Annotated in this window: 94 protein-coding genes and 4 pseudogenes (1 of these 98 running past the window's edge); 44 read left to right on the top strand and 54 right to left on the bottom strand. The window is 54.1% G+C overall.

Features of this window, described 5'->3' with window-relative positions:
- Nucleotides 1-685 carry the 3' portion of an aminotransferase gene (locus ACR0IU_RS06700; RefSeq protein WP_480715698.1) on the top strand. 473 nt of this gene lie to the left of the window's left edge, so 685 of the gene's 1,158 nt are visible here — the last part of the coding sequence; the start codon falls outside the window, past its left edge; the stop codon is at nucleotides 683-685.
- Between the two features lie 287 nt (nucleotides 686-972).
- Nucleotides 973-2,790, top strand: coding sequence for a gamma-glutamyltransferase (gene ggt, locus ACR0IU_RS06695; RefSeq protein WP_480715697.1), 1,818 nt, complete (start codon nucleotides 973-975; stop codon nucleotides 2,788-2,790).
- A 96-nt stretch (nucleotides 2,791-2,886) separates the two neighbouring features.
- On the opposite strand, the gene ACR0IU_RS06690 is transcribed toward ggt, so the two are convergent.
- The gene (locus tag ACR0IU_RS06690) at nucleotides 2,887-3,219 is read right to left on the bottom strand and encodes an ArsR/SmtB family transcription factor (RefSeq protein WP_480715696.1); all 333 of its coding nucleotides are present in this window, start codon (nucleotides 3,217-3,219) and stop codon (nucleotides 2,887-2,889) included.
- 54 nt (nucleotides 3,220-3,273) lie between these two features.
- Here ACR0IU_RS06690 and ACR0IU_RS06685 point away from each other — a divergent pair, with 54 nt between their 5' ends.
- Complete coding sequence (locus tag ACR0IU_RS06685) at nucleotides 3,274-4,254, top strand: permease (protein ID WP_480715695.1); 981 nt, start codon at nucleotides 3,274-3,276, stop codon at nucleotides 4,252-4,254.
- A gap of 221 nt (nucleotides 4,255-4,475) precedes the next feature.
- Here ACR0IU_RS06685 and ACR0IU_RS06680 read toward each other — a convergent pair whose 3' ends face one another.
- From ACR0IU_RS06680 to ACR0IU_RS06615, 14 genes are all read right to left on the bottom strand, one after another.
- Nucleotides 4,476-5,474 (bottom strand): ABC transporter ATP-binding protein, encoded by a 999-nt coding sequence (locus ACR0IU_RS06680; RefSeq protein ID WP_170781972.1) that lies wholly within the window; start codon nucleotides 5,472-5,474, stop codon nucleotides 4,476-4,478.
- A gap of 4 nt (nucleotides 5,475-5,478) precedes the next feature.
- Complete coding sequence (locus ACR0IU_RS06675; protein ID WP_480715694.1) at nucleotides 5,479-6,465, bottom strand: ABC transporter ATP-binding protein; 987 nt, start codon at nucleotides 6,463-6,465, stop codon at nucleotides 5,479-5,481.
- Nucleotides 6,462-7,604: an ABC transporter permease gene (locus ACR0IU_RS06670; RefSeq protein ID WP_260027172.1), complete on the bottom strand. Its 1,143-nt coding sequence runs from the start codon at nucleotides 7,602-7,604 to the stop codon at nucleotides 6,462-6,464. Before ACR0IU_RS06670 ends, ACR0IU_RS06675 begins: the two co-directional genes overlap by 4 nt.
- A 5-nt stretch (nucleotides 7,605-7,609) precedes the next feature.
- Nucleotides 7,610-8,614 carry an ABC transporter permease gene (locus ACR0IU_RS06665; protein WP_010443435.1) on the bottom strand — a complete coding sequence of 335 codons (1,005 nt, stop codon included), beginning with the start codon at nucleotides 8,612-8,614 and terminating at the stop codon, nucleotides 7,610-7,612.
- Nucleotides 8,615-8,686: 72 nt separating this feature from the next.
- Nucleotides 8,687-10,726, bottom strand: coding sequence for an ABC transporter substrate-binding protein (locus ACR0IU_RS06660; protein WP_480715693.1), 2,040 nt, complete (start codon nucleotides 10,724-10,726; stop codon nucleotides 8,687-8,689).
- A 29-nt stretch (nucleotides 10,727-10,755) separates the two neighbouring features.
- Nucleotides 10,756-11,601 (bottom strand): DeoR/GlpR family DNA-binding transcription regulator, encoded by an 846-nt coding sequence (locus tag ACR0IU_RS06655; protein ID WP_170781969.1) that lies wholly within the window; start codon nucleotides 11,599-11,601, stop codon nucleotides 10,756-10,758.
- 176 nt (nucleotides 11,602-11,777) lie between these two features.
- The gene (locus tag ACR0IU_RS06650) at nucleotides 11,778-12,617 is read right to left on the bottom strand and encodes an EamA family transporter (protein ID WP_010443432.1); all 840 of its coding nucleotides are present in this window, start codon (nucleotides 12,615-12,617) and stop codon (nucleotides 11,778-11,780) included.
- Nucleotides 12,618-12,627: 10 nt separating this feature from the next.
- A complete protein-coding gene (locus ACR0IU_RS06645) occupies nucleotides 12,628-13,773 on the bottom strand; it encodes an iron-containing alcohol dehydrogenase (RefSeq protein ID WP_480715692.1) in 1,146 nt (381 codons plus the stop codon).
- Between the two features lie 65 nt (nucleotides 13,774-13,838).
- Nucleotides 13,839-15,221, bottom strand: a complete 1,383-nt coding sequence (locus tag ACR0IU_RS06640) for an aldehyde dehydrogenase family protein (RefSeq protein ID WP_170543783.1) — start codon at nucleotides 15,219-15,221, stop codon at nucleotides 13,839-13,841.
- A gap of 89 nt (nucleotides 15,222-15,310) precedes the next feature.
- Nucleotides 15,311-16,672, bottom strand: a complete 1,362-nt coding sequence (locus tag ACR0IU_RS06635; RefSeq protein WP_480715691.1) for a glutamine synthetase family protein — start codon at nucleotides 16,670-16,672, stop codon at nucleotides 15,311-15,313.
- Complete coding sequence (locus tag ACR0IU_RS06630) at nucleotides 16,657-17,418, bottom strand: N-formylglutamate amidohydrolase (protein ID WP_480715690.1); 762 nt, start codon at nucleotides 17,416-17,418, stop codon at nucleotides 16,657-16,659. Before ACR0IU_RS06630 ends, ACR0IU_RS06635 begins: the two co-directional genes overlap by 16 nt.
- On the bottom strand, nucleotides 17,415-17,546 hold the full coding sequence (locus tag ACR0IU_RS06625; RefSeq protein ID WP_319544433.1) for a hypothetical protein: 132 nt from the start codon (nucleotides 17,544-17,546) through the stop codon (nucleotides 17,415-17,417). Before ACR0IU_RS06625 ends, ACR0IU_RS06630 begins: the two co-directional genes overlap by 4 nt.
- Nucleotides 17,547-18,335: an inositol monophosphatase family protein gene (locus tag ACR0IU_RS06620; protein ID WP_480715689.1), complete on the bottom strand. Its 789-nt coding sequence runs from the start codon at nucleotides 18,333-18,335 to the stop codon at nucleotides 17,547-17,549. It lies immediately after the preceding gene.
- Nucleotides 18,336-18,353: 18 nt separating this feature from the next.
- A complete protein-coding gene (locus ACR0IU_RS06615) occupies nucleotides 18,354-19,127 on the bottom strand; it encodes a DeoR/GlpR family DNA-binding transcription regulator (protein WP_480715688.1) in 774 nt (257 codons plus the stop codon).
- A 216-nt stretch (nucleotides 19,128-19,343) separates the two neighbouring features.
- Here ACR0IU_RS06615 and ACR0IU_RS06610 point away from each other — a divergent pair, with 216 nt between their 5' ends.
- From ACR0IU_RS06610 to ACR0IU_RS06595, 4 genes are all read left to right on the top strand, one after another.
- The gene (locus ACR0IU_RS06610; RefSeq protein ID WP_480715687.1) at nucleotides 19,344-20,909 is read left to right on the top strand and encodes a sulfatase-like hydrolase/transferase; all 1,566 of its coding nucleotides are present in this window, start codon (nucleotides 19,344-19,346) and stop codon (nucleotides 20,907-20,909) included.
- Between the two features lie 328 nt (nucleotides 20,910-21,237).
- Nucleotides 21,238-22,809, top strand: coding sequence for a caspase family protein (locus tag ACR0IU_RS06605; RefSeq protein WP_480715686.1), 1,572 nt, complete (start codon nucleotides 21,238-21,240; stop codon nucleotides 22,807-22,809).
- Complete coding sequence (locus ACR0IU_RS06600; protein WP_319544428.1) at nucleotides 22,779-23,480, top strand: hypothetical protein; 702 nt, start codon at nucleotides 22,779-22,781, stop codon at nucleotides 23,478-23,480. Before ACR0IU_RS06605 ends, ACR0IU_RS06600 begins: the two co-directional genes overlap by 31 nt.
- Nucleotides 23,477-23,896 carry a hypothetical protein gene (locus tag ACR0IU_RS06595; RefSeq protein WP_480715685.1) on the top strand — a complete coding sequence of 140 codons (420 nt, stop codon included), beginning with the start codon at nucleotides 23,477-23,479 and terminating at the stop codon, nucleotides 23,894-23,896. The genes ACR0IU_RS06600 and ACR0IU_RS06595 overlap by 4 nt, the downstream gene beginning before the upstream one ends.
- Before the next feature lie 14 nt (nucleotides 23,897-23,910).
- Here the strand turns inward: ACR0IU_RS06595 and ACR0IU_RS06590 are convergent, their stop codons facing one another.
- A complete protein-coding gene (locus tag ACR0IU_RS06590) occupies nucleotides 23,911-25,398 on the bottom strand; it encodes a caspase family protein (RefSeq protein ID WP_480715684.1) in 1,488 nt (495 codons plus the stop codon).
- A gap of 150 nt (nucleotides 25,399-25,548) precedes the next feature.
- Between ACR0IU_RS06590 and ACR0IU_RS06585 the strand changes: the two genes are divergently transcribed.
- Nucleotides 25,549-26,604 (top strand): OmpA family protein, encoded by a 1,056-nt coding sequence (locus ACR0IU_RS06585; RefSeq protein ID WP_480715683.1) that lies wholly within the window; start codon nucleotides 25,549-25,551, stop codon nucleotides 26,602-26,604.
- Nucleotides 26,605-26,625: 21 nt separating this feature from the next.
- On the opposite strand, the gene ACR0IU_RS06580 is transcribed toward ACR0IU_RS06585, so the two are convergent.
- The 4 genes from ACR0IU_RS06580 to ACR0IU_RS06565 form a co-directional block, all read right to left on the bottom strand.
- Entirely contained in the window at nucleotides 26,626-28,560 is a 1,935-nt protein-coding gene (locus ACR0IU_RS06580; RefSeq protein WP_170543765.1) for a caspase family protein, read from the bottom strand.
- 20 nt (nucleotides 28,561-28,580) lie between these two features.
- Nucleotides 28,581-32,276 (bottom strand): two-partner secretion domain-containing protein, encoded by a 3,696-nt coding sequence (locus tag ACR0IU_RS06575; protein WP_480715682.1) that lies wholly within the window; start codon nucleotides 32,274-32,276, stop codon nucleotides 28,581-28,583.
- Entirely contained in the window at nucleotides 32,221-33,960 is a 1,740-nt protein-coding gene (locus tag ACR0IU_RS06570) for a ShlB/FhaC/HecB family hemolysin secretion/activation protein (RefSeq protein WP_480715681.1), read from the bottom strand. Before ACR0IU_RS06570 ends, ACR0IU_RS06575 begins: the two co-directional genes overlap by 56 nt.
- Before the next feature lie 173 nt (nucleotides 33,961-34,133).
- On the bottom strand, nucleotides 34,134-34,973 hold the full coding sequence (locus ACR0IU_RS06565) for a M15 family metallopeptidase (RefSeq protein ID WP_480715680.1): 840 nt from the start codon (nucleotides 34,971-34,973) through the stop codon (nucleotides 34,134-34,136).
- A gap of 166 nt (nucleotides 34,974-35,139) precedes the next feature.
- On the opposite strand from ACR0IU_RS06565, the gene ACR0IU_RS06560 reads away from it, so the two are divergent.
- Together ACR0IU_RS06560 and ACR0IU_RS06555 are read left to right on the top strand one after the other, a co-directional pair.
- Entirely contained in the window at nucleotides 35,140-35,715 is a 576-nt protein-coding gene (locus tag ACR0IU_RS06560) for an OmpA family protein (RefSeq protein ID WP_170543757.1), read from the top strand.
- 38 nt (nucleotides 35,716-35,753) lie between these two features.
- Nucleotides 35,754-37,955 carry a serine/threonine protein kinase gene (locus tag ACR0IU_RS06555; RefSeq protein ID WP_480715679.1) on the top strand — a complete coding sequence of 734 codons (2,202 nt, stop codon included), beginning with the start codon at nucleotides 35,754-35,756 and terminating at the stop codon, nucleotides 37,953-37,955.
- Between the two features lie 58 nt (nucleotides 37,956-38,013).
- On the opposite strand, the gene ACR0IU_RS06550 is transcribed toward ACR0IU_RS06555, so the two are convergent.
- From ACR0IU_RS06550 to tssA, 22 genes and pseudogenes are all read right to left on the bottom strand, one after another.
- Nucleotides 38,014-38,736, bottom strand: coding sequence for a PP2C family protein-serine/threonine phosphatase (locus ACR0IU_RS06550; RefSeq protein WP_480715678.1), 723 nt, complete (start codon nucleotides 38,734-38,736; stop codon nucleotides 38,014-38,016).
- Nucleotides 38,733-39,419, bottom strand: coding sequence for a type VI secretion system-associated protein TagF (gene tagF, locus ACR0IU_RS06545; protein WP_170471984.1), 687 nt, complete (start codon nucleotides 39,417-39,419; stop codon nucleotides 38,733-38,735). Before tagF ends, ACR0IU_RS06550 begins: the two co-directional genes overlap by 4 nt.
- On the bottom strand, nucleotides 39,419-42,991 hold the full coding sequence (gene tssM / locus ACR0IU_RS06540; RefSeq protein ID WP_480715677.1) for a type VI secretion system membrane subunit TssM: 3,573 nt from the start codon (nucleotides 42,989-42,991) through the stop codon (nucleotides 39,419-39,421). Before tssM ends, tagF begins: the two co-directional genes overlap by 1 nt.
- Nucleotides 42,988-44,409 (bottom strand): type IVB secretion system protein IcmH/DotU, encoded by a 1,422-nt coding sequence (icmH, locus tag ACR0IU_RS06535; protein WP_480715676.1) that lies wholly within the window; start codon nucleotides 44,407-44,409, stop codon nucleotides 42,988-42,990. Before icmH ends, tssM begins: the two co-directional genes overlap by 4 nt.
- Nucleotides 44,410-44,517: 108 nt before the next feature.
- Nucleotides 44,518-45,858: a type VI secretion system baseplate subunit TssK gene (tssK, locus tag ACR0IU_RS06530; RefSeq protein ID WP_170471990.1), complete on the bottom strand. Its 1,341-nt coding sequence runs from the start codon at nucleotides 45,856-45,858 to the stop codon at nucleotides 44,518-44,520.
- 37 nt (nucleotides 45,859-45,895) lie between these two features.
- Complete coding sequence (gene tagH / locus ACR0IU_RS06525; RefSeq protein WP_480715675.1) at nucleotides 45,896-47,353, bottom strand: type VI secretion system-associated FHA domain protein TagH; 1,458 nt, start codon at nucleotides 47,351-47,353, stop codon at nucleotides 45,896-45,898.
- A gap of 10 nt (nucleotides 47,354-47,363) precedes the next feature.
- Nucleotides 47,364-47,672, bottom strand: a complete 309-nt coding sequence (locus tag ACR0IU_RS06520) for a PAAR domain-containing protein (protein WP_010443407.1) — start codon at nucleotides 47,670-47,672, stop codon at nucleotides 47,364-47,366.
- 2 nt (nucleotides 47,673-47,674) lie between these two features.
- A complete protein-coding gene (locus tag ACR0IU_RS06515) occupies nucleotides 47,675-48,286 on the bottom strand; it encodes a DUF6931 family protein (protein WP_480609474.1) in 612 nt (203 codons plus the stop codon).
- Between the two features lie 11 nt (nucleotides 48,287-48,297).
- The gene (locus ACR0IU_RS06510) at nucleotides 48,298-50,403 is read right to left on the bottom strand and encodes a type VI secretion system Vgr family protein (RefSeq protein WP_010443405.1); all 2,106 of its coding nucleotides are present in this window, start codon (nucleotides 50,401-50,403) and stop codon (nucleotides 48,298-48,300) included.
- A gap of 34 nt (nucleotides 50,404-50,437) precedes the next feature.
- Nucleotides 50,438-53,515 (bottom strand): type VI secretion system contractile sheath domain-containing protein, encoded by a 3,078-nt coding sequence (locus tag ACR0IU_RS06505; RefSeq protein ID WP_480715861.1) that lies wholly within the window; start codon nucleotides 53,513-53,515, stop codon nucleotides 50,438-50,440.
- Nucleotides 53,516-54,088: 573 nt separating this feature from the next.
- Nucleotides 54,089-54,586 (bottom strand): annotated as a pseudogene (gene tssB / locus ACR0IU_RS06500) (type VI secretion system contractile sheath small subunit); the annotation flags it as partial.
- Nucleotides 54,579-55,436 carry an ion transporter gene (locus tag ACR0IU_RS06495; protein WP_170472001.1) on the bottom strand — a complete coding sequence of 286 codons (858 nt, stop codon included), beginning with the start codon at nucleotides 55,434-55,436 and terminating at the stop codon, nucleotides 54,579-54,581. The pseudogene tssB (ACR0IU_RS06500) and the gene ACR0IU_RS06495, both read right to left, overlap by 8 nt.
- A 63-nt stretch (nucleotides 55,437-55,499) precedes the next feature.
- Nucleotides 55,500-56,735: a hypothetical protein gene (locus tag ACR0IU_RS06490; protein ID WP_170472003.1), complete on the bottom strand. Its 1,236-nt coding sequence runs from the start codon at nucleotides 56,733-56,735 to the stop codon at nucleotides 55,500-55,502.
- A 62-nt stretch (nucleotides 56,736-56,797) separates the two neighbouring features.
- On the bottom strand, nucleotides 56,798-59,515 hold the full coding sequence (gene tssH, locus ACR0IU_RS06485) for a type VI secretion system ATPase TssH (RefSeq protein ID WP_480715674.1): 2,718 nt from the start codon (nucleotides 59,513-59,515) through the stop codon (nucleotides 56,798-56,800).
- Between the two features lie 2 nt (nucleotides 59,516-59,517).
- Nucleotides 59,518-60,588, bottom strand: coding sequence for a type VI secretion system baseplate subunit TssG (tssG, locus tag ACR0IU_RS06480; RefSeq protein ID WP_480715673.1), 1,071 nt, complete (start codon nucleotides 60,586-60,588; stop codon nucleotides 59,518-59,520).
- Entirely contained in the window at nucleotides 60,552-62,429 is a 1,878-nt protein-coding gene (tssF, locus tag ACR0IU_RS06475; protein ID WP_480715672.1) for a type VI secretion system baseplate subunit TssF, read from the bottom strand. Before tssF ends, tssG begins: the two co-directional genes overlap by 37 nt.
- A 4-nt stretch (nucleotides 62,430-62,433) precedes the next feature.
- Nucleotides 62,434-62,928, bottom strand: a complete 495-nt coding sequence (gene tssE / locus ACR0IU_RS06470; protein ID WP_010443398.1) for a type VI secretion system baseplate subunit TssE — start codon at nucleotides 62,926-62,928, stop codon at nucleotides 62,434-62,436.
- On the bottom strand, nucleotides 62,921-63,742 hold the full coding sequence (locus ACR0IU_RS06465) for a type VI secretion system accessory protein TagJ (protein ID WP_480715671.1): 822 nt from the start codon (nucleotides 63,740-63,742) through the stop codon (nucleotides 62,921-62,923). The genes tssE and ACR0IU_RS06465 overlap by 8 nt, the downstream gene beginning before the upstream one ends.
- A gap of 85 nt (nucleotides 63,743-63,827) precedes the next feature.
- Nucleotides 63,828-64,322: an Hcp family type VI secretion system effector gene (locus tag ACR0IU_RS06460; RefSeq protein WP_010443396.1), complete on the bottom strand. Its 495-nt coding sequence runs from the start codon at nucleotides 64,320-64,322 to the stop codon at nucleotides 63,828-63,830.
- Nucleotides 64,323-64,420: 98 nt separating this feature from the next.
- Nucleotides 64,421-65,917 (bottom strand): type VI secretion system contractile sheath large subunit, encoded by a 1,497-nt coding sequence (gene tssC / locus ACR0IU_RS06455; RefSeq protein WP_010443395.1) that lies wholly within the window; start codon nucleotides 65,915-65,917, stop codon nucleotides 64,421-64,423.
- Between the two features lie 3 nt (nucleotides 65,918-65,920).
- A complete protein-coding gene (tssB, locus tag ACR0IU_RS06450) occupies nucleotides 65,921-66,436 on the bottom strand; it encodes a type VI secretion system contractile sheath small subunit (RefSeq protein WP_010443394.1) in 516 nt (171 codons plus the stop codon).
- A gap of 70 nt (nucleotides 66,437-66,506) precedes the next feature.
- Entirely contained in the window at nucleotides 66,507-67,544 is a 1,038-nt protein-coding gene (gene tssA / locus ACR0IU_RS06445; protein ID WP_480715670.1) for a type VI secretion system protein TssA, read from the bottom strand.
- A 414-nt stretch (nucleotides 67,545-67,958) separates the two neighbouring features.
- On the opposite strand from tssA, the gene ACR0IU_RS06440 reads away from it, so the two are divergent.
- From ACR0IU_RS06440 to ACR0IU_RS06410, 7 genes are all read left to right on the top strand, one after another.
- Nucleotides 67,959-68,375: a hypothetical protein gene (locus ACR0IU_RS06440; RefSeq protein WP_480715669.1), complete on the top strand. Its 417-nt coding sequence runs from the start codon at nucleotides 67,959-67,961 to the stop codon at nucleotides 68,373-68,375.
- A gap of 3 nt (nucleotides 68,376-68,378) precedes the next feature.
- Entirely contained in the window at nucleotides 68,379-68,999 is a 621-nt protein-coding gene (locus ACR0IU_RS06435) for a MotA/TolQ/ExbB proton channel family protein (protein ID WP_170472021.1), read from the top strand.
- A 10-nt stretch (nucleotides 69,000-69,009) separates the two neighbouring features.
- Nucleotides 69,010-69,444, top strand: coding sequence for an ExbD/TolR family protein (locus ACR0IU_RS06430; RefSeq protein ID WP_480715668.1), 435 nt, complete (start codon nucleotides 69,010-69,012; stop codon nucleotides 69,442-69,444).
- Nucleotides 69,441-69,851 carry an ExbD/TolR family protein gene (locus tag ACR0IU_RS06425; protein WP_480715667.1) on the top strand — a complete coding sequence of 137 codons (411 nt, stop codon included), beginning with the start codon at nucleotides 69,441-69,443 and terminating at the stop codon, nucleotides 69,849-69,851. Before ACR0IU_RS06430 ends, ACR0IU_RS06425 begins: the two co-directional genes overlap by 4 nt.
- Nucleotides 69,848-71,224, top strand: coding sequence for a DUF4384 domain-containing protein (locus tag ACR0IU_RS06420; protein ID WP_480715666.1), 1,377 nt, complete (start codon nucleotides 69,848-69,850; stop codon nucleotides 71,222-71,224). Before ACR0IU_RS06425 ends, ACR0IU_RS06420 begins: the two co-directional genes overlap by 4 nt.
- Before the next feature lie 272 nt (nucleotides 71,225-71,496).
- A complete protein-coding gene (locus tag ACR0IU_RS06415; RefSeq protein ID WP_480715665.1) occupies nucleotides 71,497-71,811 on the top strand; it encodes a hypothetical protein in 315 nt (104 codons plus the stop codon).
- 16 nt (nucleotides 71,812-71,827) lie between these two features.
- The gene (locus ACR0IU_RS06410; RefSeq protein WP_170782165.1) at nucleotides 71,828-74,146 is read left to right on the top strand and encodes a caspase family protein; all 2,319 of its coding nucleotides are present in this window, start codon (nucleotides 71,828-71,830) and stop codon (nucleotides 74,144-74,146) included.
- 268 nt (nucleotides 74,147-74,414) lie between these two features.
- Here ACR0IU_RS06410 and ACR0IU_RS06405 read toward each other — a convergent pair whose 3' ends face one another.
- The gene (locus ACR0IU_RS06405) at nucleotides 74,415-74,570 is read right to left on the bottom strand and encodes a hypothetical protein (protein ID WP_480715664.1); all 156 of its coding nucleotides are present in this window, start codon (nucleotides 74,568-74,570) and stop codon (nucleotides 74,415-74,417) included.
- A gap of 335 nt (nucleotides 74,571-74,905) precedes the next feature.
- Nucleotides 74,906-75,052, bottom strand: coding sequence for a hypothetical protein (locus ACR0IU_RS06400; RefSeq protein ID WP_480715663.1), 147 nt, complete (start codon nucleotides 75,050-75,052; stop codon nucleotides 74,906-74,908).
- A 97-nt stretch (nucleotides 75,053-75,149) separates the two neighbouring features.
- On the opposite strand from ACR0IU_RS06400, the gene ACR0IU_RS06395 reads away from it, so the two are divergent.
- Complete coding sequence (locus ACR0IU_RS06395; protein WP_480715662.1) at nucleotides 75,150-76,277, top strand: amidohydrolase; 1,128 nt, start codon at nucleotides 75,150-75,152, stop codon at nucleotides 76,275-76,277.
- 133 nt (nucleotides 76,278-76,410) lie between these two features.
- Here ACR0IU_RS06395 and ACR0IU_RS06390 read toward each other — a convergent pair whose 3' ends face one another.
- Nucleotides 76,411-77,490: a zinc ABC transporter substrate-binding protein gene (locus tag ACR0IU_RS06390; protein WP_480715661.1), complete on the bottom strand. Its 1,080-nt coding sequence runs from the start codon at nucleotides 77,488-77,490 to the stop codon at nucleotides 76,411-76,413.
- 56 nt (nucleotides 77,491-77,546) lie between these two features.
- On the opposite strand from ACR0IU_RS06390, the gene ACR0IU_RS06385 reads away from it, so the two are divergent.
- The 7 genes from ACR0IU_RS06385 (at nucleotide 77,547) to ACR0IU_RS06355 (ending at nucleotide 84,878) form a co-directional block, all read left to right on the top strand.
- Entirely contained in the window at nucleotides 77,547-78,059 is a 513-nt protein-coding gene (locus ACR0IU_RS06385; RefSeq protein ID WP_170545968.1) for a Fur family transcriptional regulator, read from the top strand.
- A 2-nt stretch (nucleotides 78,060-78,061) separates the two neighbouring features.
- Nucleotides 78,062-78,820, top strand: a complete 759-nt coding sequence (locus ACR0IU_RS06380; RefSeq protein ID WP_480715660.1) for a metal ABC transporter ATP-binding protein — start codon at nucleotides 78,062-78,064, stop codon at nucleotides 78,818-78,820.
- Complete coding sequence (locus tag ACR0IU_RS06375) at nucleotides 78,820-79,626, top strand: iron chelate uptake ABC transporter family permease subunit (protein ID WP_480715659.1); 807 nt, start codon at nucleotides 78,820-78,822, stop codon at nucleotides 79,624-79,626. The genes ACR0IU_RS06380 and ACR0IU_RS06375 overlap by 1 nt, the downstream gene beginning before the upstream one ends.
- 207 nt (nucleotides 79,627-79,833) lie before the next feature.
- Entirely contained in the window at nucleotides 79,834-81,084 is a 1,251-nt protein-coding gene (locus ACR0IU_RS06370; protein WP_480715658.1) for a sarcosine oxidase subunit beta family protein, read from the top strand.
- Nucleotides 81,085-81,095: 11 nt separating this feature from the next.
- Nucleotides 81,096-81,383, top strand: a complete 288-nt coding sequence (locus tag ACR0IU_RS06365) for a sarcosine oxidase subunit delta (RefSeq protein WP_170474799.1) — start codon at nucleotides 81,096-81,098, stop codon at nucleotides 81,381-81,383.
- Nucleotides 81,380-84,325: a sarcosine oxidase subunit alpha family protein gene (locus tag ACR0IU_RS06360; protein WP_480715657.1), complete on the top strand. Its 2,946-nt coding sequence runs from the start codon at nucleotides 81,380-81,382 to the stop codon at nucleotides 84,323-84,325. Before ACR0IU_RS06365 ends, ACR0IU_RS06360 begins: the two co-directional genes overlap by 4 nt.
- Nucleotides 84,318-84,878 carry a sarcosine oxidase subunit gamma gene (locus tag ACR0IU_RS06355; RefSeq protein ID WP_480715656.1) on the top strand — a complete coding sequence of 187 codons (561 nt, stop codon included), beginning with the start codon at nucleotides 84,318-84,320 and terminating at the stop codon, nucleotides 84,876-84,878. The genes ACR0IU_RS06360 and ACR0IU_RS06355 overlap by 8 nt, the downstream gene beginning before the upstream one ends.
- An 8-nt stretch (nucleotides 84,879-84,886) precedes the next feature.
- On the opposite strand, the gene ACR0IU_RS06350 is transcribed toward ACR0IU_RS06355, so the two are convergent.
- The gene (locus ACR0IU_RS06350; protein ID WP_480715655.1) at nucleotides 84,887-85,891 is read right to left on the bottom strand and encodes a GlxA family transcriptional regulator; all 1,005 of its coding nucleotides are present in this window, start codon (nucleotides 85,889-85,891) and stop codon (nucleotides 84,887-84,889) included.
- 138 nt (nucleotides 85,892-86,029) lie between these two features.
- On the opposite strand from ACR0IU_RS06350, the pseudogene ACR0IU_RS06345 reads away from it, so the two are divergent.
- Nucleotides 86,030-86,625, top strand: a pseudogene (locus ACR0IU_RS06345) (helix-turn-helix domain-containing protein).
- Between the two features lie 1,038 nt (nucleotides 86,626-87,663).
- On the opposite strand, the gene ACR0IU_RS06340 reads toward ACR0IU_RS06345, so the two are convergent.
- Nucleotides 87,664-88,095 carry a MarR family winged helix-turn-helix transcriptional regulator gene (locus tag ACR0IU_RS06340; protein WP_480715654.1) on the bottom strand — a complete coding sequence of 144 codons (432 nt, stop codon included), beginning with the start codon at nucleotides 88,093-88,095 and terminating at the stop codon, nucleotides 87,664-87,666.
- 53 nt (nucleotides 88,096-88,148) lie between these two features.
- Here ACR0IU_RS06340 and ACR0IU_RS06335 point away from each other — a divergent pair, with 53 nt between their 5' ends.
- Nucleotides 88,149-88,277: a hypothetical protein gene (locus tag ACR0IU_RS06335; protein ID WP_480715653.1), complete on the top strand. Its 129-nt coding sequence runs from the start codon at nucleotides 88,149-88,151 to the stop codon at nucleotides 88,275-88,277.
- A gap of 107 nt (nucleotides 88,278-88,384) precedes the next feature.
- The gene (locus ACR0IU_RS06330) at nucleotides 88,385-89,065 is read left to right on the top strand and encodes an IS6 family transposase (RefSeq protein WP_480715652.1); all 681 of its coding nucleotides are present in this window, start codon (nucleotides 88,385-88,387) and stop codon (nucleotides 89,063-89,065) included.
- A 109-nt stretch (nucleotides 89,066-89,174) separates the two neighbouring features.
- Here ACR0IU_RS06330 and ACR0IU_RS06325 read toward each other — a convergent pair.
- Nucleotides 89,175-89,394: pseudogene (locus ACR0IU_RS06325) on the bottom strand (hypothetical protein); the annotation flags it as partial.
- A 161-nt stretch (nucleotides 89,395-89,555) separates the two neighbouring features.
- Here ACR0IU_RS06325 and ACR0IU_RS06320 point away from each other — a divergent pair.
- The 9 genes and pseudogenes from ACR0IU_RS06320 to ACR0IU_RS06280 all read left to right on the top strand — a co-directional run bounded on the left by ACR0IU_RS06320 (nucleotide 89,556) and on the right by ACR0IU_RS06280 (nucleotide 99,783).
- On the top strand, nucleotides 89,556-89,693 hold the full coding sequence (locus tag ACR0IU_RS06320; protein WP_480715651.1) for a hypothetical protein: 138 nt from the start codon (nucleotides 89,556-89,558) through the stop codon (nucleotides 89,691-89,693).
- A gap of 107 nt (nucleotides 89,694-89,800) precedes the next feature.
- Nucleotides 89,801-90,598: a tyrosine-type recombinase/integrase gene (locus ACR0IU_RS06315; RefSeq protein ID WP_480715650.1), complete on the top strand. Its 798-nt coding sequence runs from the start codon at nucleotides 89,801-89,803 to the stop codon at nucleotides 90,596-90,598.
- Nucleotides 90,599-90,957: 359 nt separating this feature from the next.
- On the top strand, nucleotides 90,958-92,142 hold the full coding sequence (gene repA / locus ACR0IU_RS06310; protein ID WP_480715649.1) for a plasmid partitioning protein RepA: 1,185 nt from the start codon (nucleotides 90,958-90,960) through the stop codon (nucleotides 92,140-92,142).
- A complete protein-coding gene (repB, locus tag ACR0IU_RS06305) occupies nucleotides 92,142-93,110 on the top strand; it encodes a plasmid partitioning protein RepB (RefSeq protein WP_480715648.1) in 969 nt (322 codons plus the stop codon). Before repA ends, repB begins: the two co-directional genes overlap by 1 nt.
- A 177-nt stretch (nucleotides 93,111-93,287) precedes the next feature.
- A complete protein-coding gene (gene repC / locus ACR0IU_RS06300; RefSeq protein ID WP_480715647.1) occupies nucleotides 93,288-94,343 on the top strand; it encodes a plasmid replication protein RepC in 1,056 nt (351 codons plus the stop codon).
- Between the two features lie 153 nt (nucleotides 94,344-94,496).
- Nucleotides 94,497-95,606 (top strand): DUF4172 domain-containing protein, encoded by a 1,110-nt coding sequence (locus ACR0IU_RS06295; protein WP_480715646.1) that lies wholly within the window; start codon nucleotides 94,497-94,499, stop codon nucleotides 95,604-95,606.
- Between the two features lie 676 nt (nucleotides 95,607-96,282).
- Entirely contained in the window at nucleotides 96,283-97,980 is a 1,698-nt protein-coding gene (locus ACR0IU_RS06290; RefSeq protein ID WP_480715645.1) for an ABC transporter ATP-binding protein, read from the top strand.
- A gap of 7 nt (nucleotides 97,981-97,987) precedes the next feature.
- Complete coding sequence (locus ACR0IU_RS06285) at nucleotides 97,988-98,899, top strand: glycosyltransferase family 2 protein (RefSeq protein ID WP_480715644.1); 912 nt, start codon at nucleotides 97,988-97,990, stop codon at nucleotides 98,897-98,899.
- A 203-nt stretch (nucleotides 98,900-99,102) separates the two neighbouring features.
- Nucleotides 99,103-99,783 (top strand): annotated as a pseudogene (locus ACR0IU_RS06280) (IS6 family transposase).
- Nucleotides 99,784-99,839: 56 nt separating this feature from the next.
- Here ACR0IU_RS06280 and ACR0IU_RS06275 read toward each other — a convergent pair.
- Nucleotides 99,840-100,550, bottom strand: coding sequence for a GntR family transcriptional regulator (locus tag ACR0IU_RS06275; RefSeq protein WP_480715643.1), 711 nt, complete (start codon nucleotides 100,548-100,550; stop codon nucleotides 99,840-99,842).
- A 228-nt stretch (nucleotides 100,551-100,778) separates the two neighbouring features.
- On the opposite strand from ACR0IU_RS06275, the gene ACR0IU_RS06270 reads away from it, so the two are divergent.
- From ACR0IU_RS06270 to ACR0IU_RS06245, 6 genes are all read left to right on the top strand, one after another.
- Nucleotides 100,779-101,966, top strand: coding sequence for an ABC transporter substrate-binding protein (locus tag ACR0IU_RS06270; protein WP_480715642.1), 1,188 nt, complete (start codon nucleotides 100,779-100,781; stop codon nucleotides 101,964-101,966).
- A 95-nt stretch (nucleotides 101,967-102,061) separates the two neighbouring features.
- Nucleotides 102,062-102,931 (top strand): branched-chain amino acid ABC transporter permease, encoded by an 870-nt coding sequence (locus ACR0IU_RS06265; RefSeq protein ID WP_010442322.1) that lies wholly within the window; start codon nucleotides 102,062-102,064, stop codon nucleotides 102,929-102,931.
- Between the two features lie 4 nt (nucleotides 102,932-102,935).
- A complete protein-coding gene (locus tag ACR0IU_RS06260; RefSeq protein WP_170546952.1) occupies nucleotides 102,936-103,922 on the top strand; it encodes a branched-chain amino acid ABC transporter permease in 987 nt (328 codons plus the stop codon).
- Nucleotides 103,919-104,701: an ABC transporter ATP-binding protein gene (locus ACR0IU_RS06255; RefSeq protein ID WP_170674986.1), complete on the top strand. Its 783-nt coding sequence runs from the start codon at nucleotides 103,919-103,921 to the stop codon at nucleotides 104,699-104,701. Before ACR0IU_RS06260 ends, ACR0IU_RS06255 begins: the two co-directional genes overlap by 4 nt.
- 3 nt (nucleotides 104,702-104,704) lie before the next feature.
- The gene (locus tag ACR0IU_RS06250) at nucleotides 104,705-105,427 is read left to right on the top strand and encodes an ABC transporter ATP-binding protein (protein ID WP_480715641.1); all 723 of its coding nucleotides are present in this window, start codon (nucleotides 104,705-104,707) and stop codon (nucleotides 105,425-105,427) included.
- 7 nt (nucleotides 105,428-105,434) lie between these two features.
- The gene (locus tag ACR0IU_RS06245) at nucleotides 105,435-106,112 is read left to right on the top strand and encodes an aspartate/glutamate racemase family protein (RefSeq protein ID WP_170781408.1); all 678 of its coding nucleotides are present in this window, start codon (nucleotides 105,435-105,437) and stop codon (nucleotides 106,110-106,112) included.
- A 960-nt stretch (nucleotides 106,113-107,072) separates the two neighbouring features.
- Here the strand turns inward: ACR0IU_RS06245 and ACR0IU_RS06240 are convergent.
- From ACR0IU_RS06240 to ACR0IU_RS06220, 5 genes are all read right to left on the bottom strand, one after another.
- Nucleotides 107,073-109,472 (bottom strand): trimethylamine N-oxide demethylase, encoded by a 2,400-nt coding sequence (locus tag ACR0IU_RS06240; protein ID WP_480715640.1) that lies wholly within the window; start codon nucleotides 109,470-109,472, stop codon nucleotides 107,073-107,075.
- Entirely contained in the window at nucleotides 109,469-109,840 is a 372-nt protein-coding gene (locus tag ACR0IU_RS06235; protein ID WP_480715639.1) for a cupin domain-containing protein, read from the bottom strand. Before ACR0IU_RS06235 ends, ACR0IU_RS06240 begins: the two co-directional genes overlap by 4 nt.
- A 1-nt stretch (nucleotide 109,841) precedes the next feature.
- On the bottom strand, nucleotides 109,842-111,824 hold the full coding sequence (locus ACR0IU_RS06230) for an ABC transporter permease (RefSeq protein WP_480715638.1): 1,983 nt from the start codon (nucleotides 111,822-111,824) through the stop codon (nucleotides 109,842-109,844).
- Complete coding sequence (locus ACR0IU_RS06225) at nucleotides 111,824-112,852, bottom strand: quaternary amine ABC transporter ATP-binding protein (RefSeq protein ID WP_010442422.1); 1,029 nt, start codon at nucleotides 112,850-112,852, stop codon at nucleotides 111,824-111,826. Before ACR0IU_RS06225 ends, ACR0IU_RS06230 begins: the two co-directional genes overlap by 1 nt.
- Nucleotides 112,853-112,934: 82 nt before the next feature.
- Complete coding sequence (locus tag ACR0IU_RS06220; protein WP_010442423.1) at nucleotides 112,935-113,888, bottom strand: ABC transporter substrate-binding protein; 954 nt, start codon at nucleotides 113,886-113,888, stop codon at nucleotides 112,935-112,937.
- A 238-nt stretch (nucleotides 113,889-114,126) separates the two neighbouring features.
- On the opposite strand from ACR0IU_RS06220, the gene ACR0IU_RS06215 reads away from it, so the two are divergent.
- Nucleotides 114,127-115,062 carry a LysR substrate-binding domain-containing protein gene (locus ACR0IU_RS06215; protein WP_480455197.1) on the top strand — a complete coding sequence of 312 codons (936 nt, stop codon included), beginning with the start codon at nucleotides 114,127-114,129 and terminating at the stop codon, nucleotides 115,060-115,062.
- Nucleotides 115,063-115,343 lie beyond the last annotated feature (281 nt).

The following is a 115,343-nucleotide window of genomic DNA, read 5'->3' as shown; positions in this document are numbered from 1 at the left end:
CAACAATCCCAACAATCCGACCGGCGCATTGATGGATGCAGGCTACCTGGAGCAATTCATTGAGATTGCCCGGCGCAGTCAGGCCTATGTGCTGTGTGACGAGGTGTATCGTGGCACCAGCCAAACCGGTGACGGTTTCTGCCCCGCGATTGCGGACCTCTATGAACGAGGTATCAGCGTGGCCGGTATGTCCAAGACCTTTTCGCTGGCAGGATTGAGACTGGGTTGGATCGCAGCGGCAACGGAAGTGCGGGAGGCGGTCTCCATCCATCGCGATTACAACACGATCAGCGTTGGAATGCTTGACGATTATTTCGCCGCCCTCGCGCTGGAAAACAAATCCCGCATTCTGGAGCGCAGCCACAGTATTACCCGCGGAAACCTACAAATCCTTGATGATTGGGTATCGAATGAACCCAGGATTTCTTATGTCAAGCCACAGGCGGGCACCACCGCGTTGCTTAAATACGATTTCGATATGTCGTCTCGCGAATTCTGTGTCTCATTGCTGGAAGAAACTGGGGTGATGTTCACACCTGGCTCAGTTCTGCATATGGAGGGTTGGTTACGTATCGGTTACGCCAACAACCCTGAAATTCTCAAGACCGGTCTTGAAAAGGTCAGCGGCTATCTGAAGCGGCTCGAAGAGAGAGGCGTTCCCTTCGCCATAGAAACCATCAATTGAACGGGTCAACCCAAGAAAAACTCTGGAATGCCATCCAGATCCACCCACGTTTTCTGTCTGCATTTTCTTTTTTAAGTTAACCAGACGGTTCTTTAAAGAACCGTGCAGAAGGCCTCGTTCAAATCCCCGCACGTTTTTCGAATAGCCCCAGGCCCGTATGTAGTCGCCATATTGAAATTGTTGCGTTGTCTTTTGGATCAGTATCATTACGGTGATCGTATTTCTTACTTGGTTCGCACCTTTTTGCCCAACTGTTTGCTTTAATGCGTTCTTGGAGGAACCCAACAATGAATACCAAACCGAAACAAAAGCGCGGTCTAACAGCTTCTGCTGTAATTCTGAGTGCGCTGTTGAACAGTACTGCCTTCGCCCAACAGACCACAGATGCGGTCGCACCCGAAGCAGCCACCGCCGGTGCACTGGATAAACTGTCAGAGCGTGCTGAAGCCGCCTTGGTTAAGCGCGATACTGGGCAGCCCGTTGTCGCTTCAGACTGGATGGTATCGGCAGCGAACCCGTTGGCTGTAGAGGCTGGCGCTCGTGTTTTGTCAGAAGGCGGAACTGCAGCGGACGCCATGGTCGCCGTACAATCTGTACTTGGATTGGTAGAACCTCAGTCTTCGGGGCTGGGAGGTGGTGCATTTCTTGTCTGGTTTGATGCCGAAACTGGTGAACTGACCACATTGGATGGCCGCGAAACCGCTCCAATTGAAGTGAACCCACGCCTGTTTCAGGATGCCGAAGGCGAAAAACGGGGGTTCTATGACGCGGCCATCGGTGGCATCTCGGTCGGCGTGCCAGGCACCCCTGCCCTTATGGAAGACGCGCATCGCCGCTGGGGCAGCGCAAACTGGCCCTCATTGTTTGAGGATGCAATAGACTTGGCCGAAAACGGGTTCACAGTTACGCCCCGCCTTGCAGGTATGATCGAGTGGGATGCTGAGCGACTCAGTCAAGTGCCGTCAACAGCCGCATATTTCATGCCCGATGGCGCAGCACTACAGGTTGGCGACCATCTGCAGAACCAGGCCTACGGGCAAACTCTACGTAGTTTTGCGGTCGAAGGGGCCGATGCATTTTATACGGGTGAAATTGCCGAGGATATTGTGGCAACAGTGCGTGGAGCCGTACGCAACCCAGGGGTTCTTAGCATGCTGGATATGGCAAACTACCGTGTGGTGGAAAGACCTGCGGTCTGCGCGACATATCGGAGCTTTGAGGTCTGTGGTATGGGACCGCCATCATCGGGGGGCCTAAGTGTCGGGCAAATCCTTGGCCATTTGCAACCTTATGATATTGCCGCAATGGGCTCCGAAAGCCCAGAGGCATGGCGTCTGATCGGGGATTCCTCGCGGCTCGCTTTTGCTGATCGTGGGCGGTATATCGCAGACAGCGATTTTGTTCCAGTTCCGGTTGGTGGCCTGCTGGACGAAACCTACCTGAAAGACCGTGCATCGTTACTAGAAGGCCCAGCGGCGCTGGATACCGTCTCACCTGGACAACCCGAGTTCGACCACGCGCTGCTTTGGGCCGACAATATCGATATGTCGATGCCCTCCACATCTCATATTTCAATCGTAGATCGCTATGGAAATGTGTTGTCGATGACCACGACCATCGAAACAGGTTTTGGTTCACATTTGATGACCAAGGGCGGCTTTCTGCTGAACAACGAATTGACCGATTTCTCGTTTGCCACACATAGTGATGGTGTCCCGATTGCAAATGCAGTTGCGCCGGGAAAACGACCAAGATCATCAATGGCACCGACGATTGTAATGCAGGACGGAGAGCCGGTTCTAGCGGTTGGATCTCCGGGCGGGTCACGGATCATCGGTTATGTGGCACAGGCTATTATTTCCGTATTGGACTGGGACATGGATGTCCAAAGCGCCGCAGCCGCTCCTCATCTGATCAATCGGTTTGGCACATATGATCTCGAAGAAGGGACGGATGCCGAAGCCCTGGCTCCGGCGCTGGAAGAAATGGGATTTGAAACCAACAACCGCGCACTGACCAGTGGATTACATATGATCAAAATCAGCCCGACAGGATTGGAGGGCGGCGCAGATCCGCGTCGCGAAGGCATCGCATTGGGCGAGTAATCGCATCGATAATGCAAAGATGGAAAGGCGGCTGATCAACAGCCGCCTTATTAAATCGGACTATCGACTGTCAATAACACATCGCTACGGCGGCACTCAATCGGTAGGCGGCGCCTTATAAACCGGTCGGTTTGGGTCGCCCCCTTGATCAGCGCAACATTCGTACTGAAGAAATTCGATCACTTCCCACAGGCGACTATATTGCGGTACACAACGGAGAATACGCCCTTCACGCTCTTGCGTTATCAAACCCGCGCTAACTAAGCTTGCGATATGATGGGTCATGGATGAATGCGGAATGTCCAGATCTTCTCTGAGAACCCCCACCGGTAGACCTTGGTATCCTGATTTCACCAACCTTTTGAATATCTTAATTCTGTGGCTGTGGCCGAGCTCTTTCAGCACTTTGGCAGCATCATCTATCTGCATTCTCACCTCACAATCTCAATATTACGATATTACCCGTAATACCTTGACACAAGTTTGAATTGTTATTATTTCGATATTTCTAGTAATATAATAGAGTATGACATCATGTCCCAATCAACCCTGACTGCTGTGCAGGAAACACTCAGTATGTTCACCTTCCTCGCCGTTGAACTGACATTGCTTTTTCTAATCATCAGCTATGGCGTCGGCCTGCTGCAGGCATATGTCTCGCCCGCGCGCATTCAAGCCATCCTCAGTTCACGCAATGGTCGTGGCTATGTAATTTCAGCTATGTTGGGTGCAATAACCCCATTCTGCTCGTGCTCCACCATCCCATTTCTGAAAGGACTGCTCAGAGCACGGGCCGGATTTGGGCCGATGATGGTCTTTTTATTCTCCAGCCCTTTGTTGAACCCTATCATCATCGGCTTGTTCGCTGTCACGTTTGGCCTCAAAGTGACCCTGGTCTATTTTGTAATCGCCCTCGGCGTTTCGATATTCGCCGGTTTCGCACTCGAAAAACTTGGCTTTGAACGTTTTGTGGAGCCCGCCGCATATGAGGACCCAGCTCCATCCGCTGGGTGTGGGGCAAGCCGATCGGCCGAGATCAAACCCAACAGCCACTGGGGGCGGGTATGGAAAAGCACCTGGAAAGATTTTAAAACCGTGCTGCCCTATTTGTTAGTCGGTATATTAATCGGATCCATGATTTACGGTTTCCTCCCCACCGATCTGATCACGAAGTATGCCGGGAACGATAATCTGCTAGCAATCCCGATATCCGCCGTAATTGGCATCCCGCTTTACATTCGTGCAGAAGCGGTCATCCCGCTGAGCGCCGCCCTTGCTGCCAAAGGCATGTCTTTAGGTGCTGTAATGGCGCTGATCATCGGTAGTGCTGGGGCAAGCCTAACCGAAGTCATCCTGCTACGTTCTATCTTCAAACTGCCCATGATCGCGGCTTTTCTATTTGTCATTCTGTCCATGGCGATGATTGCAGGTTTCTTCTACGCTTTCACACCGTTGGGCAGCTAGACTTTCGAAAAGTGGACTATTCGAGGCAGTACAGGCACCTACTACTGACTGGCCCAATTAAGCCGCTAATGCATGATCTTACCCTCTGAGCCATCAGCCCAATGACGGGATTCAGCTTAACAGCAAGAGGGTAATATCTTGGCGCAAAGCCCTAATTCGAAGGCAGAACCAATTGAAAAAAATCCTTTTTCAATAGCTTAACGGACGCAATCCAACTTAACTTAGACTGCGGTCTGAAGTTCCTGCCAGCGGTGACAGGAAACGGAATGGCCGGCTTCGCATATCTCCATCTCAGGCTCTTTCTGTCTACACAGGTCTGTCGCAAAGGGGCATCGTGTGTGGAACTGACATCCTGTTGGGCGGTTTGTCGGCGATGGGATCTCACCCTCCAACCGCTGCACTTTTCCTTTATCATCGGGGTCCAGAGAAGGGATCGCCGAGAACAACGCCTTCGTATAAGGATGCCGAGGTGCCTCGAACAACTGCCGCGTCGGGGCACTTTCCATAATCTGACCAAGATACATTACCGCAACATGATCGCAGGTATGTGCGACCACGGACAGGTCGTGGCTAATAAACAGGTAAGTCAGGCCCATTTCATCTTGCAACGACTTAAGCAAATTCAAAATATCGGCCTGAATCGACACGTCCAAAGCCGCGACACTTTCATCTGCAATAACAAACCGAGGTCTGGAAACTAGGGCACGAGCAATCGAAATACGCTGACGCTGTCCACCGGAAAACGCATGTGGGAAACGGCGCAGGTGTTCGATATTGAGCCGACACATCGCGGCCACTTCGCGAACCCGCTCGTCCACCTCATCGCGCGACTTGCAGAGCCCCATAACTTCAAGAGGTTCAGCGATAATGTCGCGCACCGTCATGCGTGGCGACAACGCTGCGTAGGGATCCTGAAAAATCAACTGTGCCCTTCGCCGGTATTCTTTAAGATCTGCTCCGGCCAGATCTCCAAGGTCATAGTTTACTTCGCCATCATCATAATGCGCTGAACCGCCTGTGATCGGTACCGCGTTCAACAGGGCACGACCAAATGTCGTTTTTCCAGACCCGCTTTCACCGACCACCCCAAAGAACGACCCCTTTGGGATGTCTAGAGTAACATGATTAACCGCCTTCAGGACCCGCCTATTGAAGAGTTGGCCACCCACCGGGAAACCAACCGAAAGATCGCGTGTTTGGATTAGGTATTCAGAACTCATTCACTTATCCTTCAGCGCACAAGTGACACGCGGTGCGGTGATTTTCGCCCGTATCAGACCATTGCGGCACAACAGTGCGACAAATGTCGCCGATCACCTTGCCACAACGGGTGTGAAAGACACATCCCGCAGGCCGTTCCAGAGGTGACGGAATATCTCCTGGGATCGGCATAAGCGGTTTCTCCAGGTCATCCAACTGCGGCAGGGCATCGATCAGACCTTTGGTGTAGGGGTGATACGGGTTCCGAATAACTTCGCGCACTGGTCCCTGCTCAATCATCTTACCCAGATACATCACCGCCACTTTGTCAGCGGTTTGTGCAACGACGCCAAGATCATGAGTGATAAAGATAATCCCCATGCCAAACTCAGCCACGAGGTCTTTCATCAAGTCTATTACTTGCGCCTGAATGGTTACATCCAAAGCCGTCGTGGGTTCATCCGCGATCAGCAGCTTGGGTTTGGTCGAAAGGGCCATGGCTATCATCGCCCGTTGCCGCATACCGCCGGACATCTCAAACGCATATTGCCCAAACCGAGTGGATGCGTCAGAGATACCAACCCGGTCCAGCATTTCAATTGATAGCTCTTTAGCCTGTTTGTTGGACAAGTCAGTGTGGATCAACAACTGCTCAACCATCTGGCTACCGACTGTCATCGCCGGCGCAAAACTGGCCATGGGTTCCTGAAAGATCATCGAGATCGACCCACCCCGTACAATTTCCATATCGCGGGGCCGTTTCAGGCTCATGACATCCACTGGGCCGCTATCAAGATGCAAGGTAATCCGACTTTCCGGAGAATAGACCGCATTTCCTGGATTAAGCTTCATCAGAGATTTCGCAGTCACGGACTTTCCAGAACCACTTTCCCCTACAAGGCCCATGACTTCGCCGGGCGCCAGTGAGAAAGACACATCATCTACCGCAGTGATCAAACCTTCGTCGGTCTTAAATTGCAGCGTAAGATTTTCGACGTCGATCAGGCTCATTTGCGGGACTCCGAATATGGATCAGCGGCATCACGCAATCCATCACCAACGAAGACGAAAGCCATGACCAGAGCGATGAAGAAAAAGACCGGAATAAAATACCAATGATAGTTCAATAAAACGTCCGCCTTGGTCACGTTCTGGAGCATTACACCCAATGAATTGACCGGATCCTTAAGCCCTAGCCCAATAAAACTGAGAGCCGTCTCGGACAGGACAACATACGGAAATGAGATCACCAGATCGACGATGATATAGCTGGTAAAGCTGGGAAGGAGATGTCGCCGAATAACGTGCCCTGCAGATGCTCCGCAAAGTTGAGCCGCCAAAACATATTCCTGATTACGCTCGGTCAGCAGATGCGTTCGCACCCTTCGCGCCAGCGTCGGCCACCCGACCAATCCCAGTATCAGGGTAATAACAAAAAATCGGGTCTCAGCCGACCACTCGGGCGGAATAAAGGCCGCAATAGCCATAAAGAGCGGGATCGAAGGCACCGTCCTGACCGCGTCGGTAATCATCTGGATCACGCTGTCAATCGCGCCACCGTAGTAGCCAGCAATCCCCCCGATCATCAGCGCAAGAACGAATGAGATAACAACGCCCAATGTTCCCACCTGAAGCGACGTCCAGACAGCATGAAGCGTACGTGAGAAGATATCCTTGCCCGCACTATCAGTTCCGAATAGGTGAACGTATCCTTGCTCCATACCGAACAAATGGATGTTGCCAGGGATAAATCCGAATAGCTTGTAGCTATCGCCCTTTACGAAGAACTCCATATAGCGGCGTTCATCCTCATTGACCTTCTCAACCCATCGAAAATTTGTCGCCAATGATCGTTCGCGTGTCACAGTGTGCAGGAACGGACGTATGGAACAGCCATTCTTGTCGCAGAATTTCGGGATCTGAGGTGCCCCATTCAAGTAATCCTTATCCCGCCCAGCGACTGTCGGATCATAGGGTGACAGGAATGGTGCAAATAGACCTGAAAGGATCAACACAACCAGCACTGTAGCGGCAATCATGGCCGCACGTTGTTTTTTGAATCTGGCCCAGATCAGTTGGCGCTGTGAAGCCGTAAAGTAAGCTTCTTTTGCCTTCTGATCGTCAATTTTCGTAGACGTTTTTGCAGACATGGGCGTTACCTCAGAATGCTCTTGCGTACGCGCGGGTCAATTACAGCCAACAGGATGTCGGTCGCGAAGTTCAGCGTGACGATGGCAGCCGTCAGCAGGAATATGATCGCACCAGCCAACTGCTGGTCATTCGACCGTGCCAGCGCCTCAAGCAGTAGAGATCCAGCTTCGGTGAGTGTCAGGATCAGGGCCACAATGGGCAGTTCATTGAAGATACGGTTCAGGTCGAAGCCAAGCGAGTTGACGATCGGCCCCAGCGCATGGCGTGCGGGATAGCGCCATAAGAGTCGGCGGCCATATATCCCGCGCGCGGCAGCGGCGGTCACGTAAAGCTTGCCGATCTCGTCCGACATCAGTGCACGAACGGTTTGCAGAGCAAATGCGGTTGCCGACCATCCCAGAATGAATATCGGCAGCCAGGCATGCTTCAAAAGATCCACAAACTTGGCCCATGACCAGGGCGCTTCACGATATTCAGGGCTGAACAGGCCGGTCAATGTCTCTCCGAAATACACGGTGGAAAACAACATCACCATTAACGCCAGCAGAAAGTTCGGCATTGCCAGACCCAAATAGCTGACCAGTCGCAGGGAATTGTTGAGGAAAGCGTTCCTTGACGCCGCTGAGATAATGCCAACCGGGATTGCGATCATATATGCCAGTGTCAAAGAGCCCAAGCAGATCCACAAAGAGATCCAAAACTTGTCACCTAGAAGTTGCGCGATATTGACGCGCAAAATGCAGCTATCCCCGAAATCACCGCGGAAAGCGCCGCTTAACCAAGTAGCCCAACGTACCAGAAAAGGACGATCAAGCCCCAGCCTTACCCTCTCAGCCTCGATATCAGCCAATGTAATGGCCGAGCCTTGCGTGTTTTTGTAAGCGAGATAGCGTTCAGCACAATCACCCGGCACAAGCTCCATCAGTGTAAAAACGATGAGCGAGACCAACACGAGAGTAACCACAGCCATCACTGCGCGCGTGGCGGCAAAGCGAGCGAATTGGAGCATTTCTTAGTTCCTGGCTAGCATGTGGAAAGGGGCGCTGACGCCCCTAACCGTTGTCTTAGATTGAAACGCCTATCACTCCGACAGCCACCACTGGGCAGGGCGGTACGGATAGGTTCTATAGAACTCATAGGACTGCGTTTTGAATTCAGTGAAGTTCTGCAGGTTGTTCGAATGATAGATCGGGGCCGGAGCATTAACTGTACCAATGAACAGCATCTCCCCAGTCATGATCTCGACCATCTTCTGCGCAGCGTCGACCGAGGCGTCTGATCCGGGCGCACTGGATTGGTAGGTGTCCAATGCCGCTTTCAGATCAGCAACCCAAGCTGGTGGTTCCACACCATTTTCCCCATTTGAACTGATGTATTCCGCCCACAGCATACCGGTACGCACGTCGAAATACCCGTCAAACGGCGGCACCCAGATTTCACCATCGCCAAGAACCGAACCGGCTGGCTGGCTTTTGAGCCACATGCCCATGTCCAGAGTGTTTGCCGATTGCGCAGCACGAAATTCATCCGAGGTAACCTCTTTGATTGCCGTGTTTACGCCCACATCTTTCCAGTTCTGTGCGATCAGTTCCACCAGCTGAGCCGATGCGGATTGCGTCGAGAACTGCCAGTCCAGCACAAACGGATCACCGTTTGGCAAATCGCGGAAACCGTCTCCGTTCTGATCAACAAGGCCAACTTCATCCAGAAGAGCATTTGCACGTTCCTGATCAAAGTTGATCTCGTAGTTCGACCACTTTTCGTCGATGAAATCCGGACGTGGAGAAAAACCAATATACTGTGTTGGCTCACCAAGACCGAATGCGGTTACCTCATTTAGCTGATTGCGATCCATCGCAACCGACATCGCTGTTCTAAAACGAATGTCATTGAAGATCGCTCTTTTAGCTTCATCCTCAGCAGTAACGTTGAACGTCAGCACCGGGTAGCCAATTGCCGGCTTCACTTCTAAAGTGTAGTTCCCGCTTTCCTGACCTTCCAACAGAACCGGAGCAGATGTCAGGTTTACGCCCTGCGACTTGTAATCCACCTCACCGTTCAACAGTTTAAGGTTCCGCACCTCTTCATCTGGAACATAGGTCTCATCCATCTCAGAGATATAGGGCAGCTGGTTTCCTGCCGTATCCACCTGGAAGAAATATGGGTTCGCAACGTAGTGGCGCCCCTCAGTGCTTTCCTTGACCAGAATGTGGCTTTCCAATGTTGGCATCGCATCCTTGGGCAGACCTGCCAGTTTATCTCCCGCGGTCAGCATCGGAGATGGCGTGTCCATCCAGTCGGAATTACCGTAATAAGCTTTAATCAGCTCATAACCGTTCTCATATCCAAGTGCTTGTGCATTGGCGTCCGCATTTGCATCCAGAGCCGGATGGAACTGTTCAAAGAAATGCTTTGGCTGGAAGGGCTGAACATACGTGAATGAGAACGTCTCGGTCAGACCCGGCTTCGGCGCGGCCAGCGTAAAACGAACGGTAGTATCGTCCAGCGCCTCAACCTTCATCGGTTCACCACCTGCCAGCGCGTAGTCCTTCGCTTCGGCTATAACGTTGGTGTCCATCATCAGGTTATCATACCAAAAGACAACATCTGCAGATGTAAATGGCGCGCCATCCGACCATTTGTGACCTGAACGCAGATGAACCGTCAGCTCGGTGAATGCGTCATTCCATTCCCAAGACTTCGCAACATTGGGCACTAAGGTTTGCAAGTCGTCGGAATAACGGAACAGATTGACGTGGCGCACGGACAAAAAGTCGGATGTACCGCTTTCCGTAGCGTTGGACAGCGCGTCCAGCTGGCCGCCATACTGACCAATGCTGTCGTAGGGTACGATAACCAGTGGATCAGCTGGCAAACGATCCGCAACTGCCGGTAGGGCTTCGTTGCCTCGGATCATGCCGTTGAGGTCTGCGATAGATGGGTTTTCCGAAAATCCAAGCGTACAATTTCCTGCGGACTGGAATTCAGACAGATCAAATTGCTGAGGATATGCCCCATCCGTCAGGCCTTGCATATCTGCCACCGTAGCAGTCGGACAATTTGCCCAGGCAGCACTTCCAAGAGTCGCAAGTGCGGCTCCGGACATCAAAAGCTTCTTCATGATAACCTCCCTAAAGATAGCTCTGTTTCTTAGTTTTCTTCATCTATGGCGGCATTGGCATCAGCTGCACTTGCGCCATTGCTGGTTCCACCCCTTTCAGAAGCGACGTGGACCCTGACCCCAGCCTCATGCAGAGCCGAACCAAAGTTGGCGGGTGGGGCAATATCTGTGACCAGATCAGTCACTTGATCAAACCGACAAGCGATATTGGCCGCTCGCGCTCCAAATTTTGTGTTGTCCGTTGCGACAATCGTACGGGCGGTGTTGTCCAAAAGCGCACGTGTCAGCTCGGCTTCCAGCAGATTCGAGGTCAGCACTCCGCCTTTCAGAGACAAGGCATCAGCACCACAGATAATGGCGTCATAGCTATACTGACACGCCAGTTGCTCGGCGGCACGCCCAAAGCTTCCGCGTTCTGAGCGGATGACTTCGCCTCCGGCTAGAATGGCGCGCGTACCGTTGTGATCTGCCAAAGATGCGATAACCGACAACGAATTGCTCACTACCAAAAGGTCCTTATGATCGCGGAGCTGTTCTGCAACATGCGTCATGGTCGAGCCTACCGAGACGAATATCACCATTCCATCTTCGATGATCTGGCTGACCCGATTTGCAATAAGGGTCTTCTCTTTCGCATTATGTTCGAGCGCCCCAGAGAACATTGGTGTGTCCTGCGCTCGCGACAGATACGTCCCTCCGTGAACACGTTCGACCATGTTTTCGCGTGCGAGCGCTTTGACAAGACGGCGAACGGTTTCTTCGGACACATCCATGACCTGGGCGATTTGGGTGTTGCGTGCAGAGCCGCCCAACCGTGCCAACACGTCAAGAAGCTCCCGCCCTCGATGTGGTATGTTTCCACTATCATCGTTCATTTTTTAACTTCGCCATAATTCCACTTATAAATCCACAAAAAAAGTAATAGTTTTGTGACAATTTTGGTTTTTCATAAAAATATATATCCAATTCAAACATAAACGGTCACGCCATCAACTGCCCAACGGGCGAGTCATTACGGCACAAAATGATTGTTGTATTACTTCCTGACAGCTCAGGATGCCAAAGCGATCAATGCCACGCCGACAGCCATAATGATTGCAGCCATGATTCGACGGACCGGGTGACCTTCACCAAGCAGCAAATACCCAATCAGAGCCGCAAATATCACGGACGTTTCCCGCAAAGCCGAAACGGCACCAAGAGGCGCAAAGTTTTTTGCATAGAGGACAAGACCGTAGGCTGTCATCGAAACGAATCCACCCGTGAGCCCGATAACCCATGTCTTAGCAGGTAACGTCAACATCGCCCTGCCACGCCTGATGCCAACAAAAGCCGCTATGAAAACATGCAACAGAGAGTGCCAAGCCCAGTACCCAAGCGTATTTTCGGACAGGCGCACTCCGACACCATCGACAAGCGAATAGGCTGAAATACACACTCCGGTTCCTAGGGCAAATCCCAATGCCGCGCGGCCAACGCCCTGACGTAACGCCGCCCAGCTAGATAGCTGAATAGCCCCCGCGATCAGCGCTATGCCCAACCACGCTTGTGCGGGCAGTACCTCACCCACAAAGAGCATTGCCCAAAGCGAAACCAATGCAGGCACGATGCCGCGCGCAATCGGGTAAACCACGCTGAGATCGCCATGTTTATATGCCTGACCGAGCATATAAAAATACCCGAAGTGGATCACTGTTGATCCCAACAAATACGGCCAGCTTTCAATGGCTGGAAATGGCAGATAGGTCACCAAGATCAGGCCCGGGAAAACATGCCCAAGCGCGACCAGCCCCAACGTCACTGTTCGGTCACCGGCTGCCTTAACGATCGTATTCCAAGCGGCATGCAAAACTGCCGCCGCAAGGATAATTATGATGATACCCGTACTCAAATGACGCGTATCAAATCAGCGCATTAAACAGGTGGCGCAAATTTTCGCGTGTCAGTTCCACTGGATTGCCACCACAAGACGGGTCAGAGATTGCCCCTTCCACAAGCGCATCCATCTTGTCTGCAGTTACGCCCATTTCGGACAACTTTCGCGGAATATCAAAACCGTCATTGAAGTCCTGCACAAAGCTCTGAAAGCCCTCAAATCCCCCATCAATACCCAGATAACCAGCCGCCAGATTAAAGCGATCGCGAATGACGTCCGCATTGAACTTGAGAACCTCCGGCATGCACACAGCATTTGTGGTGCCGTGGTGAGTGTTAAAGATCGCGCCGATCGGGTGACTCAAGGCGTGAATAGCACCTAGTCCCTTCTGAAAGGCCGTGGCCCCCATGGCGGCTGCACTCATCATATGGGCCCGTGCCTCAAGGTCCGTACCGTCTGCATAGGCCCGCGGCAGATTGTTGATGACAAGGCGCATGCCTTCCAGCGCAATACCCTGACTCATCGGATGGTAATGTGGCGAGGAGTACGCTTCAACACAATGAGCAAAGGCGTCAAGACCGGTGCCAGCCGTAATGAACTTAGGCATGCCAACGGTCAATTCCGGATCACAAATCACAACCGAGGGCAAAACTTTCGGGTGGAAGATGATTTTTTTGACGTGGGTTTGTGAATTCGTGATGATGCTCGCACGGCCAACTTCAGAACCCGTACCCGCAGTGGTTGGTACCGCAATGATGGGCGCAATTACATCGGCATCCGCACGTGTCCACCAATCGCCCACATCTTCAAAATCCCAGATCGGACGCGTTTGATTGGCGTGGAATGCCACCATCTTACCGAGATCAAGACCGGACCCGCCGCCAAATGCAATGACCCCATCATGGCCACCCTCTTTGTAGGCGTCCACACCCGCCGCCAGATTCAACTCTGATGGGTTCGGATCCACATCAGAAAACAAACCGCGACCAAGACCGTCCGCTTCCAGGATATCGAGCGCGCGTTCCGTGATCGGCAGATTGGCCAAACCTTTATCCGTCACCAATAGCGGGCGTTTTATTCCGAGATCCTTGCAGGCACCCGCCAACTCAGAAATGCGCCCAACGCCAAATTTGATCGCGGTCGGATAAGACCAGTTTCCCGTGATGCTCATTCTCTCACCTATTCAAGTCAAAGGGTGCATGCACCCAACATGTGATGTCTGCGTTGCCACAGAGATTATTTGGTCACCTTTTTCAGGTGATAGCTCTTTGGTCGGGTTAAGTTGTGATAACCAATGACCGACAATCCGCCGCCACGTCCGGTGTTTTTACAACCCGTCCAGCAAAGCCCGGGATCAAGATAATCTGCCCGGTTCAAGAATACCGTGCCTGTCTCGATCCGATCACCTATATGGGCTGCCCGGTCGACGTCCTGCGTCCAAAGACTTGCTGTCAGCCCAAATTCGCTGTCATTCATCAAAGCAACGGCTTCATCGTCTGAAGACACTTTCATGATGCCAACAACTGGGCCAAAACTCTCGTCACGCATGACGCGCATATCATGATTGACGTTTGTCAAAATCTGCGGCGTCAGATACGCGCCACCATCATCTTCGGCAAACAGATCGATATGCGCGACAGCTCCATCTGCGAGAGCCTCTGATATCTGCGCCCGGACTTCTGCAGCAAACCGCAAATTAGCCATTGGCCCGATCGTCGTCTCAGCATCTAAGGGATTGCCAAGCTTGTATCCCTTTACAATCTCGACGGCCTTCTCAACAAATTGATCATAGAGACTTTCATGCACATAGATACGTTCGATGCCGCAACAGCATTGGCCCGAGTTGAACATCGCACCATCGATCAGGGTATCAACCGCAGCGTCCAGATCGGCATCCTCCATCACATAGCCCGGATCTTTTCCTCCAAGCTCGGTCCCGACCCCAGTAAAGGTTCCTGCGGCAGCTCTCTCCATGGCAATACCACCACCGACAGAACCTGTGAAGTTTACAAAATCAAACGCATTGCCTGCGATCAGATCATTGGTCACTTCATGGGTTAGGAAAACATTCTGGAATACGTCTTCCGGCACACCCGCAGAATGAAATGCTTGCGCCATACGTTCCCCGACAATCAGTGTCTGAGTTGCGTGTTTCAGCAAAACCGCATTGCCCGCAATCAGTGCCGGAGCCACCGTGTTGATCGCGGTCATGAACGGATAATTCCAAGGGGCTACAACAAAAACCACACCGTGCGGAACACGCTTTATATAGCGTTTGAAGGTCGCATCCTCGCCCACTTCGATATCAGCAAGGCTTTCCGAGGCAATAGATGCCATGTGGCTGGCGCGTTCATTGAAGCCACCAAACTCGCCACCATAGCGCACCGGGCGGCCCATCATTTTTGCGATTTCAGGAACGATTTCATCATTCATTGCCCCGACAGCGGCAACCCCTGCCATAACCAAATCGATCCGCTCTTGTAGCGGGCGCGAAGCCCAAACTGCCTGTGCGCCTCGGGCTCGCTCTGCCGCAGCAAAGGCCTCATCCCGTGACAGAGCCACACGTTCTGCAAATACCGACCCGTCAATCGGTGAGATACATTTCAAAACCTGATCCATGCCAGTTCTCCAGATACAGGGATTCCACCCCGTCTATTCAAAGAAAGTCCCATAAACCCAACGAGCGATGTTCCGAGGGCAATACGGAGCTATGCCCGCTCAAATCCGCGCGCGATCTCGTAGTCAGTCACAACACGTTCAAATTCTTCGATCTCCACCTCAGCAGCGCGCACATAGTGGTCGATGACTTCGTCGCCCAAAGCCGCGCGAAGCATCGTAGATGCGTGTAACGCGTCACGCGCTTCGCGAAGATTACCCGGAATCATCCCGGATTCTCCCTGATATACGTCACCTTTGGTTGGAGCTTGAAGCTCTAGGCCCTGTTCAATACCTGCAATACCTGCGGCAAGCATGCCTGCCATGGCAAGATAGGGGTTCATATCAGAGCCGGGGATCCGGCACTCAATACGAATAGCTTTTGTACCATCGCCACAAAGTCGGTATCCGGCAGTACGATTATCCACCGACCAAATGATGCGGGTCGGTGCAAAAGTACCCTTCATGAACCGTTTGTAGCTATTGATGTAGGGCGCCATGAAGTAGGTGTAATCGGGTGCATACTTCAACAAACCGGCGGTATAGGCCTTCATCACCTCAGACATGCCCAAGCTGTCGCTTGGATCATAGAATGCATTTGAACCTTCTTTCCAAAGCGATTGATGAACGTGAGACGAACTGCCTACCTTGTCATGGTGCCATTTTGGCAGAAATGTCGCTGCATGGCCTTGCTGCCACGCGATTTCTTTGACGGCGTGTTTTGCGATTGTGTGATAAGCCGCCGTGTCCAATGCTGAGGCATACTTGATATTCAGCTCTTCCTGACCGGTCTCTGCTTCACCTTTCGAATTTTCCACCGGAATCCCAGCATTCCACAGATGATTGCGGATCGGGCGCATCACATGTTCTTCTTTGGTGGTTTGGAATATGTGATAATCTTCGTTGTAACCCGATATCGGCGCCAGATCCCGAAACCCGCTTTTGCGGATTTCATCAAAGTTCTTTTCGAAGAGGAAAAACTCGAGCTCGGTCGCCATCTTCGCATCATATCCAAGCGCATTCAGGCGTTTTACCTGTGATTTAAGCATCGCGCGCGGGGAATGAGGGACCTCCTCATGGGTGTGGTGATCAAGAATGTCACACAGCACGAGTGCCGTACCTTCCAGCCACGGTACCGGCCGTAGCGTGGTCAGATCAGGTTTCATAACATAGTCGCCATAGCCCCGCTCCCAGGAAGTCGAAGCGTAGCCATCCGGCGTTCCCATCTCCAGATCAGTTGCCAGCAGGTAATTGCAACAGTGCGTTTCCTCATAAGCACCCGCAACAAAATGCGCCGCGTGGAAACGTTTCCCCATTAAACGTCCCTGCATATCTGCAAAACAGACCAAAACAGTATCGATTGCGCCGTCTTGCACCTTCGCTTGAAGGTCCTCAAAAGTCATCGTTCCGCCCATGACAACTCCTCCAAATGAGCGATTTCCTTTATGGCAGGTTGAAGAAGCGTCAATAGCTCTTCCGTGATCTCCGCCACATCCTCCGGAGAGCGCATCAGATCATTGCGCACTTCGATCATGACATTCGCCAATCCACGGGACTGGGCGTGCAACCTGAGCGAATGTGTAACCCCATCGCCGGGTCCGTAAGGTTCATTCCGTTCTACCCGACGATGCGAAAGTAGAGTTTTCCGCGCCAGCATCGCGTCGGCCAAGCGACTGTCTTCATCATGCAACAGCCCGATTTCGACCGCACGCTTTACGCCGTAATATATCGGCGTAAAACTGTGTATCGTCACAACCACCGGATCGTTGTTGCGGGCTTCCAAAACGCCTGACACGGCCGCACAGAATGGTTCATAGACAGACTGTATTCTTGCATCGCGCTGTGACTGGTCCAGATTCTGATTTCCCGGAATCTCAATCAGCTCGGACCTTTCCGGTATCGCACTTGGCGCATCTGGTGGACGGTTACAGTCGTAAACCAACCGCGAAACCCGTAACAGTATGGCGGGCGCATCCAGGGCGACACTCAAGGCCAATGTAACTTCACGTGCACCAGGATCCCAAACCGCGTGGCTCAACCTGTCTTTTTCGGCAAGGCCCAACCCGTCATAAGCTTCGGGTATTGTGGAACTTGCATGCTCGCACAACAACACGACACGACCCTTGCCATTCGGATTCAATATCTCAACCGGGTCGATCATGCACCTGCCACCTCCCTGTGCAGATTTGCACCAAGGCTGAACTTTGTGCCACGACGCACCATATGAACGACAAAAACCATCAGCATCGCCACGCGCACAAATTCGAATAGAAATCTGCCATTTACCATCTAGCGTCCTTGGGTCATGGCCAATAGCTCGGCATGCAATGCAGGCGTCGCGGCTGATATCACACGACCATCCGAATTCAGATTGAGCGGATTACCATTCCAATCAGTAATCACACCACCGGCAGCTTCGATGACAGCCGCAACCGGAAGAAAATCGTAAGGTTGCAGGTCATAGTCAATAACCGCATCAACGTGCCCCATCGCAACCAGGGCATGGGGATAGCAATCGTAGGCGAACCTTCGGGTTTGCCCGGAATGCATCAAATCTCCGAACAAATCAGGGTGATCACGGTAAATCTTATCTCCTTCATTCACGAAGAATACTGCGTGGCTCAAACTCTCTGTTTCACTGACTGAAACCGACTGGCCATTTAGCATGGCCCCTTGCCCTTTGATACCAAGCAGACATTCATTCAGTGCGGGCATTCCAATCACGCCAAGCAAAGGTTCACCCTTAACAAGCAAACCCAACAAGAAGCCAAACAATGGATGGCCTGACAGAAACGAACGGGTGCCGTCAATCGGATCGATGATCCAGACATGATCACGATTCAACCCCTCGGCACCCTGTTCTTCACCAAATATTCCATCTTCTGGAAAGTGCTCAGCCAGGTAGGCACGCACGATGGTTTCGACGCCTTTATCTGCCTGAGTCACAGGGCTTTCATCGGTTTTGAATTCAACGCCCAAGCGGCCACGAAAATAACCCCGAGCTGCGTCAGCGGCCAAAGCTGCAATCTGCGTCGCATGCTCTGCATGTGTTTTCCCGTCCGTAGTCGATCTAACCATTTCTGAAGGGCTCAACATTCAATACGATCCATCTGCAATTACTGCTTTGATACCCCAGGCATCCAGTGATTGCGCGAGTGCCTTACTAAGCGCTTTATCGGTCACAATATGACTAATCTGGCGCGGGGCGGGTCCTACAAAGGGCGCAGATTCGCTGAGTTTGCCGTGGTCGAATGCAATCAGAATCTGGTCGGCACATTCCGCCACGATCTGCGCAAGCTCTGCCTCTGCATTGCTGTGATACAAAAAGCCTCGGCGTGGTGAAACGGCATCCGTACTGAGGATCGCCATGTCATATACCAGTCGCTGGGCCTGTCTGTGGGTTACGTGACCAAAGGCACCACGCTCATTGGCCTGCATTTCTCCACCAAGAATATGCACCCGGTTACCATTCACGTTGACCAGTGTCTGGGCCACTCCAATCGAATTGGTAGCTATTGTCAGGTTTTGATGCCGTCGCAGTTCTTCCGCGACAAATGCAGTGGTCGATCCAACATCAAGAAAAAGGGTCATGCCGTCAGAGACTAGCGTACTAACGACATTGGCAATCAGCCGCTTTTCTGTCGGGCGCTGAGTAATGCGCCGAAAAAAGCTGGGGTCGTTCTGTGTGCCCACCAAATAAGCACCACCACGCACGCGGGCCACCAGTGCGGTTTTGGAAAGGGACTTGATTGTTCTCCGTACTGTTTCCTCGGAAACGTCGAGCGCTTTCGCCAGATCTGTGTTCCGCGCAGAGCCACCCAGGCGCCTTAGCGCTTCAAGAAGCTCAATTTCTCGGTGTGTCTGCGACATCCGCTTTCCACAATATCCCTCGCAGCCCCCACGTTATCCCACAATTTTTTACAAACGCAACAATTCTTGCGTCCATATGTTGATTTTTGATGTTTAATGTGGATTTTGACGGGGCGTGCAGCGCATTCTTTGCTCGGCACAAGCAAGTTAGAATCACAACAGCTAGATTCCTGACATCAACTGAGCCGTCGGTCAATTCATCTGGAGCGTCAAAAGATGCACGACAAAAGAAACGTCCTTTTTATTATCACCGACCAGATGCGGGCTGATTGTGTGTTTGGTGCGCTGGCGAACCACGTTGATCTACCCCATTTGCGGGCGCTGATGAAAGACAGCGTCACCTTCACCCGTCATTTCTCGGTTACAAATCCATGCGGGCCATCGCGAGCATCGCTGCTGACGGGGCAATATGCGATGAACCACCGCTCGGTTCGAAACGGCACGCCTCTTCGCCACGACACGCCTTCGATCGCATCAGAGATGCGCAAGGCAGGCTATCTTCCTATGCTTTTTGGATATACCGACACCTCGCAGGACCCGCGTGTATTTGACGCCAATGATCCGGCTCTGCGTTCTTACGAGTTTCACCTGCCAGGTTTTCAGGAAATGGTGGAAATGCGCATGGAGATGTCTTTTCCCTGGCGATCACACCTTAAGAACAAAGGATATGTTTTCGACGACTATTTTGATGTTTTTAAACCCGTCTCGCCAACCGGGGACGCCCCGAAACTGAATGATCCTGCGCTCTATGCTGCAGAAGACAGCGACACAGCATTTCTGACTGACCGGTTTCTGGAAACCATGCCGGCTTATGCAGATCAGGACAAAGGATGGTTCGCCCATCTTACTTATCTACGACCACATCCGCCGCTGGTCGCGCCAACCCCTTACAACCAAATGTATGATCCGGCCAAACTGCCGAATCCAACGCGCCATGCTTCAGCACAAGCAGAAGACGCGCTCCATCCGTTCTTCGCACCTGCCAGAGCTAACAGTGCTGTTGAAGGATTTGTTGAAGGCTTCCCCGAACTCGAGCCAACTGACGAGGTCGTCGCGACCCTTCGGTCTATCTATCTGGGCCTCGCAACCGAAGTTGATCACCACATCGGTCGTGTCGTGCAGTTTCTGAAAGACAGCGGCCAATACGACAACACATTGTTGGTAGTCACAGCCGATCATGGCGAGATGCTGGGTGACCATCATAGTTGGGGTAAGATGTCGGTCTATGACGCGGCATACCATACACCCCTGATTGTCAGGATGCCGGGCGGTGCCGAAGGCGCACAGATCTCGAAACCAACGGAGAGCATCGATATTGTCCCAACGATCCTCGATTGGGTTGGGCAACCAGCTCATGACGCAATGAATGGCATAACATTGACGCCGTTCCTTGAGGGGAACCTACCAGAGAACTGGCGCAATTATTCTTTCTCTGAGCTCGACTTTGCGGACCCTATCGCGCCAACCCTTTGGCAGAAGACGCTTGGCACGGACATCTCGGACAGCTGTCTTGGCATTCTGCGCAATGATCGGTTCACACTTGTCCAGTTCGGAGCCGACCTACCACCCCTGCTTTTTGACCACAAAGGCAAAGGCGAAATGGAAAACGTCGCAGAACGACCTGAGTTTTCGCAGGTCCTCACCCAAATGACGCAGGAGATGTTACGGCATCGCATGCGTCACATGGACAAAACCTTGTCCAATTGGATGATTACTTCGGACGGGCCCCTCCATCCTTCGCAGCTGGCATCACAAGTGGATAAGAGTGGGAAAGCCTCTTAATTTTACCGCGTGGTGCTCAAATGGTAGTAGAGTCAGCAATCTGGCGTGAATTCTTCCATTAGATCAGTCATCGTTTACAGGAATTGCGGCCTCAATGCTGATCTTGCTTAGACCTGGCGCAACAAAAATCATTCTGGAGCAACATGAATGCAGAGCTTTCCCCAAGGTTTGTGCTCACTCTGCACTTTGACGGTACTGTCTTTGATCTCAGCGATTTTTGCGGTCAAAAGAGTTTCAATGGAGCCGATCTATTAGAATAGCTTGCGGGCGAACCAAACCATACAAACTCCATTTGTAAATTTTCAATCTATTGCGCTAACCTAGCTGCATGAGCCCGCTCCATCCGGCCAAGCCAACTAGCATTTTTCTCATAATGACGTTCTTGAACGTCTTGTTTTTTGCGACGCAGGTATATGCCCAAGAGCGTGTGGCATTATTAATCGGCAATTCAAACTATGAAGCCCCAGAAATGTCATTGCGCAATCCCGCAAATGACGTCGCAGCCTTGAGCGCTGCACTGGAGGAGCTTGGATTTTCCGTCACCCAAGCCACAGATCAGAACGCAGAAGCCATGCAAAGGGCGGTAGAGAAATTCGGCGTCTTAGCGAAGGGTGCTGAGATGGCGGTCTTCTTCTACGCCGGACACGGTGTTCAGATCGGAGGAGAAAACCATCTGATTGGCACAGATTTTGCAGGCAACGATCTATCGGCACTCAAGCAAAGCTCGATGACCCTAGATTTGGTGCGCGATGTGATGTCCAGGGCCGGACCAGATATCGGGATCTTGCTCTTGGACGCTTGTCGCAACAACCCGTTTACCGAAAGTGGGATGGTCGAAAATGGGTTGGTCAGAATTCGTGGCGGAGCCGGTTTGCTGATCGCTTATGCCACTGACCCCGGCAATGTGGCCTATGATGGATTGGAAGAAAACAGCGTTTTCACCTCGGGTCTTCTCGATCACATTGCGACACCCAATCTGGACGTTCGACTGATGTTGGGTCGCGTACGCCAACAGGTCGTTCTTGAGACAGATGGACGCCAAATTCCCTGGGTCGAGGAATCCGTTCTGGATGAGTACAGCTTTGCGCCGGTTCTGACTGGCAGTGCCCCTAAGGACGAATACACTATTGATCTGGAACATTGGCGGCGCATCGCCTCCAGTTCAGATGCACAGGATTTCGAGGGATACCTAGAGGCCCACCCGGAGGGATTGTTTGCTTCATTTGCGCGCGAAAGGATAGCCGCTCCCCTACCGGAACCAGCAGCTTCGCTGGCGCCGATCAACGCCTCGCTAACCGAAGCCGATCCCTACAAAATTGCCTCGGCATTGGTAGCTCTGGGGTATTTGAATGACCCCCAGACGCGCGATCTAGGCCCGGCATTGGACAATTATCGTAGCCAATTGCCAGAACGCGAAACTGCCTCGGCTGACCGCCTGCTTCAAGACGCGGCGCAAGTGTCGATTTTTCTGGCCACCACCACGCTGCAAAGACTACGCACCGATATTGTGGCGTTGCGCAGCCTGGAACGCACGCTTGGTATCGCCGAAGATGCATTGCGGCAAATCGAGGATATTGCCCGTACCGACGCAAACGCCTTGCCCATTTTGCAACAGGCGCGCAACGACATTTATGATATCTATCGATCGCGCGGAATCATCTTGCGCCGTCTAGACCAAAGCCGAAGCTACTACGAAGAAGTTCTAAATCGCGCTGTCATCTTCTTCCCTCCTGGCATCGATGCGTCAATAATAAGCAAAGCATCAGCACCGCGGGATCTGAACATCGCCGATGCGCGAATGAAGAACGACGCAGCTCTTTTTTTGCGGCACGTTTCGCAGGCAGAAGATAGTAGAAAAGGAAGTTACCAATGGCTGACCGATCTCATCCCTCCCGAATAGGTGCTGCACTTGTTGCGGTATCTCTTGCCCTCTCGGCTTGCGGGGATAGCAGTCAGACCTCGGCCCCTGCGACTGGCTCCACGGGAGCAACACAGGCTGAGGCCGATCTGGCGAAACAGGCCGCGGCGATGCAGAAAACAATCCTGCAAGGTGCCATTGCAGGTGGTGTCACCGGTGGCGCGATCGGATTTGGCCTTGGCGGTAGTGACGATATTGGGACAGGTATTTCAGTTGGCCTCGGGGCGGGTGCCCTGGCCGGAACCTACGTCGCCTTCGTTCAGCGCAACTATGCTGGCCGCGAGGCACGTCTGAGGCAAATCAAAAAAGATCTGGATCGCAATGCCAGTGAAATGCAAACGACGCTGAACGTTATGAACCAGGTTCTTGCGGCGCAAAGAGCCGAACTTGATGCACTGAACGCCAGCGTAGCAGCGGGCACAGCCGATCAGGCGGAGGTCACAAAAGAGCTTGCCGAGGCTAATGGCAATCTTGCTCAGATGGAGCTTGCAATTGACGGAGCTACCAAACGTCAGGCTGAATTCAATGAGGCCCGGAACCTGACGATTAAACGCGGTCAGACCGCCTCACCGATTGACGGAGATTTAGCAGCCCTATCGAACCAGATCACGCAAATGCGCGGGATCGCAAACGATCTGGCATCTTCGCTATGACGAAAGGCACAGCAACTCGTTTCGCCGCCCTGCCCTGCCTATTGCTGGCCGGATGTCAGACCACGACCGATCCGGCGGACGGCGGTTTCTTTGCCGGAGTCTCAGGTATCACAACCGGAGCCTATGATGATCGCATCGCTGCTGCCGAGTGGGATGTGGCCACCGCAGAGGCGCGCAACGAAGCCCTCGCCGCGCAAATCCGGAATTCTGAATCCGAATTGGCACAGTTGAAGTTGAATATTCTTCAACAGCGCGATGCAATCGGAGGGGGCGACGCCGCAACGGCTGCCCGCATCGACCGTGTGCTGAATGACGCGCCTACCGGTGCAACCCCGGATGCTAAACTGGCAGCATTACAAAAGAGCATCGCTGAAGCCCGCGCCCTGAGTGCCGATCTTGCCAAACTGTCGGGTTGATCCGCCTCAGCGCATTAACCCTGGCACCCACCAAGAGCCCAGCGGCGGAGATTGACCTTTAGGCCACCTCCATAGGGGTGTTGTTTGGTAACATTCCCGGCCTCGGGGCGATTCACGTAGGTCTGTGCTTGATCGCAAAGGGCTTCGGGTGTCCATTGATGGCAATTGGAGCAGTTCTGGTCTTTCCACAACTCGTCCGGCAACCCCTCGATTGGCGGAAATTGTGGCGTGCCCACCACCAGTTGATTGATGGTTTGCCCGCGTACATACGCGTTTCCAAAATCAAGCAGAGAGTCCAGCGTAACCAGCACATCTGCTGACGCATCAACCCCGCCTTGGGGCTCTGACACGTCGGAATCGGGCGCAGTCTTACGTGTCACGGATTCCTGTCCAAACCTCAGGGCCGCCAGACGGTCCTCCGCTTTGTTCGAAAACACACCTTCGGGAAAGCTCTGCAAATACACTTCGTAGGCGTGAACGGTATCGTCTGCCAGAGCGAGCTCATACATCAGGCGTTCTGTCTCATTAGCCTCGGCAACTTCCTCCTGCTGCTCAGGTGCATTCGCTCCAAGCAGCGGGGATGTCCCAAAGGACTCTGCCATAACCGTTTGCAAAAGACTGCTAGCCTCTTCGGCACGCGAACTATTGGGATACGCCCGCATGAAGAGCATAATTTGAACAGGGTCGCGTGTGGTAATCGCTTCCTGCCACAGTTCATCTTCACTTTGATTTTTGGCAATTTGCGTTTGGATCTGCGGTGAGAATGCAAAATCCTGTGTCAAAGACGATGTATCCCAAGGGGTTTGCAGGCCGCGCGTTTCTTGCAGTACGTCAACGCGAACTTTTTTGAACAACTGTTCGATGGCCATGCCCGGTGTTTCGATATGTTCTGCCAGACTGAGTGTGAACGGGCTGTTGCCTTTTTCGCCGTCCAGTGCAACCCCACCGGGATCGGTGGCATAGGCAAGAAAAGTGCCCGTCGGGGCCTTCATCTCGGCCAGGCCATTGTCATCCATGTTCGAAAGACTTTCGAATGGATTGTTCCGACAAGCGTCAAGAATGACGATATTGGTCTTGTTATGTGCTGATGCCATTTGATGCAGGACAGAACGCGCTTCAACTGCCATCAAGTCCAGATCAGCCGGATCACTGAGTGAGATATCGACCGGCAGCAGGTAATTCGAACCAAATGACTGTACGCCATGTCCGGCATAGTAAAAGAGCCCGACCGCATCTTCACCACTTTGACGCAGGTCGCGGCCAAACTGGGAAATCGCCCTTTTCATCTCAATCTGATTACTGTCCGTCAGATTTCGGACATCAAAGCCAAGGTCAGTTAGCTTTTCCGAAATCAGCTTTGCGTCCTTGACCGGATTGTCCAACGGCGAGACCGAACCATAGGCAGAATTCCCAATCACAAGCGCAATACGCGTCTCAGCCCCTGCCTGAGCAGCCCATGATATCGATATCATCGCAATCAGAACGTAATAAATGCGAAACACGCCAGATCCTTTGCCACCATCATCCTAGCATATCCGTGACGCCGAGACATCAAGCCAGCTAGAAATTGGTTATATGTGTCTTTTGGCTTTATTATGGCCACGGACTGACATATTCCGATTTGAGTATCAAGCATAGGAAGAGGTTCACACATGCCACGCTCAACCTTGATGCAAGTTCTTATTGCCATCGCGCTCTTGGTACTTTCGAATGCCGCATCGGCACAGAGCGCTGATCCATTTGAGCATGGCTGGACGCTTGATGCCGAAACCTCCGAATTGCAGTTTTTGTCCGTTAAGAAAAATTCGGTAGCTGAAAACAGTGGCTTTGCAACGCTCACAGGTGTGATCAACCCGGATGGTGCCGCTGAGATCAGGGTTCTGATGGACAGTGTCGATACCAACATTGATCTGCGCAATGTGCGCATGCGGTTTCTGTTTTTTGAGACCTTCAATTACCCTGAGGCTGTCATCTCAGCGCAGCTACCACCCGAAAAGTTGGTTGACCTGCATCAGGCACGTCACAAAATCATTGACCTGCCCTATACCTTGTCGCTGCACGGCGTAACAAAGGATGGTGTCGCGCAGGTTGCCATCACATTGGTCGACAATGACCGTGTCGCAGTGGCAAATACTACACCGATTGCAATCGCGCTGACCGATTTCAACCTCGAGGAAGGGCGGAGCAAACTGCAAGAGGCTGCGGGCGTTGACATCCTGCCCTTCGGTTTCGTCAGCTTTGGCTTCGTGTTCGACCGGGCGCAAGCGGGCACCCCTCCGCAACTTGTCGCGGCATCGACGACCCCCGGGGCCGCAGCGCTTGAAACCAAAGGCAATCTTGACCGCGAAGCCTGTGAAGGCCGCATGGAGATTCTTTCGCGTACAGGCAACATCTACTTCAATTCGGGCAGCGCCCGCTTGTCAGATGCGTCCATCCCGCTGCTGACCAACCTGCACAATATCGTTGATCGCTGCCCTGAACTGACAATCGAGATCGGAGGCCATACAGACAGTGACGGCTCAGATTCAGCAAATCGGGTGCTCAGCGAACGTCGCGCGCAGGCCGTCAACACCTATCTGGTCAATCAGGGTATCGCACCCGAACGTCTTGTAACCGTCGGCTATGGTGAAAGCCGTCCTGTGACTTCAAACGATACGGCCGAAGGCAAACGGCGCAATCGTCGGATCGAATTTGTGCCGGTGAATTAACCGAAATTGAAGAACAAGGGCTCAATCCCCGGCCAAAATAATCGGTTTGAAACCGCCGCTGCGCCATTGTTGCAGGGCTGAAATGAAATTCGGTCCTGGCACACCGTCGATGGTACTGGAGTAGTAGCCGGCTTTTTGCAGCAGTTTTTGCACTTCCATCAAAGTGTCCCGTGTCCACTGATCCGAGGCCAGTGACAACTGGTTCACAATCGTGCCGTTATCTTCTGCCGCACCCCGCAGCAACATGCGGGCTGCTTCGACGGGGTCTTGTGCAACGCCACGCCCCTCATCCAACAAGATCGCCGCCGCCAGATACCCCTGATATTCACCATCGCGCGCGGCTTTCTCAAAGTAGTTCAGCGCCTCTGTTGGCTCTCCGGAAACCCCATCCTGCGCCAGCACACCAAGGTTGAAGGTTGCTTTGGCTGATCCACCTTCGGCGGCTTGCTGCAATAGCGCGATCGCGCGCGCCTCGTCCTTAGGCACGATATTCCCTTCGAATAGTGTCACAGCCAGATTGATCATGGCGTCAAAACTGCCGCCTTCTGCCGCGCGTTCGTAGAGAGACAGCGCCATGTCTTGATCCTGTGGCACCCCTGTTCCGCTTTCATGCAGTTGCGCCAGCGAAACCATCGCCCGCAAGTCACCTGCCTCAGCCGCCTGCTTGTAAAGCGTAACGGCGCGATCCACATCCCCTGCAGCAATGGTTGCCCGCGCCAACAAGGCTACGTAGTGCGACAGATCAGGCGTCTGCGCAGTGGCAGCACTGCAGGCCTGTATAGCCGTCAATGCGTTTTCCTGAAGGCGGCTGAATGGCACCCCAGGGATGCTGGCCGTTCGGTCTCGGGGATGGGTCGCAAGACGTTCACATATACCGCCCGGGGTACTGTCTTCGGGGCGCGGAATTGATGAAATTAAGCGCTGCGCCTGACCGGCATGAGCACCGTTGGGGTATTGCTCCAGATAGAATTCGAGCAGCGGGCGCATGCGGCTGCGCTGTGCAAGTTTCCAAAGACGCTCGGCTTGCTCGTCTTCCTCTTCGACGGTCACCGCGCGGGTCAGCGTTTGCGCCTGCCCTGCCCGGTCCAGAAATGCCACAACTTCGTTCACATGTGCGCCTTGCGGGTAGCGATCTATGTAAAGCTGCATGAGCGAGGCATCCTGCGCATTAGCCGCAACCTGCCACAGCAACGTCTCTTCCGAGGCAGTAACGGGGCTGTTGTCAAAACGGAACTGCCGCGTCAAAGACGAGTTGTCCCAAGGAATTTGACGTCCCCCCGTTGAAGCCAGAACATCCTTGCGGACCGAAATCATCAGATCCGAGATGTCCTGTCCGGGCGTGTAGATATGGCTCAGCAACGCTTCGGTGAAAAAACTGTTTCGACCGGTGCCGTCATAGGCCACGTTGTCAGGTTGGGTCGCATAAGCAAACATGAAATCCGCGGCGCTGCCAACACGTGCCAGCCCGTCACCGCCAACCTCAATCCCGGTGCCTACAAAAGGATTGTCGCGACAGGCATCAAGAAAAACCAGTCGAATACCGTCTGACCGTTCCATTCGGCTAACGAATTCGTCCATCTGAATCGTCTGTTCCGGAATGTCATCCGGTTCCGTGATCTGAGCATCAACTGGGACCAGATAATTGCGCCCGCCCACTTGAAACCCATGGCCTGCATAAAAAAGCAGCGACACATCGGAATCCGCCGCAGTTGCACCGTAAGATTCTGCGAGTGACAGCATTTCATCATGCGTCAGATCGGTGCCCAGAAACACCTCAAACCCGAGCCCTTCAAGCGCGATGGCCAGATCGGACGCATCGTTGATCGGGTTATCCAGCGGGCTCACCGACAAGTAGTCCGAGTTGCCGATGACTAGCGCAACACGTTTGTCAGCCAGTGCCATTGAAGCACCGAACATCAACAGTAGAAGCGCCGCGAGGCAACGTTTCAGGTACACTGGCTAAGTTCTCCGACGTCTTAGAGACCGATGGCGCGCGTCAGTCCGATTTCCGCCTGACCAACAGCCGCCACTATCGTTTCTACCTGCTGGTTCTGGATGATGGCAAGTTCGGGATCGCTTGCTCTTATCAACGTGATAGCTTTTCGGATCTCCCTCTGAGCCTGACGAATTTGACGCCGTGCCTGCTGGACGGCTTCGCGTCGAATCGCGTTGCGTTCCTCTGCGGTCGTGGCAAGCGACAGACGGCGGCTGGCTTCTTCGCCAGTTTCGCGGATACCGGCACTGGCACCGCGAATGATATCCCCAACGGAATCCAGTCCCGGTGGTAGGCCCTTAACGATCCCATCTAGATCGGCAGCATACTCATCCATCGCTTGGGCCAGACAGGCAAGATATTCGCTAACGCTTTCACCACTACTGGCACAGGATGCAATCTCTTCGTCAAATTCCTGCGACACATTTTCGACTGTCCCCAGCGCGGCTTCTGCCTCGGCGACAGTTGTCACGGCTGTGCCTCCGCCACCTCCGCCGGTGATTGTAGTGTCGACGGTCGGCGTAACCTCAATTGTAGGCGTCGGAGGAACTGTAATAATCGTGCCGTTTGTAATGACGGCCGCCCCCGGCAAAGCGGCAATCGTAAAGACCTGCCCGCCGCTGCTGGTCACAGAACTTCTGCCCAATGTAAAGGTCGTCGCCCCGGGTGAAGTGCTGGCGAAATTCAACGGACTGAAAACGCTGGAAGTATTCAGCGTATCGGATGCCGGACCAAACCGATAAAGCGATGGCCCACCATAGACCGTACCCGTCGTTGAGGCGCTAGATGTCTCGCCGGCCGGGACGGCAACATCGTCAGGTATGGCGAAGAGCACGGGCGAAGTTGTGTAATTTGCAGGGTTTGTACTGCCGGTTCCCGGTGCCCACACGCTGGTGAAATCCCATCCCAGAGAAGAGGCGCGTCGGTAAAAGCTCTCGGTGTCCTGCAGCTGCGATGTGGTCAGTGCAGTGCCACCGTCACTGGTGCTGACCCCCGTAGTTTGGCTATCCCAGAATGAAGCCGTAACCGAGGCTGAGGGATCGTTAAAGACGACCAGACCGCCGAAGGTTGTCGACGCCAACCCGCCAGAGGTTATGTCGCCAGTCGCAAATGTGCGTTCGATCGTACCGACAGTTCCAAAATCAGGGTCTGTTTCGTTGTCGACCACAAGGCCACCGATGGTTACGGTATCATCAATATTGACGGCCGTAATGTCTGATGTGGAGTATGAATCTCGGATAATACCCCTGTTAAACGTCACCAAACCCGCGCCAATAGCGTCTCCACCACCCGTTTGACTGGACAAAATGACGGGGCCGGAACTGTTAGACCTTTCGATAATCCCGACATTGTCACCGACTAGTCCTGCCGCGGATAAGAATGTACTGGACGCGTCGATAGGAAAGATGGATTCGACTCTAGCTGTACTAAAACTGTCTTCGATTGTACCGGTGTTCGTAACAACCAAACCTGCCGCCACAGATCCGCCACCCGCGCCTTCGGCAGTAACCGATCCATCGACTGAGACCCCGCTTATCAAACCGTCGTTGAACACAGCCAAAACAGCCGCGTTTTCGCCATCTATATCTGCATCGGTTACGGACAAGTTGGAAACTGATCCCGATGTTTCGATAATTCCGAACATGGCAGTGCTACCGCCCCGATCAATATTTAACCCATCAATCGCAAACCGATTTCCATCCAATGACCCCGAGAAAGTATCGATTGGGTCAAATCCTCCGGACCAGCCGGATGTGACAGACGCATCGATGTTGTTCACCAATTCAAAGCTGTCAGCATCCAGCCCCGTGCTGTCTATTCCTTGCAGGCCATATACATCCGTCAACTGATAGGGGCTGGCGGCAGTTCCGCTACCACCCAGCGCCCTCAGGAATGTGGCCCCGTCCGTGATCGAGAAATCGCCTGCCGAAAAGGACGGAATCGCGCCGCCGTTCTGATCCCATGAGCCGCTTTCCAGAGTGAACGACGCAACATCGATTGCACCGCCAGAGCCGGTTACAACGTCACCAACCGCATCGATCGTTAATCCGCCATCAGGCGCTGTAATAGCGGCGTTGATATCAATATCGTTGTCCGCAACCAGCGTCAGGTCGGATGCAGTGCCCCAAGTGATCGCCTCTTCGACAGTGATGTTGCCAGGCTCCCCATCGGGGCCGCCCAGATCGACTGGTGGCCCGCTTCCTGGGATCAACGCCCCGGTTCCGGCCGTCGTGATGGTCACATCGCCCAGCCCCAGATTGGAAACGATGGTTCCCGGATCAATCGTCCCCGCCGCACCGCTGGAATTGACCGCGATATTCGACGGATCGAGCAGCAGCGTACCGTGGGTTCCGACCGGTGCCCGCGTGTCGGTGAGGCCCCGGTAGGTCAGCACCTCTTTGCCTGACACCTCGGCAAAGCCGCCATCGCCAGCCTGATCGCCGCCGCGGGCCGAGTTGAAGCCTGAAAACGTGGTTTCATAATCTGACCACACGATGATCTGCCCGCCATTGCCATGGCTGCCGCCATCAGCGATCAACTGGCTGTCCGCATCGACCGTAGTGGTCTGCGCCCGCTGCAGGTCGCCCTGGCCCTGCAGATCGCCGCCCGCACGGATCGATCCGCCATCGCCCGCGCCTGCGCCGCTGGCATCCAGCGTGGCACCCGCCAACGCAATCGCCTCGCCGGTGATGGTGATGTCGCCGCCCGTCTGCGGCCGCACCACAGGCCGGGGCGAACTGGCCACCAGCGTCTCACGCGCCGAGGTGTCGATGGTCCCGCTGACATGCACCGCACCGCCCGAGCCACCCAGCACAACCGCGCCGGAAACGCCTCCAACGGATTTCGCCTCAATCACTCCAGACATGTTGATCACCTGCCGCGCGGCATCGCGCGCGCTGGCTGCTTTCAGATGAACCAGACCACCCTCAGCCTCGATCCGCCCCGAATTGGTGACCAAGGCCTCCATCGTGGCATCATCGCTGTCCGATGGAACCGCCACCTGCAAAAATCCATCGCCTGAGACGTCTAGGGTTACCTGTTCACCGGCACCCAAACCGACCTTGCCCAATGGCACCCTGATCAAGCCCGAGTTAGATACCTTGCCGCCGATCAGCGCCGCATAGCCACCGGGAACGATGGAGATCGTTCCGGCATTCTCAACCGAAGCTGAATTTCCGCTACCTTCGAAACGATATCTCCCGTTCAAAAAATCATCATCCGAGATAGCGAGGGTCGAGGCTACAAATCCGCCTGTATTTACATGACCGTTCGGCCCGATGAAAATGCCATTGGGGTTGACGAGAAACACCCGCCCGTTCGCATTCAGCTGCCCGTGGATTTGGCTAGTGGTATCACCCATCACCCGGTTCAGGATCGCGCTCTGCTGTCTGGGCTGATGAATATTAACTGTCGAACCGGAACCGACCGAAAATCCGTCCCAGTTCACAATAGCGGTGTCTGAATTTTGAGTTATGTCCAGTTGTGTGCCGCTGGGCTGCGATATTGTCGCACTGCCTGCGGCCACGGAACCACCTGTGGGCAAGGACTGCGCCATCGCAGTCGTGCCCCAAAGCAATGCCGTGGCTGAAACTATCGCAGTCCGAAGTATCTTGTCGGTGCGCTCAGAATCTCCGGCTCGCAACGATACTGAAGCGGTTTCCATCAGCTCCCAGGTCATCGCGTTCACCTCTCCCATACTCAACTCGTAACGAACCCGACTTATAGGTCGAGTTTTCAATGACAAACAAATCAGCGCCGATCCCATAGGAATAGGCCGTGGTGGTGCTTTGCTCAAATATCGTAGGCTGTTCTAATCCCAGTTCCCCATAAGCACCAAAGATATAGGGCTTCAACAGCAGCGGAACTCCGGCGAGTTCAATCTGTTGAGATCGTCCCACTTCGGACCGCACGACCCAACCATCATCACCACGTAGCGAGCCCGCGTCAAACGTTGACAGCTCGCTGGAGCTGGCGACGCTGAACTGCTCTGATGTAACCAGCGGATCGCCAAAACTAGATTGAATGCGGCCGCTTAGATTCAACGACCAATTGGCATTTATCGGGCGCTGATACTGACCGGCCAAAACGAGTTTGGTGAATTCAGCACTGGCACCCTGCCGAGACAAAGGTGCTTCATCAGGCCCGACCGATGTGCTGGCTCCAAATGCATCTAACCCACGAGACAGGATAGCACTGCCGCGCAAGAATGCCCCATTATCATAGTTTCGCGTAACATCTAATGTTGCGCGCAAGACGCTTGTATCGTCGTCGTATACCGGGACTGAATCTGATCCGATCAGCAAATCTTGAGAATCGCTGATACGGTCAAAGATCAGCTGCGATGTCAGATTTAGCTGCCTCGATCGAATCCATGGATAATACAGCCTCAGAGACAACCTCTCGAATTCGCTTTCATTCGGAACAATGTCTGTTTCGGGGCGCGCCTTACTGGATGTTACTTCTGCATTAAACGTCAGACCATCATAGCCAATCGGGAATACGGTACCTGCCGCGACTATTCGGTATTCAGGGTCGCTCGAGAAAAACCGCGTAGGGGACCCGCCCACATTGAAGTAGAAGGTCTCTCCAAGATCGAGAAAACCGTTCATCTCAAGCCCCAGGCTCAGGTTCACGGGACCAAGCTCATCCGATAATGTGTTGTCGAACCCAAATGAGCCGGTAATTTCTTTGAATTCTCCGTCCAGTGTTAGAATCGTTCCGCCACTGGCGTCCCCGGCTGATAGGGTCGATGCCAGCCGAACTCCAAATGTATCACCCGCTAGCAATAGTGCCCGTTCAATCTCTTGCAGCCTGATACCGCGTTTGCCGATCAGTGGTTCAGTGATCGCCACCACCCGGTCGCGAACTTGTTCGGGAACCTTCCGGGCATCGATACGCTCGACAAACCCATCAACCACAACAATGCGAAGGGTTCCACCGTCGCGCAGAGTCTGCTGCGGCAAAACCACACGACTTAGGACAAACCCGGCATTGGCGTACGCGCTTTCCAGACGGTTGGTCGCCGCAAAGATTTCAGACGCCGCGACGCGCTTGCCCGACAACCGCTCAACAAAGGCGGTATTTGCACTCTCCATCTGTGGCAGAGCACCTTCGATATCGACCCGCCCAACCGTCACGAATAACCGGTCCGCGCCCTCCGGGATCGGAGCACCCGGATCCCGCGCCACAGTCACTGGCCCAGTGCTTTGCTGATTTTGTGGCTGAAACGTCGAAGGCGCAATGTTGGACGCGCTTTGCGCCCAGGCGCTATCCGCAAGAATGTTCAAGCTGCCGGCGGCAAGTGAAAATATCACGCTGATATTTTGGAGGCGCTGAAACTTCTTAGGCAGTAGCTTCGACATTGGTGACCTTTGGTGACGGCGAGAAACAGTACTCAGAAAAACCCAGCGTATACGCCAAAGCAAGATTGTATTTACCATTTACGAAAACTCGTTGGATTTACTGTTCTGGGTATCACGTTTAGTGGCTTTGAAGTCCGTGTCCAACTTCACATAACGCGCAACGGATCGCGAAACTACAGCAGACCTTGTTCCAGCCACTCTTCTATCTTGTCTCGACTGACTTCGAAATGCATGGAATCCTCGCGCCCCCATGCAGCCCCCCAGACCCAGCCTTCCTGGCGGAAAAAATCGGCAAGGATAGTGAGGCCAAGTTGAGTTTTTCCATCGCCCAAAGTGTCGAGCACACCGTCGATGTTCAGATCAACAGCCAGTCCATAAGCATGCGCCGAGGCTGAGGATGTCGCTCCTCGAATTCGGCGGACACACAAAGACCCTGCCGTATTAATACGGGCAAATAAATCAGGATCGGTTCGTCGGATATTGTCGAATACAGTGCGCAGGGAATCGATTGCAGGTTTCAGCATCCGCACACGAACAGGCCCCACTTCTTCAAGGACCAACAGATTTTCCAGACGCGGATTAGTCATTGACTGGCAACTATCTGTTAAGTCCTCGCGCGGCAGACCAAACGTCTCTTTCAAGAATGTTGAATTTGCCAGCTGAAGTTGTTGATTCACCTTCTTACGATTGGCTATCAGAACAACCTGAGCATAGGCATCGATGATGTCGTTTGGTGTGGTGCTGTCATAGCCATAATCATCGGCACCGTCGGCACCTTGTTGCAACAAAGGTCCACCGCTTTGCGATCGAGAGATTTCCAGAGATAACTGCTCAATCTGATTGCGCATGTCTTCGACTTGCTGGCTCAGCATTTCAATCTCGATCCGGGCGCCTGAGTCGATTGCGGGCCCCTCAAAATCACTTTCAATAGGGACTATTATAGGGAAGACATACCAGATGATCGGGGCAAGGATTATCGCCACACCAAGGATTATCGCTGGAACGGTGCGCATCTGCTGTGTTTTCCTGTGTCTCACTGCCTTTATGCATCAACCTAGAAGTCGACGGACAGGATGTCACGTCTTTGCCCGAAATTGTTAATCTCATATGTGACTTTCTTCATTGTCGCTGATCAGAGGCAGGGGTACTCTTTGTCTCAAATATGGAAGGACTTCAGTAATGCCTGCATTTTCATCGACGAAAACTATCGGGGCTTCGGCTTTTGCATTTGTGTGTGCGACACAATTTGCACTGGCGCAGTCAAATGAGCTGACAGCCGACGAAATCACCGACGCATTCAACAAACAAAAAACCCGCGGACTCGTGATCGTGCCCTCAAATTCCGGCACCGAAACTACACAAGACACCGCTGAAACCACTGTTGCTGCAGCGCCCGCCGAGTATCAACCCGTCGCAACAGAAGACCAGGTCAATATTCAGGTTCGTTTCGATTTCGCCTCGGCTGCACTGCGGGACGATGAAAAACCGAAATTGGCCTCGCTCTGTCAGGCGATGAAGAACGTCGACGTGAATGTCTTCCAGATTATCGGACACACCGACAGCGCAGGATCTGCGGAGTACAATCAAAACCTGTCTCTGTTGCGCGCAAAAGAGGTCAAACGCTTTCTTGTCAGCGATTGCGGCATCTCGGACCAACGCCTGGAAGTGCTCGGCGTCGGTGAAGCACAACCTCTGAATAAGGATAACCCGCGTGCAGATGAAAATCGCCGCGTTGAATTTCAGGCTCTCGGCTGATTTAGTCTCCTCTGATAACAACTAAATTCGAGGGCGGCATGACTGAATCCCGCACAGGTGACCTGTTTCAGCCGGGCGATCTGGTGAACAATACCTATCGGATCGAAGCGATCCTTGGGCGGGGTGGAACGTCAGACGTTTACCGGGCACGCTCCGAGATTTCGGGGCGACTTGCCGCACTCAAGGTATTGAAGGCCGAATTCTCCAGTAACGACGATTATCTTGTCCTTCTGACCCGAGAAGAAGAAATTCGCGACATCCGCCACGACGCGGTTGTGCGGTATTCTGAAAATAACCGCACCGCCGACGGACATGTCTATCTGGTGATGGATTACGTCGACGGACCCGGACTGGACCGGAAGCTGGCCGAGGGTCCGATGTCTGCGCCTGAAATTCTCACTGTGTGCAAACGGGTGTGCGAGGGATTGGAGGCCGCCCATGCCCGCAATATCGTCCATCGCGATCTGAGCCCGGATAACATCATCCTACGTGATGGCGATCCTGCACAGGCGGTGATTATCGATTTCGGTATTGCCAAGGACACCAATCCTGGCGCGGAGACCATCGTGGGTGGTGAATTTGCCGGCAAATATGCCTACGCAGCGCCCGAGCAGTTGTCGGGTAAAACCGATCAACGCACAGATATCTACTCTTTGGGCGCGTTGCTACTTGCAAACTTCCGGGGCGAAAAAGCAAACTCAGGGCGCAACCTGCTGGAGGTTGTCGAAAGCAAGAAAGAGCCCCTGGACACAACAAATGTGCCTGAGCCTCTGAAATCCATTCTCGACAAGATGACCGCCCCGGATCCAAATGACCGATTTCAATCGGCCGGTGATGTACTAAGGGCGCTTGCCTCTGCACGATCAGAACCAGTTGAGAGGGCAATCCCTGACACTGATGAAGATGCCACCATAATTGTTCCTAAAGGTAGCGCTCCCGCACCTGCGATGGCCGCGCCTGAATCCACGCCTACTCAGGAAGTGCAGACACCGAAGCCCTCTCAGCCTGCAATCGCAAAAAAGTCGCGGACAGGGCTTATGGCGACTTTGGGCGTTGTTATCGTGGGCGGGGCCGGGATTGGCGGCTATCTAAGCGGCACCTTCGATGGTCTGTTGGGCCGGTCATACCCCGCCGTCGCGCCCTACACATTGGTAGCGGACAAACGCGATGGGCAGCCCCCGCGTGCGGTTGGGTTCGTACCATCGGAAGAAACCCGGGATGCTATGACACGCGAGATTACCGGAGATGGCGGTACGGTCGATTTGACATTGGCATCGGGCGACATTTCAGAAACCTGGGGAAGCGCCGTCAGCGATGTCGTAGACGCGGTAATGGACCTGGAAGAATGGCGTCTGGTCGTGAACGGCAATGATGCCCAGTTGACCGGACAGACCACGAACAAGGCCCTGCACACAGAGTTGGAGCAGCTTTTTTCCGCAGGATTACCTGCTGGGCTGCAGGGAACAGTTGATCTGGAACTTGAAACTCTATTCGTTACAGCAGCAGAGATCAGACCAATTTTGGCAGGCTTGGCCGATTGTGGCACGTTGCAATTGGTTGACCCGCCTACAACCGGATACGGGCTTGAAACCCCGGTCCGGCTGAGCGGCACACTGGCGTCTCAGGACAGCTTAATCGGGCTTGAAACCGCTTTGACGGCGCTTGTTGGCACACGACCCGTGGATTTGGATCAGATTGCGCTCTTGAATCCTACCCTGTGTCTGATCGAGAACTATCTTCCAACTGCACCGACCAGCGATATTTCGATCGCATTCTATAACGGTGAACAGGATAACGCGCCAAATCCCAATGGTGATTTTATCGTCGGCCAGAACCCGGTGATCGATGTCAAACTGCCAAATGATGCGCAGGACGGATTTCTGTCTGTTTCAGTTCTTGATGTCTCAGGAAACGTATTCCACCTGCTGCCCAATGTGACGCGCCAGGAAAACGGCATCCCGGCCTTAAGGGACGGCCAAACAGGACCCATGTCAGTACGCGTTGCTTATTCGATACCAGAGAGCCAGGAAAACGGAGGCATTGCTTTCGAGGTTGATGATTCCACCTTGGGCAAAAGCAAAGTCATCGTGTTGCATAGTGACAAACAGTTATTCGACACTCTGCGACCAACCACCGAATCCGCAGCAGGATATGCCGAAGCGCTGCGCGAGCAAGATCGCAACGTCGATACGCAGATCCTGTCGCTGGACAGCCGTATTCTGACTACGCTGGAACAATGACCTGGCCTCGAACTGCAAACCCTAAGGCATCAACGACGCCTGAAGGCATCGTTTGCCTTCAGGGAACGTCGACAACAATCACCGAGATATTATCTGCGCCACCCCCATCCAGAGCGATTTGGATCAACTGATCTGCCACTGTCTCAATCGGCATTTCGGACAGTGCTTTTTCGAGCATCGGAAAAGTAGCATATTTGCTTAATCCGTCCGAGCATATCAGGAACCGGTCCCCCGGTTGAACTTCGCCACGGATCTTGTCCAATTCCAGCTCATCCCCAACTCCCACCGCACGGTTGATGGCGTTGGATTGAGGGTGTTGCTCAGCCTCATCCCAGCTCATCTGACCGGCCAAAACGAGATCAGCGACCACGGAATGGTCGGTGGTCAGCATCTGAATTTGATTGTTCCGCAACAAATAAATTCGGCTGTCTCCGGCCCACAGCCCAACAAAATGGCCATTTGCCAACATCATGCAGGCAACAGTCGTGCCGATGGTTCCGCCACCGCGTGCCTCGGCCTCGGCGCGGATCGCCGCATGAGCCTGCCGAAGAACATCGCGCAATGTGACCATCCGGTCTGAAGGTGGCAGACCCGGGGGAATGGCCGCAACCATATCCGCAACAAGCCGACTGGCGTAATCACCCGCCTCGTGACCGCCCATCCCATCCGCAACCAGCCACAAGTTTTCCTCGGGCAGTGCAAGCACCGCATCTTCATTGAGCTTCCGCTTGAGGCCAACATGGCTGCGGGCGCTGTACCGAACGCGGTGACTTGAATTCATATTGGCCTTGCCTCGGTCCAGACTGCAGCGTGAAGGTTGAACAAACCTTGCATGTTTGCCCCTTCCGGTAAACCTTCGCAGACCATCATTCGAGGCACACCACCGATTTCAGTGCTCCAAATTGTCGGCATCCGAAAACGATCAGATACTAATCCCGAAGCAAGATCGGGCAGCAGGCCGTCGGATACTTCTCCGCGCGTCAGTACCAAGGTGTTGCCTTGTGCACGAACCGGGGCTGTTGGCTCCTGCACTGGAACGATCAAAGCCTCAAGCTCCTTAGCCAACTTGTCACGGGTCATGTCGTCCTCGAGCGCAGCCAATGCGAGATCTTCGAGCTGACCGTAAATCTCCGCAGCCCGAAAATGAGATAGAATAGCAGAACCCTCGTTCGAAATCGCTGCAACCAATGTCAGGGGAAAGCGTCGCCCTACTCTGTCCACGGAAGGCATAAGAACGCCCAGCATTTTCTGCGGACCTGCCAAGCCTGGGGCAAGGCAGAAGCGCCAGATAGGGGCCGACATGTAATGCGAATCCCAAGCAGGCCCCAGCGACTCGGACGCGGCAAGCATGCTGTGCTGTATCCAGGTGTCCCAGGGCTGGACAAACTCGGGTGCTACCCCGAGCCGAAAGAAATCTCCGACCGAGGGCATCTTCCCGAATGCGCCAAATCCAGCCTTCGGCATCAGAAAGACTTGGGGCAGCTGAATTTCTGCAGCGCCGGCAAAGCAAAGGGGTTGATGACCGATCCTGATTGCAGCTGGAAAATCGCGATGCGACCGCCAACGTTGAATATTACCTTCTTGCGGTCTGACACGTTTGTGCGCCGCACCTCGGCCGCGTCAAGTAACCGAAACCAGGCCCACGGTCCGTCCTTGGACAAGACGCTTTCAATGTTGCGCTTTTCCGGTTCAAAGCTAACGCGCGCCAGCCCAACCTGACCCGGCCAGGCAATGGCCATCGGTGACGGAAGCCCGCCACGATGACGGAACTCCAGCGTCTGACCGTCAATCTCCAGCTTCACGCCCTTGGCCTTGGGGTCCAGCGCCTCGGGCATGATCTGAAACTGTATCCGCGGCTGGGGGCCAGCTGCAAAAAACGCTTCTCGGATCTCGGCTGCATTCTGAAACTGGGTCAGTACTGCCTGACTGATCCCCAGATCGGCCTCATTTACACTGGTTTTCCAAGACCACGGCCGGGTACGCATATCCACATGCTTTGCGAGGTTTTCATTGAAGAACGTATCAATCAAACCTTGCGGGCCAAACAGCTTGCTGAAATCACCCATGGCAACATCCGCGCCCGATCTGCGGTTGAACGGATAACGATCGGTCACGACCTGTTCGCAGAAGGGCAGTACATTAGCCTGCCAGCGCGCATTAATAGATGCGCGCGTGCTGTCCGACGTGATTCCCGATGAGCCATCGATGATCTGCAATGCCCAGCGTTCCATCGGGCCAGGAATACGCGCCGCTTCCTGCTGGAACTGCTGCAACGCCTGACCGGATTCCGCGCCAGTGACACCACTGAAGGACATCTTGTTCAGTTCTTGATACACACCGGTCAGCGATCCCATCAGAAGATCAAGCTGCGAGGGTTGTCCCTGTTGCTGTTCCACCAACTGATGCAACCAAGAGAACCTATCTTCGACATATTGGCCCGGTTCTTGCACCGGCTCTGATGAAGTTGCACCGCTGGACTTGGCCAGCGCTTCCAGCAGGATTTGTGTCTGGACGGAGGTTGCGGATTGCACTTCCAGGCTGGCGGCATTTGACAACCCTTCGTTCAACGCATCCGTATTGGGCAGGGCTGAACGGATTTCTGTCAGTTTCGTCTCGTCAGATATCGAATTTAGGATGTTCACGATAGGCGACGTCGGGCCTGACAGTACGTTGGTCACCTCAACTGCATGGCTCAGGCTTTCCATAGGAACGATGTCGATATCGCCTAGCATGGCGTCATAGCGCGCGATGTAATCGTTGTAGTACAGGTCCAGAACATCTCGACTAAGCGCCGCAAGGGCCAGTTCGGTTTGCTCGGCTTCTCCGCGAGGACCTAGAACCCAGCTTTCCTTTTGTACCCGTTTGGCCACTCCGACCGCTTCGCCCAAAAATACGTCGTTGAAACCTTTGTAGGTGAAGATCCCCTCGATCCCGTCATTTAACGGCTTCCCAGACGACCGGACCAGAACGCGACCAACGGCAGGGCCGCCAACTTCGGTAATGCGCCACTCCGGCAAGGCCGTTGCAGTTGGGCTGGATATGATCCCATTATACACCCGCTGCGCCAAGGGCAGCTCCGATAGAATACCTTGGATCTGTTCCACCATCGGCCCATTCAAGGCAACGGCCTGCATCGGCTGACTCAGCAAAGCTTCAAGGTGATCATTCAGGTCGGCGCGAAATTCCTCACGAGAGGGGCCAGGGAACGAAACCGTCCAATCGATATTCATCCATTCATTGACGAGGTTCGGGTTCATCGGACCCTGCAAGCCCAACATCAGGTAAACCTTGAGCGCTTCATATAGAACATCGGGATTGTTGATATTCGCGCTCATCTGCTCCTCCAGACGCAGCAGCAAGCGCGGTAGGAACCGTTGGTTCAATGCGGCGCGATAGGTCTGCGCCGCCTGCGTACCAATCACGTCACCCTGATACAGACCATATGTCAGGCGCGTTTCCGGATCCGGATCTGACAGTGTCGGATTCGCAGGCAGATCGCGCAACGTATTCAAAGCCTGCACGACAGGTACAAGATCGGTATCTCCCACCGGGCTGGGCGGAAGCGTTGCTGCAGCAGCCTGATAGGCGGACACACCTTCCTGCGCCTCGGCAATCAGCTCGGAATTTCCCGAGAAGCTGCGCACAAGCAAAGCGCCAACCGTCACGGCCGCCATAACAGTCGCGGCGACCGAAACCCATTTGGTAATCCTGTACCGGCGTTCAACCTTATCATCTGCACTGACCAGACCTGCTTCACGGAAAATCACCTGATCAAACAACCTGGTCAGGAAGTACGAGCGCCCTGAACCCTGCCCCGTACCAATGGCCTGACGCCCGATCCCGAAGGTCCGCGCCATCCCCAGCATCAGCCGGTCAATCGGTGTGCCTTCCTGCGTTCCAGACGTGAAATACACTCCGCGCAGCATGTGGCGATGCTGATAGCGGCTGTCCTGAAAAACCTCGGTTAGAAATTCATGCGCAACCTTCCGGAAGGATGCCACCTGCATCGGGAAACCGGCAACCAGAGCGCGGCGCTGTGGGTCGGTTTCGGTCTGCATCCGTTCCAGCGATTGGGCGTTCAGGCGGCCCAGCAGCAAGGCGAACTCTTCATCGAAGGCAGCAACAGGAGATTGCTCGGATCGAGACTTGTCCAATGGCAGCGTGAAGCCCCACACCTGTTCACGATCTTCCTTGCCCAGATTGTCGTAGAATTCGGCGAAACCGGCAATCAGATCAGCTTTGGTAAACAGGATATAGACCGGAAAGCGCACACCCAACTTCTCGCGCAGCTCCTCAAGCCGACGGCGAACGGCTTTCGCGTGCTCTTTCTGAGTGATTTCATCCTGCAGAGACAGATCAGAAAGCGAAATCGCAATCATCGCGCCATTAATGGGCTGGCGTTTACGATATTTCTTGAGCAACCCAAGAAAACCGATCCAGGCCGCATTGTCGACTTCAGCGTCACTTTCTTGCGTTGTGTACCGCCCCGCAGTGTCGATAAGAACAGCATTTTCAGTGAACCACCAATCGCAATTGCGCGTTCCGCCGACGCCACCAATCGCTGTTTTTCCCATTTCATCGGCCAGTGGAAAGTTAAGGCCTGAATTCACGATCGCCGTGGTCTTGCCTGCGCCTGGCGGGCCAATCATCACATACCATGGCAATTCGTTTAGATGGCGTCGTCCGTTCTTGGATTTACGCAGCGCCGCCATTGCCGTTTTCAACTTGCCACGCAGCTCGGAAATCTCGCTGTCGATCATATCGCCGCCATCACTGACGGCTTCGGTGATTTCTTCGGTTAGGTTCTTTTCGCGTCTGCGGCGGACAAAGAATACCGTCAGCGCGATAGCCAAAAAGATGGCAAATATGACGCCACACCAGATCAGGCGCGCCGCCACACCATCCAACGGGCGCCATTCATCCGATCCGATCAAAGGCCCGAAGAAATACAAGCTCAGCGACAGAGCAATCGCGGTAAAGAACAGAACCGTGTAGATGGATAGGAAAACAAACTTCAGAAATCTGAGGACAATCATGGGGTTTCCTCCTGAACCAACAGGACTTCGATCCGACGGTTGGTCGCGCGACCTTCTCGAGTCGAATTGTCGGCGATTGGTTCACTGTCGGCCCGACCTTCAGCGCTAAGCCGTTTGGGATCGGACAAATCCGCCGCCATCTGGTTCATGACAGATTTGGCCCGAGCCAATGAAAGGGCCAGATTGGACGGAAACCGAGAGGACCGGATTGGCACGTTGTCCGAATGCCCAGCCACGATCACGGAACCCGGTTCGTCGTTCAGCGCTACCGCAACCCGGCGCACCGGTTCGCGGAATTTATCCTGCAGATGATCCGAACCCGAGCCAAACATGCCCGAGCCTTTGATGCGAATGACCAGTGTGTTGCCCTTCTCAAATACCTCGACCAATCCTTCGTCGATCTCGGGCTTCAGGAATTCCACGACCTTTTCCACCTGTGCCTGCGGTGGAGGCGGTGGAGGTGGAGGTGCACGACGCTGCAATTCGGTCACAGGACCCGCATCAATTACCGACATCTGTCCTACAAGATTTTCTGTTTTATTAGACAGCGCGTAGGACAGGCTACCAAACTCGATCATCAGCAAAAGGGCCGTCACGCCAAGCGCGATCCAAACCGGTTTCCACATGCTGAGCGCTCGATATGGCTTATCTTCGCCTTCCCAATGCGGAGCTAGGTCGCGTTCAACCGGGCCGCGCTGAGCCCGGATGATCCGCGCAAGACCTTGCCTAATCTGCAAATGCTTGTCCGGACCTCCCTGTTCCACCCGCAAGCGGCCTTCAAAGCCCAGTGACAGGCACATGTAGACGAACTCTAGCAATTCGATGTTGTTCGCAGGCTCTTGTTCCAGCCGCGCCAGAAGATCATAGAACCGATCGCCACCAACCGTCTCGCGGTGGAAGGTCCCGACCAGAGACTGTGTGGCCCAGCTGGATTGCCCGCCCCAGGGTGTATTCAACACCACATCGTCCAGAGTGGCGCAGAGCGCATAGCGTGCGATCTTTACTGACTGGGCTGGGATACCCGCCTGCAATGCCGCGTTCTCGAAACTGCGCACTTCGGCTACCACGCTTTGGCGAAGCTTGTCGGGGTCCATGTGTTGCGCGCGGTTGCGAATTCGACTGATGAGCGAAAACAAAGGCGAGGCACAGGCATTCAGGCGGTTCATGCCGGTGGTTGCCACCTGCTCTGTTCCACCCTGTGACATGCGCGGTTGCGAAGCCTGCGCAGGTGGCACGCCAATTTCTGCCCCGCCCGCCGCTGGCTGCTGGGGTGGAGTCTCCATCGGGTAACCTGCCGGTTGCTGAGACGCGGCAGGCTGCTGCTGCGTGCCGCCGGGCTGACGCCGTCCACCCGGGTTAGGTCGGATCACCGTCTTGTCTGTGTCGTCCGGTTCGGCAAAAGGATCGTTGTCGGACATCGTTTTCCTGCTTCCTCAAGGCCCCCGCATCTTACTGTGACCCACGCGGGCAGCCCCATCAAATTGTTTTTTGGCAACCACTCAAGGCCTCGTCTTTCAAACGAACGCTTACTGATTGCGGATTGCCCAAAGTTCCATCTGCAGACCTGGGTACTGTCCTGACACGTGCACCGCGATCCCACCCGAGGTAGTCATTTTGCTCCAATACGGGCTGGCGGCGTCCAGTTCGAAGTACACCACGCCCGAATGATACGGAATTTGACGCGGAGCAACCGGGAGCGGGCGCAGCGTGATTCCCGGTAAGGCCGAGTTCACCAACTGACGGATTTCCTCGACTGGCCCGGTCTTGGCCTGGCCCGCAAAATGCCTCCGTACATCTTCGGCTGGGATATCGGCATTGACGGCCAGAACGAAACCGGCATTTCCGATCAACTTGCGGTCGGCAATTACCCCTACGCTAATGCCGTATTTCCGTGGCTCCAGCGGGATCGAGATCGCCGTCTGCTCCAAAACTGAGCTCAGGTACTGGCGCAGAACGCGGATCACTGGTGCAAAAGACTCGGTCAGATTGTCATGCTGATAGGCTGGAAACTGCACGGCTTCCTTTTCGGCACTCATAAAGGTCGCAAGCTCCCCGGCCAGCGCGGCACAGACGCGATAAACATGTTCAGGATGCACATTTTCGATATTTGCGAAATGGCGAACAAGAGGCAGGTTCCGGTTTATCACCATCAACAACAAGAAATCCGATATCTCTGCAGCACCCTTGGCAGGACCGCCTTCAGACAATCTTCCGGCCAAGGCCTGCATCCTGTGTGACAGCATACCCTCAAGCTCGTTCATGAAGCCCGCCAGTGCCGGAGCCGCGCGAACATCCATAACCGAGGGGATAAAGCCACGGTCCATTATGATTTCTTTGTCCGGACGCACTTCGATGATCCGGGCAATCGGAATGGCAAGCTTGTCGGCCAAATCGTCAACAGCCAGTGCAAACTGCAGGCGCAGCTTGCCAACACCAAGGGTCACCGGCTTTTTTTGCTGGCTCATCACATCCGTGATTTCCTGCTCTGCCGGGCGCAGACGGCTAACCGACTGTTCAGCCCCGCTCAGGTCTACTTCGGACGCGCCTTGCCGCCTTTGCGGAACCGTCAAATATACCACGCAATCCTTGATCGACTCGGGCACTTCCAGCGCCGGTGGATGATCTTCGGCCTGCGGGACGCGAAACACCTGCCCATCCGATGTCAGACCCGCGCAAGACTTGAGCGCGATCTGACCGACCTTGAGTACTTCGTCATCAATCTCAAGCGCACTCAAACCCCAGGCATAGGGCGTCATTCTACGCGCCAGCCCAGCCACCAGAGCCTCAGTATATCTGTCGGCCTGCTGGAAATGATGGGGCTGCAGAAACAACCCTTCGGTCCAAAGCACCTTGCTGTCCCAGGACAATGGCTGCCCTCCCTTGTTATCGCGCCCAATCTGGACGTTACTTCAGCTTCTCCAGCTGTTCCTTATAGGCACGTGCGAACTCGCGGCTGAATAGATCGTGGAAATCATTCTCTGCCTGGTCCGAAATCTCCGCGTACATCTTCTCATAGACTTCCCAATATTGGGTCTTCTTACCCTTGAAAAGTGACCCAAGTTTGCCAGACCCTTCAATTTTTCCGGCCAAAACTTCGGGATCAAGACGAGACAGCACGCCTTTCAATGCCGCCTCCATGCCTGTCACCATGGCGATCTCATGCGCCTTAATGTCATTCAGCGCCTCCTCAGTCGCTTCTTCCGAAGCCAGATAGCCTTTGACACGGGGCTTCACGAGCGCTTCGATTGCCTGCTCTGGGCTGATCGAAAACTTCAACGGGTTATTCCCACCTGCGCTGATCATCGTCTGATCGATCCGGAATTCGGACTTGATCGAGGTGCGCGTCATCAGGATCTCGCGCAGACCAACAATCATCGTTCGCAGCACACGGCCCAATCGGCCCATCGTTGCGGGCAGGTCAGCATCGTCAATGCGTAGATCATCCACCTCAAGCGCCTCAAGCAAAGCGCGCGCCGCCGCCTGATCCCCAGTCGCGACAGGCGTAGCGGCCTGTACGTCCACTTTTGCTTGTTGCGGCGCAGGTTCGGAAGATGCAGCTTCGGGTTTGGGGATCGGTGGTGGTGCAGCAGCCTGCCCACCCGGTGTCGGTTTAGTTGGCGGCGGAGCCGGGTTTTGTGGTGCGCCCCCGAAAGGGTCTGTGGGTGACGCGCCTTGTGGCGAAAGCAGGTCATCATCCCAATCATCCGGGATCAGATTTGCGCCACTGCTTGGAGCTGAAAACGCATCCGAGGCTGACGGATTGTGCATCGGATCGCTGGCCCCCATTTCCTGATGCGCATCTTTTGGTTTCGCAAAAAATGGGTCGTCATCATCCAAGGGCGGCAACAGCTCATCCATCGGGTCAGGCGTTGAAATTTGGCCCGGCCCTTTCGGCGCATCTCCCCCCAACAAATCATCAAGGAAATCCCCGTCCGGCCCTGAATCGTCCAACAGAGCCAACGGGTCCGGCGCATTTTGCGACTGCCCCGGAGAGACTCGATCCTGTTGCGTCGGCTGAGGAATCATCTCTTCGAACGACGGCAGATCAGCGCCGATTTCGACCACCATTTCATACCCACCCGCCGTCAGCACATCGCCATTGTTCAGCGGTGTGGGCGTCCGGCCCAGGGCAATCTTAGAGTAGTTGAGAAAAGTGCCGTTGGTCGACAAGTCCACAATCACCACGTTGCCATTGTGATCTTCGATGACAAAATGGTTCTTGCTGAGCGTTCGCTCAGGGTCGGGGAGGACAAGGTCATTGGCCGGTCCACGCCCCACGGTCAAAGAACCCCCCTGCATCGACACCGGGCGCCCGTCGCCCGGCACAATGCCGGTGGATTGAAATTTTAGTGTGACCGTCATTCGTTTGTCTTCATCCTCCAACCAGAACGGTGGGGCAGCAAGGCGGCAGGATCGGACCACCGCAGGCGCAAGTATCCATAACCCGCGCCGCCGGAAGCTTGCCAATCAGCACCGTCGCCGATCCTTTCAATATAGGATGCGGAAATGCAGGTGTCGCCAAATCTGTCACACGCGCCGCTGGCAGTTTCGAAACCAGAACGGTTGGACAACAAGGTGGCATGATCGGCATCGGTACCGGCGCAGGAGGCGGCGGCGCTGGCGGCGGTGCCGGCAGCGTGCATGCGTGCAGATCAGTTACACGGGCCTGTGGAAATCCCATGTTTATTCCTCCGTCCCTGGACCGGCACCGTCGCGGTCCAGATTACCATTCCCACCCCGAGCAATATCGACGCCGCGATCAATCAGCAACTGTAGGTAGGCATCAAAATCGCCTTCGTGATTGTCCATCGCAACAACATTCATTGCAAAGGCCACGATTTCCGCCGCCCCAAGCGGGGCTGGCATTGTCGCCAGATCGCCGGTTCCCAGCGTACCATCTGAATAGAGCACGCCAATGGCACAATTCACGGTTTCGTCATCCGGGTCGGCCAGATCAATGGTTTCCCCCGCTTTTTGCCGGTTTTCGGGCGTTGGGCGAAACACCCATTCCTCGGATGCAGCTAAAGCGCGGGTATTGTTGTCCGGCGCTTTGCCGATGTAATCGCGTGCGGCCAGGCAAGACCACCACACGCGCTCACGTGGCGGCAGCGCAACACCCAACAGACGCAGTACATCAATGTAGGCTTCCTTTTTGTCCAATTCAGCCAGAACAACATCCAATGCAGCGCTAGCCGGGGCATCAAGTTCAACACTGAGCCGCGCGTTGGCGTCGGCCAACATCCGGGCGGCGGGTACCTGCGGGACCTTGACCATATCTGCAAATCGTTCACTCATCGGTCGGACCCCTAGTTGATCATCGTCAGGCCGCCCTTGAGGGTCAGCATGGCATCGCCGTTTACAGTCGTCATCGGGCTTTTTGCATCCAGTTTGGCATTCGCCTGAACCTTGATCATCGTACTCTTGATTGTAATGCTTGTCGGATCCAGCTTGATCGATGACCCGCCCACTTTCAGTTCAATCGACTGCATTGCGGTGACGGTAATCTTGCCCGATTTGGCATCGACCTGAATATTGCCGGTGTTCACCGTGGTTGTCTTGTTCCCGGTCTTGATCGTTTCGGTGTTGTTGCCGGTCACGGTGCGGGTGGACTTGCCCTCGACCGTTTCGGTCTGGTCGGTCTTGATTTCGACCGTCTGGCTGCCGGTTTCAATCTTGAAAGTATGGTCGCCCTCTTTGATCGTTTCATCCACGTTCTTCTTGACCACCTGGCTCAGACAGCCGTCGCCGCCGTTGCCGCCTTTGTCCAGCTTGTCATAACCAACGGTAATGGTGGACATGTTCTTGACCAGCTTTTCATGATCCTTCTGCGCCTGAAAACGCACCAGTTCTTCGCCCTTTTTGTCCTCGAACATCAGCTCGTTGAACATCTCGGCGCTGCCACCTTTCGAGGACCGCGTCTTGATCCCGGTCTGCGTTTGATTGGCAGGCAGCGCATAGGGCGGCATGGTGTCCGCGTTGTACAGCATGCCGGTACAGATCGGCCGGTCCGGATCGCCCTCTTCGAACTGGATCACCACCTCCTGACCAATGCGGGGAATGCTGACCATCCCCCAGTTCTTGCCGGACCACGGCGTGACGACACGCACCCAGCAAGTCGTGTTCTCGTCTTTCTTGCCTTCGCGATCCCAGTGGAACTGCACTTTGATGCGCCCGTGCTTGTCGGTCCAGATTTCCTCGCCGCTTTTGCCAGTCACAATGGCGGTATGCAGCCCCGAAATCTCGGGCCATGGCGCGGTCAGGGGCGAGCGGTATTTGACTGATTTCGGCTGCGCCTCGAACTCGACCATGAACATCTCGCCGCCATCATCGGGGAATTCCAGCGCGCCGGTATCAAGGTCTTGTGAGTTCTTCTCGAACCCGTAACCCTCGGTCGTCTGCAGGTAATAGGTAGCCCCGGTGATCAGGAAATCATCGTTCTGGGCCTTTTCGGGATGTTCCTTCAACGTGAAGGTTTTGCCCACCTCCATCGCCCGGACTGAGGCGCGGCCCCGGCGGCGGTCGAACCGGGCATCTTCGGCCTCCATGCGCACCTGAGCACGGGTCGTGCCGAGCTTGGTTTCCTTATAATAATGTCCGGGTGCATCGTACAGCTCATAGCTTTTGTAGTTATGCGTAGCCTTGGTCTTTGTGTTCGCCCGCACATCCAGCTTGGCGTTCGGCGTGTTGAAATCGAAATCCCGCAGCGACACGACGCCCGGTACGACCTCTTGCGAGCTAGCCCATTCCGACACGCAATCCGGCAGGCGCTGTTTATAGTCATCGCCTGGGCGATATTCGACCGTCGATATGCCTTCGATGGGCTTGTGCGCGGAAACATCGTCGCACAGCACGAGCGTTTCCAGCTTACGCTCGGCATTCGCGTAGTCGAAATAATAATAGATGCCCTCTTCCTGCATCAGACGCGAGATGAAATCGAAGTCGGTTTCCCGGTACTGCACGCAGTATTCCCGCTGCTGATAACTGGCGCTCAGACTCTTTTTGAAGTCCGAGAACGCGTACTCGCCGAAGATTTTTTCGATGATCTGCACGGCGGTCATGTTCTGGAAAATGCGGCTGTCGGTGGTCTGATCCAGCATCCAGAACCAGGGTCGCAATTCTGCCAGCAATTGTACAAAGCCATCCCGCAGTGCCAGCCGTTCAACGCGAACAATCGTGCCGGTGAACTTGCGCTCGGCCCCCTTGGCGGCGGCCATGTGGATGGTCATGATCTTGCCCAGCAGCTTGTCCAGCGCGATGGACTTGTCCGGCGACAGAACCTCGACCTGAATGTCCGTTAGCTCGCCCAGCTTTTCCGTCACAATCGCCCGCCGGATGACAAGCTCGTCTTCGCCATAGCTGTATGAGCCGGTGATCCGAAGGGGCCACTCTTTACTTTGCATACCTTGCGCCATTTACCGTTCCTTCCAAATCTCGTTCGACACGCCGTTACAGATCGGCCAGCAAAGCCGCCAGTTCCGGGTCCATTTCATCTTCATCCCCGTCATCCCCCGCATCATCATCAAATGCCGAGAGAAAATCATCCAGACCGCCAGCGTCATCGTCCTCAATATCCAGGTCGAAGTCATCGTCATCCAGATCCGATGTGTCGTCATCGCCGAGGTCAAGATCTGGATCGGAATCATCGTCCAGACCCAGATCATCCATATCAAACTCATCGTCCGAGACCGCCTCTTCCGCCTCGGGCTCATCCGGCACATCCGGTGATGGCGCCGGAGCCGGGACGCCTGACCACGGCCCTAGCAACTCCTGACCAGCGACCGAGTTGAACGATCCCAGCCTGATCTCATCCCGCCCTTTGACAGACAGCAGGGGCATATAACCGCGCTGAACCGAATGTTCGTGCTTGTCCAAACTGATATTGCGCTCGGTGCAGGGCAGAGCCATCTGATCGCCATAGCGGTCGTTTACGAAATGATAAGGCATTCCACCAAGGCTCATGACTGAACCCAAATTCATCGCTTTGCCATTCTGCTTGAATGACCGTGCAAGTAAGATCGTCACTAGCACCGCTGGATTGGCCCAGAGCATTCCGCGCAATCCTTCAGCCTCGGTGAATTCCTCGAATTCAAACTCATAAATTGGTTCGGAATTGGCCCCGTATGGCCGACGCAGCAGAAAGCGTGGCGAAGCAAGCCCGACATGCCCGGCTTCAGGCATCATGCGGAACGTGTCCCAAGCCTTGACCACCAATGGGTGGCGGTCGTCTTTCTTGATGTCCAGATAGGCGGGTGTAATAGCGCTGATAAAGGGTGCATCCACATGTGCAGCAACCCGGCCCACGCGCCCGAGAAGTTCTGCATGAGGCGGGGTCTCCTCGAAAGTATAAAGACCGATCATCGCGGAATATCCTCCACGTCCGTTCTCTTCATCTAGCGGCTCTTCGGTCAACAATCGCACAAGCCCGGTTTGGGCCAGATCCTCTTCGGCGGCCAGATCGGCGGCGATTTCTTCAGCGGATACATCGTAGAGGATCACATCCAGCGTATCGTCATCTTCGACGCTGCGGGCGATCAAATCCAGACTGCGCCATTGCGCCTCGACTGACTGAAATTCGGGATGATGCAGAACCAGCCGCATCGCCGTACTCAGCGCGTCATCTACCGCAGTCTGCATAGCGGCGACATCGGGACTGGGTAGTTTGTGGATATGCGGCCCAACCACGCGCTTCAACAGATCGTCCACCGGAGAGGGTTGCGCCAATTCACCGCCGGTATCACCGATTAGCTTCTGAAAATCGCTCAGTTTAAGATCAGCTCGTACGGTGTTGCCACCCGAAGACTTGCGCGGTGGAACCACAGCCTGGCCAAATTCCTCTCCCCATGCGGTCAGCTGTTTTGCCGCGTGATCCGCCGTTGCTCCGGCACTCAATTGGCCTTTCAGGCCCGCCAGACCCTCAAAAAGCTCAACGTTTTCGTACAGCTCATCGGGATGCAGGTCGTCGAGCTCATTCAGTTTCACCTCAATCCCTGCGCCATCCTTCCCGATAGGCAGCACAAGGGTGGTGGCGAAGCCGGCGATCACATCCTCAACCGTATCCGAATCCAGCAGGATCGGTTTGCGCGCGGCCAAAGCGTCCCCCGTCTCGATCTGGCCCCTCGCAGAACGGCCCGAGAAATCGCCAAAAACTGCTATACGAAAACGGCTACGCTTCAAGCGTTCAGGATCGGGCCTGTCGGCGCTCATCCGACCAAAAGCGAGCATCGGTTCCCCATCCGGTTTGGCCCCTTCCGAAGCGACCTCTTTACCGGTGCCCTCGGATTCGTCATCGTCCGACAGCAGATCGTCCAAATCAAAGTCATCTGCGTCATCGGACATAGTCTCTGCTTCATCCGAGTCATCCAGCAAACTGTCCAAATCAAGATCGTCCAGATCAGTCTCGGCACTTTCGGATCCTGATACGTCATCGGACGAGTCATCATCGTCGAACAGGTCGTCCAAATCCAAATCGTCGAGGTCTTCCTCGGATGTATCCGCCGCGTCATCATCCTCAGACGCGTCGCTGCTTAGCAGATCGTCCAGATCGAGGTCATCCAGCTCATCAGGCACAGGATCTTCTTCATCCGTGTCGTCCAGCAGACTGTCTATATCCAAATCGTCCTGATCAGTCTCGGTGCCTTCAGCTTCTTCTGCATCGCCGGTCGTGTCGTCATCGCCAAGCAGGCTGTCCAGATCCAAGTCGTCGAGATCTGCCTCGGAAGTATCCCCAGCGTCTTCTCCTTCGGTCGCGTCGCTGTCTAGTAGGTCGTCCAGATCGAGGTTGTCGTCTTCACCTTCTGATACGGGACTGTCATCGTCTGACGGGTCATCTTCGAAAAGTTCATCCAGCTCCAAATCGTCCCCGTCTGCTTCCTCCGCAGTAGCCTCGGAACCCTCATCATCCAAGGCAAGGTCTCCGAGCAGATCGTCCAGTTCAACCTCATCCGAGGTCTCCTCCTCGGTCGCGCTGTCTGACAAATCGCCTAGTAAAGCATCCAAATCGTCAACGTCATCCGCACTTTCCTCGGGCACGTTCTCTGCCAGATCGCCGAGAACATCATCTAAATCTTCTGCGTCATCCGCGCTATCGAGATCCGGAATTGCTGCAAGGATATCATCCGATTCATCATCCTGATCCATGTCTTCTGGTGCCATGTCGGCAATATCGCCCAAAAGATCATCGATGCTGCTGTCTTCAGTGTCCTCCTCGGGCGCAGCGTCGGCAAGGTCGGATAGTATGTCATCACTCTCGTCGTCGTCATCGGCCTCTTCAACGACCGGTAGCGAGGCCAACGCGTCTGCTGAGGAGGTATCCTCCAGCGCTTCGTCATCCGGTGCCAAATCCGCGAGGTCGCTCAGCAGGCCATCTACAGGGCTGTCATCCAGGGCATCATCTGGCGCAGCATCAGCGAGATCGGACAGGATGTCACTGCTGTCGTCGATGTCCTCGGCTTCGTCAACATCCGGCAGGGACGCCAGAGTATCGCTGGCTAAACTACCCTCGGTGGTGTCCTCAACCGGCGCCATTTCGGCAAGTTCACCAAGCAGATCATCAACACTACTGTCTTCAGACTCGACCTCCGGCTCTGCTTCGGCAAGGTCGGACAGGATTTCGGAATAATCGGTTTCGGTTGCTTCTTCTGTCTCTGGGAGGGACGATAGCGCCTCTTCTAGGGAATTGTCCTCGGCAACAGCATCTGAGGCCTGATCTGCGAGGTCGGACAAAATACCTGTTGCCTCATCTTGCGCCTCGTCTTCTGCCATGTCTGGAACTGAAGACAAGACGTCTTCGACCGAAGTATCTTCTACGGGCTCTTCGGGGGTTGCACCTGCCAGATCAGACAGCACGTCAGCGGTCATGTCGGTTTCGTCGTCGCTTGCAATCGCTTCCGGTAATGAAGCCAAAGCATCGTCCAGGGACGTATCCTCAGGCGGGTCTTCGGGAGCATTGACAGATAGGTTCGATAAGACGTCTGACGTCTCATCCGGATGTTCGACGACCTTGGTTTGGGGCAGCGTCGCCAATGCCTCGGCCACCGAGTGATCCTCGGGAGCGTCCTCGGGGGCCAACTCCCGCAATGCATCCAGTGTCGACGCTGGGTCAGGATCTTCAACCGGGCCGCTTGCCAGCGTCGCCAACAGTCCAGGATCGGCCAGAATCTTTTCGATTAACGCCTCGGCTCCGGCCTTGCCGTCCATATAGGCCATGAGCGTGGCTAGCTGAGTGCGCGCGTCCAGTAGTTTCTGCAGCGGTTCAATCTTGGCCGCGATCTGGGCCGGGTTGAAATCACCCATCTTCTCAAATGTCAGGTCCACCGACAGATTGCCATCACCTGTCAGAGTATTGGGCACCGAAAATGCAACACGAGGAGCCATCGCCTTCATGCGGTCATCGAAGTTGTCGACGTCGATCTCGAGAAATTTGCGGTCGGAAATCGAGACGGCTTCGGCCTTGGACTTCCCGGACAGATCACTCAGAACTCCCATCACGAACGGCAGCTGAACCTTTTTCTCGGCCCCGTACAATTCGACATCGTATTCGATCTGAACCCGCGGCGCCCTGTTGCGTGCAATGAACTTCTGAGAACTGTCAGCCATCGCCCTGCCCTTTCAACTCCGCAACCTCGCGACGCAATGCTTTCACTTCGACAAGCAGTTCCTTAACGCGATCGTCAACTATGTCCGTTTCGCTGCGTACCAGTTCACGAAGATGCGAAAACTCTTCGACTGACTCGTCTTCGACCGCTGACTGCATCGTATTGACCAGTAAACCAATGAACAGGTTCAACACTGAGAACGCAGTTATGACGATAAATGGAACAAAGAATAACCACGCAGTTGGATGTGTTTCCATCACGGGACGCACGATGCCCATCGACCAGCTTTCCAGCGTCATGATCTGGAACAGCGAATACAAGGACCGGCCCAGCGTGCCGAACCATTCGGGAAAATCGGGGCCATACATCAGCGTAGCCATGACAGCAAAGACATAGAACACGATCGAGATCATAATGATCACTGCGCCCATGCCCGGCAACGCATCAAGCAAGGCCTGTACCACAGCCCGCATCTGTGGAATGACTGACAAAAGGCGCATGGCGCGAATGACCCGCAGCCCTCGCAAGGCTGAAAGGCCATCGCGATTGGGCAACAGGCCCAGTGTTACGACCACAAGATCAAAGATGTTCCATGCATTTCTGAAGAAACTTAGCCGGTAAGCATAAAATTTCAGCAGCAACTCGGCCACGAAAATACCTAGGACGATGCTGTCAAACGTGGTCAGGAGATGGCCAACACTGGCCTGTATGGACGCCGAAGTCGACAATCCCAGCGTGATCGCATTAAAGATGATCACGCCAAGAATGGTGTTGGTCACAGCCTTGCGTTCAACAAATGCACGCACGGTGTCGCGGAGCGTTTCGCTCTTCTCGATACCGGTATCCAACATGGCCTCCTGTCGTCTAGCATCTGTTGGGCGCACAAGTGGCGCGCCCAACGTGTCAGGGTTCGATCAACCTACAGCGTCGCTGATGTTGTCGATCATACCTTTCACGGTCTTGATGTTGGTGAACATGTTCTTGGCTTCCGTTGCGATGGTTTTCTTATCCAACGCCTTGATCTTGTCGATGATCGCGGTGTCGTCCACTTTCAGCCCATTGCCTTCCATCAACGCGTTCATATCATTTAGGAAATTCTCGCGATCTTCCAGCTTCTTTGAAAGTTCACTGGCCGAGCGTTTGACGTTCATACATTCAGCGCCCAACTTGATCCCCTCTTTGAGGGTCTTGGAGCCTCTGGCCGCCTTCATCAATTTGTCTGCCGAAGCGCCCAGATCATCCACTTTATGACGTGTCTTCGTCGTATGTTCGCGGTATTTCTCGCGTGCTTTCTTTGCGTCCTCCGCCTTGCCTTTCACCGCTTTCGCTGCGAAATCCAGCATATTCTTGGCGATGGTCTTGGGGTCTTTGCCCTTTGTAACTTCCTCACCCATCGCAATAGCTTTGGCGGTGAATTTCTTAATCGCCTCCAACGGCTTTTTCGGCGAAATACCGGATGTATCCGTGATACCTTGTCGCTCGGCCGCCTGCATGATGACAGATTCACGCAATTTCATGTAATTCTGGATTGCCTTATACAGGTCCTTGCGCAGCTTTTCCTCACCCTTGAGCTGTTGCTGAAGCTCCTTGCCCAGAGAATACACTTGCTTGGCAATGGTCTTGTAGGCCATCGCATCTGCGCCCGAAGATGCCACCAACCTCGCGACTGCGCCACTGATCTTGATGACGCCCATGGTTACCTTCACCGTGGTTTTTATGCGCGCCTCTTTCAGCAGCTTGTCTTTGTTCGCTTCGTCTTTCAGCTTCTTTTCGATCGCCACCTTGGCCGCACCTTCGGCGGAGGCCATGGCATTCTTGATCGACTGATTGACGCCCTGGATCAGCTTTTCCGCCTCGTCCTGGGATTTTTTCCCAGGCGTCTTCATCAACTCCCCGACTTTTTTGTCGAGCCGGACAGCCTCTTGAGTGATCGTCTTTTCGTAGTCGTCCAGCACCTTCATGCCGGCATCTTCCAGACGTTTCAGCGCGGTTGAGGGTACCGGTGCGGGCTTTTTCAGCTTACCCGATTTCGTGATCTCGAATTCTACATCAACCCGGTATTTTGGGATTTCGATGTATTCAAGCTTTGGCTTCGACCGGATCAGATCGACGACGTAAAACTTGTGCTTGGTAACTGTTGTCTTTGCCATCTTGGGACTCCTCCACTGGCGATAATCTATTGAGTTATGATCCGTCCGAATGGCGGCCTTTGTCAGTCAAACCCATAAGTGAATTCGCCGTCTGTGACCTCGATCACCACTTTTGAAACTTCGTGCCCTTCCATCATACGACGAAGGAACTCAGCCGAGATATCAGGCAGCATCGTATTGGTCACAATCGCGTCGATCATGCGGCCTCCGCTGTCCAATTCCTGGCAACGATTGACGATCTCTTCGACCACTGAGTCAGAGTATTCGAAGGGCACGCCATGAGCGTCCTGAACACGTTTTTTGATCCGGCCCAGTTGCAGTTTGGTGATCTCGCCCAACATTTCAGGGCTCAGCGGGTAGTAGGGGATCGTGACCAAACGTCCCAAAAGCGCGGGCGGGAAAACCTTGAGCAGCGGATCACGCAGCGCTTTGGCCATCCCCTCGGGGTCGGGCATCAAGTCGGGGTCCGCACACATATCCATGATCATCTCGGTCCCGACATTCGAAGTCAGCAGAATCAGAGTATTCTTGAAATCAATTACGCGACCCTCGCCATCTTCCATCACGCCCTTGTCGAAGACCTGAAAGAAAATTTCGTGTACATCAGGATGCGCTTTTTCGACCTCATCCAACAGAACAACCGAATACGGTTTGCGTCTTACCGCTTCGGTCAGCACACCGCCCTCGCCGTAGCCGACATAACCCGGAGGTGCCCCTTTCAAACTGCTGACGGTATGAGCTTCCTGATATTCGGACATGTTGATCGTAATGACGTTCTGTTCACCACCGTACAAAACCTCGGCCAGTGCCAGCGCGGTTTCCGTTTTGCCAACACCACTGGTACCTGCGAGCATGAACACACCGATCGGTTTGTTCGGATTGTCCAGTCCCGCACGGCTGGTTTGAACCCGCTTGGCGATCATCTTCATCGCGTGGTCCTGACCAATCACACGCTTGGCCAGGCGTTCTTCGAGATTCAGAATGGTCTCGATTTCGTCTTTGACCATGCGGCCGACGGGGATACCTGTCCAGTCACCGACGACGCTGGCCACCGCCTGATGATCGACGATGGGCAGGATCAGCGGGATATCACCTTGTAACTTTTCCAGTTCTGCATTCTTGGCCTTCAATTCGGCCAGCAGTGCCTCCCGGTCGATGGGTTGCGTATCCGGGGCTTCATCGGTCGCGGCTTCACCCTCGGCTGTTCCAGTTCCTTCAACCTCCTGACCACCCTCGCGCAGCTTGGCACGCAGGTCGAGAATTTCTTCGACCACCTTTTTCTCGGCGTCCCAACGTCCAGTCAATTCTGCCAGTCGCGCTTCCTCAGCCACTTTCGCGGCATTCACCGCTTCGCGCCGCTCGGCTACGTCATACCCTGCTGTCTCATCCCGCTCGATGATTTCTAACTCAGTCGTCAATGCCTCGATCCGCCTTTGGCTGTCGTCGACTTCCGCCGGAACCGCGTGCTGGGATACCGCAACGCGGGCACAGGCGGTGTCCAGAAGGCTGACTGATTTGTCGGGCAACTGACGCGCGGGGATGTAGCGAGCCGATAGCGTCACCGCCGCCTCGATCCCTTCGTCCAGAACTTGCACACGATGGTGTTTCTCCAGCATCGAGGCGATACCGCGCATCATCAGGACAGCTTTTGGAATATCTGGCTCTTCAACATGCACGACCTGAAAACGCCGGGTCAGGGCCGGGTCTTTCTCAATGTATTTCTTGTACTCAGCCCATGTTGTCGCGCCGATTGTACGCAATGTACCACGCGCGAGCGCTGGTTTCAGAAGGTTAGCCGCATCTCCTGTCCCTGCGGCACCACCAGCACCAACCAATGTATGCGTTTCATCAACAAACATTACGATCGGCGTCGGGCTGGCCTGCACCTCGTCAATCACCTGACGCAGGCGGTTTTCGAACTCACCCTTCATCGAAGCCCCAGCCTGTAATAGACCCACATCCAACACCAGTAAGCGCACATCCTTCAATGCCGGTGGCACGTCACCACGTGCAATCCGCAGCGCAAACCCTTCAACCACCGCCGTTTTACCGACGCCAGCCTCACCAGTTAAAATCGGGTTGTTCTGACGGCGGCGCATTAACACATCGACGATCTGCCGGATTTCCTCATCGCGACCCACAATCGGATCGATCTCGCCGTTGCGCGCCTGTTCAGTCAGGTCAGTGCAGAACTGCTCCAATGCCTCACCTTTACCCATCGCGCCGGGTGCCATCGCACTGCTGGCCTCACCAGGTTCGGCCCCACCCCCAACATTGGAACCATCCTGTGCGCCCAACGTATCCTCAGGAGAACCATCTGTGGCCTCGGCAAAGCTGTCGGCCAGATCATCCGCGCCTATCTTCGCAAGCTCGGGCGACATACTGCCCAGAATATTGCGCAGCGCGGGCGTCTTGAGCATGCCCAAAATCAGATAACCCGTGCGTACTTTGCTATCGGAGTATAAAAGCGAACCCCAGACCCAGCCGCGTTCCATCGCATCCATTAGATGGTCGGAGAGGTCCGAGATCGAGGACGCCCCGCGCGGCAGCATATCCAGACTGCGGGTCAGTTCCGACGCGATCTTGCCCGGATCCAGATTATAGTGCTGGATGATCCGGTGAATGTCGCTGTCTTGGCCATTAAGGATTTGATGCAACCAATGCTGGATCTCGACATAAGGATTGCCGCGCATCTTGCAAAATACAGTGGCCCCTTCGATCGCTTGATAGCCCAGCTTGTTTAGCTTGCCGAAAAGCGAAACACGGCTGATTTCCGTCATATTCAATACCTCTCGTTGGGTGCCAGTTCTTTGGCCTCGAATTCTTGTGTCGTGTAGCCGGGGTACAGAATCAGATCATCTGCATCCGGCTGGGTTGTGTCCGCTTCATTGCGGCTTTTGATCCAGCTTGTGTGACCCAGCTGCGTCGTGCCGCCCAGCGATGCGCGGGGCACTTCGTCACCGGCCAGAACCAGATTGATCTCCCAATCCAGAGTGTCGCCGACATAGGTGCGTAGGATCGCCTCTAACCGCTGCTGCGACAGGCCGCCGGGAAGCAGGCGTTTGTAGTCTTCTAGTGAAACCGGCCCTATCCGGATTCGAAATTTGGCCGACCGAGACCAAACCCGGCTCCCGATGCTGGTTGACTGTCCCAGACGAGCGGGCCCACCCAGTTGCCAGGTATCATCGGGCTCAAGTTCCAACCAGGATCCTACAAATTGTTGGATGTGTGCCTCGACGCCGAAATAGTCGGACAGTATCGCGATTAGACCTTCAGCTGTCTTGGTGCCCGATCCCAGATGCCCAGCGAAAAATCGGCGTAGAATGTCCGACATCGCATCGCGATCTACGAACGACTGCCCTTTAAAACCGGCCAAAGCAGCCACCCGCTGTTCGAACGGATCATCCCCACGATCAAAGCTGGGGGCCGGTTCGGCTGCTGACCATGCGCGGTACAGCAAGCTCATCATTCGGTGCGTCAGCATGTCGGCAAAAGCGACAAAAGTAGGATCGCGGTGATTACGTTGCCGGTCGCGGGCAAATTCCGTCAAGTGCAACGGCAAAGGGCCTTGCGGGCCGAAGAATCCAAAGAATAGGTTGTTCAGCTTGCCGGGTGCGTTTTCTGACGCCGGTTCAAAACGGGTTAGAGTATTGGGAGGAAAGGCCAGTGACACATCCTGCCCCAACCGCACTTTGTCTTCGCGCGGACGGCGGGATTCGCCCAACCTCGGTGCATCGGAATAATGCGCCTCGATCACCCGAAGTGCCTGAAAGACATGATGCCTTTCAGGGTCTGCCGCCAGCGCGGCAAGCAGGCTCAAATGATCCTGCCCAGGCCGGCTGCTGGTCGCCATCTGGCAATCTCTCCTCGTCTTTCGGTTTTCAGAACGGTTTCCGTGAAACTGTTGATCGTCGTATATTTACGGAAGAACCGTTCAAGCACGGCACCCAGAACATATACGCTGGTGCCTTCGTAAAAGCTTTCATCAAACCCCAACGTGATCTCCAGACCGCGCACGGCTGTGCTGAGCACTTCGTCGCTCATCCGACGCACGATTGGGCGACTGGTAACAGACGCCACGCCTTCCAACTGTTTTTCGGTCACCCGATTTCCCAGAGGAGCATAGATCCCCAACAACTCGCGCAGCGCGCCTGCACCGCCTTCCGCGCCATCACCAGAGATCGAAAGATAGTTCAGACTCAAATGGCTGATTAATTTCCAGGCTGCATCCCCCTGAGCCAACGTCGCATGAGGTCGAGTTGGGGTTACGGGTGTGCGTACCGATTTTACTGGCCCACCTTCTGGCAAATGGAACACATCTGTCCCTCCCGCCGCAAGCAGCATAGGAAGATCCCGGTTCGAGCACAGCGCCTCAACCGCCAACTGGTCAAGCGATCCGGGGTAAGGAGCCTGAGCCCGATCTACCAGCGTCAGATACACTTCAGAGCCCAGATAAGATGTGCGAACTCCGCGCAACCGTTCTTTTTCATTCCGTTGCCGCATCCGACGCTTGACCGTGTAATAGGCCGAGTGGTTATCGCCCGCAGCTGTCAGATCGGTGTCGCTGTAGAACGGGCGGAAAGGAATGTCCCCTTCTTCATCGGACTGAATCCCGGTCACGCGATCAATCGAAAATATCTCATAATCCAAACCAGCTGTCCGGTTCGGCACAACATGGTGCTCGGCGTCCATTTGCGTGATATGAACCCGGTCACATCGGCGGTGAAACAGATTGACAGCCGGAACTGTGTTCAGCGCAAATGCCGCAGGCGTAACCGCCGGAGCGACATCGCGCATCCCGTCCTGCAGCAGGATATAAATATCAACATCACTGCCCGCCGACTGTTTCAAAGCCTGTTGCAAGCCGGTCAATTCGACGAACAGGAAACGTTCGGGCATTGCGAAATATTCCTGCAACAGACGATAGCCGTCAAAGGATTGGCGCGGTGTCGGCAGCAAAGCTTCGTCAGGCTCGAACCCTTTAGGGATAACATCTGCCTGGTTTAGGCGAACGGTCCAGTCCGCACGCCGATCTGTCGACCGCCCTGTCAGGCCTACGCATTGAGTCGCCAGCAATTCATGAAGCGCCCATGCCTTGCCGCTCTGGGTGTCCAGATGCAGCACAAGATCGTCCAAACCCAGTTCTGCCATAGGTTCGCCGTCGGTGCGTCTCAAACGCAACCGGATGCCAGCCCGGGCGTCAGTTTCCTTGGCCACACCTGCTGCGACCAGTTCACCGCGCCCGTCAATGTATTCGGCTTCGGTAATCTCAATCGGCCACAGTGTCATGTCGGCCGAGGTCCTGAATTCACACGCGGTCTGCTCTCCCTCCGCCAAGTATGAACGCAACGTCGCACCACGTGGAATCGTATAGCCCTCTTTGAGGGCGGCATTACCAACGTCCGGTTCAAACTGCGCAATCATCATGGATGGAGTCGGCGCCAGATAATGCGGATAGACAATTTCCAGAAGGTTCGACGTGAATGTCGGGAACTGCATTTCCAGTTCCAACTGCACGCGCGCCGCCAGAAAAGCGCTACCCTCTAGCAGGCGTTCTACATAGGGATCGACAACTTCGATCCCTTCCATCCCCAGACGGGACGCGATCTTGGGATAAGCGGCAGCGAACTCTGCCCCCATTTCGCGAAGAAAGGCAAGTTCAGTTTCGTAGTGTTTGAGCAGGCGGGTATCCATCGCACTAACTCCGCTCGATCGCGACTTCGCCGGTCGTAATATCAACGCGACTGCGTAGGTAGAGCTCCAAAGGCATCGGCTGAGCCCACATTACAGCGCGAATATCGTATTCTACATGCATTTCGCCCGATCCTTTTTCGGACCGCAAATCAACCGAGACCGAGCCCTTCATAATACGAGGTTCGAATACCTCGATCGAATCCGCGATAGAGCGTTGGATTCGCTGGGCTTGTCGCAGTGTTGAAAACGACCCCGAGCTTTCGCGGATGCCGTAATTTAGAACAGATTTCGACGCGTAGGGATAAGTATCTTCGTCAATCAGATCGGATTGATCTGTGGTATTGAGCAACAAGGACAGATCACGCTGAATGATTTCTCTCAGGCGGCCCACGTCGATCACACGAGAGTCGCGCCCTTCCTTTTTCTGATCCGGCGCGTCGTCCGTCAGCCGATCCAGAAGCGAAGGCTGCAAGCGTTCGGCAAGGGTCTTCTCAGCCATCTCCCGCCGTTTCCCCGGCCGCGGCGGCCACGTTCAGTACCAATTCGCGCACATCCAACAAAGCAATATCGGATTTGTCCGTGGTCAGTATGCGCTGACCCAGGCCGGTAAAGGTATCAGATCCCGCATCGACCCAACTTGTCGCGCGCGCCAACCGAGCGGCATCGTCTCCGTGTTCTGTCGTGCCCGGGTATCGGGTAGGGATCAACGCCGCAATTTCTCCACCACTGGCAACAGTCAAAGTGCAGGCCGTCCAGACGGCGTCACGCAGGTCGCTGGGTGGTTCGATTTCAAGTCGAGCAATCTGAGCAAACGGGAGCCAGAAATAGCGCCCGTTCACAATAACCTCCAGCACCGGACCCAGACGCATGTCAGCATCCGCGATCCATTCGAACGTTTCGCCATTCACGGTACCTGACGTTGCGGGGGCCGCGTCGAAGGCTTTCGCCCGCATCTCGGCAGCTTGTTCAAGGTTCCCACCCGCGGTCAACTTCTGGGCTTCAATCAGATGCGCCAGCCATTCTTCGGGCTCGCCAAAGATCATCGGAGTTTTCTCGGCCGCAAAGACCTTTTCGCGATACACTTCGCAAATGATGGCCTCGCGATAGGTCTTGGCCATCATTGTGGCCGCCTCATCCATTTCCGCGCTCAGCTTCAGTTGAGTGATCGCGCGTTTCCAATCACCCATGACGCAAAGTAATTGAAACAGGAAAATTCGTAGCTTTGCATCGGCTGGATTTGCCCGGATTTTATCTTGCAGCGCAGTTAGCGTGGCAGTCAGATCGCCTGTTCTTAGATGTTCTTCTGGCGTCATGAAGCCCTCGCGTCGTCAGGATGTTAAAAAAGGAAACAGCCTTGGCGGGGAATATACCGCCAAGGCCAATTTTTTTCTCCAAAAATCAGCTGACGTCGCCGGTTTCCAGATTCCACTTGAACTCGTTGCAGTCGCTGAGCTTGCCGGTTTTGAAATCGGCGATCTTGTACTTGATCGAGATGCCGCGATACGCGACGGTCCACTGTTCTGATGGAATCGATTCTTCGCCGCCAGACACAGAATAGCTGTCAACGATGGCATCACGCAGTGTGAAGATCAGATATGGCTCCATTCCTTTCTTTTCATCATCACCGGAACGGCACAGATGAATGGTCATCTCACCGTTGGACTTGCCCGAAGCAACATAGGTCATGAGTTTTGCCGAGGCTTTGCTGAGCTCGGTGCTCAGCGTGACTTTGCCGAAATTTGCATTCGCATAACCACGCTGGGTGGTGCCCATGTCGCCCATATCCAGGGTGCGCGCGACCTCCCAGCTGATCTCTTTACAAGCGATCCAATCGGTATGTTGTTTTTCCCTGGCCTCACCGGGGAAGTCCATCTTGATGAATACGTTTTCCATTTTACCTTCCTTCAAGGGCTAATGATGACACTGAGATATTCGAGGTTTGAAATGGCGGCAGTGAAGCACTTCACCCGCCGCCACATTTTTTTTTCGGTTTAACCGGCTTTTTCCGACGGAAGTTTCGAAACTAGGCGCAGAGACACCGATAGCCCCTCAAGCTGGTAGTGTGGGCGTAAGAAAAACTTGGACGTGTAGTATCCGGGGTTCCCTTCTACGTCCTCAACAACAACCTCGGCGGAAGCCAGCGGTTTGCGCGCCTTCTCAGCTTCAGCAGAAATATCAGCGTTGAAGTCAACATACTGGTTGATCCAGTCCTGCAACCAGGATTCCATATCCTGACGGCTTTTGAACGAACCAACTTTGTCCCGCACCATGCATTTTAGGTAGTGAGCAAACCGGCAGGTCGCAAACAGATATGGCAGACGAGCAGCCAGATTGGCGTTCGCGGTCGCGTCAGCATCGTCATACTCGGCGGGTTTATGCAGCGATTGCGCACCGATGAAGGTGGCAGCGTCGCTGTTTTTACGGTGGATCAACGGCATCATGCCATTCTTGGCCAGTTCCGCTTCGCGCCGGTCCGAAATCGCAATCTCGGTTGGGCATTTCATGTCAACGCCACCGTCGTCGGTCGGGAAGGTGTGCGCTGGCAGGCCCTCAACGGTACCGCCGCTTTCCACACCGCGGATCCGCGAGCACCAACCATATTCCTTGAAAGACCGATTGATGTTTACCGCCATGCCATAGGCCGCATTCACCCAGCTATAGCTGTCGCTATTCGCACCGGTGGTGTCTTCCTCAAAGGCGAACTCCTCGACCGGTTCGGTTTTGGAACCATAAGGCAGACGCCCCAAGAAGCGCGGCATGGCCAGGCCCACATATTTGGAATCTTCACTTTCACGCAGAGACCGCCAAGCAGCATATTCCGGGGTCTGGAAGATCTTGGTCAGGTCGCGCGGGTTAGCCAATTCTGACCAGCTGTCCATCTGGAACAGGCTGGGCTTGGCACCGGTGATAAGCGGCGCATGGGCAGCAGCGGCAATCTTCGACATTTCACCCAACAGTTCGATATCCTGCGGGCTGTGATCGAAATGATAGTCTGCAACCAATGAGCCATAAGGCTCACCACCAAACTGGCCAAACTCTTCTTCGTAGAGCTTCTTGAAGATCGGCGACTGATCCCACGCGGTACCTTTGAACTTGCGCAAAGTCTTGTGCATGTCCTTTTTCGAGATGTTCATCACGCGGATTTTCAGCATCTCATCGGTTTCGGTGTTGTTCACCAGATAGTGCAGACCACGCCACGCGCTTTCCATCTGCTGGAAATCGGCATGGTGCAAGATCAGGTTAACCTGTTCGGTCAACTTCTTGTCGATTTCAGCAATGATGCCTTCGATCGAGCGCAGCGCATCGTCCGAAATAAGGCCGGTGTTGGCCAGGGCCTGTTCGGCCAGTGTCTTCACTGCGCTTTCAACGGCAGTCTTGGCCTGGTCCGATTTCGGGCGAAATTCCTTGGTCAGCAGAGCTTCGAACTCGGATGATCCAAATGCGGTTGCGCCTTCGGCGGCTTCTACCTTGGCTTCTTCATCGGCCATCTTTTACTCCTCCTCAGCAGCGTCGTTGCCCGGCTTGGGCTGGGCTGCCAGTGTCTTTAGCAGGCTGGGATCCTGCATAATTTTTGAAATCAGATCCTCGGCCCCGGTTTTGCCATCCATATAGGTCATGAGGTTGGACAATTGTGTGCGTGCATCCAACAGCTCTTTCAGCGGTTCGACCTTGGCCGCGATCGCGGCCGGGCTGAAATCATCCATGCTTTCAAAGGTGATATCTACTGCCAGATTGCCTTCGCCTGTCAGGGTGTTGGGCACCGTGAACGCAGCGCGCGGCGCCATCGATTTCATCCGGTCGTCGAAATTGTCTACATCAATTTCCAGGAATTTCCGGTCCGCAACGGCGGGCTGCTCGACCTCGGATTTGCCAGCCAGATCGCTCATGACGCCCATGACAAACGGCAACTGTACTTTCTTCTCGGCTCCATAAAGCTCGACATCATATTCGATCTGAACTCTCGGAGCCCTGTTCCGGGCTATGAATTTTTGTGAACTGTCAGCCATCTGTTGCTCCTCGACTCATCCGTCAGCTTTTTGTTTCGATCCACGTTCCAGCGCTATCGCCGGAAACGTATCAAAATCCATCGTCATCATCATCTTTCAATCCGCCGATCTGGCGCACTTCGTCTAGACCCTCTTTGGCCATATCTTCGATAATCGTCATAAAATCTGCATTCACAAGCCGCTTTGCCCGTTCCAACAAAATCGGTAGCGGGCTGGAAGGTTCGCAGCGCGCATAATAATCCATAATGCGTTCCAACATTCGGGTAACGTCTTCGGGCGAGTTGACCGCACCACCGCCTGCGGGCGCAGCAGCTGGTCTTGATCCTGATTTAGCCGCGGGTGCATCCATTTCGTCCACGTCGTCATCTGCGGTGTCACCGACATCAGCGTAACGGGACATCGCCTGCTTGATGCTCTTCAATGCGTCAATCAAAGGGTCCAGATTCGGGCCTTCTCCCGGGGTCTTGTCAGCAAAGACAGCATCGATAGAGTTTACATTCTCAAGCGCTGATGCAACCGCTTCCGCGTTGGCGGAAAGTGTTTCTTCATCAGTATCCTTGAAAGCGGCGGCAACGCTGTTTTCGTCCGGGATGTCGTCCAGATCGGCCGGCATGTTTATGCGGCCATCGACAACATCTAGATGACGTAGGGTGATGCGTCCGAAAGTTCGGCTTTCCGTCAAGCCAGTGCGACGTAGCGCTCGTACCATACGTTCAGTCGAGGCCAGACCACGCACCGCGTTGATCCGCATCGTCGCGTCGCCATCATCTTCGTCCAACTCAGGGTGGCAAGTATCCCAGAATTCATCCAGCAGAGATCTGACGTAATTTATCGAAGCTGAAAATTCAGTAAGACCCTTTGTATGCAAAACCGCTTCGGCCAGGTAGATCGCGGCGCGCAAATCATGGCTCTGTTCCATAACCGCTAGCGCTTTGGCCTCGACATCAGCCCAATCTTGTTCTTCAGCGGCGACGACCTCGTCGCCCATCTGACGTTCTTCCCCTGGCTGAGCCGCGATCTCAAGATCAGTAAATGCCGGATCATATTCCAGGTTTTCACCACTTGGCTGATCTTCGCTTCTAGGCTCCAGATAAGATGATAGTTCCATACTCTCCCCAATAACGTGGCGGTTGTCTGCCGCTTGTCCGTTTGTTGGCACCGCTTAACGTGATATTCCCGACAACCGATATGAACTACTTCACACGATGACAAAGCTTGCAAACATTTCGCGCTTTACGCGCAGTCATTGTTATGAATCAGCCCCATACCAGGCCCAAAGTCAAACCTAATAAATACGTTTTTTTTACGACATGGTTTGGCCGCTACGTCGATAAGGCACGCTTTTTTCGTTTCGCAGACGAAGTTAGATGCCGAGGACTAAAATTTCCTCTTCTCGCATGCAGTCCGATGCTGCAATGATCATGAAAGGTCCGAACCCGATCGAGCGGACCCTGGCACACCGTCTTCACAGACGACGCCTGCGGACGACTAGGAGAAACCGGCAATCGAGAACGGGAATAAAATGAAAACAGGGATATTTGCAGTCATTGCACTGACACTTGCAGCCATGATGGCGCAGGCTAACGAAGGTAAACTGTCCATTGAGTTGAACAAGTTTGAAACTGGCGAGGCTGGGGGCTGCCGTGCTTTCTTTTTGTTTCGCAACCAGACCGGTAACAGCTTTGAAGAATTTGAAATGTCACTGGCGATCCTCGACGGCGACGGAGTGATCGATCGCTTGCTGTCCATCGACGCAGCCCCCCTACCGGTACAACGGACCGTTCTAAAGCTCTTTGAGATTCCCGAGATTGATTGCTCAGATATTTCCGAGGTGCTTTTACACGACCTGCCCGCGTGCAAACCTCAGAACGAAAACCCTGTGGATTGCTTCCCGCTATTAGCGTTGGACAGCAAGACAACAGCGAATCTGGCGCAATAAGCCATGCCGGGGTTGGAAAATCTGGGCACCGGAGGCCCAATCATCGTCCTTCTTGGCCTACTGTCCTTGCTGTCGCTGACAGTGATCGTGGTCAAGGTTATCAGGCTCGCGCCGGTACGCGCTGGAGGGCCCGCTCGGGACGCGGCATTTGTCCAATGGTCGGTCGGAGACAAAAAATCTGCGCAACAGGCCGTCGCCGCAGGTAAATCACCGGCGGACCGTGTTTGTGCCTATGCCATGCAAGCGCTTATCGATGGCTTCAAAGGGCCTGCGCTGATGGCCGAGCTGACGCGTCGCGGCAATCAAGAATTCGCCGTAATGAACAGCTGGATTCGCGTTTTAGAATTAATCGCCATGATCTCACCTTTGCTGGGGCTATTAGGCACAGTGACCGGAATGATTCAGTCGTTTCAGGAATTGGAGCTGGCGCAGGGTGCGGCTAACGCCTCGGTTCTGGCGGGTGGTATCTGGCAGGCGCTGTTGACGACCGCTGCCGGGTTGTTGGTCGCCATTCCAGCTGCCATCGGAGCCTCTTTGCTGTCTGGACGTGCCGAAGCAGGGGCGCAGTCCATAGAGAACGCTGTTGGCAATCTGATGGTGCTTGAGGAGCGCGGCGCGCATTAAGGACGCTTCGATGTACAGCGATATCAGCCTGAACAGACGCAAGCCGACCCGGCCATTGATCTCTCTGGTTCCGATGATCGACGTAATGTTGATCCTGCTGGTGTTCTTCATGGTCACGTCGACTTATCTGAACCTAGACATGATTCCGGCGCTGGCACAGTCCAACCGCCCGGTCCCCTCGCAGGCAGCCAAAACCGAAACTGTATCCGAAACACTGCTTATTCGCATCGGAACAGACGGTTCCCCCTTTCATCAAGGTAAGGATTTCACCCGGGACGAACTGATCAGCTTGCTGACAGTCCGCCTTAATCGGAACCCTGCGCTTCGGGTCATCATACTGCCGACCGGAGGTGCTCGACTACAGTCGCTTGTAACTGTCATGGATATTGTCACAAGCGCTGGGGTCGTGAACATGCGCGTGGTCCGACTGGAGGCCCGCCAGTGAGGATATCTCGCCCTGCTCGTCGCCATCACCCCGAGACGATCATCGCCCTGATCGATGTGGTGTTCTTCCTGCTGGTCTTTTTTATGTTGATCGGTCGCATGGACGCCACTGCGCCGTTTGATGTAACCCCACCAACGGCCCTGACCGGGGCGGACATGCCAGCGGGAGGCATCACGTTATCCGTAGCGGCCGATGGGACGATGGCGCTAGACGGCGAAGAGGTATTTCTGCAAGACATTGATCGGCGCATTCAGTCCCAACTGGAGGCCGATCCAGACATTCTGATCCGGATCAACGCGCATCGCGACGCTGCATTACGCGACATCCTGCCCCGGATCGCCCAATTCGAGGCGATGGGTGCACGCGACGTAGTTCTGGTGGTGACACCTCCGGGGCCTGCACGGTGATCAAGGGGCCGTTCATATGGGGGGTTGGGTTAGTCTGCTCGCTTGCCCTTCATGTCGGCGGCGCTCTGGCCCTGATTTGGAGTGTTGAGCCAGACCCGGTGACGGAGCAGCCCGTGCCCGAGACCCGGATGCAATTGTCCGCCCATCAGGTCAAACAAAGCGAGGCTATCGAAGCACGACCGGAAGTCGAGGCTGCGCCGACAACGGATGCAATTGGGGCGCAGCTGGATCAAAGCGCGATACATCAATCGACCGCAGCTTCGAAGCAACTCCCACAGCAGACGCTTGCGGCAACCCAGGCGAAACCGGATGCTCTGGCACCGCTTGAAAATTTGGCCAAGCCGATACAGCAAGTCACCGGCGCACCTCAGCCCTTACAAGCCGCAGCAGTGTCACCATCTCGGTTGGTCCCAGCTACTTTGCAAGCGAATCCGATCCTTTCAAGCTCACCGCAATTGCAAGCTTTGCCCCCCAAACCTCCAAAACAGGAACTGGCCCAGCCTGTTAGACCCCAACCCGACGCCCTAAAGCAGAAAGTCCCTGATATCCCTCCCACCAACGCGTCCGAGGTATTTTCAACCACGGGCAATGAACCGATCGACCCCGTCTCTCTGGCGGCGATCCAAAGTTTCATGCGACCCGAAGACGCCGGGAATAGCGCTCAGAATCTGCGGGATGGAATCGATGGGCTGCTGGCGCAAATCCCGTGTGCGCGGTTGCAAGTTCAATTTCAACCCGACACCAACACATTGCAGGTCATCGGTCATATCCCCGAAGACGGATTGCGCAATCCTGTACTGACAGCCCTTCAGGCACAAATGGGAAACAACATACGGGTTGACGACAAGCTTCACATCCTACCTCGCCCACAATGTGGCGCGCTCAGTGGCATCGCGGATGTCGGATTGCCGCAATCTACAGATCAAATCACCAATCCGCTTCTCATCGGAAAGGACATTCATGCGCGCGAATTTCACTATGTTAAAGGACAGCAGCTGATATTGGACCTGACTGGGGCGGATTACGACGCTTATGTCTATGTCGATTATTTCGATGCCGAAGGTCAGGTGATCCACCTCAGGCCAAACGTGTCAACTCCAATGGCCCCAACGCCTGCAAACGCTGCTTTGCAGATCGGCGCAGCGAAACAGGGTGACGCGGGCCTCTTTGTTACGATAGGGCCACCTTATGGGCAGGAAATAGCCGTCGCCTTCGCAGCGTCGGAACCGCTGTATCAAGACGATCGACCGTTGGTTGAACCTGCCGTGGGATATCTGAATTTCCTGAAATCACGAATTGCCGAAGCACGCAAAAGCAACCCGAACTTCAAAGGAGAATGGGTTTACTTCTTCATCACTACGACCGAGCGGTAGACATCGTCTTTTTCCATAAGAGTTAATTGAGGCACATATCGATGGATATGTTTCGTATCTGCCACAAACCTACGCCTTGGCAGGTGCGCGGATACTCGCTGTCACCGCAAAACACGGATCTGTTTGCACGGCAAGATTGCAACATAACTTCTGATGTGATGCAGATTACAGTCTGAGCCTAGGTTGTGTGGCAAACAACAATAGACAGAGAGAGTTTACCAGGCGTAAGCTTGGAGATGAAATTGATTAGTTCAGAGAGTTGGGAGGCTATTATGGCCCGAGTTTCACTGCCAATACTATTGTCGTGTACGTTCATTTTGGCAGGGTGCGAACTGCCGTGGACGGCAGAGACACAAACCGTTCCATCAAGCCCCGCAACACAACCTGTTTCAGCGGCTTCGCCAACACCTACCCAAGTGTCGGCCCCAGTGGTCCAAACTGCTCCCGCACCAACCGAAAGCACGTTGGTCTCCGGCGAAGAGCGCCAAGGCGACGGAGGTGGCGATAGCGGTGGAGGAAATGATGGCGGTGGCGGCAGTGGCGGCGGCGGTGGAACCGGCGGCGGCGGCGGCGGTAGCTGGAACTAGCGCAGGGATATAAAATATGTTGAAGCGTAGTCTGCTAGGCGCGCTCTTCGGAGGCACAGTCGCTTTGTCTGCGGCAAGCGACTCTGTTTGGGCGCAATCAAGTTCTGAGAGCACAGCGCAGATTACTGAAGCGCCTCGGATTGCAATTGTGATTGGCAATCAGGATTACTCCGAAGTCGTCGACCTTGCGAATGCACAAAAAGATGCAGAAGACATTGCTGCTCTGTTACGGGAATTCAACTTTAAGGTTTACGACGGATACAATCTTGAAAAGCGAGAATTCGAGGAGCTACTTCGAACTGCGGTTTTAAACATTCCTGATTCAGCTAACGTCCTATTTTATTATGCTGGCCATGGCATTCAGATTGGGCGACGCAACTACCTGTTACCGGTCGATGCAAAATTCGAAAGCATCTACGACGTTCCTTTGGCCACGATGACACTGGACCGGATTATCGACACATTGTCCGCCAGAAGTTCAGCCCATGTGGCGATCCTTGATTCATGCCGGGACAATCCGTTCAGCGATATCAGGTTGGCAGCGGATCTTGATGCAAACCTGTTCGAAACGCGACCAGGCTTTGATGTTTTTAGCACGCCTTTGAATTCACTGGTCGCATATTCGACCTCACCGGGTGCCGTCGCCAGCGATGGCGACATCGGCCAGAACAGCCCCTACACTTCAGCCGTATTAGAAGCTGCACGGGCCACTCCATATGAAAACATCCAACAATTGTTCCCGGTCATCCGGGAACGTGTCCACCAGGCGACGGGTGGGCGGCAAATACCGTGGGAAAGCTCTACGCTGGTGAAACCTTTTTACCTGGCTCAACACCAGGTTGAACAGCAACCCCAGGCCGTTCCGAGCGAAACCAGCCAGTCGCTGGACCTCGTTCAGCAGTTCGACAAAAGCATTCCGCTGATCCAAACGTTGTCGCAGGCGCTCGGGACCGAAATCACTGATGTTCAGATTGTCGAACGCCCTGAACAAGGTGTAATCGCGCTGGAAGATACTCAGCAAACCGCCTCGATTTCATATGCTCCTGAAATTTCAGATGTCCGTGCGGTCGAGATAAGCAATAATGGCGTTCGGGACAGTTTTAGCGTTGAAGTAGTCACCTCCGATCAGGAACGCAAACGCGTCGACGTCTCATTGCAGCTGGACATTAACGCATGTGACATCGAAGCAGGTGATGCACTTGATCTCAATGGTGTCGGTGTATTTCGCCTTCCAAACGAACTGGACATCCCGGCTGGCCTGAAGGCGTGTGGCACAGCTGTCGCCGAATATCCCGGTAATGCCCGTTTTCGATATCAGCTTGGGCGGGTGCAACAGGCCGCCGGGCAACTGGTAGATGCACATGCCAATATATCTGCGGCGGCACAAGCTGGCCACATACGGGCGAAATTTGCCTTGGCCATGCTACTCGACTCGGAACGGATCGACCGTGGTGTAACCAAGATTCCGTATGACCCTCAACAAGCGCTCAGCCTGCTGGAACAGGGCACCGCCGAACAAGACCCGTACGCCATGCACCGCCTTGGGAAGAAGCTGCTACGAGAAGGAGATACCCAACAGGAAAAGAGCCGTGGGTTTGAGCTTCTTGAGCGTGCAGTTGAACTTGGACACACCTTTTCGATGAACGAGCTTGGACTGTATTTCCTGCGGGAAGACTCGGCGCATTACATACCGGAGAGAGGCATGCGATATCTCCGGGCGTCTGAATTGCGAAAAGACATCTATGGCTACGACAACCTCGCCTACGTCGCACTGCTTGGCCTCGGCGGAAACCCTGTCGACTATGACAAGGCATTGCAATATTTCATGGCAGCCTCCGAAGGCGGTCACCCAACTGCACCGGCCAGCATCGCGCGGATGATCTTGCGTGGCCAGCTTGAAGGCCGATCTCGCTCTGAAGCCTTGGAGTGGTATGATGTATCACTTGCAAGGGGCGATGCTTGGGGTGGGGCAAACGGCGCTTATATCATCCTCGACGGTCAGGTTTCAGGAAAAGGTCCGGCAGACGCCGCCCTCAGAGCTGCAAAAGCAGCGTTGTTGGCAGATACTGAAGCAGCCGCCCAGGCACAATCGCAGTTGGACAATGTACCACGCGAGGCCTTGGACCGTGCTCTCCAGATGGCACTGAACGAATTAGGTGAAAGTATCAAAGTAGACGGCCAGGTCGGCGCGCAGACTCTAAAATCTCTGGAAAACGCAACTGCTTTGAACAGAGTGCCCATTCCCTACGCCGCACTGGAGGATCCGAAAGAACGGCTCTTGCTAGCGGCAAGAGTGTACTGGGCCAGAAACCCGGTGCGTTTCGATTTATTTTAGCGGTATATTTTGGTTTCCATAACGATCTTGTACCAATCCTCAGCAAGAGGTTGCAAGATCCGGCGATTGTGAACCAGATTCAGAATACCTTTGTTGATGCATAAAACAGTCGCTTAACGGCACACAACTGTCAATCTACACGACTAACATCGCAGTGGCGCTGCGAGAGCTTAGTATGGTCATTCAACATAACAATCTGGGATGACGCTTAATCTCGGTAAACTTCGGTCTGCACAACAATCACTTTGGTTTCAGACCTTCAATGGAATCAATCGTTGAGTGATACGTAGACGCCACGAATTAGAGCTTCTTCGACACCGTTTAATATGAACTTCACGACTGTCAAAAGCTCAAAGCTGAGGCCGAGACCCGCCTTGATTGTAACGAGTACATCGAAGGCCAGTACAACATCTTCCGTTAGCATTCGGTTTTGGGGTGTAAATCAATGATCAATGAAGAGAGAACCGCTGAAGGGCAGGAATCTCCCAGCCCATAACTATCTGTGAATAAGGGGAAATTTAAACCATGATGTTATTTTGGTTAACCCTTGATAAGGAGGCCACCTGTCGTAGCATCGCGCCGCCGCACTTCCACATTTAAATAGACAGGCCAAATCGTGCAGTCCTAAGGCTTTCGATCTACAATGTCGCGTTTCAACTGTTAACAGTACTTGGTGAGCCGGGTCAGCGCCTGTTTCAAAAAGTGGTTTGTTATTCTCAGATGCTTGCAGAGAAAACCCATACCAAAAACAATGCCAGCCTACACTTGAATATCCTCTAAGTAGCATGAGACCAAACACATGCGACGCACGACAATCATGGCACCCAGCAGCAGCTGTGCATTAGGCGATTGGATGGCGATCAGCGATGCGCTGTCTACAGCCGAGGTTGTGTCGGTGCGATGCATGGGATAAGCAATCCCGCCATCTGCAATTGCGGGACCTACAGCGTGATTGGCCAAAACAATGTTCAACCGCGGAGAAATCTATCCAAGAAAGGCCTTCATGATGCTTGACCTCACCCGCTTTCGTCGTGACTTGCACACACACCCAGAGATCGGCTTTGACCTTGTCAGAACACCCCGCCTGATAGGCGAGCAATTGGAACAAGCTGGTCTGGAGGTCACGCGTGGCATAGGTAAGTCCGGCCTTGTTGCGACGCTGCGCCGAGGTCCTGGGGAAACCGCGTTTGGATTTCGCGCCGACATGGACGCGCTGCCAATAGACGAGGCCAATACGTTTGCGCATCGTTCAGAAACCCCAGGCAAGTTCCATGGATGTGGTCATGATGGGCACAGCACAATGCTATTGGGTGCGGCCGTAAAGCTTGCGGATGACCCGACGCTTAAGCGAACCATACATTTCATATTCCAGCCCGACGAAGAGAACGGAAATGGAGCCGCCGCGATGATTGCGGATGGACTTTTCGACAGATTTCCCATGTCCGCGATTTTTGGACTGCATAATATGCCTGGTATGCCGCTTGGTCATTTTGCAACGCAATCCGGAGCGTTTTGCGCGTTCGAGGACAATTTTGAGATTCAGATTGCTGGCCAAGGCGGTCATGCTTCGATGCCGGACAAAGGAATTGATCCTATCGTGACGGGCTCGGCGATTGTGCTGCAGCTACAATCGATCGTATCTCGGTCGTTACCGGCAAGTGAACATGCGGTCGTTTCTGTCACTGAATTCCTCACAGATGGAGCACGTAATATCCTGCCAAGCAACGTGGTGTTGCGGGGGGATTGCCGTGGCTTTTCCAGCGAGGTGTCTGCCACTATCGAGACCAGAATGCGTGCTATTGTGGAGGGCGTGTGTGCCGCGCAAGGTGCCGTGGCAACGCTAAAATACTCAACATCTTTCAGGCCGCTCAAGAACAACCCTGAAGCCACTGCAACCATCGTCAGCGCTGCGCGCGAGGTAGGTTCGGTAGATGCGGAATTTGGTCAAGTAGGTTTCTCTGAAGATTTTGCCGAGTTTCTGACACACCGCCCCGGCGCGCTCATCCTGATGGGTAACGGACTGGACGGCCCGGCTGCGATGCCCCTGCACAACGCGTCTTATGACTTTAACGACGATGCACTGGATCACGGTGTCGCGTTCTGGGTCAATCTCGCCCATCAGAGCACGTAATTTGATGGCGTCTTTTTAACAAGCCGCCACCCTTGGCTTGTGCTGTTCGACATCCTGACAATTAACGTATTTGGTTACGCTTGCGGATGTTCAGCCCGACCGCCTATTGGTAACGGTTGGGCTGTTCATTGGATCACAAGCATTCAGCCAGTGAGTTTGCCAAATTGCGAATGACTTGCGGATAAAGCTCAACTCCGGGATCAAGGTCAGAGCCCAGCGGGTCAATTACGGCAGTCTTTGCTTCTGTACCGTCTAAAACAGTTGCAACAATTCCTGGGTTGAATTGCGGCTCAGTCAAAACGCAATCAATACCTTCTTCCCGGATACGCCCCTGAATGTCCGAGATACGCGCCGGGCTGGGGTCGGTTGCATCGCCAAGAGAAATTGCGCCGGAAGCACGGAAATCAAAGGCGTCCTCGAAATACTGATAGGCGTCATGGAATACGATAAAACGACCGCCTTGAACTGGTTTCAGTGTTTCAGCTACCTCATCTGACAATGCTGCCATTTCTTCGCGCGCTGCAGCCGCATTTGCAAAATATGCACCAGCGTTGTCAGGGTCAGCGGCAGAAAGCTGGGCCGCAATGACATTCAGCCAGACTTCTGCATTCGCCGGTGAAAGCCAGGCATGAGGATCATGCTCACCGTGCCCGTGATCGTCATGATCAGCATGATCGTCGTGGTCATGATCATCGTGATCCGCATGATCATTGTTATCTTCGCTATCGTGATCATCGTGGCCATGATCATCATGTGCGTGCTCTTCTTCATGATCGTGCTCATCGTGCTTTTCGTCTTCCGCATGATCATCATCATGACCATGGTCATCGTGATCCCCATGGTCATGTGCTTCGAATAATGTGTTCTCACGGAAATCAAGCAGAACCGTTCCATCCGATTCCAGAAGCGTTGTGACCGTGGCACCGTCGCTGAGTGTCTCGACAGCGCCTTCCAACCAGGGTGTCAGATCCTCGCCAATCCAGAACACCAGATCAGCCTCTTGCAGCGCAGAGGCTTCCGAGGGACGCAGGTTGTATTCGTGCGGCGATGCGCCCGCTGGGATGACCAGATCAGGTGTTCCAACACCTTCCATAACACGGGCTACCAACGAGTGGACGGGTGCAATGTCGACGGCCACTTTTGGGGCATCCGCCATGGCTGTTCCACCCATTAACGCAGCGGTGATCGATTGTAAGAGCAGCTTTCTGGACATCGGACCCTCAGTGTGATTGTATAACATTGCGAGCGACATACATGATATGGAATAACATGACAAGTGAAGCCACTCCTAATCCTGTTTGCGACGACGCACTTGTTGGGTTTCATAAACACGATCACAAAAATTGCGTTGAGACTGCGCTGACCACAGCTGAAGCTCGGTGCAAAAAAGAAGGGTTGCGGTTAACGCCTGTGCGGCGAAAAGTACTTGAGATGTTGCTGCAGGAGCATCGAGCCTTGGGGGCCTATGCAATTCTTGATGCGCTGCGCGAGGAAGGGTTTGGTTCGCAGCCACCAGTGGCTTACCGTGCGCTCGATTTTCTTGTCCAAAATGGATTTGTTCACAAGATCGAACGTTTGAACGCATTTGTCGCTTGTTCTCATCCCGGAGCAGACCATTCGCCGGCGTTCATGATCTGCCGAAAATGTGACGCTGTGGCCGAAGCGCAGTCTGCACCAGCCAAGGGGATACTTGGCGCAGCTGCACGTGCAACGGGTTTTGAAATAGAGCGAACGGTTGTAGAAGCCGAAGGGCTTTGTCCCAGCTGCACTGAAAAGGCGTAGAAATGAGCTTGATCTCCGTTGAGAATCTCAGCGTACGTTACGGCGCGAATACAGTTCTGCGACATGTAGATATGGTTGTCGAGGCCGGAGAGATAGTAACCATCGTCGGTCCCAACGGATCAGGCAAGACCAGCCTGTTGAGGGCCATCATTGGTGCAACAAAACCAGCCGCAGGACAGGTTTCATTGAAACCAGGATTGAAAATTGGATATGTGCCTCAAAAACTGCACATCGATCCGACACTGCCAATCTCGGTCGAGAGGTTCATGCGGCTGACCGATCGCGTTTCCAAAGCAAAATGCGAAAAAGCGCTTGAAGCTGCCGGAGTGCCAGATCTGCTGAAACGACAGATGTCGCAATTGTCAGGTGGGCAATTTCAGCGCGTACTGTTGGCGCGGGCCCTGATAAACCAACCAGATGTATTGCTATTGGACGAGGCAACGCAGGGACTCGACCAACCGGGATCGGCTGCGTTTTATCACCAGATCGAAGAAGTCAGGTGCGAAACTGGATGCGCCATTCTGATGATCAGCCATGAATTGCACGTGGTCATGAGCGCTTCAGATCGCGTGGTCTGCCTGAACGGGCATGTGTGTTGCGAAGGCTCGCCCGCTGTGGTGGCATCGGCCCCGGAATACCGGGCTCTGTTCGGGACAGGGACAGGCGGTGCGTTGGCCTTATATCGACATGACCATGACCATGACCATGACCATGACCATGATCACGATCACCGTGAAACCTCTCAAGAAGCGGCAGAATAATGCTTGATGATTTTATGACACGCGCAACGCTGGCAGGCGTTGGCGTGGCTTTCGCCGCAGCCCCGCTGGGCTGCTTTGTCGTGTGGCGTCGGATGGCGTATTTCGGAGATGCCACAGCGCATGCCGCAATCTTGGGGATCGCGCTTTCGCTGACATTTCAGTTGTCAGTCTTTACTGGGGCATTGGCTGTTGCGCTTGCGATGGCGCTTACCGTAACACTGTTGTCCGGGCGCGGGTATGCGATGGATACTCTGCTAGGTGTTATGGCGCATTCCGCCCTCGCATTTGGCCTCGTCGCCGTTTCCTTTCTGTCCGGCGTACGAATTGACCTTATGGCCTACCTCTTCGGCGATATCCTTGCCGTATCGCGTACTGATTTGCTTATAATCTGGGGCGGCGCCGTCCTTGTCGTAGCGCTGATCGCGTGGCGCTGGTCTCACTTGCTGACGGCCACGTTAAACGAAGAACTGGCATATGCCAGCGGCTTCAACCCCAGACGCGAGCAGTTAATCCTGACATTGGCGCTTGCCATAACAGTGGCAGTGGCAATCAAGGTGGTGGGTGTTCTTTTAATCGCTGCAATGCTGATCATACCTGCTGCAGCGTCTCGAAGTTTGGCGCGATCACCGGAATCGATGGCATTGATCGCCGCCGCTATTGGCGCATTCTCGGCGGTCACTGGTCTAAGGGCGGCCTATATGTTCGATACACCTGCCGGTCCGTCCATCGTCTGCGTGGCCGCAATTCTATTTGCCTGCCTCAGCGTCGTCGGATTGCAAACACGCAACCGATCCAAACTCAATTAGGTTCGACGCAAGATCTGCGCAGGCGTTTCATTCCTTTAGTCATGACGGACATGATGTATCCGGCACCCGCATTCGATAGAATTGTCCTACCGTAAAGAGAACTTAGTCACAGCCTGCCATTCAGGTCTGATTCAGGGCTATAGATGTCGGATTTGAGAGTATCCAATTCACCAAAATAAAGCGATTCTTTGGAAAAAGGTCTGATTCATGCGATATTCTGGTTTCACCGTCATCAAAGAAGCGCTTAGCGGTCACAAAGGATGGAAACCGGCGTGGCGTGATCCCGAACCCAAACAGAACTATGACATTGTCATCATCGGCGGCGGCGGTCACGGTCTGGCGACGGCCCATTACCTTTCCAAAGTGTACGGCTTTCGCAATGTTGCTGTGATCGAGAAAGGCTGGATTGGCGGCGGCAATGTCGGGCGCAATACGACCATCATACGTTCAAATTATCTGCTGGATGGTAATGAACCTTTCTACGAATTCTCATTGAAACTGTGGGAAGGTCTTGAACAGGACCTGAATTACAATGCAATGGTCAGTCAGCGCGGGATTATCAACCTGATCCACTCGGACGCACAGCGCGACGCCTTCACGCGACGCGGCAATGCCATGATTCTAAACGGCGCGGATGCCGAACTGCTGGATGCCGAACAGGTACGCAAGGAGTATCCGTTCCTCAATTTTGACAACGCGCGTTTCCCGATCAAAGGCGGTCTGGCTCAGCGACGCGGCGGCACCGTTCGTCACGATGCCGTAGCATGGGGCTATGCGCGCTCGGCGGATAGTCACGGCGTCGATATCATTCAGAATTGCGAAGTCACCGGATTCCGCATCGAAAACGGCACATGCGTGGGCGTTGAAACTTCGAGAGGATTCATTGGGGCCGGTAAGGTTGGCTGTGCCGTTGCTGGGAATTCGGGGCGTCTGATGGGAATGGCGGGTATGCGACTGCCGATTGAAAGCCACGTTCTGCAAGCGTTTGTCTCCGAGGGTTTGAAGCCGCTTCTGCCGGGCGTCATCACTTTTGGTGCGGGACATTTCTATGTCAGCCAATCCGATAAAGGCGGCTTGGTATTTGGAGGCGATATCGACGGCTACAACTCCTACGCTCAGCGCGGAAACCTGCCAGTAGTTGAAGATGTCTGCGAAGGCGGCATGGCGCTGATGCCAATGATCGGCCGCGCGCGACTGCTGCGCATGTGGGGCGGGATCATGGATATGTCCATGGACGGGTCGCCCATTATCGACCGCACACATATCGACGGGCTCTATTTCAATGGCGGCTGGTGCTATGGCGGCTTCAAGGCCACTCCTGCATCGGGCCATTGTTTCGCGCATCTGCTGGCAAAGGACGAGCCACACCCAACCGCGACCGCCTATCGCTTTGACCGCTTTCGCACCGGTCGGATGATTGACGAAAAAGGTATGGGCAATCAGCCCAATCTGCACTGAGGAAGCCAAAAATGATCATCCAACATCCATTGCTGGGTCCCCGTGACAGTTCAGAGTTCGTGTATCTGGGTGACGCGTCCTTGATAGACCGTCCCGATTGGCAAGCTGAAAACGCAGCTGAGACATTCTATGATTACGCCTATCTGCGCGACAATCCAGCGGGCGAACACCGTGAGCTGTGGTTTCATGAAGGGGGGGATCGATCCTGGCTCGTCGTGACACGCAATACGGTCACGCATGAGATTTCGAAAGTGGAGTTGGCCCGTGATGTAGCCCGGATGCAAGGACGTTCCAAATGACCCAAGTCAACCGGCTGAACGGCGGTCAGATCGACCGCACCAGTACTCTGAATTTCAAATTTGACAACCGCAACTTCACGGCGCATCCGGGAGACACTCTGGCATCCGCCCTTCTAGCCAACGACGTGCGCCTGATTGGGCGATCATTCAAATACCACCGCCCCCGTGGTATTTTGAGCGCCGGGTCTGAAGAGCCCAACGCCTTGGTTGAACTGCGTACGGGCAATCGAAAAGAACCCAACACACGGGCCACGACGATCGAGATGTTTGACGGGCTCGAAGCGCATTCTCAGAACCGATGGCCAAGCCTCAGGTTTGACGCGATGGCGATCAATGATCGGTTTTCAAATTTTTTGACCGCAGGCTTCTACTACAAAACCTTCATGTGGCCCGCCGCATTCTGGGAGAAGCTCTATGAACCTGTTATCCGCCGGGCTGCAGGGCTGGGCACCATGTCGATGCAGGAAGACCCTGATGAATATGACAAGGGATTTAGGCACTGCGACCTTCTAATTATCGGCGCGGGTCCGGCAGGATTGATGGCAGCGCTGACCGCCGGTCGTGCGGGGTCCGACGTGATACTGGCGGATGAGGATTTTGCCCTCGGTGGTCGTTTGAATAGCGAAACTTACTCGCTGAACGACGACATCGCTGCAAACTGGATTGCACAGACGGTGGCTGAGTTGTCCGCGATGCCGAATGTCCGCCTGATGCCGCGCACAACCGTTATCGGTGCTTTTGATCATGGAATTTACGGGACAGTCGAACGGAAAGGCGATCATCTGTCCGCTCCATCAGAGGGCAAACCCCGTCAAATCCTATGGCGCATCTATTCTGGGCGCGCCCTCTTGTGCGCGGGCGCAACCGAGCGCCCGATTGCCTTTGAGAACAATGATCGGCCTGGCATCATGCTGGCCGGAGCGCTGCGCAGTTATGCTAACCGTTTCGCCGCCACCCCCGCGCAACGCGTGGCTATTTTTACCAACAATGACGATGGCCACCGCACCGCAGCCGATCTGCATGCCAAAGGGGTGAAAATCGCGGCCGTTGTTGACGTTCGGCCCGAGGCCCCACTGAACGGTGACTATGAGGTGCTGCGCGGCGCTGAGGTGATCGATACCAAAGGGCGTCTTGGCTTAACTTTCGCCGAGGTCAAATTGGCCGACGGCTCAAACCGGATATTGGATGTTGGTGCGCTTGGTATCTCAGGCGGATGGAACCCGAATGTGCACCTGATCTGCCACCAACGCGGTCGCCCGGTCTGGAATGAGACCCTGTCTGCCTTCGTCCCCGGCGATACGTTGCCTCCGGGCCTGACAGTCGCCGGAGCCGCAAATGGCATCATGTCCACTCATGGTGCCTTGAAATCCGGTGCCGAAGCCGCCACCCACGCACTTGACTTGAAAAGCGATGCCATCGCGATACCAACGGCCGAAGATGCTCCGGTCGCTCAGACGCCATTCTGGTATGTCCAAGGCTGTTCGCGGGCATGGCTGGATCAACAGAACGACGTAACTGTCAAAGACGTAAAGCTTAGCCATCAGGAAGGCTTCCAGTCGGTCGAGCATCTCAAACGTTACACCACGCTGGGCATGGCAACCGATCAGGGTAAGACTTCGAACATGGGCGGCTTGGCAATTATGGCCGAGATCGCCGGGAAATCCATTCCGCAAGTCGGCACCACTATCTACCGCCCGCCCTATACGCCAGTGCCAATAGCAACCTTTGCGGGCCGTATGAGGGGGAAGGAATTTCACCCCACCCGTCTGACACCATCACACCACTGGGCCAAAGAGCGCGGTGCCGTGTTTGTGGAAGTCGGCAACTGGTTGCGCGCTCAATGGTTCCCGTTACCTGGAGAAACGCATTGGCGGCAATCCGTTGACCGCGAAGTGCGCCAGACTCGTGCCTCGGTCGGAGTGTGCGATTGCACCACGCTGGGCAAGATTGATGTACAGGGCACCGATGCAGCGGATTTCCTGAACCGGATCTATTGCAATGGTTTTGCCAAGCTACCTGTCGGCAAAACCCGCTATGGGCTTATGCTGCGTGAAGATGGCATTGCAATGGATGATGGCACCGCAGCACGGCTGGCCGAAGATCATTTTGTGGTTACAACAACAACGGCCAATGCGGTAAAAGTTTACCAGCACATGGAGTTTGTCCGGCAATGCCTATTCCCGGACATGGACGTGCAATTGATCTCGACCACCGAAGCCTGGGCACAATACGCCGTTGCTGGCCCGAATTCACGTAAGTTGCTGCAAAAAATTGTGGATCCGGAATTCGACATCTCGAACGAAGGTTTCCCCTTTATGGCCTGCGGCAACATTACCGTTTGCGGTGGGTTACGAGCTCGTCTGTTCCGGATATCATTCTCGGGTGAATTGGCATTCGAGATCGCGGTCCCATCCCGCTATGGCGATGCCTTGATGCGACGATTGATGGTCGAAGGCGAAGAATTCAACGTGGTGCCCTATGGCACGGAAGCATTGGGCGTTATGCGGATCGAAAAAGGTCATGCGGCGGGCAACGAACTAAACGGGACCACCACCGCACTGAACCTTGGCATGGGTCGGATGGTATCAAAGAAGAAAGATAGCATTGGCTCAGTTCTGTCAGAGCGTGAAGGGCTGAACGAGGCTGATGCCTTGAACATGGTCGGCGTCAAACCCGTGAACAGCGCGGATAAGATCACCGCTGGCGCGCATCTCATGGATGCATCCGGTCCGGTCGATGCAGCGAATGATCAGGGCTATGTCACCTCAGCCGCCTTCTCGCCTTCTCTGAACTGCTATATCGGTCTGGGCTTTCTGAAGAACGGAAGTGACCGTCATGGCGAGAAGATGCGCCTTGTGTCGCCGCTAACCGATCTGACCGTCGAGGTCGAGATTGTTTCATCCCATTTTGTCGACCCTGAGGGAGAACGGCTCCGTGCATGATCTTATCGCGTTAACCGCACTTGGTGGAGCGGACCCGGAAACCTGCACTATTGGCAGCGTAACCTGCAGTGAAGTCCACGATGTTGCGCTGGCTTCGGTCGCGGCGCGCTTGGGGCGTGAAGGCGAAACTCATTCGGCGTTGGCCGCTTTGATCGGGCAGAAGGCACCTGGCATCGGTCAGTTTTTAGGACAAACCCTCATAGCCTTTTGGGCTGGACCCGAACAATGGATTGTCGAGGCTCCCTTTGAAAGTCATGAGAGCCTCGCTGAAGTGGTAAAAGATGGCACCAAAGATGCTGCTTCGGTGTCCGAACAGACGGATGCCTGGGCCCGGTTTGATCTAAAAGGTCCCGATGTTCAGTCGGTGCTGGAACTGTTGTGCAATCTGGACTGCCGAAATTTGGCGACAGGCGGCGCAGCACGAACCTCAATTCACCACCTAGCATGCTTCCTCCTGCGCCGGTCAACCGATTTGTTCAGTATATACGCTCCGCGATCTTCAGCCCAATCTCTGCAACATGCGATTGTCACTGCAATGAAATCCGCTCTGTGACACGCAGTTCAGCTTGAGGGCAGCGGAGCATTATCCTCAACTCGAAAGCGGTTGATCCGACGGCGGTCCTCGCTTGGGCTCAAGCCGAAGGCTGCGCGATAATGTGTCACCAACGGTGCGACGGAACTATATCCGACTGCTGCCGCAATTTCAGAGATCGGGTCTTTTGTATACACTACCATCTGCCGCGCCGCCTTCATACGCATCGCGCGAAAATAATGGCTGGGGCTTTGTCCGGTGGCCTGCTTGAATGCGCGTTCGATCTGACGCGGAGTGACACCCGTTTGACGCGCGACCTCGGTGATCGAAATCGGCTGACCGACGCTGCCCGCGAACAACTCGATCGATTTGGTAACAAGCGGCGGCAATCTGTCACCGGAATCCGAATGACAGACATTCGGAACCTGTTGTTTTACACTCGTTCCACGCATCATCGGGTGCTGGAACCAGCAAGCCACTTCATGCGCGACCTCACTACCCAATCGATCTTGGATCAGATGCAGGGCCAGATCAAAGGCTGCGGCTGCCCCTGCCGCGGTATAACGATTGGCACCAGATACAATCACCTCGCGACGAGCCTCGATATCAGGAAACTCGGCCTCAAAAGCAGCCTCATAGCACCAATGTACGGAAACCGGAAACCCAGTCATTACCCCTGAGCGGACCAAAGGGAAAACGCCACCACTGATACCCCCAAGAACGGTTCCATGTCGCGCGAGCGCGCGCAATGCACCATTGCCCTGCTTTGGGTCCCGGAACCCGGCGACGGGACTGCTGAGTATGAAGAGGATATCCATGGATTGACAATCAGATAGAGGCCTGTCGGCCTCGAACCCAACATTGGCGCTGGACCTGACTTTCTGCCCTGCCTCAGAAACCAGATGCCAGCAAAAAGCCTCCTGTCCCACTATCTCATTTGCTGCCCGCAAGGGTTCAATCACCGAGGTCAAACACGCCATCGGAAACCCATCAAACAGCAAAATGCCCAACTCGATTGTTTTTTCAGCCAGCATGATACTTTCACTATCAGGAAATATTGTTGATGTGTTAGCCCGTTTGGAGGTTGCGATGCACGGTACATGTTTGCAGAAACAGGCAGCTCAAGTATAGCAATACGCTGAATGTCCAGATCAGAAAATCGCGACACCGAAATGCCTACCAATCTGACGCAAAATCCGCATTCCTTTCGGACAGGCGAACGAGAGAAGGTGTTAAAAGTTGCGATCGGGCGCGAAGTTCGAGCGTTTCGCAAACAGCAAAACATCACTGTTGCCGACTTGGCCCAATTAACCGGTTTGTCGATCGGCATGTTGTCGAAAATCGAAAACGGCAACACCTCTCCTTCATTGACGACCCTGCAATTGCTGGCAGATACGTTGTCGGTGCCGCTGACAAGTTTTTTCCGACAGTTCGAAGAACGCCGAGAAGCCGTCCACGCAAAAGCCGGAGAAGGGGTGGAGCTTGAACGCGAAGGGACACGCGCCAATCACCAATATAACTTACTGGGACACTTGGGTGCGAACGGATCGGGCGTAATCGTGGAGCCGTATTTGATCACGCTCACTGCCAAATCCGACATTTTTCCGACATTTCAACACGGCGGGATCGAAACAATTTACATGCTTGAGGGCGAAGTAGATTATCGCCATGGGGATCAGATCTATCCGCTTAAAGCTGGCGACACCCTGTTTTTCGACGCCGACGCTCCACACCGACCAGAAAGATGATGAATCTGCCGGCATGCTAAATAGCGGTCATCAGTTACTCTCAGACCAACTGAACAGTGGTGATCGATCTGCCCTGAGATCAATCGCGCTATGCCGTAGTCAGTGGAGCTCTTATGCAACGAGCCAAAACTGGTGACCCAGTTACCGCGGTATTGAGACATCTGACACTCGGTAACTAAACTTCGTCATGCACCCGTCAATTGCAGGACAACCTATTTGAAGTCCATCAACCAATATGTATCCTCGGCAGCTCCGCCCAAAATCGCACATTTTTCCTCGGTAATAGACATTGTTACAATCTTTGGTTGGCCAGTTGCACCCTAACGTGGCTTAATCCAACTGGTGTTTGTCGTAGTACTTTTCGGGAATGTCCGGCGATCGACTCCAAAGGTGCACACCATCCTAATTCTGTGATCCTGTTCGCGGTCTAATTCTACGTCCGTTACGGTGTCACCTAACGAGATCTGCTCGAGGCCTTTGGCGGAATCTGGTGTGACGGTTGAAAATGCGATGCGTAACCACGGGATCGTGCAATATCTCGCTTTGGTCGATCGCGCTGGCTTAGAAATGGAAGGCCAGCATCGCTGAATCCTGGCGCATTGATATAGGATCTTTGTCTCTGTATCTTGCGTGGAAAATGAGGAAAGTGGCGCCAATCAACGCAATACAGCCGAGGCCCATGGAGTCGTGACTATCACTATGTCTTGTCATACTTGGCTTAAGAGGAATACTATTCAACGCGCCTATTGAGGATCATATGATCCACCCGAACATTGCCGCGCTCTCTTCCAAATCACGATACAACACCTTGTACTGCGGCCCGAAGCTAACAGCCTACAAACTGCATCCTTGAGGAAATGGCAGCCTTTCAATGATAGCCTTCTGAAACTTAATCGAAAATATTCGACGACAACAAAACCTAGACTACGCGTTCTCTATGATTAGACCCAAATGGTTGCGACACATCCATCCCAGTTCTGGATCATCATTGGTGACGCCATCAGCTTCTATTCTAATGCAGTAGAAAGCATTCTGAGGAGTTGGTTGAATTCGGCTCGTTACGCGTCTGACAAACCACTCAACAGTTGGTGCTGCGTCCTTACATGATCGCTGACCGCGGCTTCAATTCTCTCAAATCCGTTTATTGTAAGACGAATGAGAAAACCTCGCCCATCTTCGGGGTTTGCAACCCGTTCAACTAAGCCTGCCTTGACCAGCTGATCTGCTCGGTTGGTCATAGTTCCGGACGTGACCATTGTTAGATCCAACAGTTCGCCTGGGGACAATCCTTCCGGTTTCCCGGATCTTTGCAGTGTGGCAAGCACGTCGAAACTTGCCGCGTTCAGACCGTGTAACCTACAGGTCTTTTCCGCTCCCCTTCGCAACTCCACCGCAATACGCGACAGCCGGCCGATGGCTTCCATCAGTCCCACATCCAGATCCGGCCGAGCCTTGTTCCACTGCGCAATGATGAGGTCAACATGCTCCATGTTTCATCGGTAGTCGGAGCTTACCTTGACGTCAAGATATATGAGGAATCGCCATGACGGCCATCTCACCGCTGATTTGGGGCAGCACTTATGTTGTAACAACTGAGTTCCTCTCAGATGGCTATCCGATCACGATTGCCGCGTTGCCAGCCCGATTGTTGCTGCTGTTGCTATCCCTCTAGTTACCGCAAGGGGTCTGGTGGAGGTTCTGTTGCAAACTTTTTGCCATTGACGCTCAAGAACGCAGAGAGTGAATAGCAGCCCGTGTAATTCAGCCGAAAGTCGGTTCATGATTTCTTTTAAGGGTGCGCAATATCCGAAGGATGTGATCCTATTCGCGGTCTTCTTCTACGTTCGATACGGTGTTTCATACCGTGACCTGGAGGAAATCATGGGTGAGCGCGGTGTTTCGGTGGACCACACTACACTGAACCGCTGGGTGAAAAGATACTCCAGCGCGATTGCTGAGGCCGCGCGTCGCCGAAAAAAACCTTGCGACCGTTCTTGGAGAATGGACGAGACCTACATCAAGGTGAAAGGGGTGTGGGTATATCTCTACCGAGCTGTCGACAAGCACGGTAAGACGCTTGATCTCATGCTTTCGCAGCGTCGAAACAAACCAGCCGCCACCAAATTCTTTGCCCGGACACTGGAAGTCAACGGACTCCCGAGAAAGATTGTCATCGACAAAAGCGGAGCTAACACGGCTGGCATCAAGGCCATAAACAAGATGTTGAAAGGCTTTGGTTGCCCGATCCCAATTGAAATGGTCAGGCGGAAATACTTGAACAACATTGTGGAGCAGGATCATCGTTTCATAAAAAGACGAACCCGCCCGATGCTGGGGTTCAAAGCCTTCGCATCAGCAGCAGCAACATTGGACGGAATCGAAGTGGCGCACATGATCCGCAAAGGCCAAATCACGCCCGGACTCTGTCCGTTTCGCCAGTTCGCGGAACTTGCCTCTTAAACCTGCAGCTACAGCGCGTTCACTTCAGCCAACCAAAACTTCGCAACAGAACCGCTTGGAATTCCGAGGGTTCATCACCGTAGAAGATAGCAGAGCCGAAGGAGAGGATTTATCGCGAAGCTTCCGATTGATTGCAGAGTTGGCATCGAACCCATGCTAGTGCTGCCAGTTCTGCAAATTGACGAAACGGACAGAGTCCGGGCGTAAGATGACCTTTTCGGATCATGTGCGTCACTTCGATTCCGTCCAGTGAAGCCGCCATTGAAACAAAGGCCCTGAACCCTAGCATTGGTCGAGCGCTGATTGATGAAGCGATAATCACTATCAACGGTCGCAAATGCTGGGATGCAAACCCCATAATCATTTTGCGCTCATAATAAATCACTTTTGCGCGTTACATTTGCGGCATCGGTATTTTGCAATCATATCCGATAAGTATCCCTTATCAGCAGTGATTGATTTCGACTGGGAATCCACAAAGGATGAACCCATGACGACCCCTGCCCCATTTCTGCCGACCGCTTCCCCTGCCCCCTCTGTCGAAGATCAGGAGGCCCTCACCGATCTCTGTATCCGCGGCACCCACCCAATACGCTGCGGGCTTATGAGCGCGACCTGCGCTATGTGACCGCGTGAAAAACAGCGCGCTTTGAGACGGCGCTGGACTGGCCGGAATCCGAGGCTACTGCCCTCGTCTTCATTCTGGATCACTCGCGCGATCTTGGCGACGCGCTTGTGGAGGATAGCGCCTGTCAGGCGGGAGAAGCGCTGATCGCACAAGGGCTGCACAAGTCGCTGGCCTGTCCGGCCCCGTCGACTCCGGATCGGCGCATCGCGTCGTGGCTGGCTTTCCACAGAATGAAGAACCTCACCAGCCCAATTGGCCCACCCCAGGTGAATCAGGCCCGTGCCAAGGCCCGCCGCCCGCCCCCTCCGAAATCGCGACACCCGATCACCCGCGACATCCTCGGGCAGCTGCCAGCCACCTGCCGCGGTTCGCATTGGGATTGCCGCGACGGTGCTACCCTGATGTTGAGTTGGGCCTCGGGTGGTCGGCGGCGGTCGGAGCTGACCGGGCTGATGCGTGAAGATGTCTCTCTCAAGGAATTCAACAAATCAGGCGTGGTCCGGCAGTCTCTGCTGGAGACCAAGACCACCGCCAAGGGCGACACCTCGCGTCTGGTACTGAAGGGCCGCGCCGCGCAGGCTCTGGTACATTGGATCGAGGTCAGTGAGATCGAGGATGGCCCCTTGTTCCGACCGATCTCCAAGTCCGACCGAGTGTTGGCCCGCCGCCTCTCTCCGGACGCAATCGCGCAGATCGTCAAGCGGCCCCTGAAGCTTGCCGAACTGCCCGAGGGATTTGCCTCGCCGCATGGACTGCGCTCGGGGTTTCTGACCCAGGCCGCACTGGACGGCGCCCCGATCCAGGCCGCCATACGCCTGTCGCTGCATCGGTCTCTCACACAGGCTCAAAAGTATTATGACGACATCTATATCGCCGAAAATCCGGCGGCGGATCTACTGGGGTGAGGATGTACCCGGTCCGCTCAATAGGCCCCCTGCCCTTCCCATTAACTATCTTGGTGAGCAAGCCGCTACTTAATTGCACCAACTGCTCTCTATGAAAAGCTCAACTCGAGGCGGAGCGTTCAGAAGAGTTTGTGCGCGGGCTTTATTTTCACGGCAGAACTTCATCGGCTATATTGCCGAGAACCGCTCCAACAAGGTTTACAGCTGTAAACCACTTGGCACTGAAGCAAAGCGTATATAGCTTACAGCATTGTAGAACCTACAATATAAGCGAAAATCCTTGACTTAGAACAATGAATCACGGCTGTTTGTCTTAAGTGGCGCAAAAATGACCACATTCTTTAATTTGAGGCAACTACATGATTCCCGTGACACCACTTGCGGCAGAACGACCATCGGCTCTCGCCACGGAAATTTCTGAGAGGTTAAACTCGGCTATCCGTGAACATCTTCTTGCGGCGTTTGCCCCCGACAACACCAAATCACTGCGCAACTTTGCAGCCCCAGAAGCGGCTGAACTCTTAGGTGTCTCAGGTCAATTCATGCGCAAGGTCCACGCAGAAGGAACGATTCCTGAACCAAAAGACGTGCGCAGCGGTCGACGTTACTATTCCGCCCATGAGCTTTGGGAGACCCGCGAAACGCTTGAGAAAACCTCTCGCAAAAAAGGGCGCTATATCCCTCGCCGGACCGAGGGAGAAAAGCTCCAAGTCTGGCAGTTGATGAACTTCAAAGGTGGCAGCAGCAAGAGCACCACGACAATTCACCTAGCTCACTATTTTGCGCTTCGCGGTTATCGTGTACTGGCTGTTGATCTGGATCCTCAAGGCTCTCTTACATCCATGTGCGGCATCAGCCCGGAAATAGAGTTTGACGGGCTGACGATTTATGATGCTATTCGATACGAAGATCCGGTAGGTATGGCGGACGTTGTGCTTCCGACATACTTCCCCGGACTATCTGTAACACCGTCACGGCTTGTTCTTTCCGAGTTCGAGACAGAATCTGCCGTACACTCCAACCCGGACCATCCGTTCTTTACGAGAATACGGAATGCCCTGGCCCAGGTAGAAGACGATTTTGACCTAGTTCTGATCGATAGCCCACCCCAACTTGGCTTCTTAACGATAGCCGGGATGGCCGCTGCTAGTTCATTGCTTGTGCCACTGACGCCTTCGATGCTGGACGTGTCTTCGACGGCCCAATTTCTCGAACTCGCTGGCGCTTACATGGCAGTCATTGAAGATGCCGGCGCTACACTCGAATACGATAATTTCAAATTCCTGATAACGCGTGACGAGCCGACAGATGTACCGTCTCAACAACTAGCTTCGTTCATGCGGGCACTGTTTCAGGATCGCGTCATGTCAGCTACAGCCCTCAAAAGCACCGCAATCAGTGACGCCACAATGCTCAAACAATCAATTTACGAGGTCGTGCGGTCGGAAATGACACGCGCAACTTATGATCGGGCAAAGAACTCAATGGATGCGATCGGCTCTGAGGTAGAGCAAATGATCCATCAAGCATGGGGACGCAGCTAATGGCTAGAAAATCGCTTCAGGAGATGTCGGGGATCGCAAACACCATCGCGCGCTCTAGCCCCAAGACCATCGACAAAACCCCAAAACCCAATGCCCCTGCACTTGGTGCGCTTCAGGGCTCTCTGGCCGCAATCAGGGAAATTGACCCTGCTTTGATCGACGATTGGGGCCCAGCCGATAGGCTTGGTGAGTTTACAGCTGTAAACACTGACGAGGAAGACGATAGCTTTGAAAGCTTGATGTCGAGTATCCAAGACGGTGGCCAACAAGTTCCCATTCTTGTCAGAAAATCGAAATCTGACGGTCGATACGAGGCAATTTATGGGAGGAGGAGGCTCAAAGCCTGTCGTGAACTCGGTATTAAAGTCCGCGCCAATGTTCAGGATATCGACGATGCTTCAGCGCTTCTCGCCAAGGGGCTTGAGAATGCTGCGAGGCGCAATCTTTCCTTCTACGAGAAAGCACGTTTCGCCGAGGCGATCCTGACTTCCGGGCATGACTCTGCAACGGTGCGGCAGGTATTGAACCTTTCGAAATCAGGGCTGTCTCACCTGACAAAAGTTACGCAACATGTTCCCGCAAAGATTGGTAACATGATCGGCGCAGCACCAAAATCAGGCCGCCCAAAATGGACCGTGCTTGCAGAACACTTCGTAGCAGGCAAGCTGGCGGAAGATGAAGCGGCAAACCTGCTTGCAACCATTGAGCCATCGATGTCGTCAGATGATCGGCTGGAAATGCTCGTTAAAGCAGCTGCCAAACGTGGTGCACGGCAAAGAGAAGGTGCGGCCGAAGTCAGCCCAATCGAAGGCGTTACAATCAAGTCCACCAACGGATCACTAACTGTTTCGGTCAAAAGGACCGGAGCTAACGCTGGCTTCGCTAGCTGGTTGGACAAAAACATGGCTGAAATCATCAAGCGCTCACACGCTGAGTTTACAGCTGTAAACGCCGAGAAAAAGAACTGAGGACGAGCAGAAAGGAGGAAGGCAAACAAACAAAACCCCCGAAACCGGAGCTTCGAGGGCTGCTGCGCAAAGCGCAATTCTTAGATTAGACACCTAGAATCTAGCAGCACCCGAATCGCCACACAAGAAAAAACGCTCTTGAGCGAACGGGTTATTTTTGTCTGCCGATAGATAATCATGAAAACACTAACAGCATTGGCTCCAAATGGAGCAACCTTGTCGGCAACGGCAGGGCAGGGGAGTAGTACGTCCAAAAAATGGAACCTTCTTCGCGCGGTTGAAGAGGCCCGAGAACCTCTTGGTCTAAAGTCCACAACTCTCAATGTCCTGAGAGCGATGATTTCCTTTGTGGGCGGTGATCAGATTGCTGCGGACCAAGATGATCATCACATCTGCTTCGCTTCCAACGCGGCGATCGCCAAACGAACGCATGTCAGCGTGCAGACAGTTGAGCGTCATATCTCGACGCTGGTTGAGTTTGGAGTTGTCCGCCGCGTAATGAGCGCAAACGGCAAGCGATGGGCGCGCCGGGATCGACATGGCAGGGTGGTCACCGCGACCGGGCTCTCACTGATGCCATTGTCTGAAAGGCACGCTGAGTTCATCCAGGAAGCCCAGAGGCATGCTGATCGAGTTCTGGAGTTCACTATACTCCGCGACAAGGTTTCCGCCGCTCTGGCGCGCCTCAGGGACCTCGTAGCAAATGACACCGCGATCTCTGATTTGATGACCACCGTACGCAATGCTCTACGTCGCAAACCAGATGCGAAGGTACTCAGCGAACTGCTGGCTGAAATCTCTGTGGAAATTTCTCAGATAACACAGGCAGATACAGAAAATTTGATGGCCAGTGACAGTGAAATTGAGGGGCACAAAGAGGACTCTTTGAATCCGGAAGTTAAAAAAGAAAAACATTCTCAGATTCAGGTTTCTCCAGCCCAAATGGAGCGCAGTTTTCCACGGCTATGCTCAGAACTACGCTTTGCAAAAGATCAAGACCACTGTGATCGGCTTATGGATAATATCGCCGAGTATTTACGGCTTGGCCGAACCTGGTATGCAATGAAATCAACGTTTGGCCCAGCTATTCGCTTCATTATTCTCGGATACATCTTTCAACGTGCTGAGAACATACAATATCCAGGGGCTTACCTGATTTCATTGCTAGCTAAGATCGAAAAGGGAGAGCTGTCTCCAAAGGCAATGCTCTCGCGAACCTCCAATGCTACGTAAATTTGGGACAGAGGATGAGATCTACCGCTTGCAGATTACACATCCAATCGATGATCGGACTGAAGAGTTTGAAAAAGGCGAGCTAAGGGATTGACCCCTATGGATCAAAAAGTAATAAATAATGAGTTATAGGCTGGATTCTTATACCTCACGATGTGGAATTGGCAGAGCCCTGATCGGCCGACATTTCGATACGATGCCTCAAGACTCGAACCATACGAGCAACAGTTCCTGTTGTCCTCAGGGGAAGTTCTTGGAGCGGTTCATCATATGAACACATCGGATCGAGATCAATTGCGTATCGACCTGCTAAGCGAAGAAGCGATGAAGACCAGCGCGATCGAAGGTGAGATACTGGATCGTCTCAGCGTGCAATCTTTATTGCGCCGACATCTTGGACTGGCTCCCGACAGCTATCCATCCAAACCGCGCGAGCAGGGCGTTTCTAAAATGATGGTGGATGTTTATTCCAGCTATTCGGAACCACTGTCACACGAAACCTTGTTTCGGTGGCAAGACATGCTTCTGTCCCAAGATAGGCAACTGGAAAGGATTGGATCATATCGGGGCCATGAGGATGCGATGCAAATCGTCTCAGGTAGGCCCGACCGCCCAACCGTGCATATTGAAGCGCCACCTTCTCAACAAGTTCCGGCTAAAATGGACCAGTTCGTAGCCTGGTTCAATCGGACTGCACCAAATGGTCCCGAACCATTGCGAGCTCTGATGCGGGCCGGATTGAGCCATCTGTATTTCGAGAGCATTCATCCCTTTGAACACGGTAATAGCCGATTGGGTAGGGCGCTGGCGGAAAAATCCCTGGCGCAAAATATTGGTCAGCCAAGCCTGATTGTCCTTGCTTTCACGATCGAGCGAGAGCGGAGGGCATATTATGATAACCTTGAACGCCATCAAAAAACGCTGGACGTCACGCCATGGCTCGTTTGGTTTGCCGAGACCGTCCTTACAGCACAGCAGGTAACGCTTGAGCGGGTTGGGTTTTTCATATCCAAGACGCATTTCTATGACCGGCATCGCGATCAGTTCAACGCCCGCCAAGGCAAGGTAATCGCCCGGTTGTTCAAGGCTGGGCCGGATGGGTTCAAAGGCGGACTAAGCGCCGAGAACTATATCTCGATCACGGGAACTTCCCGCGCTACAGCGACGCGGGATCTCCAGGATCTGGTAGAAAAGGGCGCTTTGCTCCGAACGGGTGAACTCCGGTACACACGCTATTGGCTAAAGTTGGACCAGGAAGGGTAGGGGGCGGAGAAACGGCACGAAGGGCGGATAGCTGACTTTTGCTGCTGGTGCAAACTAGAGGGTCTTCTTTTTCGGAGCGGTCAATTGACTTCCCAGCAGTTCAAGAAGTGAACCGCCGCAAATAAAATTGCTACGGATCATGCCCATCATTGGCAAAAGTGTGGTGTGGGTCGACCTGAGTCGGCCAAGAACTACTTGCATGATACAGAATTGATGAAAGATTTCACCGACCGATAATGTTTGCACGATCCAGCGGCAGAGCACGGCCTTGGAACATAAGTTTTGCTGCTCCTTGAGCCAATCGGTGGTCTTAATGCGCGAAGGTGCAAGGGGGAGGTTTGACAAAAGTTCTGTTGGTGGAAAACAATGAAATCAACAGCGATATTGCATTGCTTAGAAGTGGTCAGGGCGGGTTTTGGCGGTTTATACCTGTGTCGGCCCACCGATCAGGATATTGCGCATCGAAACCGTGGAATAAGGCGGAATACCGCGTGGGCTTGCCCAATAGAGAGCGGGAGACTATCTAGCGGACACGATTTATGAGTCTGTCATAACAGACATGTCTCGATCCTGATCACAGTGGGCATGTGCATTGCAAAAGATCAAATCAAAGTTTGCGGCGGTACTAAGCGATTCCGTCTTGTGGCGATTGCTGTCAGAGAACATGCGGGAGCAAATGCTGCCGTATACCATTGCAATTATTGCGATGGTGTTTGTGGCGGGGACTACAGCTGGTATCGCGTTCATCATGCGCGATGTCGTTGACTCGCTGTTCGACAGTGAAAATTCGGCCAAGATCTTTGGCGTTTCGATGGCTGTGTTCACTATTTTCTTGGTTAAAGGTGTCGCCACCTACGTCCAGGTTGTAGCATTGACCCGCGCTGGGAACCGGATCGTTTCAAAACAGCAGATCAAGCTATATGACAAGCTTCTGCGGCAGGGTGTATCTTTCTTTAATCTGACCGAAAGCTCGGATTTGCTGTTGAGAGTGACACAGTCAGCACAGGCTGCGCGGACGGTTATCGAAATAATTGTCACGACCGCCGTTCGAGACATGCTTACATTGATCGGTTTGCTCGCCGTGATGTTCTATCAGCAACCAGTCTTGTCCCTCTTTACACTAATCGTCGGCCCGCTTGCAATTCTGGGGGTTCGGATGCTGCTCCGTAAGGTCCGCGATATTGCGGATATGGAGCTGCAGTCGATGGGCGCGATCATGAAAGTCATTCAGGAGACCTCGGCCGGAATTCGGGTAGTTAAGTCCTTTGGTTTAGAAGAACGCATGGCCGAACAAATGAATTCGGCTGTGAAAAGCGTCGAAAAACGCAGAAATAAGCTTGCTCGCTTGCAAGCGGCAACGAGCCCGCTAACTGATATTCTGGCAGGATTTGCAATTGCGTCGGTCATCGGGCTGAGTGCAGGTAAGTTGTTTGGTGCAGCGGCCTCTACCCCGGGCGAACTGATGTCATTCGTTACCGCTGTGATGATGGCGTATGAACCTGCAAAGCGTTTAACCAAGGTGCGGGTGAAGATGGAATTGGGTTTGCGGCGTGTTAAAATGCTGTTCAACATGCTGGACGAGCCGGAAACCCTGCCTGAGGAAGTTAATCCTAAGGAGCTGCCTGAAGGGTCTCGTGAGGTCGTGTTTGACGATGTTGTATTCGGCTACGCCCGGCGCGATCCGATCTTGAAGGGGCTTTCGTTGACCTTTGAAGCCGGCAAGACGACCGCTTTGGTTGGCTTATCTGGTGGCGGAAAGTCGACCATCCTGAACCTTGCATTGCGCCTATATGATCCAACTAGTGGTTCGATTTCGATCGATGGCCAAGACATAAAATACGCCTCTTTCAAGACGTTGCGCCAGAATATGTCCTTTGTCGGCCAAGAGACTTTTCTGTTCTCAGCGTCGATCGCCGACAATATTCGCTTTGGCCGAGAGGGAGCGACACAAGAGGACGTGATCGAGGCCGCCAAGGCCGCAAATGCCTATGAGTTCATTATGACCTTGGAGAAGGGTTTTGACACCATGGTGGGCGAAAACGGGGCCTTCTTATCTGGCGGTCAGAAACAGCGCCTTGCGATCGCCCGGGCGTTGTTGCGCGATAGCCCCATTCTGTTGCTGGACGAGCCGACGAGTGCGCTGGATTCAAAGTCGGAACATCTGGTGCAGGAAGCGCTAAGCAGGCTTACGGAGGGGCGTACAACAATTATCGTTGCGCACCGCCTTTCAACGATTATGCACGCGGACAAAATTGTTGTGATCGAAAGTGGAGAAGTGTTGGAGCAAGGGAGCGCCAAACAATTGCTGAAAGAACAAGGCCCCTTCAAAACTTTGTACGACCATCAGTATTCTAACGCAGTTAGCGCAGAGTGAGCTTGGTTTGACGCAGCAATCTGCAAGACGACCGGCGCGGCAACCACTGGCCGCGACCGTCATTATTCCAACTTACCACAGTTGGAATCAACTGCAGATCTGTCTGGACTGTTTGGCTTCCCAGACCCTGAATGCCGATCAGTTTGAGATTATTGCGGTAAACAATGATCCTTCCGACCAAACTCCGTCTGAGTTTCGCTTGCCTGCAAACGCTCGTATATTGAGCGAAGCAAAGCCAGGCTCATACGCGGCACGAAATCGCGGTATCGATGACGCGAATGCCGACCTATTTTTCTTTACCGATTCAGATTGTCAGCCTGTCCAACAGTATCTGGAAGCTGGATTGAAGATAGCCCAGGATCACCCTGAGGTTGGGCGGTTCGGAGGCAATGTTGTTCTGATCCCTAACGGGGAAGAATGGACGACAACGGAATTGTATGACGTTCATCTTGGTCTGGAGCAGCAGAAGTGGGTTGAGCGTGGCAGAGCTGTTACTGCCAACCTGATTTTGCGTCGCAGTGTGATAGATCAAGTCGGTCGGTTCAACGACACGGTTTTGTCAGGTGGTGATATGGAGTGGAACGATCGCGCAAAAGCTGCAGGCGAACCTATCCTTTTTGCCGAGGAAGCCATCGTAAGACATCCAGCGCGTAGAAGTCTTGGTGAACACATCACCAAAGCCCGCCGAATTGAAGGCGCGCGTTTGCGTAGGAACGCGAAGCGTGGAATTGTGAATTACATACCACCCGTTCACAAGCTGATCCCGTCGTTTAAGACTCTGAAAAATCTTCTTGGAAAATCCGATCTATCTACCCGACGAGCCCTTGGAGTTTGGGGTGTCCATTATGTTCTTCGAGTGGTGAAGATAACTGAAACTATTCGTCTGCTCTGGCTACGACGCGCCGATCAGCGGAAATAGGGCTAATTAAACAGATCTCTTCATGTACTTGGTTTGAAAACTCAAATTCTTTGCGAAACTAGGCTTTTGTGTAGTAGTCATAAGTATAATATTTTGATTATTAAGGCGCGTTGATGATGGCTCTGTTGCAAACTCTTATCCATTGACCTTCGTGGCTTTAGCGCATGTGTGGCGAACGACACTATCCAGTTGAAGGGTGGTCCATGATTTCTTTCAAAGGTGCGCAATATCCGAAGGATGTCATCCTATTCGCAGTCTTCTTTTACGTCCGATACGGCGTGTCGTACCGAGATCTGGAAGAAATCATGGCAGAACGCGGTGTATCGGTTGATCATGCGACACTGAACCGATGGGTGACACAATGCTCATGCGCAATTGCTGATGTAGCGCGCCGCAGGAAAGGGCCATGTGATCGCTCTTGGAGAATGGATGAGATTTACATCAAGGTGAAGGGTGCGTGGGTCTATCTCTATCGGGCCGTCGATAAATACGGCAAAACGCTTGATTTCATGTTTTCACCACATCGAAAAAAGCCTGCCGCGACGAGCTTCTTCGCTCGGATACTGGAGGTCAATGGTTTACCACGGAAGATTGTCATCGACAAAAGCGGAACTAACACGGCTGGCATCAAGGCCATAAACAAGATGCAGAAAGGCTTTGGTTGCCCGATCCCGATTGAGGTGGTCAGGCGGAAATACCTGAACAACATCGTGGAACAGGACCATCGTTTCATCAAGAGACGCATCCGGCCAATGCTAGGGTTCAAGGCATTTGCTTAAGCGGCGGCAACCCTCGACGGAATCGAAGTGGCGCACATGATCCGCAAAGATCAAATCATGCCCGGTCTCTGTCCCTTTCAACAATTCAGAGAACTGCTCGCATAACAATGAAGGTCAGATGTACTTCTTTAAACATCGGAACACTTCGCAACAGTACCAAGTTACATGCGCCCGGTGAGTATCTTAGCCAGATCGGGTTCAACCTTTCGGGTTTGTTCCAAATCCAGACTGTTTTTTACGTGGAGGAGGTGGTGTTGGATGTTGTCTTCCGCGGATTGTGGGTAACCACTCACGATCGCATCAATGATCGAGGCGTGCTCATCATCGGGACACGAAGAGTCCCTGTTAGTTCCAAACAATGCCACGATCAGAGATGACCGGGTCACCAACTCGCGCACAACGCGTGTAAGTACCGAATTGTTGTGGCATTTGGCCAGTTCCACATGAAATTCACCTGAAAGCCGGATGATCTCAGTTCGATCATTTGCTGCCCGAGCTTCATCTTCTTCTTTGACATGTGTCCGTAGCGCGTCGATTCCTAGGCTGCCGTTCTCATGTGCCAGTGTACGTACGATGCCAGATTCAATCATCAAGCGGGCCTCAAAAACCTCTCGAGCTTCGTCAGGGCTTGGACAAGCTATAAAGGCGCCACGGTTGGAGTGCAGTTCAACAATGCCTTGGCTGCTCAATAACAACAAAGCTCGGCGAACGCGCATTCGGCCTACGCCAAAAGTCTCACACAAGGTTTGTTCGCTCAATTTGGTTCTAGGCGCCAGCTTCTGTTCCATGACCGCAGAATAAATTCGGTCAACTATCAATTGTTCATCCGGATCGGATTGGACGGCGTCGAGTTTTTGTTGGGCGTCTGTCATCTTGTTCCGATTTGGCAGGAATACATGTCGATCGTACTTAACCGTACAACTTCTAACTGACAATATATCGGTCTTCTGTTTGCTATATCAACAATCACGTTCACTAAAAGTGTTGACACAGATTGTTAACAATGCAGTATCCAAGAGGCATTCCGGGATTCGACCGGTCGCATTGTTTACTTCGCCAAGCGCCCAGAAGAGGCGCTGAGACCTCATAGGGAGGAAAGAATGAAACGTAGAAAACTGATTAAATCCTCGGTCGCATTGGCCTTGACCGCATCCGTGCTTAGCTCGGCTGCCTGGGCGGATAACCCCGTACTTAAGATCGGCTTTGTCGGGGTAACCTCGGGTCCGGCGGCGGCTTGGGGCATCTCTAACCAGCGATCGATGGAGGCGAGGGCAGACTGGATTAACGAATCCGGCGGTTACCAGATTGGCGATACCACTTACGATATCGAAATCGTTTCATTCGACGATCAGAAAGACCCCAAACGTGCGATCGCTGGCATGGAAAAAATGGCGCAGGAAGGGATCCACTATGTGGTTGGTCCTAACGTGGATGACGGCGCAGCCGCAGTTCGCCCAGTTGCCGAAGCAAAAGGGATCATGTATTTTCCATATGCTTTCCCCAAAGAGCTTTACACAGCGCCGGCATCGAATGCGGTTCTGGGCATGGTTGCAAACTACCAGTCAGGTCCAGCGATTTATAAGTATCTGAAGGACGAAAAGGGCGTGAAGACGGTGGCTTTTGTTGCTGCCAACGAGTCTGATCCGCTGAGCCAGCGTGACGGCGGGATCGCTGCGGCCAATGCGCTGGGTCTTGAAGTTGTCTCTGACAATGTGACGTATCAGGTGGACACTACGGACTTTACCCCAGTTCTGACGCCGGTCATGCGGACACAACCTGATCTGCTGGTCCTGTCAGGTGTTTCACCGGCCAATGCCCCTCAGCTGATCCGTTCGGCTCGAGAGCTTGGGTTCCAGGGCATAATTTCAACTGAGACGGCGCAGGATGCGACGGTTTTGCGCGAAGGCGCAGGTGATCTGGCCAACGGGTTCATCTCGGTGGGTGGTGCTTCGACCCCTGAAATCGCATCGGATGACATGAAGGAATTCGTCAAGCGCTACACTGACATGTTCGGCGAATATAACGACGAGTCGAATACCAAGGTCTATGCGCTGGAGTATATTCTGGCGACGCTAAACGCCAATCCGGCAGGTATCGACGATGTGAACGCTTTCCAGACCACAATGGACACGTTCGAAGCACCAAATCCCTTCATGAAGGGCGATGCTAAGATGCGGTATGTCGGCACGACATCGTTCGGGCAAAAGCGTCAGATCGCGGTTCCGCTGGTGGTAAATGTCTACCAAGACGGAGAGTTTGAAACACTCTTTGTCGCCGAAGTCGACTGAGGCAATACTCCCAACCAAGGCAATCGCCTACCGAGCCTCAATCCCTCCCGGGCTGATGATCAGCCCGGGATACCCGAACCTTACGCGGGACTCCAATGGAACAGATACTAGCAAATGGCATCTATCTGGGCGCGCAATATGCGATGATCGCCTTAGGACTGACGCTGATCTTCGCCCTGATGAACGTACTGAATTTTGCTCACGGACAGATGTACGTTCTCGGCGGCTTCGTCACTTACACCTTTTACGGGCAGCTTGGTTGGCCATTCATCCTGGCGTTGCTTGCGTCCTGTATCACCCTGGCAGTACTTGGCGCACTCATCGAACGGTTCTTGTTTGCGCCAGTGATACGACGATCGTCGCGCGAAGAAAGCACAATGCTGCTGGCGGCGGGACTGGCGTTTCTGTTTGACGCGGTCATCCTGCTTGTCTTCGGAGAAAAACAGCGTGGCGTGCCCAAGATTGTCGACGGTGTCTTCAACTGGGATTTCAGGCTGATCATGCCTTATGATCGGATCCTGATCTGCGTGCTGGCCATTCTCTCAATCGTTACCTTCATTCTGTTCATGCAATATTCCAAAACCGGCCGCGCCTTGCGTGCGCTGGCGCAGGACAGAACCGCGGCCCAGCTTATGGGTGTGAATGTTGCCCGGTACTCTATGATCGGGTTTGCCCTAGGTGCGATGCTGGCTGGTCTGGTAGGAGGTCTGCTGGTGACCATCACAGGCGTCAATCTGGGCATGGGCGGACCGACCTCGATCAAAGCCTTCATGATGGTAATGATCGGCGGCGCAGGCGTGATTTCCGGCGCGATTGCAGGCGGCATCATCCTTGGCTTTATGGAAGCCATCGGTTTGGCGGTTCTGTCGCAATACGGCGATATCACATATCTACTGATCTTCGTCTCACTGATGATTTTCCTGGCCATCCGCCCGCAGGGCTTGATGGGTAAACCGTGGGGTTAACACTGTGCCGAAACTTTCCACGATCCAATGGGCCGGTTTGGCGTTTTTCCTACTGGCCATCTTCGTTGCCGTTCCCGGCTTTATCGCGGCGTCCGGGCGGTCTGACCTTTACTATACGCTGACCTCGGTTGCGCTGCTTTCGATTGCCAGTGCCGGTGTCTGGCTGACTTTCTATATTGGCCGTATCAATATCGGGCAGGGCGCTTTTGCCCTGATCGGAGCCTATGTCTCGGCCATTCTTGTGACGAAGGCTGGCATGTCCTTTTGGTTGTCTCTGCCGCTGGCGGGTCTGTTTGCGGCAGGGGTTGCCGTCTTGATTGGCTTACCGATCCTGCGGCTGCGGGGGGTGTACTTTGCGATGATCTCGCTGGTACTGACGCAGGTCGTCACCCTGACCGCGCTGGCCTTGCCCGTCACCAATGGGGCCAAGGGGATTACCTCGATCCCGCTTCCCGGGGGTGTGTCGATCCTGGGTCTTACCCTGATCCCGGATTTCGCGACCCTCGAGAATCCACGGCTGGCCTTCTACTACTCGGCCTGTGTGCTTATGGTGCTGACCTTTGCCGCCATGTACCGGCTGGTGAATTCGCGCCTCGGCCACCTGTGCCGGTCGATGCAGCAGAACGAGGAACTCGCCAGTTCCATTGGCGTGAATATCTCATATATCCGCATCATCATCTTTGCTATTTCCTCCTTTCTGGGCGGCATTGGCGGAGCCATGTTCGGATCGATTGCACAATCGGTCTATCCGTCCAGCTTTCAGGTCGCTGACAGTGTGAACTTCATGCTGAACTGTTTCCTCGGTGGTCTGGGCTATGTGTTTGGCCCGATGTTGGGCACACTGGTTCTGTATTTTGGATGGGATCTGTTGTTCGAATTGGGTCGCTTCCAACTGCTCGCCTATTCCAGCCTGCTGATCATCCTGATGCTGTTCCTGCCGAACGGGCTGCTTAGCCTGCGGCTGCCGGGCAAGAAAGGAGATGACAAATGAGCCATCTTCTTGAAGTTCGCCACGTCACCAAAAAATTCGGCGGGTTGACCGCCAACAGCGATATCTCATTCAACGTCAATGAAAACGAGATCCTGTCGGTGATTGGACCAAACGGTGCCGGAAAGAGCACCTTGTTCAAGATGATCTCGTCGTTTCTGCCGACGACCGCCGGAGAAGTGCTGTTCAAGGGTGAGAGGATTTCGAACCTGAAACCGCATGTGGTGGCGCGCAAGGGGGTGGTCCGTACCTTTCAGGAAACCACGATCTTCAAGTCAATGACCGTGCGAGAAAGTGTCATCGTCGCTCAGCACCTGCGTGCGCGTGCCTCGCTGGCCGGGTATTTCTGGGGCACGAAAACGGCACATGAAGACGTCGACAGTTTTGGCCAGTATGCCGATGACCTGATCGAATTTCTTGGCATGACCGAGATCGCCAACGAACAGGCTTCGAACCTGCCGCAGGGAAATTTGCGCGCGCTGGGGATCGCCATCGGTCTGGCCACCGATCCCAAGGTGTTGTTGCTGGATGAGCCTTTTGCGGGCATGAACCACGACGAGACCATGAAAATGGTCAATCTGGTCCGCAAGGTGCGCGATGACAGAGGTGTCACGGTGCTGTTGGTGGAACATGACATGCCCGCAGTGATGAACATCTCGGATCGGATCGTGGTGCTGAATTTCGGCGAAATGATCGCCGAGGGCACCCCGGCGGAAATCCAGAACAACGAAAAGGTCATCGAAGCCTATCTGGGCAGCGCCGATGACGAGATCGGGATCTGAGCCATGAGCAAGATGTTGGAATTCAATGATGTCGAGCTTTATTACGATCACGTCTATGCGCTGAAGGGCGTGTCGATTGATCTTGAGCAAGGTGAAACCGTCGCCCTTATCGGAGCCAATGGTGCGGGCAAAAGCTCCATCCTGCGGGCGATCACTGGGCTGGCGAAGATCAAGTCCGGTTCGGTTGCGTTCGAGGGCGAAGATATCGCAGGAACCAACCCGGCTGAGATAGTCTCGAAAGGCATTGCGATGGTGCCAGAGGGGCGGCGGGTCTTTCCTTATATGACGGTCAAAGACAACCTGCTGATGGGGGCATTCACCCGTTCAAATAAAGCGGATGTGCACCGCACCTTGGATTCTATTCTGGAACGGTTTCCGCGTCTGAGAGAGCGCTATAGCCAGTCTGCTGGTACACTCTCGGGCGGCGAACAGCAGATGATGGTGATCGGGCGCGCCTTGATGGCCAAACCTCGACTACTGCTGCTGGATGAACCTTCGCTGGGCATCGCGCCCAAGTTGGTTCAGGACATTGCGCGCTCAATAGTGGCGATCAACCGGGACGAAGGAGTGTCGGTGCTGCTAGTCGAGCAGAACTCGCGCATGGCGCTGTCGATCTCTCACCGCGCCTATGCGCTAACGACAGGAAATGTGGTCATTTCAGGAAACTCCAAGGAACTTTTGACCGATCCGCGGATAAAAGCTGCCTACCTGGGCGGAGAAGTGTGAGGATGTTGTGAAACTTCTAGTCGTCAATCCCAACACTACCAGTTCCATGACGCGAAAGATAGAAGAGGCAGCGCGGGCGGCTGCGCATCCTGAAACCATGATTATCGCTGCCACTTCCCAAGACGGTCCCGCCAGCATACAGGGCTATCTGGATGTCTCTACCTGCGTTCCCGGATTGCTGGAGGTTGTGAACGGGCATCCGGACGCAGATGCAATTGTTGTGGCCTGTTTCGACGATACTGGGGTCGACGCCGTGCGCTGCGTCACTTCGGCGCCAGTCATCGGTGTTGGGGAAGCGGCCTACCATGCGGCATCTATGATCAGTCCAAAATTCAGTGTCATCACTACATTGTCCCGGTCTTTGGCAGGGCTGGAGGCTAACTTGTTGCGATACGGTCTGGATCGTCGCTGCGTTCGAGTTCGGGCATCGGATGTGCCGGTTCTGAAGCTCGAGGAAAACGATCCGGTGACAATCGACAAGATAAGGGTCGAAATTCGCGCTGCCATCGAGGAAGATAGGGCTGAGGCCATTGTGTTGGGCTGCGCGGGGATGACTGACCTCATGTCGCATCTATCGGAAGAATTCAATTTGCCCGTTGTCGATGGAGTGGCCTGTGCCGTTACCTTTGCCGAAGCCTTGGTCAAAGCTAAGCTCACGACTTCGAAACTTTGTTCCTATTCCTGATCCGATTGTCCGGATTAGAAGAACTCGGGCAGAATTATCAGGGTATATTTTCTAGCGAGAGTACGGTCGGTGTTCGATCTGCAGTTCAGGCAGGCATTGCGGCGGGTTTGCTAAGGTCGTCGGATGATATCGATGGAGTGCGACCGCTTCCGCATCTCCCAGCCAGCAGTTCTACTTGGTGCGGCTATTGCCGATGACCCTGATTAGTTCCGCAAGCAAGGTTCCTATCGGCCAAACGACCTCTAAGGGCCGCGACCTTGGTCGGGGTGCCTTTACTCTTGGTTGACTTCGTTTTGCATCATCACATTAAGCGTCTAGCATCTCTGGGCAGGCTCAAACGATTGTCTGTCAGTTCTTGTTTTGTTTTGTCAACATTGCCTAGATGATTCTGGCTAATTTGTTCGCCATCGGGACGGTCGCGAGGCGGAAGGGCTTCTTAATTGTGGTTTATGAAACCCACCACAACTGAAGTTTGGTTTTTCTGGTTCTTGTCCTTCTTTGACACACGATATGCGCCCCGCTTTGTTATCAGTTCCCGCAATTTGTAGCTGTCAGGGTGATTCACAGGGTTGGAAATTGATTGGCTGATACCTTCGCGACAGCGTATAACTTCCAGCCAAGCGTTGCGAAAAAATAGCTCTGTGTAATCGCTTCGATACGAAAATAATCAAAAACAAGAAATGCCCTTGGTACCAGCCAACCCCACAAAGGTTTCACAGATAGCGCCTTCGGGTGCGACAGCAGAATTTTCATAGTTTTCCAGCATAGTAATCCGATCACATTCGTCCGCCAAACCGGGTATTGAATACAATGCCAGTAAAGCGACTGAGGTGATTTGAAAGAGTAGCAGTCTGAAAATACCCGTTTTTGGCACAATCCCAAAGTCGAATGACGAGTGCATATTTGAGGTCTGGCGACAATTGGTCATGATGAACTCGAATATCGTCACCTTTTTTGTGGCTACTCTGCAGCATCCGGAACCGTCGCTTCTGCGTAAATCCCTTTCACGCGATCTTTTGTCGGGTCGAAATGCGGGAATGGAACGATTCTAGCTTTCAATCGCTTTTGCTGCCCGTCCAACTGTCCGATTTCAATGTCTGCCCCAATGGTGGCGTGGGTAACTGAAACCCGGGCTAATGCGATGACCTTGCCAAGAACGGGCGATTTCATTGCGCTTGTAATCTCTCCAACCTGCGCTTTTCCAACGCGCACGCAATCGCCGGGCGAGGGGACCGTGCCACCTTCGACTTCAAAACCGACCAATTTACGGTGCGGGTGTGCTTGGCGCTCTTCGATTGCCGCCCGTCCGATGAAATCGTCGGTTTTTGACTTTAGTGGCACAGTAAAGCCGATGCCTGCTTCAAACGGGTCCGTCTGATCGTCGAATTCCGACCCGGCAAAGATCAATCCACCTTCGATCCGCAACATGTCGAGTGCCGCAAGCCCGAGCGGTGCGACGTCATATTCCTGACCGACTTCCCAGACGCGATCAAAGATTTCGACGGCATCTTTGGGGTGGCAGAAGATCTCGTATCCAAGTTCACCGGAATAACCGGTTCGGGAAATAACTACTGACGTCCCCTGTACATCGCCCACACGTGCGACGGTAAGCCGGAACCATGGCAGTTCTTCGATCGTCGGTTGCTGAGGCGGCGTCCAGAAGATTTTGGAAAGAATGTCGCGGCTGTGCCGCCCCTGTACCGCGATGTTGTGCAACTGATCTGTAGAGTTTCGAACCCAGACATTCATGTTGCGCTTACGCGCTTGTTCCTGCAGCCACAAACCGCTGGTGTCGTTGCCACCAATCCATCGAAAGTTGGTCTCACCCAGCCGATAGATAGTGCCGTCGTCGATCATGCCGCCATGTTCATAGCACATTGCCGTATAGACAACTTGACCGACGCTCAGCTTCTTCATGTTGCGGGTCACGCAAAGCTGCATCAGTTCTTCGGCATCCGGGCCAACAACCTCATATTTGCGCAGTGGACTCAGATCCATTACGGCGACTTTGTCTCGACAGGCCCAATACTCTGCGATTGCGCCATGATTGGTCATCGTGTTGGGCAGCCAATATCCGTTATATTCGACAAAATCACGGGTATGACGTGCAAAGCAGTCGTGAAATGCTGTTTTCTTGGTTTCTTCCACATCCGCCTCCGCAGATTTTCTGTAGCCGTAGGACCGTTTAAAATCCTCGGTCGCTTTGTAAGTTCGCACCTGAATGTCGGTTGGATTCCAGCCATTGGCCGGGTCGATGTCGCAGGGGCAGCCGGTACTGACGCAGACAAGATCCGTCAGCGCGCGCAGCAGCACGAAATCTCCGGGTCGCGACCAAGGATCATCCATACCTATGGCATTGCTATCGTCCAGCATTGTATTGAAGAAAAAGTTGATCGCGGACCAACCTGCGCGGGGACGGATGCCATATTGGCTCAGATCCTTGTTGATATTGTCCGAGCAATTGACATGGCCAGGATAGCCCAGATCTTCATAATACCTTGCTGTGCAGGCCAGCCCGAACGTGTCGTGACGGCCGCACGTATCCTGCACGATCTCAACTAGGGGTTCCTGATCCACTGACCAGTATTTCGAGAATATACCTGGTTGCGGATACAAGCTGCCCATCAGGCTGCGTGTCGTGGTGGGATCAATCTCGCGCTCGATCCCCTGATCCAATGCACGTCGGCTGAACGCCTGAAAGTCTGAGCATTCGCGGCCCCTGATATCCACGATCTGGATGAACTCTCCGGCTTTGACCTCATAGGATTTGGCGTTGCCAGGCTGAATGTTGATATCCTTAAGTGGGTCGGCCAGCGGATCGGGCGGGCCCACGTCGGGTTTTCCCAAGCCGGGAGCGGCACGCTGAATGTACAGGATAATGTCGGTCGGTGGGTTATTGTCTTCAGGGCGCATCGCCTGACCGGGTGCGGCGACGATCAAAAGGCCGTCACTTTCCGCCACGAAATGCACCATGTCGCCGGGGCGTGATCCATCTGAGAAGGCCCTGACTGCATCCCCGCGTCCGATGTCGAAACCTGCAACCTCTAACGCGCGCAGCACTTTCTTGCCCGAAGCCGAGCCATTCGCCAGAGTTGCAATCAGCCCCTCTGGTCGCCCGTGCCCCTGCGCGCCAAGCATGGCAGCGTCCGAGCTTCGATCCGGGGCAAAGAACACCATCTCGGCGGGTTGCATCCCATCGCGATCCAACAATGTGATCGTGTCGCCTTTGGACACCGGAACCGCACGCGATCCTGTGCCAGGGACGGGATGACGTTCCGTGCCATGGGGCAGGATTGGAAGGCCAGGAGCCAGAACCCCGCTGCGTTCATATGGCACTTCGAAGACCGGCTTCACATTCATAATGCACCTTCCTGAATAGCTTCGGTCGCGCCGCGGTGCATGACCACCAAAAGGCATCCTGTTTCGGTGCGCGAAAAGTGGCTAGACCCGGCGGGAAAGCTGACAAAATCTCCGCTGTGATAACGAAACCCGTCGTGATCGGTCAGGTCACCTTCGAGGACAAAGAACTCTTCCGGACCGTGATGGATGTGGGGGTTCGAGCGTGCGCCCGGCGCCATCTTCATCAGATTGCTGCCTTGCCCGGTATCCTCGTCAAAGCTGACATTCTTCCACCAGACCTGTGCGTCGGGCCGGTCTTTCATATGCATTCTGACAAAGCCGGTATCGTCGAAACGGGTGACCGTACGCATGTTTTGCTGTTGTGACATCCTAATCGAGCCCCAATCGCTTCTTGCGCTGTTCCGTCCAGCTGCTGATGGCCATGTCAAAGGTCAGAGCCATCAGCGACACGTTCAGGCCGAGGACAAAGTTTTTGCCCAACTCGGTACCGGCCAGCGTTCGCTGCAGCTCTTGTCCCAGATCCTGAGTGCCGATGAAGGCCGCGATGATGACCATGAAGAAGGCAAACATGATGGCCTGATTGAACCCAACTGCCATTGTCGGTAGTGCCAGCGGGAACTGAACTGACATCAGCTTTTGCCGCCGCGTTGATCCAGACATGTCTGCCGCTTCGGTCATTTCCGAAGGTACGCTGCTAAGGCCAATAATGGTGTACCGGATCAATGGTACCGCGGCGAAGATTAGGATCGAGAACACAACAGCTACGTCATTAACGCCGAACAGCATGATTGCCGGGATCAGATAGATGAAGCTGGGGAAAGTTTGTGCTGTGTCGCAGGCCAGAAGGATGCTTTTTGACCAACGTTCTGATCGGGCTGCGATTACGCCGAGCGGTATGCCAATCAAGGTGGCCAGAGCAACAGCCGAAATAACTGTGTATAGAGTGATCACAGATCGGTCCCACCAACCCGAGAATGCGACGATGGTAAAGAAAACCGCCGCATATATACCTGGGCGGCGACCACCGATCCAATATGCAAAGGAAACGACCAGCAGGATGAAGGCGGGGGTAGGGATCGCCAGCAACGTGTTCCGGAACGGGATCAGAACCTTGACGTTCAGGAACCAGCGCAACCATTCGGTCGTTCCCTTGATGGCATCGATCGCCAGAAACGACTTGATTACCACGTCAATTTCCTTGCCTTGGCTCAGGTGCTGCTTGCGGCCGACTTCGGCAAGGATCGGGAACAGCCGCGAGAGCAGGATAAAACCGACAAACAGACCCAGCGCGACCAGTGAGGTCTGGTGCCGCTTCCACCAGGGGGTGCCGCGTTCAAAGTGAACCGGTTGCTTGACCACCCAGGCCTTGGACATCCGGTCCAGCGTCACGGCCAGAAGAACGATGGTAACCCCGATCTCGAAGGAACGGCCCAGTTTGAAGCTGCCCATCATTGCCAGCAACTTGGCACCAAGTCCGGGCATGCCAATAAAGGCGGTCAGAACCACCATGGCCAGACACAGCATGATCACCTGGTTTACGCCGACTAGAATTTCGGTGCGTGCTGCCGGAACATAGACATGGCGCAGCATCTGCCAGCGAGTGCAGCCGGACATTTGGCCCGCCTCGATCACTTCAGGGCTGACCTTTTTTAGCCCCAGCGTTGTCATCAAGATCATAGGCGGGATGGCAAAGGTAATTGTTGCTACGGCTCCAGCGGTTGGCCCCACCTTGAAGAAAATCACAGCGGGCAGCAGATAGGTAAAGAAGGGCAGAGTTTGAAGCACAGACAGAATGGGCTTCAACATCCGCTCGAACCAGCCATATTTCCACGCGGCGATACCAAGCGCCAGACCCAGCAGAAACGCCAATGGCGCCGCGACGACGATCACGGACATTGTTTGCATGGCGATCTTCCACTGACCGATCGCAGCCGTCCAGATAAAGGTTCCAGCGCCCAGGGCGGCCAACCGCCAACCACCGACAGCGTATCCAACAACCCCAGCGACGGCGGCAATCGCAGACCATGGGATTGGTCCCAGATAGGGCCAGCGACGCTTGCCTTCCAATAGGTTTGCTGACGTGTCCAGCAGAAACTCTAGAGGACCTTCCGCGATAAAGCGGGTTACATAAATCAAGCCAAGGTCATTTTGGATGAAGCTGAAAATTGCGTCCAGAACCTGCGCAGTGGGTGGGATGGCGGCTTCGGGGATGCGGTTTAGCCATTCAGGCAGAATACCAACTGCCTTGGCAAGGATCAGTGCGAAGGCCACGGCAAGCAGCACAGTAAGTACACGGGAACGTCCCCATGGCTTGTCTGATGTCTCTGTCAGATCTGTCGACAGCGTCGCCATTATTCGGCTCCGAGCAGGACATTCAGTGCGGTGTCGCGCTCCAGTACACCGGTGACAACGCCTTTGTCATTTGCAACCGGCAAAAGGATGCGGTTGTCATTGACCAGAACCCGCGCAAGTTCGTGGATCGTTGCGCCACCATTGATTGGTGCGCCTTCCAAAGCGTGTCCATTGACTGGTTTCGCCAGCCCTTTCGCATGCACCACGCGGGCTTTGTCGATGTCCTCGGTAAATTTCGCCACGTATTCCGTAGCGGGGTTCATGACGATCTGGTCCGGCGTATCGCATTGTTCCACCGCGCCATTGCGCATGATCGCGATCCGGTCCGCCAGACGCAGCGCTTCGTCAAAATCATGGGTGATAAAGACAATGGTTTTACCCAACATCTCTTGTAGCCGTAGGAATTCATCCTGCATTTCACGTCGGATCAAAGGGTCAAGTGCGGAGAACGGCTCATCCAGAAACCAGATGTCCGGCTCAATCGCCAGGGACCGGGCGATGCCGACCCTTTGCTGTTGTCCACCGCTAAGCTCGCGTGGAAAATATTCTTCGCGACCCTCAAGGCCGACCAGTTTGATGACTTCCAGCGCACGTTCACGGCGATCATGGCGATCCTGACCACGCATTTCCAGCGGGAAGGCCACGTTATCCAAGACCGTACGGTGCGGTAGCAGGCCAAAGGACTGGAACACCATGCCCATCTTGTTGCGTCGCAATTCGATCAGGTCACGCTCGCTCAGGCCCATGATATCCTGACCATCAACTTTGATCGTACCGCCGGTGATGTCGTGCAGGCGCGAAAAGCACCGCACCAGAGTTGATTTGCCTGATCCGGACAGTCCCATGATGACCAGCATTTCGCCCCGGCCAACCTCAATCGAGACGTCTTTGACCCCAGCAATGTAGCCGTCCGCACGAATCTCGTCGAAGCTACGGCCAGCCGGCATGGACTTCAGATAGCTCTCGGGCGAAGGCCCAAACAATTTCCAGACATTTTGGGCTGAGATTACAGGCGCTGTGGCGGACATGGCTGCCTTTCTTTCTTGTTAAGCGCGGCCTTGCTTCAATGAGATCAGCAAGGCCGCGCCAGTTTCGTTGCGTATGACCGGATTATCCGCTGCAGGCGCTGATCCAGGGATCAACAACAGAGCGGTTTGCGTCCAGCCATTCGGCCGCTGCATCTTCCGGTTCCAGCTCGTCCGTATCGACCAGCTTGGCCATCTCCGCGATCTGCGGATTTGTGAAAGAAATTTCAGTCAATACACAGTAGGCAGCAGGCCATTTGTCTTTCATACCATCCCAAGCGGCCTTTTTCAGGTAACCGGTTGCCGGGTTACCACAATCATACAGCGCATCCGGGTTCGGACCTTTGGATGGGTCTTTGTCGCATCCATCTTCCCAGGCAGGAAATTCGACAAACTCACCAGGCCAGACAGCTTCGGCAAAGTTGGGTGTCCAGTTGAAGACCAGAACCGGCTTCTTGTCCGCTTCTGCTGCGCCAATTTCAGCCCACAGGGCCGCCGCCGAACCCGCATTGATAACGGTGAAGTTCAGATCCAGCGCTTCGGCACGCTCTTTACCATGCTTCAACCAGTCAACCGGACCGTCCAGATATCGGCCTTTGTCGCCGGTTTCCGCTGTTGCAAACAGATGCGCACAGTCGTTCAGAGCTTTCCAGTCGGGCAGGCCGGGGCAGGACTCTTTGGTCCACATCGGATACCACCAGTCCTCGCGGGTGACGGCATCGTGGTCGCCCGCATCATGCAGACCACCCTTTTCCAGAGCCGCGCGGAAGGATGCTCCAAATGCGCCTTCCCAGACTTCCATCTCAAGCGTGACGTCGCCCAGACGCACCGACTCGTAGACCGCCTGACTGTCGGTCGTGACGTATTCGACATTATCACCGATCTCTTCGAACAACTGGCCGACCACGTAAGACATAACGATTTGGCTGGACCAGTTGTGAATTGGGATGACGATCGGATCGCTGCTGTCTTCTGCGATCGCACCGGTGCCCGCTACCGCTGCCAAGGTTGCAGCAGAAAGTAGGTTTGAAAGTTTCATGATTGCTCCCTGAGTGACGTTCGATATTGGATTGAGGGCTCTTCCGGCCCCGAATTTGCGCATTCTGCCCAAATTTGCGCGAAACGCAGAACAGAAATTTGAGAGGCGTTGCCCATAAAATCTTGAGGCTAATTCATTTTTTTACTATCTTAACAGTCAGTTGCCTGAACGGTTTCCAGTTGACGCAGGCGAATGTTCTTTGATTGCAATCCGCTTCAGATTGGGAATCCGCCGTCAGATGCCAAAGAAAGCACCAGTTACCGGGAAGGTTCTTCCACCGCTCGACTACCTTTTGGCTTTTGAAGCGGCCGCCAAGGCCCAGAGTTTTGCGCAGGCCAGCAAGGTGCTCAACATTTCGGAAACAGCAATCAGCCGCAAAGTACGTCTGCTGGAGCAACATTATGACGTACCCTTGTTTGTCAGAGGTCATCGGTCGGTTTCGCTGACACAGCAAGGGGCCATATTGCTGGCGACCGTTGAAAAGTCGCTGGATCTGATGCGAGACGTCAGCCGTGATATGTTGGCCAAACATCAGGCCAATACGGTGTCGATCTCCGCGACCAACTCTGTCGCGTCGCTCTGGTTGATGCCGCAGCTGCGTAAGTTCAACAAATCCAATGGCCGCATCCGTATTTCGCTGGTGTCTTCGGACAGCGACGCGGAGTGCCTGTCTGATTCTATGGATCTGACGATATTGCGCGGGGAAGGGGATTGGCCCGGATATGAGGCGCAGCTTTTGTTCGGGGAAACCGTTTTCCCTGTGTGCAGCCCTGATTATCTCAAAAGTAATCCGAAGGCGGCAGTACTATCCGCGCTGCCGGAATTGGATCTGATTGAGGTGACCAGCAGCCACGCAGAATGGATGACTTGGCATACCTGGCTTGGCAGCAATGGAATTTCCACCTCATTGATGGAACGCGCTGTGGCCTTCAACACCTATCCTCTCTCTATACAAGCAGCAGTTGATGGTTTGGGCGTCGCACTGGGTTGGGCCCATCTTGTTGACCCCCTGCTTGAAAGCGGTGCGTTGGTCAGACCAATCCAGGACATATCGGTACGGACGCAGTCGGGATATTTTCTTCTGAAGAGCCCAACGCAAAAATCATTTCCCGAGCGACGCATCGTCGAGGATTGGTTGTTAGGGCTCAGCGCAGGGCGCAAACGTTACGCGTGATCCGATGGTGCTATCGCGCGAGAAATGTTCTTTCCTTCAATGTCTCTGAAATTCAAAGGTTGACCGAAGGGAATAAATATTTACCGTAAAGAAAGTATCTGATTCCGCCCCGGGTCGCATTTGCGGACGGGTCTGAATTCGTTCGGCCTATTTTTGCAGGGAGTCCAAAGCCCAATGAGCTATAAATCCGATATTGAGATTGCCCGTGAGGCAAACAAGAAGCCGATTCAGGAGATCGGTGCCAAGCTGGGCATTTCCAGTGATGATCTGCTGCCCTACGG

The sequence above is a fragment of the Ruegeria sp. CL5 genome (assembly GCF_056536485.1).
Note: the sequence above shows the minus strand (reverse complement) of the source record. Positions and strands in the feature narration are given on the sequence as shown.

What these genes read in the sequence shown, in the direction of transcription:
- ggt (WP_480715697.1), top strand. Translation starts at nt 973, where the DNA reads ATGAATACCAAACCGAAACAAAAGCGCGGTCTAACAGCTTCTGCTGTA.
- ACR0IU_RS06690 (WP_480715696.1), bottom strand. Translation starts at nt 3,219, where the DNA reads ATGCAGATAGATGATGCTGCCAAAGTGCTGAAAGAGCTCGGCCACAGC.
- ACR0IU_RS06680 (WP_170781972.1), bottom strand. Translation starts at nt 5,474, where the DNA reads ATGAGTTCTGAATACCTAATCCAAACACGCGATCTTTCGGTTGGTTTC.
- ACR0IU_RS06675 (WP_480715694.1), bottom strand. Translation starts at nt 6,465, where the DNA reads ATGAGCCTGATCGACGTCGAAAATCTTACGCTGCAATTTAAGACCGAC.
- ACR0IU_RS06670 (WP_260027172.1), bottom strand. Translation starts at nt 7,604, where the DNA reads ATGTCTGCAAAAACGTCTACGAAAATTGACGATCAGAAGGCAAAAGAA.
- ACR0IU_RS06665 (WP_010443435.1), bottom strand. Translation starts at nt 8,614, where the DNA reads ATGCTCCAATTCGCTCGCTTTGCCGCCACGCGCGCAGTGATGGCTGTG.
- ACR0IU_RS06660 (WP_480715693.1), bottom strand. Translation starts at nt 10,726, where the DNA reads ATGAAGAAGCTTTTGATGTCCGGAGCCGCACTTGCGACTCTTGGAAGT.
- ACR0IU_RS06655 (WP_170781969.1), bottom strand. Translation starts at nt 11,601, where the DNA reads ATGAACGATGATAGTGGAAACATACCACATCGAGGGCGGGAGCTTCTT.
- ACR0IU_RS06645 (WP_480715692.1), bottom strand. Translation starts at nt 13,773, where the DNA reads ATGAGCATCACGGGAAACTGGTCTTATCCGACCGCGATCAAATTTGGC.
- ACR0IU_RS06640 (WP_170543783.1), bottom strand. Translation starts at nt 15,221, where the DNA reads ATGGATCAGGTTTTGAAATGTATCTCACCGATTGACGGGTCGGTATTT.
- ACR0IU_RS06635 (WP_480715691.1), bottom strand. Translation starts at nt 16,672, where the DNA reads ATGGGCGGAACGATGACTTTTGAGGACCTTCAAGCGAAGGTGCAAGAC.
- ACR0IU_RS06630 (WP_480715690.1), bottom strand. Translation starts at nt 17,418, where the DNA reads ATGATCGACCCGGTTGAGATATTGAATCCGAATGGCAAGGGTCGTGTC.
- ACR0IU_RS06625 (WP_319544433.1), bottom strand. Translation starts at nt 17,546, where the DNA reads ATGGTAAATGGCAGATTTCTATTCGAATTTGTGCGCGTGGCGATGCTG.
- ACR0IU_RS06620 (WP_480715689.1), bottom strand. Translation starts at nt 18,335, where the DNA reads ATGGTTAGATCGACTACGGACGGGAAAACACATGCAGAGCATGCGACG.
- ACR0IU_RS06615 (WP_480715688.1), bottom strand. Translation starts at nt 19,127, where the DNA reads ATGTCGCAGACACACCGAGAAATTGAGCTTCTTGAAGCGCTAAGGCGC.
- ACR0IU_RS06610 (WP_480715687.1), top strand. Translation starts at nt 19,344, where the DNA reads ATGCACGACAAAAGAAACGTCCTTTTTATTATCACCGACCAGATGCGG.
- ACR0IU_RS06605 (WP_480715686.1), top strand. Translation starts at nt 21,238, where the DNA reads ATGAGCCCGCTCCATCCGGCCAAGCCAACTAGCATTTTTCTCATAATG.
- ACR0IU_RS06600 (WP_319544428.1), top strand. Translation starts at nt 22,779, where the DNA reads ATGGCTGACCGATCTCATCCCTCCCGAATAGGTGCTGCACTTGTTGCG.
- ACR0IU_RS06595 (WP_480715685.1), top strand. Translation starts at nt 23,477, where the DNA reads ATGACGAAAGGCACAGCAACTCGTTTCGCCGCCCTGCCCTGCCTATTG.
- ACR0IU_RS06585 (WP_480715683.1), top strand. Translation starts at nt 25,549, where the DNA reads ATGCCACGCTCAACCTTGATGCAAGTTCTTATTGCCATCGCGCTCTTG.
- ACR0IU_RS06575 (WP_480715682.1), bottom strand. Translation starts at nt 32,276, where the DNA reads ATGACCTGGGAGCTGATGGAAACCGCTTCAGTATCGTTGCGAGCCGGA.
- ACR0IU_RS06570 (WP_480715681.1), bottom strand. Translation starts at nt 33,960, where the DNA reads ATGTCGAAGCTACTGCCTAAGAAGTTTCAGCGCCTCCAAAATATCAGC.
- ACR0IU_RS06565 (WP_480715680.1), bottom strand. Translation starts at nt 34,973, where the DNA reads ATGCGCACCGTTCCAGCGATAATCCTTGGTGTGGCGATAATCCTTGCC.
- ACR0IU_RS06560 (WP_170543757.1), top strand. Translation starts at nt 35,140, where the DNA reads ATGCCTGCATTTTCATCGACGAAAACTATCGGGGCTTCGGCTTTTGCA.
- ACR0IU_RS06555 (WP_480715679.1), top strand. Translation starts at nt 35,754, where the DNA reads ATGACTGAATCCCGCACAGGTGACCTGTTTCAGCCGGGCGATCTGGTG.
- ACR0IU_RS06550 (WP_480715678.1), bottom strand. Translation starts at nt 38,736, where the DNA reads ATGAATTCAAGTCACCGCGTTCGGTACAGCGCCCGCAGCCATGTTGGC.
- tagF (WP_170471984.1), bottom strand. Translation starts at nt 39,419, where the DNA reads ATGCCGAAGGCTGGATTTGGCGCATTCGGGAAGATGCCCTCGGTCGGA.
- tssM (WP_480715677.1), bottom strand. Translation starts at nt 42,991, where the DNA reads ATGATTGTCCTCAGATTTCTGAAGTTTGTTTTCCTATCCATCTACACG.
- icmH (WP_480715676.1), bottom strand. Translation starts at nt 44,409, where the DNA reads ATGTCCGACAACGATCCTTTTGCCGAACCGGACGACACAGACAAGACG.
- tagH (WP_480715675.1), bottom strand. Translation starts at nt 47,353, where the DNA reads ATGACGGTCACACTAAAATTTCAATCCACCGGCATTGTGCCGGGCGAC.
- ACR0IU_RS06520 (WP_010443407.1), bottom strand. Translation starts at nt 47,672, where the DNA reads ATGGGATTTCCACAGGCCCGTGTAACTGATCTGCACGCATGCACGCTG.
- ACR0IU_RS06515 (WP_480609474.1), bottom strand. Translation starts at nt 48,286, where the DNA reads ATGAGTGAACGATTTGCAGATATGGTCAAGGTCCCGCAGGTACCCGCC.
- ACR0IU_RS06510 (WP_010443405.1), bottom strand. Translation starts at nt 50,403, where the DNA reads ATGGCGCAAGGTATGCAAAGTAAAGAGTGGCCCCTTCGGATCACCGGC.
- ACR0IU_RS06505 (WP_480715861.1), bottom strand. Translation starts at nt 53,515, where the DNA reads ATGGCGCCGGTTGAGGACACCACCGAGGGTAGTTTAGCCAGCGATACT.
- ACR0IU_RS06495 (WP_170472001.1), bottom strand. Translation starts at nt 55,436, where the DNA reads ATGTTGGATACCGGTATCGAGAAGAGCGAAACGCTCCGCGACACCGTG.
- ACR0IU_RS06490 (WP_170472003.1), bottom strand. Translation starts at nt 56,735, where the DNA reads ATGGCAAAGACAACAGTTACCAAGCACAAGTTTTACGTCGTCGATCTG.
- tssH (WP_480715674.1), bottom strand. Translation starts at nt 59,515, where the DNA reads ATGACGGAAATCAGCCGTGTTTCGCTTTTCGGCAAGCTAAACAAGCTG.
- tssG (WP_480715673.1), bottom strand. Translation starts at nt 60,588, where the DNA reads ATGGCGACCAGCAGCCGGCCTGGGCAGGATCATTTGAGCCTGCTTGCC.
- tssF (WP_480715672.1), bottom strand. Translation starts at nt 62,429, where the DNA reads ATGGATACCCGCCTGCTCAAACACTACGAAACTGAACTTGCCTTTCTT.
- tssE (WP_010443398.1), bottom strand. Translation starts at nt 62,928, where the DNA reads ATGGCTGAGAAGACCCTTGCCGAACGCTTGCAGCCTTCGCTTCTGGAT.
- ACR0IU_RS06465 (WP_480715671.1), bottom strand. Translation starts at nt 63,742, where the DNA reads ATGACGCCAGAAGAACATCTAAGAACAGGCGATCTGACTGCCACGCTA.
- ACR0IU_RS06460 (WP_010443396.1), bottom strand. Translation starts at nt 64,322, where the DNA reads ATGGAAAACGTATTCATCAAGATGGACTTCCCCGGTGAGGCCAGGGAA.
- tssC (WP_010443395.1), bottom strand. Translation starts at nt 65,917, where the DNA reads ATGGCCGATGAAGAAGCCAAGGTAGAAGCCGCCGAAGGCGCAACCGCA.
- tssB (WP_010443394.1), bottom strand. Translation starts at nt 66,436, where the DNA reads ATGGCTGACAGTTCACAAAAATTCATAGCCCGGAACAGGGCTCCGAGA.
- tssA (WP_480715670.1), bottom strand. Translation starts at nt 67,544, where the DNA reads ATGGAACTATCATCTTATCTGGAGCCTAGAAGCGAAGATCAGCCAAGT.
- ACR0IU_RS06440 (WP_480715669.1), top strand. Translation starts at nt 67,959, where the DNA reads ATGAAAACAGGGATATTTGCAGTCATTGCACTGACACTTGCAGCCATG.
- ACR0IU_RS06435 (WP_170472021.1), top strand. Translation starts at nt 68,379, where the DNA reads ATGCCGGGGTTGGAAAATCTGGGCACCGGAGGCCCAATCATCGTCCTT.
- ACR0IU_RS06430 (WP_480715668.1), top strand. Translation starts at nt 69,010, where the DNA reads ATGTACAGCGATATCAGCCTGAACAGACGCAAGCCGACCCGGCCATTG.
- ACR0IU_RS06415 (WP_480715665.1), top strand. Translation starts at nt 71,497, where the DNA reads ATGGCCCGAGTTTCACTGCCAATACTATTGTCGTGTACGTTCATTTTG.
- ACR0IU_RS06410 (WP_170782165.1), top strand. Translation starts at nt 71,828, where the DNA reads ATGTTGAAGCGTAGTCTGCTAGGCGCGCTCTTCGGAGGCACAGTCGCT.
- ACR0IU_RS06405 (WP_480715664.1), bottom strand. Translation starts at nt 74,570, where the DNA reads ATGCTAACGGAAGATGTTGTACTGGCCTTCGATGTACTCGTTACAATC.
- ACR0IU_RS06400 (WP_480715663.1), bottom strand. Translation starts at nt 75,052, where the DNA reads ATGCATCGCACCGACACAACCTCGGCTGTAGACAGCGCATCGCTGATC.
- ACR0IU_RS06395 (WP_480715662.1), top strand. Translation starts at nt 75,150, where the DNA reads ATGATGCTTGACCTCACCCGCTTTCGTCGTGACTTGCACACACACCCA.
- ACR0IU_RS06390 (WP_480715661.1), bottom strand. Translation starts at nt 77,490, where the DNA reads ATGTCCAGAAAGCTGCTCTTACAATCGATCACCGCTGCGTTAATGGGT.
- ACR0IU_RS06385 (WP_170545968.1), top strand. Translation starts at nt 77,547, where the DNA reads ATGACAAGTGAAGCCACTCCTAATCCTGTTTGCGACGACGCACTTGTT.
- ACR0IU_RS06380 (WP_480715660.1), top strand. Translation starts at nt 78,062, where the DNA reads ATGAGCTTGATCTCCGTTGAGAATCTCAGCGTACGTTACGGCGCGAAT.
- ACR0IU_RS06375 (WP_480715659.1), top strand. Translation starts at nt 78,820, where the DNA reads ATGCTTGATGATTTTATGACACGCGCAACGCTGGCAGGCGTTGGCGTG.
- ACR0IU_RS06370 (WP_480715658.1), top strand. Translation starts at nt 79,834, where the DNA reads ATGCGATATTCTGGTTTCACCGTCATCAAAGAAGCGCTTAGCGGTCAC.
- ACR0IU_RS06365 (WP_170474799.1), top strand. Translation starts at nt 81,096, where the DNA reads ATGATCATCCAACATCCATTGCTGGGTCCCCGTGACAGTTCAGAGTTC.
- ACR0IU_RS06360 (WP_480715657.1), top strand. Translation starts at nt 81,380, where the DNA reads ATGACCCAAGTCAACCGGCTGAACGGCGGTCAGATCGACCGCACCAGT.
- ACR0IU_RS06350 (WP_480715655.1), bottom strand. Translation starts at nt 85,891, where the DNA reads ATGCTGGCTGAAAAAACAATCGAGTTGGGCATTTTGCTGTTTGATGGG.
- ACR0IU_RS06340 (WP_480715654.1), bottom strand. Translation starts at nt 88,095, where the DNA reads ATGGAGCATGTTGACCTCATCATTGCGCAGTGGAACAAGGCTCGGCCG.
- ACR0IU_RS06335 (WP_480715653.1), top strand. Translation starts at nt 88,149, where the DNA reads ATGACGGCCATCTCACCGCTGATTTGGGGCAGCACTTATGTTGTAACA.
- ACR0IU_RS06330 (WP_480715652.1), top strand. Translation starts at nt 88,385, where the DNA reads ATGATTTCTTTTAAGGGTGCGCAATATCCGAAGGATGTGATCCTATTC.
- ACR0IU_RS06320 (WP_480715651.1), top strand. Translation starts at nt 89,556, where the DNA reads ATGACGACCCCTGCCCCATTTCTGCCGACCGCTTCCCCTGCCCCCTCT.
- repA (WP_480715649.1), top strand. Translation starts at nt 90,958, where the DNA reads ATGATTCCCGTGACACCACTTGCGGCAGAACGACCATCGGCTCTCGCC.
- repB (WP_480715648.1), top strand. Translation starts at nt 92,142, where the DNA reads ATGGCTAGAAAATCGCTTCAGGAGATGTCGGGGATCGCAAACACCATC.
- repC (WP_480715647.1), top strand. Translation starts at nt 93,288, where the DNA reads ATGAAAACACTAACAGCATTGGCTCCAAATGGAGCAACCTTGTCGGCA.
- ACR0IU_RS06295 (WP_480715646.1), top strand. Translation starts at nt 94,497, where the DNA reads ATGTGGAATTGGCAGAGCCCTGATCGGCCGACATTTCGATACGATGCC.
- ACR0IU_RS06290 (WP_480715645.1), top strand. Translation starts at nt 96,283, where the DNA reads ATGCTGCCGTATACCATTGCAATTATTGCGATGGTGTTTGTGGCGGGG.
- ACR0IU_RS06275 (WP_480715643.1), bottom strand. Translation starts at nt 100,550, where the DNA reads ATGACAGACGCCCAACAAAAACTCGACGCCGTCCAATCCGATCCGGAT.
- ACR0IU_RS06270 (WP_480715642.1), top strand. Translation starts at nt 100,779, where the DNA reads ATGAAACGTAGAAAACTGATTAAATCCTCGGTCGCATTGGCCTTGACC.
- ACR0IU_RS06265 (WP_010442322.1), top strand. Translation starts at nt 102,062, where the DNA reads ATGGAACAGATACTAGCAAATGGCATCTATCTGGGCGCGCAATATGCG.
- ACR0IU_RS06255 (WP_170674986.1), top strand. Translation starts at nt 103,919, where the DNA reads ATGAGCCATCTTCTTGAAGTTCGCCACGTCACCAAAAAATTCGGCGGG.
- ACR0IU_RS06250 (WP_480715641.1), top strand. Translation starts at nt 104,705, where the DNA reads ATGAGCAAGATGTTGGAATTCAATGATGTCGAGCTTTATTACGATCAC.
- ACR0IU_RS06240 (WP_480715640.1), bottom strand. Translation starts at nt 109,472, where the DNA reads ATGAATGTGAAGCCGGTCTTCGAAGTGCCATATGAACGCAGCGGGGTT.
- ACR0IU_RS06235 (WP_480715639.1), bottom strand. Translation starts at nt 109,840, where the DNA reads ATGTCACAACAGCAAAACATGCGTACGGTCACCCGTTTCGACGATACC.
- ACR0IU_RS06230 (WP_480715638.1), bottom strand. Translation starts at nt 111,824, where the DNA reads ATGGCGACGCTGTCGACAGATCTGACAGAGACATCAGACAAGCCATGG.
- ACR0IU_RS06225 (WP_010442422.1), bottom strand. Translation starts at nt 112,852, where the DNA reads ATGTCCGCCACAGCGCCTGTAATCTCAGCCCAAAATGTCTGGAAATTG.
- ACR0IU_RS06220 (WP_010442423.1), bottom strand. Translation starts at nt 113,888, where the DNA reads ATGAAACTTTCAAACCTACTTTCTGCTGCAACCTTGGCAGCGGTAGCG.
- ACR0IU_RS06215 (WP_480455197.1), top strand. Translation starts at nt 114,127, where the DNA reads ATGCCAAAGAAAGCACCAGTTACCGGGAAGGTTCTTCCACCGCTCGAC.